The organism is Sandaracinobacteroides sp. A072, from assembly GCF_052616365.1.
This window is the reverse complement of sequence record NZ_JBQXGU010000001.1, coordinates 390,739-501,416: the sequence shown is the minus strand read 5'-3', so window position 1 is coordinate 501,416 and position 110,678 is coordinate 390,739. Positions and strand designations below refer to the sequence as shown.

106 protein-coding genes, 1 tRNA gene and 2 pseudogenes (1 of these 109 running past the window's edge) are annotated in these 110,678 nt (G+C 67.6%); 56 read left to right on the top strand and 53 right to left on the bottom strand.

What is annotated here, in order from left to right; translation table 11 throughout:
• Window positions 1-891: the 5' portion of an Asp-tRNA(Asn)/Glu-tRNA(Gln) amidotransferase subunit GatB gene (gatB, locus tag ACUJ46_RS02425; RefSeq protein WP_445388855.1), read on the bottom strand. The gene continues 597 nt to the left of window position 1, outside the view; the window shows 891 of its 1,488 coding nt (coding positions 1-891); the start codon lies at window positions 889-891; its stop codon lies off the left edge, out of view.
• Window positions 892-1,167: 276 nt separating this feature from the next.
• On the opposite strand from gatB, the gene ACUJ46_RS02420 reads away from it, so the two are divergent.
• Genes ACUJ46_RS02420 through ACUJ46_RS02410 form a run of 3 tightly spaced genes read left to right on the top strand, consistent with a single transcriptional unit; the run spans window position 1,168 to window position 4,282 of the window.
• Entirely contained in the window at window positions 1,168-2,865 is a 1,698-nt protein-coding gene (locus tag ACUJ46_RS02420; protein ID WP_445388854.1) for a hypothetical protein, read from the top strand.
• Window positions 2,862-3,866 (top strand): glycosyltransferase family 2 protein, encoded by a 1,005-nt coding sequence (locus ACUJ46_RS02415; RefSeq protein ID WP_445388853.1) that lies wholly within the window; start codon window positions 2,862-2,864, stop codon window positions 3,864-3,866. The genes ACUJ46_RS02420 and ACUJ46_RS02415 overlap by 4 nt, the downstream gene beginning before the upstream one ends.
• On the top strand, window positions 3,863-4,282 hold the full coding sequence (locus ACUJ46_RS02410) for a GtrA family protein (protein ID WP_445388852.1): 420 nt from the start codon (window positions 3,863-3,865) through the stop codon (window positions 4,280-4,282). Before ACUJ46_RS02415 ends, ACUJ46_RS02410 begins: the two co-directional genes overlap by 4 nt.
• Here ACUJ46_RS02410 and ACUJ46_RS02405 read toward each other — a convergent pair.
• The 4 genes from ACUJ46_RS02405 to gatC all read right to left on the bottom strand — a co-directional run bounded on the left by ACUJ46_RS02405 (window position 4,254) and on the right by gatC (window position 8,542).
• Window positions 4,254-5,534, bottom strand: coding sequence for an alanine racemase (locus tag ACUJ46_RS02405; RefSeq protein WP_445388851.1), 1,281 nt, complete (start codon window positions 5,532-5,534; stop codon window positions 4,254-4,256). The two genes, ACUJ46_RS02410 and ACUJ46_RS02405, sit on opposite strands and share 29 nt — an antisense overlap.
• Window positions 5,531-6,703, bottom strand: coding sequence for an acyltransferase family protein (locus ACUJ46_RS02400; protein ID WP_445388850.1), 1,173 nt, complete (start codon window positions 6,701-6,703; stop codon window positions 5,531-5,533). Before ACUJ46_RS02400 ends, ACUJ46_RS02405 begins: the two co-directional genes overlap by 4 nt.
• A 76-nt stretch (window positions 6,704-6,779) precedes the next feature.
• Window positions 6,780-8,258, bottom strand: coding sequence for an Asp-tRNA(Asn)/Glu-tRNA(Gln) amidotransferase subunit GatA (gatA, locus tag ACUJ46_RS02395; RefSeq protein ID WP_445388849.1), 1,479 nt, complete (start codon window positions 8,256-8,258; stop codon window positions 6,780-6,782).
• The gene (gatC, locus tag ACUJ46_RS02390; RefSeq protein WP_445388848.1) at window positions 8,255-8,542 is read right to left on the bottom strand and encodes an Asp-tRNA(Asn)/Glu-tRNA(Gln) amidotransferase subunit GatC; all 288 of its coding nucleotides are present in this window, start codon (window positions 8,540-8,542) and stop codon (window positions 8,255-8,257) included. The genes gatA and gatC overlap by 4 nt, the downstream gene beginning before the upstream one ends.
• Window positions 8,543-8,816: 274 nt before the next feature.
• Between gatC and ACUJ46_RS02385 the strand changes: the two genes are divergently transcribed.
• Genes ACUJ46_RS02385 through ACUJ46_RS02370 form a run of 4 tightly spaced genes read left to right on the top strand, consistent with a single transcriptional unit; the run spans window position 8,817 to window position 12,904 of the window.
• Window positions 8,817-9,671, top strand: a complete 855-nt coding sequence (locus ACUJ46_RS02385; protein WP_445388847.1) for an SGNH/GDSL hydrolase family protein — start codon at window positions 8,817-8,819, stop codon at window positions 9,669-9,671.
• Window positions 9,671-11,269, top strand: a complete 1,599-nt coding sequence (locus ACUJ46_RS02380) for an MBOAT family O-acyltransferase (protein ID WP_445388846.1) — start codon at window positions 9,671-9,673, stop codon at window positions 11,267-11,269. Before ACUJ46_RS02385 ends, ACUJ46_RS02380 begins: the two co-directional genes overlap by 1 nt.
• A gap of 10 nt (window positions 11,270-11,279) precedes the next feature.
• The gene (locus ACUJ46_RS02375; protein ID WP_445388845.1) at window positions 11,280-12,470 is read left to right on the top strand and encodes an SGNH/GDSL hydrolase family protein; all 1,191 of its coding nucleotides are present in this window, start codon (window positions 11,280-11,282) and stop codon (window positions 12,468-12,470) included.
• An 11-nt stretch (window positions 12,471-12,481) separates the two neighbouring features.
• Window positions 12,482-12,904, top strand: a complete 423-nt coding sequence (locus ACUJ46_RS02370) for a VOC family protein (protein WP_445388844.1) — start codon at window positions 12,482-12,484, stop codon at window positions 12,902-12,904.
• A gap of 18 nt (window positions 12,905-12,922) precedes the next feature.
• On the opposite strand, the gene ACUJ46_RS02365 is transcribed toward ACUJ46_RS02370, so the two are convergent.
• Entirely contained in the window at window positions 12,923-13,603 is a 681-nt protein-coding gene (locus ACUJ46_RS02365; protein WP_445388843.1) for a DsbA family oxidoreductase, read from the bottom strand.
• A gap of 52 nt (window positions 13,604-13,655) precedes the next feature.
• Here ACUJ46_RS02365 and ACUJ46_RS02360 point away from each other — a divergent pair, with 52 nt between their 5' ends.
• Both ACUJ46_RS02360 and ACUJ46_RS02355 read left to right on the top strand, forming a co-directional pair.
• A complete protein-coding gene (locus tag ACUJ46_RS02360; protein WP_445388842.1) occupies window positions 13,656-15,215 on the top strand; it encodes a peptide chain release factor 3 in 1,560 nt (519 codons plus the stop codon).
• Between the two features lie 31 nt (window positions 15,216-15,246).
• Entirely contained in the window at window positions 15,247-16,785 is a 1,539-nt protein-coding gene (locus tag ACUJ46_RS02355; protein WP_445388841.1) for a serine hydrolase domain-containing protein, read from the top strand.
• Between the two features lie 11 nt (window positions 16,786-16,796).
• Here ACUJ46_RS02355 and ACUJ46_RS02350 read toward each other — a convergent pair whose 3' ends face one another.
• On the bottom strand, window positions 16,797-17,330 hold the full coding sequence (locus ACUJ46_RS02350) for a hypothetical protein (protein ID WP_445388840.1): 534 nt from the start codon (window positions 17,328-17,330) through the stop codon (window positions 16,797-16,799).
• A 73-nt stretch (window positions 17,331-17,403) separates the two neighbouring features.
• Between ACUJ46_RS02350 and ACUJ46_RS02345 the strand changes: the two genes are divergently transcribed.
• The 14 genes from ACUJ46_RS02345 (at window position 17,404) to ACUJ46_RS02280 (ending at window position 31,074) form a co-directional block, all read left to right on the top strand.
• Window positions 17,404-17,480: transfer RNA gene (locus ACUJ46_RS02345), tRNA-Arg, on the top strand.
• Window positions 17,481-17,633: 153 nt separating this feature from the next.
• Window positions 17,634-18,416: a DUF2189 domain-containing protein gene (locus ACUJ46_RS02340; RefSeq protein ID WP_445388839.1), complete on the top strand. Its 783-nt coding sequence runs from the start codon at window positions 17,634-17,636 to the stop codon at window positions 18,414-18,416.
• Between the two features lie 195 nt (window positions 18,417-18,611).
• Complete coding sequence (locus ACUJ46_RS02335) at window positions 18,612-19,730, top strand: acyl-CoA dehydrogenase family protein (protein ID WP_445388838.1); 1,119 nt, start codon at window positions 18,612-18,614, stop codon at window positions 19,728-19,730.
• 11 nt (window positions 19,731-19,741) lie between these two features.
• Window positions 19,742-20,989: an acyl-CoA dehydrogenase family protein gene (locus ACUJ46_RS02330; RefSeq protein WP_445388837.1), complete on the top strand. Its 1,248-nt coding sequence runs from the start codon at window positions 19,742-19,744 to the stop codon at window positions 20,987-20,989.
• Between the two features lie 45 nt (window positions 20,990-21,034).
• A complete protein-coding gene (locus ACUJ46_RS02325; protein ID WP_445388836.1) occupies window positions 21,035-22,840 on the top strand; it encodes an acyclic terpene utilization AtuA family protein in 1,806 nt (601 codons plus the stop codon).
• 235 nt (window positions 22,841-23,075) lie between these two features.
• Window positions 23,076-24,683 carry a cytochrome-c oxidase, cbb3-type subunit I gene (ccoN, locus tag ACUJ46_RS02320; RefSeq protein WP_445388835.1) on the top strand — a complete coding sequence of 536 codons (1,608 nt, stop codon included), beginning with the start codon at window positions 23,076-23,078 and terminating at the stop codon, window positions 24,681-24,683.
• Window positions 24,684-24,697: 14 nt separating this feature from the next.
• Entirely contained in the window at window positions 24,698-25,429 is a 732-nt protein-coding gene (gene ccoO / locus ACUJ46_RS02315; RefSeq protein WP_445388834.1) for a cytochrome-c oxidase, cbb3-type subunit II, read from the top strand.
• A 9-nt stretch (window positions 25,430-25,438) separates the two neighbouring features.
• Complete coding sequence (locus ACUJ46_RS02310; protein WP_445388833.1) at window positions 25,439-25,627, top strand: cbb3-type cytochrome oxidase subunit 3; 189 nt, start codon at window positions 25,439-25,441, stop codon at window positions 25,625-25,627.
• The gene (gene ccoP / locus ACUJ46_RS02305; protein ID WP_445388832.1) at window positions 25,624-26,481 is read left to right on the top strand and encodes a cytochrome-c oxidase, cbb3-type subunit III; all 858 of its coding nucleotides are present in this window, start codon (window positions 25,624-25,626) and stop codon (window positions 26,479-26,481) included. Before ACUJ46_RS02310 ends, ccoP begins: the two co-directional genes overlap by 4 nt.
• A gap of 5 nt (window positions 26,482-26,486) precedes the next feature.
• A complete protein-coding gene (gene ccoG, locus ACUJ46_RS02300; RefSeq protein ID WP_445388831.1) occupies window positions 26,487-27,950 on the top strand; it encodes a cytochrome c oxidase accessory protein CcoG in 1,464 nt (487 codons plus the stop codon).
• 13 nt (window positions 27,951-27,963) lie between these two features.
• Window positions 27,964-28,428 carry a FixH family protein gene (locus ACUJ46_RS02295; protein WP_445388830.1) on the top strand — a complete coding sequence of 155 codons (465 nt, stop codon included), beginning with the start codon at window positions 27,964-27,966 and terminating at the stop codon, window positions 28,426-28,428.
• 2 nt (window positions 28,429-28,430) lie between these two features.
• Complete coding sequence (locus ACUJ46_RS02290) at window positions 28,431-30,620, top strand: heavy metal translocating P-type ATPase (protein WP_445388829.1); 2,190 nt, start codon at window positions 28,431-28,433, stop codon at window positions 30,618-30,620.
• Window positions 30,617-30,850 (top strand): cbb3-type cytochrome oxidase assembly protein CcoS, encoded by a 234-nt coding sequence (gene ccoS, locus ACUJ46_RS02285; RefSeq protein WP_445388828.1) that lies wholly within the window; start codon window positions 30,617-30,619, stop codon window positions 30,848-30,850. The genes ACUJ46_RS02290 and ccoS overlap by 4 nt, the downstream gene beginning before the upstream one ends.
• Window positions 30,847-31,074, top strand: a complete 228-nt coding sequence (locus ACUJ46_RS02280; RefSeq protein ID WP_445388827.1) for a hypothetical protein — start codon at window positions 30,847-30,849, stop codon at window positions 31,072-31,074. The genes ccoS and ACUJ46_RS02280 overlap by 4 nt, the downstream gene beginning before the upstream one ends.
• 39 nt (window positions 31,075-31,113) lie before the next feature.
• Here the strand turns inward: ACUJ46_RS02280 and ACUJ46_RS02275 are convergent, their stop codons facing one another.
• The 3 genes from ACUJ46_RS02275 to ACUJ46_RS02265 all read right to left on the bottom strand — a co-directional run bounded on the left by ACUJ46_RS02275 (window position 31,114) and on the right by ACUJ46_RS02265 (window position 35,451).
• Complete coding sequence (locus ACUJ46_RS02275; protein WP_445389516.1) at window positions 31,114-33,231, bottom strand: RNA degradosome polyphosphate kinase; 2,118 nt, start codon at window positions 33,229-33,231, stop codon at window positions 31,114-31,116.
• Between the two features lie 127 nt (window positions 33,232-33,358).
• Complete coding sequence (locus ACUJ46_RS02270) at window positions 33,359-34,078, bottom strand: HdaA/DnaA family protein (protein WP_445388826.1); 720 nt, start codon at window positions 34,076-34,078, stop codon at window positions 33,359-33,361.
• A complete protein-coding gene (locus tag ACUJ46_RS02265) occupies window positions 34,075-35,451 on the bottom strand; it encodes a heavy-metal-associated domain-containing protein (protein WP_445388825.1) in 1,377 nt (458 codons plus the stop codon). The genes ACUJ46_RS02270 and ACUJ46_RS02265 overlap by 4 nt, the downstream gene beginning before the upstream one ends.
• A gap of 63 nt (window positions 35,452-35,514) precedes the next feature.
• Here ACUJ46_RS02265 and purM point away from each other — a divergent pair, with 63 nt between their 5' ends.
• Together purM and purN are read left to right on the top strand one after the other, a co-directional pair.
• Window positions 35,515-36,636: a phosphoribosylformylglycinamidine cyclo-ligase gene (gene purM, locus ACUJ46_RS02260; protein ID WP_445388824.1), complete on the top strand. Its 1,122-nt coding sequence runs from the start codon at window positions 35,515-35,517 to the stop codon at window positions 36,634-36,636.
• Window positions 36,626-37,222, top strand: coding sequence for a phosphoribosylglycinamide formyltransferase (purN, locus tag ACUJ46_RS02255; protein ID WP_445388823.1), 597 nt, complete (start codon window positions 36,626-36,628; stop codon window positions 37,220-37,222). The genes purM and purN overlap by 11 nt, the downstream gene beginning before the upstream one ends.
• Window positions 37,223-37,251: 29 nt before the next feature.
• Here purN and ACUJ46_RS02250 read toward each other — a convergent pair whose 3' ends face one another.
• On the bottom strand, window positions 37,252-38,895 hold the full coding sequence (locus ACUJ46_RS02250; protein WP_445388822.1) for an NAD+ synthase: 1,644 nt from the start codon (window positions 38,893-38,895) through the stop codon (window positions 37,252-37,254).
• Between the two features lie 175 nt (window positions 38,896-39,070).
• Here ACUJ46_RS02250 and ACUJ46_RS02245 point away from each other — a divergent pair, with 175 nt between their 5' ends.
• Genes ACUJ46_RS02245 through ACUJ46_RS02230 form a run of 4 tightly spaced genes read left to right on the top strand, consistent with a single transcriptional unit; the run spans window position 39,071 to window position 43,715 of the window.
• Window positions 39,071-40,237 carry an acetyl-CoA C-acetyltransferase gene (locus ACUJ46_RS02245; protein WP_445388821.1) on the top strand — a complete coding sequence of 389 codons (1,167 nt, stop codon included), beginning with the start codon at window positions 39,071-39,073 and terminating at the stop codon, window positions 40,235-40,237.
• A gap of 9 nt (window positions 40,238-40,246) precedes the next feature.
• Window positions 40,247-41,161 carry a crotonase/enoyl-CoA hydratase family protein gene (locus ACUJ46_RS02240; RefSeq protein WP_445388820.1) on the top strand — a complete coding sequence of 305 codons (915 nt, stop codon included), beginning with the start codon at window positions 40,247-40,249 and terminating at the stop codon, window positions 41,159-41,161.
• 3 nt (window positions 41,162-41,164) lie between these two features.
• Entirely contained in the window at window positions 41,165-42,157 is a 993-nt protein-coding gene (locus tag ACUJ46_RS02235; RefSeq protein WP_445388819.1) for an alpha/beta fold hydrolase, read from the top strand.
• A 31-nt stretch (window positions 42,158-42,188) separates the two neighbouring features.
• A complete protein-coding gene (locus ACUJ46_RS02230; RefSeq protein ID WP_445388818.1) occupies window positions 42,189-43,715 on the top strand; it encodes an AMP-binding protein in 1,527 nt (508 codons plus the stop codon).
• 89 nt (window positions 43,716-43,804) lie between these two features.
• On the opposite strand, the gene ACUJ46_RS02225 is transcribed toward ACUJ46_RS02230, so the two are convergent.
• Window positions 43,805-44,179, bottom strand: coding sequence for a VOC family protein (locus tag ACUJ46_RS02225; protein WP_445388817.1), 375 nt, complete (start codon window positions 44,177-44,179; stop codon window positions 43,805-43,807).
• Window positions 44,180-44,336: 157 nt separating this feature from the next.
• Here ACUJ46_RS02225 and selD point away from each other — a divergent pair, with 157 nt between their 5' ends.
• Both selD and mnmH read left to right on the top strand, forming a co-directional pair.
• On the top strand, window positions 44,337-45,401 hold the full coding sequence (selD, locus tag ACUJ46_RS02220; RefSeq protein ID WP_445388816.1) for a selenide, water dikinase SelD: 1,065 nt from the start codon (window positions 44,337-44,339) through the stop codon (window positions 45,399-45,401).
• Window positions 45,398-46,456: a tRNA 2-selenouridine(34) synthase MnmH gene (gene mnmH / locus ACUJ46_RS02215; protein ID WP_445388815.1), complete on the top strand. Its 1,059-nt coding sequence runs from the start codon at window positions 45,398-45,400 to the stop codon at window positions 46,454-46,456. Before selD ends, mnmH begins: the two co-directional genes overlap by 4 nt.
• Window positions 46,457-46,501: 45 nt before the next feature.
• Here mnmH and ACUJ46_RS02210 read toward each other — a convergent pair whose 3' ends face one another.
• Genes ACUJ46_RS02210 through ACUJ46_RS02175 form a run of 8 tightly spaced genes read right to left on the bottom strand, consistent with a single transcriptional unit; the run spans window position 46,502 to window position 53,368 of the window.
• A complete protein-coding gene (locus ACUJ46_RS02210) occupies window positions 46,502-47,824 on the bottom strand; it encodes a bifunctional folylpolyglutamate synthase/dihydrofolate synthase (RefSeq protein WP_445388814.1) in 1,323 nt (440 codons plus the stop codon).
• Complete coding sequence (gene accD / locus ACUJ46_RS02205) at window positions 47,821-48,672, bottom strand: acetyl-CoA carboxylase, carboxyltransferase subunit beta (RefSeq protein WP_445388813.1); 852 nt, start codon at window positions 48,670-48,672, stop codon at window positions 47,821-47,823. The genes ACUJ46_RS02210 and accD overlap by 4 nt, the downstream gene beginning before the upstream one ends.
• Window positions 48,669-49,493, bottom strand: coding sequence for a tryptophan synthase subunit alpha (gene trpA / locus ACUJ46_RS02200; protein ID WP_445389515.1), 825 nt, complete (start codon window positions 49,491-49,493; stop codon window positions 48,669-48,671). Before trpA ends, accD begins: the two co-directional genes overlap by 4 nt.
• Before the next feature lie 2 nt (window positions 49,494-49,495).
• Window positions 49,496-50,716, bottom strand: coding sequence for a tryptophan synthase subunit beta (gene trpB / locus ACUJ46_RS02195; protein ID WP_445388812.1), 1,221 nt, complete (start codon window positions 50,714-50,716; stop codon window positions 49,496-49,498).
• A complete protein-coding gene (locus ACUJ46_RS02190) occupies window positions 50,709-51,347 on the bottom strand; it encodes a phosphoribosylanthranilate isomerase (protein ID WP_445388811.1) in 639 nt (212 codons plus the stop codon). The genes trpB and ACUJ46_RS02190 overlap by 8 nt, the downstream gene beginning before the upstream one ends.
• Before the next feature lie 10 nt (window positions 51,348-51,357).
• Window positions 51,358-52,047: an orotidine-5'-phosphate decarboxylase gene (pyrF, locus tag ACUJ46_RS02185; protein ID WP_445388810.1), complete on the bottom strand. Its 690-nt coding sequence runs from the start codon at window positions 52,045-52,047 to the stop codon at window positions 51,358-51,360.
• 2 nt (window positions 52,048-52,049) lie between these two features.
• Window positions 52,050-52,490: a LapA family protein gene (locus tag ACUJ46_RS02180; RefSeq protein ID WP_445388809.1), complete on the bottom strand. Its 441-nt coding sequence runs from the start codon at window positions 52,488-52,490 to the stop codon at window positions 52,050-52,052.
• A complete protein-coding gene (locus tag ACUJ46_RS02175; RefSeq protein ID WP_445388808.1) occupies window positions 52,487-53,368 on the bottom strand; it encodes a competence/damage-inducible protein A in 882 nt (293 codons plus the stop codon). Before ACUJ46_RS02175 ends, ACUJ46_RS02180 begins: the two co-directional genes overlap by 4 nt.
• A 55-nt stretch (window positions 53,369-53,423) precedes the next feature.
• Here ACUJ46_RS02175 and map point away from each other — a divergent pair, with 55 nt between their 5' ends.
• Together map and radC are read left to right on the top strand one after the other, a co-directional pair.
• Window positions 53,424-54,230, top strand: a complete 807-nt coding sequence (map, locus tag ACUJ46_RS02170) for a type I methionyl aminopeptidase (protein WP_445388807.1) — start codon at window positions 53,424-53,426, stop codon at window positions 54,228-54,230.
• 110 nt (window positions 54,231-54,340) lie between these two features.
• Complete coding sequence (gene radC, locus ACUJ46_RS02165) at window positions 54,341-54,982, top strand: RadC family protein (RefSeq protein WP_445389514.1); 642 nt, start codon at window positions 54,341-54,343, stop codon at window positions 54,980-54,982.
• A gap of 26 nt (window positions 54,983-55,008) precedes the next feature.
• Here the strand turns inward: radC and pyk are convergent, their stop codons facing one another.
• Complete coding sequence (gene pyk, locus ACUJ46_RS02160) at window positions 55,009-56,469, bottom strand: pyruvate kinase (protein ID WP_445388806.1); 1,461 nt, start codon at window positions 56,467-56,469, stop codon at window positions 55,009-55,011.
• Between the two features lie 144 nt (window positions 56,470-56,613).
• Here pyk and ACUJ46_RS02155 point away from each other — a divergent pair, with 144 nt between their 5' ends.
• The 3 genes from ACUJ46_RS02155 to ACUJ46_RS02145 all read left to right on the top strand — a co-directional run bounded on the left by ACUJ46_RS02155 (window position 56,614) and on the right by ACUJ46_RS02145 (window position 58,812).
• Complete coding sequence (locus tag ACUJ46_RS02155) at window positions 56,614-57,021, top strand: DUF1244 domain-containing protein (RefSeq protein ID WP_445388805.1); 408 nt, start codon at window positions 56,614-56,616, stop codon at window positions 57,019-57,021.
• A 106-nt stretch (window positions 57,022-57,127) separates the two neighbouring features.
• Complete coding sequence (locus ACUJ46_RS02150) at window positions 57,128-57,538, top strand: hypothetical protein (protein ID WP_445388804.1); 411 nt, start codon at window positions 57,128-57,130, stop codon at window positions 57,536-57,538.
• A 416-nt stretch (window positions 57,539-57,954) separates the two neighbouring features.
• The gene (locus ACUJ46_RS02145; protein WP_445388803.1) at window positions 57,955-58,812 is read left to right on the top strand and encodes a cold-shock protein; all 858 of its coding nucleotides are present in this window, start codon (window positions 57,955-57,957) and stop codon (window positions 58,810-58,812) included.
• A 177-nt stretch (window positions 58,813-58,989) separates the two neighbouring features.
• Here the strand turns inward: ACUJ46_RS02145 and ACUJ46_RS02140 are convergent, their stop codons facing one another.
• Together ACUJ46_RS02140 and ACUJ46_RS02135 are read right to left on the bottom strand one after the other, a co-directional pair.
• The gene (locus ACUJ46_RS02140; protein ID WP_445388802.1) at window positions 58,990-59,559 is read right to left on the bottom strand and encodes a thymidine kinase; all 570 of its coding nucleotides are present in this window, start codon (window positions 59,557-59,559) and stop codon (window positions 58,990-58,992) included.
• A 1-nt stretch (window position 59,560) separates the two neighbouring features.
• On the bottom strand, window positions 59,561-60,484 hold the full coding sequence (locus tag ACUJ46_RS02135) for a cation diffusion facilitator family transporter (RefSeq protein ID WP_445388801.1): 924 nt from the start codon (window positions 60,482-60,484) through the stop codon (window positions 59,561-59,563).
• Between the two features lie 217 nt (window positions 60,485-60,701).
• Here ACUJ46_RS02135 and ACUJ46_RS02130 point away from each other — a divergent pair, with 217 nt between their 5' ends.
• The 10 genes from ACUJ46_RS02130 (at window position 60,702) to ACUJ46_RS02085 (ending at window position 69,385) form a co-directional block, all read left to right on the top strand.
• Complete coding sequence (locus ACUJ46_RS02130; RefSeq protein ID WP_445388800.1) at window positions 60,702-61,196, top strand: SUF system Fe-S cluster assembly regulator; 495 nt, start codon at window positions 60,702-60,704, stop codon at window positions 61,194-61,196.
• The gene (gene sufB, locus ACUJ46_RS02125) at window positions 61,193-62,686 is read left to right on the top strand and encodes a Fe-S cluster assembly protein SufB (protein ID WP_445388799.1); all 1,494 of its coding nucleotides are present in this window, start codon (window positions 61,193-61,195) and stop codon (window positions 62,684-62,686) included. The genes ACUJ46_RS02130 and sufB overlap by 4 nt, the downstream gene beginning before the upstream one ends.
• Window positions 62,687-62,747: 61 nt before the next feature.
• A complete protein-coding gene (gene sufC, locus ACUJ46_RS02120; RefSeq protein WP_445389513.1) occupies window positions 62,748-63,488 on the top strand; it encodes a Fe-S cluster assembly ATPase SufC in 741 nt (246 codons plus the stop codon).
• Window positions 63,485-64,219, top strand: coding sequence for a SufD family Fe-S cluster assembly protein (locus tag ACUJ46_RS02115; RefSeq protein ID WP_445388798.1), 735 nt, complete (start codon window positions 63,485-63,487; stop codon window positions 64,217-64,219). The genes sufC and ACUJ46_RS02115 overlap by 4 nt, the downstream gene beginning before the upstream one ends.
• Window positions 64,216-65,451, top strand: coding sequence for a cysteine desulfurase (locus ACUJ46_RS02110; RefSeq protein WP_445388797.1), 1,236 nt, complete (start codon window positions 64,216-64,218; stop codon window positions 65,449-65,451). Before ACUJ46_RS02115 ends, ACUJ46_RS02110 begins: the two co-directional genes overlap by 4 nt.
• Entirely contained in the window at window positions 65,448-65,957 is a 510-nt protein-coding gene (locus ACUJ46_RS02105; protein WP_445388796.1) for an SUF system Fe-S cluster assembly protein, read from the top strand. Before ACUJ46_RS02110 ends, ACUJ46_RS02105 begins: the two co-directional genes overlap by 4 nt.
• The gene (locus tag ACUJ46_RS02100; RefSeq protein ID WP_445388795.1) at window positions 65,954-66,325 is read left to right on the top strand and encodes a HesB/IscA family protein; all 372 of its coding nucleotides are present in this window, start codon (window positions 65,954-65,956) and stop codon (window positions 66,323-66,325) included. The genes ACUJ46_RS02105 and ACUJ46_RS02100 overlap by 4 nt, the downstream gene beginning before the upstream one ends.
• A 77-nt stretch (window positions 66,326-66,402) precedes the next feature.
• Entirely contained in the window at window positions 66,403-67,641 is a 1,239-nt protein-coding gene (locus ACUJ46_RS02095; protein WP_445388794.1) for an FAD-binding domain-containing protein, read from the top strand.
• Between the two features lie 41 nt (window positions 67,642-67,682).
• Window positions 67,683-68,492 carry an N-formylglutamate amidohydrolase gene (locus ACUJ46_RS02090; RefSeq protein WP_445388793.1) on the top strand — a complete coding sequence of 270 codons (810 nt, stop codon included), beginning with the start codon at window positions 67,683-67,685 and terminating at the stop codon, window positions 68,490-68,492.
• Between the two features lie 74 nt (window positions 68,493-68,566).
• Window positions 68,567-69,385, top strand: coding sequence for an acyl-CoA thioesterase (locus ACUJ46_RS02085; protein WP_445388792.1), 819 nt, complete (start codon window positions 68,567-68,569; stop codon window positions 69,383-69,385).
• Between the two features lie 72 nt (window positions 69,386-69,457).
• On the opposite strand, the gene ACUJ46_RS02080 is transcribed toward ACUJ46_RS02085, so the two are convergent.
• On the bottom strand, window positions 69,458-69,853 hold the full coding sequence (locus ACUJ46_RS02080; protein WP_445388791.1) for a metallopeptidase family protein: 396 nt from the start codon (window positions 69,851-69,853) through the stop codon (window positions 69,458-69,460).
• A gap of 26 nt (window positions 69,854-69,879) precedes the next feature.
• Here ACUJ46_RS02080 and ACUJ46_RS02075 point away from each other — a divergent pair, with 26 nt between their 5' ends.
• The gene (locus tag ACUJ46_RS02075) at window positions 69,880-70,167 is read left to right on the top strand and encodes a 4a-hydroxytetrahydrobiopterin dehydratase (RefSeq protein WP_445388790.1); all 288 of its coding nucleotides are present in this window, start codon (window positions 69,880-69,882) and stop codon (window positions 70,165-70,167) included.
• Between the two features lie 141 nt (window positions 70,168-70,308).
• Entirely contained in the window at window positions 70,309-70,758 is a 450-nt protein-coding gene (locus ACUJ46_RS02070) for a fasciclin domain-containing protein (RefSeq protein ID WP_445389512.1), read from the top strand.
• Between the two features lie 75 nt (window positions 70,759-70,833).
• Here ACUJ46_RS02070 and ACUJ46_RS02065 read toward each other — a convergent pair whose 3' ends face one another.
• The 6 genes from ACUJ46_RS02065 to ACUJ46_RS02040 form a co-directional block, all read right to left on the bottom strand.
• Complete coding sequence (locus ACUJ46_RS02065; RefSeq protein ID WP_445388789.1) at window positions 70,834-71,616, bottom strand: SDR family NAD(P)-dependent oxidoreductase; 783 nt, start codon at window positions 71,614-71,616, stop codon at window positions 70,834-70,836.
• 100 nt (window positions 71,617-71,716) lie between these two features.
• The gene (locus tag ACUJ46_RS02060; protein WP_445388788.1) at window positions 71,717-72,580 is read right to left on the bottom strand and encodes a DMT family transporter; all 864 of its coding nucleotides are present in this window, start codon (window positions 72,578-72,580) and stop codon (window positions 71,717-71,719) included.
• A gap of 17 nt (window positions 72,581-72,597) precedes the next feature.
• Entirely contained in the window at window positions 72,598-74,172 is a 1,575-nt protein-coding gene (gene purH / locus ACUJ46_RS02055; RefSeq protein ID WP_445388787.1) for a bifunctional phosphoribosylaminoimidazolecarboxamide formyltransferase/IMP cyclohydrolase, read from the bottom strand.
• Window positions 74,173-74,260: 88 nt separating this feature from the next.
• Window positions 74,261-76,051 (bottom strand): heparinase II/III family protein, encoded by a 1,791-nt coding sequence (locus ACUJ46_RS02050; RefSeq protein ID WP_445388786.1) that lies wholly within the window; start codon window positions 76,049-76,051, stop codon window positions 74,261-74,263.
• A gap of 2 nt (window positions 76,052-76,053) precedes the next feature.
• The gene (rpe, locus tag ACUJ46_RS02045; RefSeq protein WP_445388785.1) at window positions 76,054-76,719 is read right to left on the bottom strand and encodes a ribulose-phosphate 3-epimerase; all 666 of its coding nucleotides are present in this window, start codon (window positions 76,717-76,719) and stop codon (window positions 76,054-76,056) included.
• A gap of 50 nt (window positions 76,720-76,769) precedes the next feature.
• Entirely contained in the window at window positions 76,770-76,988 is a 219-nt protein-coding gene (locus ACUJ46_RS02040; protein ID WP_445388784.1) for a DUF1289 domain-containing protein, read from the bottom strand.
• A gap of 62 nt (window positions 76,989-77,050) precedes the next feature.
• On the opposite strand from ACUJ46_RS02040, the gene ACUJ46_RS02035 reads away from it, so the two are divergent.
• The gene (locus ACUJ46_RS02035) at window positions 77,051-78,610 is read left to right on the top strand and encodes an alkaline phosphatase D family protein (protein ID WP_445388783.1); all 1,560 of its coding nucleotides are present in this window, start codon (window positions 77,051-77,053) and stop codon (window positions 78,608-78,610) included.
• Window positions 78,611-78,752: 142 nt separating this feature from the next.
• On the top strand, window positions 78,753-79,412 hold the full coding sequence (locus ACUJ46_RS02030) for a DUF2490 domain-containing protein (protein WP_445388782.1): 660 nt from the start codon (window positions 78,753-78,755) through the stop codon (window positions 79,410-79,412).
• A gap of 39 nt (window positions 79,413-79,451) precedes the next feature.
• Here the strand turns inward: ACUJ46_RS02030 and ACUJ46_RS02025 are convergent, their stop codons facing one another.
• The 23 genes and pseudogenes from ACUJ46_RS02025 to ACUJ46_RS01915 form a co-directional block, all read right to left on the bottom strand.
• Window positions 79,452-80,081, bottom strand: coding sequence for a DUF4230 domain-containing protein (locus ACUJ46_RS02025; protein ID WP_445388781.1), 630 nt, complete (start codon window positions 80,079-80,081; stop codon window positions 79,452-79,454).
• Window positions 80,078-80,935, bottom strand: a complete 858-nt coding sequence (locus tag ACUJ46_RS02020; protein ID WP_445389511.1) for an MBL fold metallo-hydrolase — start codon at window positions 80,933-80,935, stop codon at window positions 80,078-80,080. The genes ACUJ46_RS02025 and ACUJ46_RS02020 overlap by 4 nt, the downstream gene beginning before the upstream one ends.
• Before the next feature lie 95 nt (window positions 80,936-81,030).
• Window positions 81,031-81,126, bottom strand: a pseudogene (locus ACUJ46_RS02015) (PEPxxWA-CTERM sorting domain-containing protein); the annotation flags it as partial.
• A gap of 66 nt (window positions 81,127-81,192) precedes the next feature.
• A pseudogene (locus ACUJ46_RS02010) lies at window positions 81,193-81,588 on the bottom strand (vanadium-dependent haloperoxidase); the annotation flags it as partial.
• A gap of 964 nt (window positions 81,589-82,552) precedes the next feature.
• Window positions 82,553-84,151, bottom strand: coding sequence for a cell division protein FtsZ (gene ftsZ / locus ACUJ46_RS02005; protein ID WP_445388780.1), 1,599 nt, complete (start codon window positions 84,149-84,151; stop codon window positions 82,553-82,555).
• 13 nt (window positions 84,152-84,164) lie between these two features.
• Window positions 84,165-85,469 (bottom strand): cell division protein FtsA, encoded by a 1,305-nt coding sequence (gene ftsA / locus ACUJ46_RS02000; protein WP_445388779.1) that lies wholly within the window; start codon window positions 85,467-85,469, stop codon window positions 84,165-84,167.
• Window positions 85,469-86,449, bottom strand: a complete 981-nt coding sequence (locus ACUJ46_RS01995; protein WP_445388778.1) for a cell division protein FtsQ/DivIB — start codon at window positions 86,447-86,449, stop codon at window positions 85,469-85,471. Before ACUJ46_RS01995 ends, ftsA begins: the two co-directional genes overlap by 1 nt.
• Window positions 86,446-87,390: a D-alanine--D-alanine ligase gene (locus ACUJ46_RS01990; RefSeq protein WP_445388777.1), complete on the bottom strand. Its 945-nt coding sequence runs from the start codon at window positions 87,388-87,390 to the stop codon at window positions 86,446-86,448. Before ACUJ46_RS01990 ends, ACUJ46_RS01995 begins: the two co-directional genes overlap by 4 nt.
• Window positions 87,390-88,289 (bottom strand): UDP-N-acetylmuramate dehydrogenase, encoded by a 900-nt coding sequence (gene murB, locus ACUJ46_RS01985; protein ID WP_445388776.1) that lies wholly within the window; start codon window positions 88,287-88,289, stop codon window positions 87,390-87,392. The genes ACUJ46_RS01990 and murB overlap by 1 nt, the downstream gene beginning before the upstream one ends.
• Window positions 88,290-88,315: 26 nt before the next feature.
• Window positions 88,316-89,767 carry a UDP-N-acetylmuramate--L-alanine ligase gene (murC, locus tag ACUJ46_RS01980; protein WP_445388775.1) on the bottom strand — a complete coding sequence of 484 codons (1,452 nt, stop codon included), beginning with the start codon at window positions 89,765-89,767 and terminating at the stop codon, window positions 88,316-88,318.
• Window positions 89,767-90,891 carry an undecaprenyldiphospho-muramoylpentapeptide beta-N-acetylglucosaminyltransferase gene (murG, locus tag ACUJ46_RS01975; RefSeq protein ID WP_445388774.1) on the bottom strand — a complete coding sequence of 375 codons (1,125 nt, stop codon included), beginning with the start codon at window positions 90,889-90,891 and terminating at the stop codon, window positions 89,767-89,769. Before murG ends, murC begins: the two co-directional genes overlap by 1 nt.
• On the bottom strand, window positions 90,888-92,069 hold the full coding sequence (locus ACUJ46_RS01970; protein ID WP_445388773.1) for a peptidoglycan glycosyltransferase FtsW: 1,182 nt from the start codon (window positions 92,067-92,069) through the stop codon (window positions 90,888-90,890). Before ACUJ46_RS01970 ends, murG begins: the two co-directional genes overlap by 4 nt.
• Window positions 92,066-93,367, bottom strand: coding sequence for a UDP-N-acetylmuramoyl-L-alanine--D-glutamate ligase (gene murD / locus ACUJ46_RS01965; protein WP_445388772.1), 1,302 nt, complete (start codon window positions 93,365-93,367; stop codon window positions 92,066-92,068). Before murD ends, ACUJ46_RS01970 begins: the two co-directional genes overlap by 4 nt.
• Window positions 93,367-94,440: a phospho-N-acetylmuramoyl-pentapeptide-transferase gene (gene mraY, locus ACUJ46_RS01960; protein WP_445388771.1), complete on the bottom strand. Its 1,074-nt coding sequence runs from the start codon at window positions 94,438-94,440 to the stop codon at window positions 93,367-93,369. The genes murD and mraY overlap by 1 nt, the downstream gene beginning before the upstream one ends.
• The gene (locus tag ACUJ46_RS01955) at window positions 94,437-95,795 is read right to left on the bottom strand and encodes a UDP-N-acetylmuramoyl-tripeptide--D-alanyl-D-alanine ligase (RefSeq protein ID WP_445388770.1); all 1,359 of its coding nucleotides are present in this window, start codon (window positions 95,793-95,795) and stop codon (window positions 94,437-94,439) included. Before ACUJ46_RS01955 ends, mraY begins: the two co-directional genes overlap by 4 nt.
• Window positions 95,792-97,261: a UDP-N-acetylmuramoyl-L-alanyl-D-glutamate--2,6-diaminopimelate ligase gene (locus tag ACUJ46_RS01950; RefSeq protein WP_445388769.1), complete on the bottom strand. Its 1,470-nt coding sequence runs from the start codon at window positions 97,259-97,261 to the stop codon at window positions 95,792-95,794. The genes ACUJ46_RS01955 and ACUJ46_RS01950 overlap by 4 nt, the downstream gene beginning before the upstream one ends.
• Window positions 97,258-98,961 carry a peptidoglycan D,D-transpeptidase FtsI family protein gene (locus ACUJ46_RS01945; protein ID WP_445388768.1) on the bottom strand — a complete coding sequence of 568 codons (1,704 nt, stop codon included), beginning with the start codon at window positions 98,959-98,961 and terminating at the stop codon, window positions 97,258-97,260. Before ACUJ46_RS01945 ends, ACUJ46_RS01950 begins: the two co-directional genes overlap by 4 nt.
• Before the next feature lie 4 nt (window positions 98,962-98,965).
• A complete protein-coding gene (locus ACUJ46_RS01940) occupies window positions 98,966-99,625 on the bottom strand; it encodes a hypothetical protein (RefSeq protein ID WP_445388767.1) in 660 nt (219 codons plus the stop codon).
• On the bottom strand, window positions 99,622-100,599 hold the full coding sequence (gene rsmH / locus ACUJ46_RS01935) for a 16S rRNA (cytosine(1402)-N(4))-methyltransferase RsmH (RefSeq protein ID WP_445388766.1): 978 nt from the start codon (window positions 100,597-100,599) through the stop codon (window positions 99,622-99,624). Before rsmH ends, ACUJ46_RS01940 begins: the two co-directional genes overlap by 4 nt.
• Window positions 100,599-101,150 carry a division/cell wall cluster transcriptional repressor MraZ gene (locus tag ACUJ46_RS01930; protein WP_445388765.1) on the bottom strand — a complete coding sequence of 184 codons (552 nt, stop codon included), beginning with the start codon at window positions 101,148-101,150 and terminating at the stop codon, window positions 100,599-100,601. The genes rsmH and ACUJ46_RS01930 overlap by 1 nt, the downstream gene beginning before the upstream one ends.
• A gap of 198 nt (window positions 101,151-101,348) precedes the next feature.
• Window positions 101,349-102,137 (bottom strand): hypothetical protein, encoded by a 789-nt coding sequence (locus ACUJ46_RS01925; protein ID WP_445388764.1) that lies wholly within the window; start codon window positions 102,135-102,137, stop codon window positions 101,349-101,351.
• A gap of 90 nt (window positions 102,138-102,227) precedes the next feature.
• Window positions 102,228-102,674, bottom strand: coding sequence for a hypothetical protein (locus ACUJ46_RS01920; RefSeq protein WP_445388763.1), 447 nt, complete (start codon window positions 102,672-102,674; stop codon window positions 102,228-102,230).
• A gap of 551 nt (window positions 102,675-103,225) precedes the next feature.
• Complete coding sequence (locus ACUJ46_RS01915; RefSeq protein WP_445388762.1) at window positions 103,226-104,221, bottom strand: cysteine synthase A; 996 nt, start codon at window positions 104,219-104,221, stop codon at window positions 103,226-103,228.
• Window positions 104,222-104,285: 64 nt separating this feature from the next.
• Between ACUJ46_RS01915 and ACUJ46_RS01910 the strand changes: the two genes are divergently transcribed.
• From ACUJ46_RS01910 to ACUJ46_RS01885, 6 genes are all read left to right on the top strand, one after another.
• Window positions 104,286-105,875, top strand: a complete 1,590-nt coding sequence (locus ACUJ46_RS01910) for an ABC transporter substrate-binding protein (protein ID WP_445388761.1) — start codon at window positions 104,286-104,288, stop codon at window positions 105,873-105,875.
• Complete coding sequence (locus ACUJ46_RS01905) at window positions 105,872-107,047, top strand: acetyl-CoA C-acyltransferase (protein WP_445388760.1); 1,176 nt, start codon at window positions 105,872-105,874, stop codon at window positions 107,045-107,047. Before ACUJ46_RS01910 ends, ACUJ46_RS01905 begins: the two co-directional genes overlap by 4 nt.
• A 199-nt stretch (window positions 107,048-107,246) precedes the next feature.
• Entirely contained in the window at window positions 107,247-108,353 is a 1,107-nt protein-coding gene (dnaN, locus tag ACUJ46_RS01900; protein ID WP_445388759.1) for a DNA polymerase III subunit beta, read from the top strand.
• Window positions 108,354-108,487: 134 nt separating this feature from the next.
• Window positions 108,488-108,952, top strand: coding sequence for a hypothetical protein (locus ACUJ46_RS01895; RefSeq protein ID WP_445388758.1), 465 nt, complete (start codon window positions 108,488-108,490; stop codon window positions 108,950-108,952).
• 18 nt (window positions 108,953-108,970) lie between these two features.
• Window positions 108,971-109,975, top strand: a complete 1,005-nt coding sequence (gene ribD, locus ACUJ46_RS01890; RefSeq protein ID WP_445388757.1) for a bifunctional diaminohydroxyphosphoribosylaminopyrimidine deaminase/5-amino-6-(5-phosphoribosylamino)uracil reductase RibD — start codon at window positions 108,971-108,973, stop codon at window positions 109,973-109,975.
• A gap of 58 nt (window positions 109,976-110,033) precedes the next feature.
• Window positions 110,034-110,651: a riboflavin synthase gene (locus ACUJ46_RS01885; protein ID WP_445388756.1), complete on the top strand. Its 618-nt coding sequence runs from the start codon at window positions 110,034-110,036 to the stop codon at window positions 110,649-110,651.
• The last annotated feature ends 27 nt before the right edge of the window (window positions 110,652-110,678 follow it).

The following is a 110,678-nucleotide window of genomic DNA, read 5'->3' as shown; positions in this document are numbered from 1 at the left end:
GAAGGCCTCGGTCAGCTCCAGCGGCAGCAGGTCCGGCTCGGGGAAATAGCGATAGTCGTGCGCGTCTTCCTTGGAGCGCAGCGAGCGCGTCTCGCCCCGGTCGGGGTCGAAGAGGCGGGTTTCCTGATGGATGGTCCCGCCATCCTCCAGAATCTCCACCTGCCGGCGCGCTTCATAGACGATCGCCTGCTGGATGAAGCGGATGGAGTTGACGTTCTTGATCTCGCAGCGCGTGCCGAACTCCTCGCCCGGGCGGCGGACGGAGACGTTCACGTCCGCGCGCATCGAGCCTTCCTGCATGTTTCCGTCGCAGCTGCCGATGGCGCGCAGGATGGAGCGCAGCGAAGAAACATAGGCCGCAGCCTCGGCGGGGGAGCGCATGTCCGGCCGGGAGACGATTTCCATCAGCGCCACGCCCGAGCGGTTGAGATCGACATAGCTGCGATCGGGGCTGAGATCGTGGATCGACTTGCCGGCATCCTGTTCGAGGTGGATCCGCTCGATGCCGATGGTCCGGCGGCTGCCGTCCTCCAGTTCGATCTCGATCGCGCCCTCGCCCACCACCGGATGCTGGAATTGCGAGATCTGGTAGCCCTGCGGCAGGTCGGCATAGAAATAATTCTTGCGGTCGAAGCGCGACCAGCGGTTGATCTGCGCGCCGAGTGCCAGCCCCGTGCGCACGGCCTGGCGCACGCACTCGCCGTTGAGCACCGGCAGCATGCCGGGCATGGCGGCATCGATGAAGCTCACCTGGCTGTTCGGCTCCCCCCCGAAGGCGGTTGCCGCGCCGGAAAACAGCTTGGCCCTGGAAATGACCTGGGCATGGACCTCCAGCCCGATCACGAGTTCCCACGGGCCGGTGCGGCCCTCGATCCGATATGCGTCAGCCATGGTCGCCTCTTGGCGCGGCGCAGCCTCCAAGACAAGAGGCTGGTCCGCCGCAACGCCATCCAGCGCCTGAAGGCGCGCGCGCATTAACCCTACCGGGGCATTGATTTGCACGCACACTGCCAATAGCATGATGCAGTCAGGTGGCGGCGGGGCAGCTGCCACCCGATACTGGAGTGCGAACTGTTTCGCGCACTCCGTGTTCAGGGGGTTTGCGTTGCGTATTGTATGTCCAAGTGCATGGGCGCGCCTGTCGGCGCGTATCGGGAATGTGGGCGCATGAGCGTGGCGCCCGAAGCAATATCCCGCCGCGAAGCGCCGGCCGGCCCGCCATCCCTGGAGGATGCACCCGCCCGGCCCGGAATCCCGGCACTGCCGGCCCTTATCCTCGCGCTTCTCCTTCTGTTTCCCATATTGCTGACCCCGGTGGTTCCCGGCGTCGATTATTACGCCCATGTGTTCCGCTATCACATACTGGCAGACAATGGCGAAACGGCCCGCCTCGCGGCCAATTACACGCCAGACTGGAAGCTGCTGCCCAATCTGGGCCTCGATGTGCTGGCTACCGGACTGCTTGCCATCTTCCCGCCGCTGGTGCTGGCCCGGCTGCTGGCGGCGGGGCTGGTGCTTGGCATGGTCGGCAGCGTGCTGTTCCTTGCCCGCGCTGCCGGCGGAACTTTCCCCTTCATCACGCTGATGCTGGCCTGTTTCACCGGCTACAGTCACATCTTCATCTGGGGCTTCTCGAACTTCCTGCTCGGGCTGATCCTGCTGCTCACCGGGCTTGGCCTGTGGCTGAAACTGGCGCCACGGCCGGGGCTGCAACTGGCGGTGGCCGTGGCGCTCGGCATCCTTCTCATGCTCTTGCATGCGCTTGCCTTTGCAATCTGGGGCCTGCTGCTTGCAGCCATCGAGCTTGAAACCGCCCACCGTCAGCGCGACATGGCGCCCGCCCGCCTTATGCACCGCGCGATCAGGCTCGGCCTTGTCGCGGGCGGGCCATTCGCCATCTTCCTGTCGTCCCGAACGGCCGAGGCGCCGCAGGGCGTCACGTCAGCCTTCGGTTCGCTTGCCGCCGAGGCCGAACGCGGCACGGCATGGGACCGCATCATCGAGGAAGGCCTGAGCCGGCTCGATCTCTTCCTGCGCGTCGCGGACAGTCTGACGCCTTGGGCGGACCGAGCAATCGGCATCGGCATCATTGCCATCCTCGCCACCGGGTTGCTGTCGGGCGCCCTGCGGCTTCAGCCCGGCCTGCGGCTGGCCGTGGTCGTGGCCGCTCTGCTTGCCGTGCTGGCGCCGCCCAGCATGTTCGGCAGCGCCTATGTGAACGACCGCATGCCGCTCGTGCTACTGGCCCTGGTTGCAGCGGCGGTGCGCCCCGCAAGGCAGGAAACCGAAGGGAACCACACAATCCCGGGGTCTGCCTTCACGCCGCTTCTTGCCATTCTGCTGGCCGCGCATCTCGTCCTCGTCTCGGCGAGTTTCTGGTCCGCCGGCAGGCTTTACGGGAATTTCCGGGCCGACATGGCCCGGCTTGGCCCGGCTACGGGCGAAACGGCGGCGGCCCTCTATTTCCGTGGTATCGGGCGCGCTGGCCTGCTTCCCCAATGCTCGCCGCTTCTGCATGTCATGGCGCTCGATACCGGCACCGCCGCCCACACCTTCGCCAACCCGACACAGCAGCCGCTTCGCCTTGATGGCCCGCTCGCCACTGCCATGGAGAAGCGCCAGACGCTTATGAGTCCGGCGGCGCTCGCCGAAGACCGCTTGGCGGCGTCCATGGCCCAACGCGAGCAGCGCATCGCCGCCCTGCTCGATGCCGGCTTCTCGGTTGTCCTTGCCTGCGATGCCGGGGGCCTGCCTGCCACGGGCGGGCGGATCGAGCGCCTCGCCGGCCGCGGCTTCTGGGGGCTTTACCGGCTCGCCCCGCCACAGATGGCCGATACCGCCTCCCGCCTGGAGATCGCTGCATGAACGCCATCAGGAATCATGCGACCGGCCGCGAGCCGCTGCACCTGAGCTTCGTGGTGCCCGTGTTCGATGAAGAGGAGACCGTCGGCCATTTCGTCCGCCGGGTGAACGAACTGTTCGACCCGGCCCATTACCGGCTGGACATGGTTTTCGTGAACGATGGCAGCCGCGACTCCACCCTCGACAGGCTGCTGGAACTGCAGCGACAGGATGGGCGTATCCGCATCGTCGATCTCAGCCGCAACTTCGGCAAGGAGGCAGCGCTCAGCGCCGGGCTTTCGGCAGCGCTCGGGCAGGTCGTGGTGCCGATCGACGTGGACCTGCAGGACCCGCCGGAACTGGTGCACGAAATGGTCAGGAAATGGCGCGAAGGCCATGAAGTCGTGCTGGCGCGCCGGGTAGACAGGCGGCAGGACAGCCTGGCGAAGCGGGCCACGGCGCTGATCTTCTATCGCCTGCACAGCCGCATCGCCGATGTGGCGATACCCGAGAATGTCGGCGATTTCCGCCTTATGGACCGGCGCGTGGTGGATGCGCTGTCGGCCCTTCCCGAATCCCGCCGCTTCATGAAGGGGCTGTTTGCCTGGATGGGCTTCCGCACCGCGATCGTGGACTATGCCCGGCCCGAACGCGTGGCCGGGCAGACCAAGTTCAACGGCTGGAAGCTGTGGAACTTCGCGCTGGAAGGCACCACAAGCTTCAGCACCGCGCCCCTGCGCGTCTGGACCTATATCGGCGGGCTCGTCGCGCTTCTGGCAATCTTCTACGGGCTGTTCACCATTGCCCGTGTCCTGATTCAGGGGGTGGATGTGCCGGGCTATGCCTCGATCATCGTCTCCATCTCGCTTCTGGGCGGCCTGCAGCTTATGGGCATCGGCATTCTGGGCGAATATCTCGGCCGCACCTATCTCGAAAGCAAGCGCCGGCCGGTGTTCATCGTGCGCCATCTCTATGAAGATACGCGCGGCGAAGCTCAGCAGGAACCTGCCATGGCTGCGCAATGACAAGGCCAGGCCTCTTCACGCGCATGCTGCGCTTCGGGCTGACGGGCCTGTTCGTCACGGGCGTGCACTTCGTCGTTGCCATTGCGCTCGTCGAATTTGCGGGCGCGTCACCGCCGCTTGCCAATGGCGTCGCCTTCACCGTAGCCACCATCGTCGCTTTCCTGATCAATTCGCTGTGGAGCTTCCGCACAGGTTTCGATGCCGGAACGCTCCTGCGCTATGTCTGTGTCGCCTGCCTGGGGCTTGGCGTCACGGTCGCCGTTGCGACGCTGATGGAGCGCCTCGGCGTTCACTATATCCTGGGCATCGTGGCCGTGACGCTCAGCAACCCGCCGCTGATGTTCGTGCTGCACAACAGGTGGACATTCCGGCAGCGGCCGGCGCCACTCAATTGTCCGCAAGGGTCCAGTGGTTGAGCAGGCTTTCCGTAACCTCGCGCATGGCGCCGCCTTCCAGCAGCACCTCGCGCGGCTCGGGGTGGCTGATGAAGCGGGTGGGGCTGGCCGTCAGGCCATAGGCGCCGCTGTTGTCGATGGCGATCAGGTCGCCCTCGGCCAGCGCCGGCAGTTCCAGCTTCGTCGCCAGCGTGTCGATCGTGGTGCACAGAGGCCCGACAAGCGTGTAGAGGCCCGGCGCGCCATCCGGGTTCGAAAGGTTGCGGATGCGCCAGTTACGGCGGATGACCGAACCCATCATGCCCCACGCCGCCAGATGCGTGTTGAACCCGGCGTCGAGAATGCGGAACTCCGTGCCGCGGCTGGCCTTTTCGGCGATCACGCTCGAAACCAGCCAGCCGAATGGCCCGACAAGCCAGCGCCCCAGTTCGAGGATGAGGCGGCTTTCCGAGAACATCGGCTCGGCCAGCAGCGCATCGATGGCGGGGCAAACCAGGGCTGACAGCGCCTCCATGTCGAGCGGCCTGTCCTGCGGCAGATAGGGCACGCCGAAGCCGGCGCCGAAGATCAGCTTTTCAGGTGGGCGGCCCGTGTGCGCGACGGCGCGGCGGAACAGGGCCGTGAAGATGGTGAAATTCTCGGCAATGGCGTCTGCCGACAGGCTGTTGCTTGCCGAATAGATGTGGAAGCCCTTCAGATCGAGGTTGGGAAGGGCCGCGATCGCGTCGAGCGCCGGCTCCAGTTCCTCTTCGTCGATTCCGAACTGGCTGGGCTTGCCGGCCATGTTGACCCCGAACTGGCGCGGCACGGCGGCCGGGTTGATCCTAAGCACGACAGCCTGTTTCTGCCCGAACGCGGCGGCGAACCCGTCGGCTGCGCGCGCCTCGCGCAGGGATTCCAGCACCAGTTCGCCAACACCCAGTTTCACGGCGCGGCGGATTTCCTCCAGCCGCTTTGCCGGGCCCGAAAAGCTGATCCGCCTGGCTGGGCACCCCGCCGCCATCGCCCGCTCCACCTCGGCAAACGAACTGGCGTCAAACCAGTCCACCAGGTCGGCGATGCCAGCCAGAAGCCCGATGTTGGGGTTTGACTTCACTGCATGGCTCACACCGAAACGGCCCCCGAAGATGCCCTGAAGTGACCGGATGCGCGCACGGATCCGGTCGAGATCATAGACATAGAGCGGCGTGCCGAAGCGCGCGGCCGCCGCCAGCAGGGCCTGCCGGTCGGGCGCGGCCAGGTCTTCGGCCGGCGTGGAAGGCCCTTGCGTCACCGGCTTTCCCCCGGCTTCGGCAGGGCGCCCGCCATCCGCTTGCCAAGGCGGATGCCCGGCTGCTCGACAAGCCGGTAGGCAAGCCATGAGGCAAGGATCACCAGCGCCAGCATCAGCACCGTCATCAGCGCGCCTTCCAGCGGCGTGCGGCCGATGAGCGGCCGGGTTGCCCATGGGTAGCTGGCAAGAATGTCCGGCCCGCCGAAGCGGCGCATCAGGCGGATCACATCATCCATGCGCGACTGGACGAAGACATGCACCATGTAGATGCCATAGGAAATCGTGCCCAGGAACATGGGAAAACGCGTTCTGAGCAGGCGGCTTGCAAGGCCGCCTTCCCCCGCGAACAGCAGCAGGGCCGCCAGGAAGACTGGCGGAAGCAGAAGCGACGAACCGCCGGCGGCGAAGCGGACGACCAGCAGGCAGACCAGGCCCACGCCGGCAAATTCCAGCAGGCTTCGCGCCGGCACGGCAAGCCTGTCGGCCGGGGCGCCGATCCGTTCCCACAGGCGGTGGCCGATAACCCCGATGGAAAAGCCGTAGATGCAGCGGATGAGCCCGTGATCCCATGAGACATTGAGACCATGGGGCGTGACGGACAGGAGGATGGGAACCATCGCCAGCGCCGCCATGCCCGCCAGCAGCGGCATGCGCCGCGCCATCATGAGCCGCCCCAGCAGGATCGCCGCCGCGCCATAGAGAAGATAGGTCCAGAACTCGCTCGCGATGCTCCAGCTCGGGTGGTTCCAGCTGAGGCCCGGCAGCAGGCCGAAGCAGTGGAGGAGGACCAAGTTCAGCACAAAGGCGGTCGGGCTGGTATGGTCGGTGAAGGGCTCGCGGTTCATCACGCCGGAAACGACAAAGGCGCCCAGCGCTTCGACCGCAACGAAGAGGAGGAGCATCACGAGGTGCAGCGGATAGACCCGCATGAACCTGAGCAGGGAAAAGCGCAGGAACGGCATGCCGGCAACAAGCCTCGGCCCGTAGCTGTGCGCGATGACGAAGCCCGATAGAACGAAGAAGAAATCCACGAACAGCCAGCTCTGCCGCACCAGCGGGTTCTGGGTGAGCGGGCCAGCGGCCTCGAAGTGGAACAGGCAGACGAGAAGCGCACAGACCCCGCGCAGGGAATCGAGCGCCTCGAACCGTGTTGGCGGGGCCGTGGCCACCTTCAAACCTTGCAGCCAGCCATTGGCCCCGGGTGCGCGCGCCGGATGACCGGGCGACGCCGGGGCCGGAAGGGCATCACCACCAGCGGGCGGGCGCGGCCCTGAAGGCGGCCGCCCGTTCCAGCGCGAAGGCGGCATCAAGGACACCCATCTCGTCGAGCGGGCGGCCGATCAGCTGCAGGCCCAGCGGCAGGCCGCTGGAATCCAGCCCGGCGGGAACCGACATGGCCGGAAGCCCCGCGAGCGACGCCGGAACGGTGAACACATCGTTCAGATACATGGCGATCGGGTCCGCCGACTTGGCGCCCAGTTCGAAGGCGGCGGTCGGCGCTGTCGGGGTGAGCAGCAGGTCGCAGCTTTCCCAAGCACGCTCGAAGTCCAGCGCGATGAGGGCGCGGACCTTCTGGGCCTTCAGATAATAGGCATCATAATAGCCGGCCGAAAGCACATAGGTGCCGATCATGATGCGGCGGCGCACTTCCGCGCCGAAGCCTTCGGCCCGTGTCGCGGAATACATGTCGGCCAGCGATCCGCCCTCGGGCGTGACGCGCATGCCATAGCGCACGCCGTCATAGCGGGCGAGGTTCGACGACGCCTCGGCGGGGGCGACGATGTAATAGGTGGGCAGCGCTTCGCCCGTGTGCGGCAGCGAGACATCGACGATCTCGGCGCCGGCGTCGCGCGCCCAGGCAATGCCCTGCTGCCACAGCGCATCGACTGTCGGGTCCATGCCATCGACACGATATTCACGCGGAATCCCGATGCGCTTGCCGCGCAGGTCGCCCTTCAGCCCGGCGGACCAGGCGGGAACGGGGACGTCGAGCGACGTGGAATCCTTCGGGTCGAAGCCCGCCATCGCCTCCAGCATGATGGCGCAATCCTCGACAGTGCGGGCAAGCACGCCGGCCTGGTCGAGCGAGGAGGCGAAGGCGATGATGCCCCAGCGCGAGCAGCGGCCATAGGTCGGCTTGATCCCGGCGACGCCGGTGAAGGCGGCGGGCTGTCGGATGGAGCCGCCCGTATCGGTGCCGGTGGCTGCCGCACAGAGGCGGGCGGCCACGGCAGCGGAGGACCCGCCCGACGAACCGCCCGGAACCAGCTTCGCGTCCGAGCCTTGGGGCCGCCATGGCGAGATCACCGGCCCGAAGGCGGACGTCTCGTTGGAGGAGCCCATGGCGAACTCGTCGAGGTTGAGCTTGCCGAGCATGGCAGCGCCTGCATCGAAGAGGCGCGCCGTGACGCTGCTTTCGTAGCGCGGGCGGAAGCCCTTCAGGATGTTGCTGCTGGCGGTCGTCTCGACGCCTCTGGTGCAGAAGAGATCCTTGATGCCCAGCGGAATGCCGGCCAGCAGGCCGGCCGTGCCGTCGGCCAGCGCCTTGTCGGCGGCGTCGGCCGCGGCCAGCGCGATCTCGGGCGTCTCGACCGTGAAGGCGTTGAGCGGACGCGCCGCTTCGACCGCCGCCACATGGGCCTGCACCAGTTCACGGGCGGAAAAGTCGCGCGCGGCAAGGCCGGCCTTCATCTGGCCGAGCGTAAGGTCCGTCAGCGCGGTCATTCGATCACCTTGGGCACAGAGAAGAAGCCATGCGCGGCTTCGGGGGCGTTGGCGAGGATATCGTCGGGGATGCCGCCGTCCGTCACCTCGTCGGCGCGCCAGGCGCGCTTGTTGGGGATCACGGCCGTCATCGGCTCGACGCCATCGGTGTCCACGGCCTGCAGCTGGTCGATCCAGCCCAGGATCTTGTTGAGTTCCGAAGCCAGCGGCGCCGCTTCCGCGGGGGCGAGCTTCAAGCGCGCGAGATGGGCGACGCGCGCCACCATGCCTTCATCGACTGCCATGGCTGGCGCCTAGCAGCGCCCGGAAGGCCGCGCAACCTGAAGCCTGTGGCCCCGGGCCGAAAGCGGAAAACGGGCCATGGGCGCAAGCGGACAGCCGCATGGCAGCAAGGGCCGGCAGGCCACATTTGTTGACAAGCCGATGGGCCTGCCCCGCTTGTGCCCGATGCCTGCCCGGCCCTATGAATGCCGTTAACAATCGCCGCCCGGATCATGGGCTGGCGCCATTCCGGCAGCCGCCATGGACGCTGGAACCGGGGTTAGGAAGGGGTGTGGAATGGGGCGTGCGCGGCTGCTTTTCATTCTGCTGTCGCTTGCCCTGCTGCTGGGCGCATCGGCGCTGGGCCTTGCCTTCCACCAATGGCGGGCCGGCAAGATCGCAATGCTGGAACCGCCGCCGGCCAACTCGCCCGCCAACATGCCTGCCGAGACCGCCCTTGCCGGCACGCCGGCAAAGCCGCCGGTGCTGCTTCTTTTCGGGGACAGCCGCGTCGCCCAATGGTCGCCCCTGCCGGACCGGCCCTACCCCATCATCGCCGTCGGCAAGCCCGGCTGGACCGCCATCAGGCTGGAACCGCTGTTCATGCAGGCCCTGGCCGAACACCGCCCGGCGGTGGTGGTGATCCAGGCAGGCGTCAATGACGCGGTGGCCGCCAGCGTTGCCGGAAAGGCCCGCCGCACGCAGGCGCAGGCCGCGACACAGGCCGCACTCGGCCGCATGGCGGCGGCCGGCCGGGCGCAGGGCGCGCATGTGATCCTGATGGAGGTTCCGCCCGCCATCCGGCCGAGCCTCGTCCGCCGCATCGTCTATGGCAGCCGGCTCGATCGCTATGTGGCGGACCTCAACGCGGCGCTCCCCGCGCTTGCCGAAGCGAACGGGGCGGAGATCTTCCCGACCATGGCGCGGCTGTCCGGGCCGGACGGGTCGATGCCCGGGCGTTTCCGCCGCGACAGCCTGCACTGGACGCCCGAGGCCTATGCCGCGCTTGGCGCCCTTCTTCCCGAAACATTGTCCGCAGATACACCGTCCGCAGACACACTGGCGCCCGGCGGCGCGGCAGGCCCGATTGAAGGGCAACCGGCCGCAACACCGGATACGACACCGGTCGCGCCTGCCGAGGATCCGGCCTGATGCTGTTCCAGACTCCTGTCTTCTTCCTTTTCTTCGCGATCGTCTTCGCGCTCTACGCGGGGCTGCAGCGCAACCTCGTCTGGCAGAACCGCATGCTGCTGCTGGCGAGCTATGTCTTCTATGGCTGGTGGGACATCCGCTTCCTCGTGCTGATCGTGGGCGGCACGGCCCTTGCCTACATGCTGACACCGGCCGTCGCCGGCAGGGACCTGCCCCGCCGCCATCTCCTCGAAGGGCTGGGCCTCGCGCTGGCGGGCGCCCTCATATCCTTCCTGCCGGACCTTGGCGCCAACTGGCGCCACCTGATGACGACCCTTGCCCTCATGGGCGGGGCAACGGCCATCGTGCTGGCGCTCGACCGGGTGGAAAACCGCGAGGCGCGCGGGCGCATTGCGCTCACCATCGGCACGATCGCCCTGCTCTGCCTGATCGGCGTCTTCAAATATTTCAACTTCTTCGCCGACAGCTTCGTGCGCATCACCAGCCTGTTCGGCGGCGAAGTGAGCTGGACGACAGCGAACATCGTGCTGCCGGTCGGCATCAGCTTCTTCACCTTCCAGATCATCGGCTATCTGGTGGATGTTCGGCGCGGCAAGTTCCCGCCGTCGGCCTCCATCCTCACCTTCGCGAGCTTCATCGCCTTCTTCCCGCAGCTGGTGGCCGGCCCGATCGAGCGCGCGTCCCATCTCTACGGCCAGTTCATGCAGGCCCGGCGGATCACGGCGGACGGGCTTTCCTCGGGCGCGCTTTTGTTCCTGTGGGGGATGTTCAAGAAGGTTGTGGTCGCGGACAATCTCTCCCCGGTGGTCAACGACGTGTTCGCCCGTTCGGGCAGCGCCACCACGGGCGAGCTTCTCGTCGGCATCCTCGCCTTCGCCTTCCAGATCTATGGTGATTTCTCGGGCTATACCGACATGGCGCGCGGAATCTCCCGCATGCTGGGCTTCGAGCTGATGCTGAACTTCAAGCTGCCCTATTTCAGCCGCACGCCCTCCGAATTCTGGGAACGCTGGCACATCTCGCTTTCCAGCTGGCTCAGGGACTATCTCTACATCTCGCTGGGCGGCAACCGGCACGGCAGCTTCAACACCTATCGCAACCTGTTCCTCACCATGCTGCTGGGCGGCCTGTGGCATGGCGCCGCCTGGACCTTCGTGGCCTGGGGGGCATTCCATGGCTTCATCCTGATCGTCTACCGCATGCTGGACATCGACAGGCGGGTCATGCCGGTGGTGAACGGCTGGATGGCGACGCGCCCGGCCGCCGGGCTTGTGGCCAATGCCGGGCTGGTTGCCATCATGTTCGCGCTCACACTCATCGGCTGGCTGTTCTTCCGCGCGGGCGACATGGCGACGGTCGGCCACTTCCTCACCGGCATCTTCGCCGGCACGGGTCTTGCCTCGGCTCACTGGGGCACGCTTGGGCTGTTCACCGTTCCGCTGATCCTGGTGCAATGCTGGCAGCGCTGGACGGACAAGCTCGAGTTCCTGGCCGCAAGCCCGCCCTTCATCCGGCTGAACCTCGTGCTGTTCCTGCTATACTCCCTCATCTTCCTGGCGCCCGGCGAGGCGTCGGACTTCATCTACTTCGCATTCTGAGGAAGGCCGGATGACGATGGCGACGACAGCAGCCCCTTCCCGAGGCACGAAGCCCCGCCGCTGGTGGGCATGGCCGCTGATCGCGGCCCTGATGGCGGCCTATGCCCTGCTTTTCGGGGAAATGTTCCTGCGCCTGCTGGCGCCGCAGGCCATGGTCCCGCGCTATGTCACGGGCGGGGCCGATGGCGTGCGCGCCAACATTCCCGGCTCCGCCTTCCGCCACTGGACCCCGGAAGTGGATGTGACCATCCGCTACAATGCGGCCGGCATGCGCGATGACCGGCCGGCGCCGCCCCTGGCCAGGGCGGCGGGCGAATGCCGCATCGCCCTTTTGGGGGACAGCTATTTCGCCGGCTTCGAAAGCAGCTGGGACAACAGCTTCGCGGCCCGGCTGGAAGAGGCGCTGAAGGCGCGCGGCCATGGCTGCCGGGTGCTGAACTTCGCCGTCTCGGGCTTCGGGCCGTCGGAAAATCTCGTCATCCTCGACAGCCGGGTGAAGGAATGGCAGCCCGACCTGGTGCTGATGTCGCTGCACATGACGGATGGCGACGACAATCTGCGCGCCGATCTCTTCCGCCTGGAGGACGACAGGCTGGTGCCGACCGGCAAGCCCTATCTGCCAGCTGTCGCCATCAGCGACCGGCTGCAGCAGATCCCGCTCTACCTCTGGGCGCAGCAGAACAGCCATTTCTATTCCGCCGTCCGCGAGGCCGCCGGCGGCGCCGGAAAGCGGCTGCTGGCCAGCGTGCGCAAGGCGGTCGACGGCCTGCGCGGCACGGGCGCGGCGCCCGCGCCCGCCCCCACAACTGCCGAGGCTGAAGCTGCCGATGCACCGAAACAGGCGCATTTCACCGGCAACATGGCGCTCAACCGCGCCATCATCGATGCGATCGACGAAAAGAGCCGCAGCATGGGCGCGCGCCTCATGCTGTTCGAGATTCCCTCGAGCGGCGGGCGGATGCGCTATGTCCGCGTGTCCGAGGATCTCGTCGGCCCCGACATGCTGGCCCGCATTCCCCACGCGACCCCCCTGCCCCGCTTCCAGGCCATGCAGTCGCCCGAGGTGCAGCTTTACCTCGAGCGCGGCCACCGCCACTGGACCGTGCTGGGCAACCGGGTGGCGGCCGACGTGGCGGCCGACGCCATCATCGCCCGCGATCTCCTGTCTGCCAGCGCTCCTGCCACAGCAGGTGCGGGCTGAAGGGAAGCGCCATGGACTCCCGGCTGTCGATCATCACCCTCGGCACGGCCGATCTCGCGCGCGCCACCGCCTTCTGGGAGGCGATGGGCCTCGAGCGCCGCGCCCGGCAAATGGATGGAATCGCCTTCTTCCAGCTGGGCGGCATCGCCCTCGGCCTCTACCCCTTCGACAGACTGGCCGAGGATTGCGGCCTGCACGAAGCCGCTGCTTCGGGCCGCGTGACCCTTGCCCACAACTGCCGCACCGAAGCGGAGGTGGATGGCATCCTCGCTGCGGCTGTCGCGGCCGGCGGCACGTTGCTGAAACCGGCGCACAAGGCCTTCTGGGGCGGCTATTCCGGCTATTTCGCCGATCCTGACGGTCACCCCTGGGAGGTCGCCTTCAATCCCTTCTTCCCGCTGGCGGACGACGGCGCCCTCATCCTTCCCGGCTGATGTCCCGATCGGGGCCGGTCAGGCGGAGGCTTCCTCTTCCGCCGGGCCAAGCGCCGCCATCTTTCCAAGGGCGATGGCCAGCCGCTCGGGTTCCTGCGCGCCCAGCACAAGGCCGCGCCCGTTCAGGATGAAGGCGGGCACGGCGCTGACACCCATGTCCTCCCAGCGCTCCTCCAGCGCGCGCACCGCCGGCCCGAAGCGGCCATCGGCCAGCACGGCGCCGGCCTCGGCCCGGTCGAGCCCGGCGGCCGCCGCGCAGTCGAGCAGCACGTCATGATCGGCGATGCTGCGCCCTTCGCCGAAATAGGCGCGGAAGAGATTGAGCTTCAGCGCCGTCTGCCGCCCCGTATCCCGTGCCCAGTGGATCAGGCGGTGGGCATCGAAACTGTTCCAGATGCGCTTCGACCGGCCGGACAGGTCGATGCCCAGCGGCTCGGCAATCGCCCGCATGTGCCCGCGCGTGGCGGCCGACTGTTCGGGGGTGACACCATATTTGCGCGCCAGATGCTCGGCCGCGTCCTCGCCTTCGGGCGGCATCCAGGGGTTCAGCTCGAAGGGGTGCCAGCGGATGTCGCCTGCAAGTCCGGCGATGTCGAGCGCGCGTTCCAGCTGGCGATAGCCGATATAGCACCAGGGGCAGACCACGTCCGAAATGATGTCCACGCGAATGCTGCCGCCCGTGCCAGCCATGCCAGCCATGTCAATGCTCCCGCCGATTGAGGTGGGGGCATAATCGCGCTAGGGGCCGCCCATGTCCACACAGCCAGCCGCGCATGCGGGGGATCACCCCGAACGGCGCACCTTTGCCATCATCTCCCACCCTGACGCGGGCAAGACCACGCTGACCGAACGGCTGCTGCTGGCCGGCGGCGCCATCCATGCGGCGGGCGAGGTGAAGGCGCGCGGCGCGGCGCGGCGGGCTCGGTCCGACTGGATGAAGATCGAGCAACAGCGCGGCATCTCCGTCACTTCCTCGGTGATGACCTTCGAGCGCGACGGCCTGCTCTTCAACCTGCTCGACACGCCCGGCCACGAGGATTTCTCGGAAGACACCTACCGCACGCTCACCGCCGTCGATTCGGCCGTGATGGTGATCGACGCCGCCAAGGGCATCGAGGCGCAGACTCTCAAGCTCTTCGAAGTCTGCCGCCTGCGCTCGGTTCCGATCATCACCTTCATCAACAAGGTCGACCGCGAAGGACGCTCCCCCTTCGAGCTTCTGGACGAGATCGCCGACAAGCTGGCGCTCGATGTCTGCCCGATGAGCTGGCCTGTGGGCATGGGCGGCGAATTCGAAGGCCTGTGGGACATGGAACGCAACCAGCTGCAGCGGCCGGACGGCAGCCTGGCACAGGGCGCGCTTGCCGATCTCGTGTCGCCGGCCATCAACGAACGCGTGGCGGAGGAACTGGAGCTGGCCGGGATCGGCTACCCGGCCTTCGACGCCGAAGCCTATCGCCATGGCGACCTGACTCCGGTCTATTTCGGCTCCGCCCTGCGCGAAATCGGGGTCGAGCCGCTGATCGAGGCGCTGGCGCGCTTTGCCCCCGGCCCGCGCCCGCAACCCGCCGAGCCGGCACCCATTTCCCCCGATGCAGCCAATGTCACCGGCTTCATCTTCAAGGTGCAGGCCAACATGAACCCGATGCACCGCGACCGGGTCGCCTTCATGCGGCTGTGCTCGGGGCGCTTCCGGCGCGGCATGCGGCTCACCCAGGTGGGAACCGGCAAGGCGATCGCCATCCATTCCCCCGTGCTCTTCTTCGCGCGCGAGCGTGAAACCGCAGACGAGGCCTTCCCCGGCGACATCATCGGCATCCCCAACCATGGCACGCTGCGCGTGGGCGACACATTGACGGACGGCCCGCCCGTCACCATCACCGGCCTGCCCAATTTCGCGCCGGAAATCCTGCGCCGTGTCGCCCTGAAAGACCCCACCAAGACCAAGCAGCTGAAGAAGGCACTGGACGACATGGCCGAGGAGGGCGTCATCCAGGTGTTCCACCCCGCCATCGGCGCGCAGACCGTGGTGGGCGTCGTCGGCCAGCTGCAGCTCGAAGTGCTGATCTCGCGGCTGGAAGCCGAGTACAAGGTGGAGGCGGTCCTCGAGGCTTCCCCCTATGATACCGCGCGCTGGGTGGCGTCAGACGATCCGGCGGCGCTCAGGAAACTGGGGGAAGAGCATCGCAGCCAGATGGCCGCCGACCGCGACGGCCATCCCGTGTTCCTGGCCAAGGACCTGTGGGACCTGAACTACATCCAGGGCCGCCATCCCGCTGTCCGCTTTTCGGCGACGCGCGAACGGACTTGAGCCGCCGGCGGCAGACGCTAGGCTGGCGACCATGCGCACGCCAGCCCTGATCGCCGCCCCGGCGCGGCTTCTCGCCCCGGTCCTTGCCTTCGCCATCGCCCAGCCTGCACTGGCCGGCGGCGCAGCAACGCCACCGGCCGCCATTGCCCGGCCCGCGATCGAACCCGGCCTTGCCGAAATGCGGGCCGGATTCGCCGGCTGGATGGAAGCGAACCATGTGCCCGGCCTTGTCTGGGGTGTGGTCGCCGATGGCCGGCTGGTGCATGTGGAAGGCATGGGCGTGCAGGATCTGCGCCGCAAGCGCCCGGTCACGCCCGATACCGCCTTCCGCATCGCCTCGATGTCGAAGGCGTTCACCGCTTATGCGATCCTGAAGCTGCAGCAGGCCGGGCGGCTGCGCCTCGATGATCCGGCAAGCCTGCATGTGCCGGAAATGGCCGGCTGGGCGCACGGGATCAGCGTGGGCGACCTGATGCACCACACGGCGGGATTCGTGACGGACGACCCCTGGGGGGACCGCCAGCAATCCATGGCGGAGGCCGATTTCACCGCCATGCTGAAGGCCGGCGTGCCCTTCCACAGCGCGCCGGGCACCCGCTACGAATATTCCAACTTCGGCTATGCGACCCTTGGCCGGATCATCACCTATGTCTCGGGCACGGCCTATCAGGCCCATGTGCGCGACACGATCTGGAAGCCGCTGGGCATGCTGTCCACCCGCTACGAAGTGGGCGAGGTGCCGCCCGAACGGCTGGCGCTCGGCTATCGCTGGCAGGAAGGCCGCTGGCTTCCCGAGCCTGAAATGGCCGACGGCGTCTTCGGGGCGATGGGCGGGGTGGTCACCACCGCGAACGACTATGCGAAATGGATGACCCACCTGCTTTCGGGCTGGCCGGCAGAAGCCGCCGCCACCGATGCGCAAAGCGCGGTGAACAGGGCCGTGATCCGGCAGATGCGCGAAGGCGGGGGCTTCGTCCACCAGCGCGCACGCCCCGGCAAGGACGCGCCCGACTGCCGCATGATGATGATCTATGCCGCCGGCCTGGTGGCGGGCACGGATTGCGAACTGGGCGGCGTGCTGTTCCATTCCGGCGGCTATCCCGGCTATGGCAGCCACATGCTGCTTCTGCCCGATGCGGGGGTCGGCCTTTTCGCTTTTTCCAACCGTACCTACGCGGCCCCTCTCGCCCCGGTCTGGGATGCGGCCGGCATCCTGAAGCGCGCCGGCTTCGCAACCGACAGGCCCATTCCGGAAAGCCCGGCCGTCAGCACCGCCATGGCTGCCGTGCGCCACATCTGGGAATCGGGCAGTATCGACGCCCGGCCCGATGCGCTGGCGATGAACATGCTGATGGATCGCCCGGCCGACCTGTGGGCAAAAGACCTGCAGCACCTGAAGGCGGAGCTTGGCCGCTGCGACCTTGCCGCACCGGTCATGCCCGAGGGCGCCCTTTCGGCGCGCTTTTCATGGGCCTGTGAAAAAGGCCGGCTGAACGGGCGCATCATCCTCACGCCGACGGCCCCGGCCACAATCCAGGCGCTGCGCCTCGCAATCGAACAGGGTAGCTGAGGAACGAAGGTTCAGTCGCCGATCCGGCGGCTGCCCGCATCCATCACGGCCTCGCCGGCCGCGCGGGCGGCGGCGATTCCGGCAACCAGCGATTCCACCCGGCGCCTGTCGGCATCGTCTGGCGGCAGGCTGTCCACCAGCCGCAGCAGCGGCGTGGTTCGGGCATCGGCATCGGCCAGCTGGCTGCGGGCCAGATCATAGCGGGAAAGCGCCATCTGCGCAGCGCTCCAGGGAACAGAGCCGGCCTCGACACGGCCCAGCCGCGAAAGCGCCGCATCAAGCGCACGCTTTTCGGCCGCCATGTCGGCCAGAATGGTATCGAGCGCCCGCTGCTCGCGCGCGATGTCACTGGCCAGCGCCGTGCGTTCTTCCACGGAAAGCGCCGGCACGATCCCCGCGCCCGGCGCCTCGATCACGCGCGGCTTTTCCCCCGGCCGCACCGCGAGCGAAGGAAAGCCCGTGGCGCTGTGGCCGCAGGCGGCAAGCATGAGAAGCGAGGCGGCAAGCGCTGGCGCCCTGGCGGCGACCCTGGGGTGAAACTGCATGATATTTTCCTAGCCGCATCAACTCCGCGCTTGCAATCGGCATCGCCCTCTCCTAAACGGCCGCCCTCGGCACGCGCCCGTAGCTCAGCTGGATAGAGCACCAGACTACGAATCTGGGGGTCAGAGGTTCGAATCCTTTCGGGCGCGCCATTTTCCAAATTATGAAACCCTCCTCCGGCACCGCAAATGCCTGCCGGCGGATCGTGTCCCGTGCGAACGCCATGGGCTGCTATCATCCATCTTGATGGCGGGGCGCGCCTCGTTCAATGTTCCGGCGGGGAATGAATGAGGGGGAGGTCTGTCATGACAGTGGTCGATCAGGTCCGCGTCGCGCCGGTCACGGTTGCCAGAAATCTGCGCCTTGGCGATCTGGGGGCGGCGCTGGCTGCGGGCTGGAAGGATTTTCTGGCAAATCCGGCCTACGGCCTGTTTTTCTCGGCCGTCTATGTGCTGGGCGGAATGCTGCTCTATTACGGCCTTGTCGAGCGCGGGGAACTGATGTGGCTGACGCTCGCGGCAGCCGGGTTTCCGCTGCTGGCGCCGTTCACGGCCGTGGGCCTTTACGAAGTGAGCCGCCGCCGGGAAGCCGGGCTGCCCGTCGGCTGGGGGGTCGTTCTGGGCGCCGTGCGGGGCCGCGGGGATGACCAGATCCTGATGATGGGGATCGTGGTCTTCATGTCCTTCGCCTTCTGGGTGGTGCTTGCCCGGGGCATTTTCGCCATCTTCATGGGAACATCGGGCATCGGCGCCGAAACACTCGGGCAGATAGCAACCGGACAGGGGGCGGTGATGCTGCTGGTCGGCAGCGCCGTCGGCGCCATGCTGGCGCTGGCCTTCTTTTCGATCACGGTCATCAGCCTGCCGATGCTGGTGGACAGACGCATCGATTTCATCACCGCCATCATCACCAGCCTCGCCACGGTGCGGTCCAACACGCTTGTCCTGCTGGCCTGGGCGGTGCTGATCGCCGTCTCGCTGTTCACGGCCATGCTGCCGCTGTTCCTGGGCCTGTTCCTCGTGCTGCCCGTGCTCGGCCACGCCACCTGGCACCTCTATCGCCGCGCCGTCAGCCACCCGACCCCGTAGCGCGTCGTCAGACCGCCGGGGCGCATGATGTCCCGGCGTCCATACTGATGAAAGCCGCAGTGCCCCTTCGGGTGCAAAGACGGCTAGCTGGTTCGCGGGATGCTGGCAGCCATGCCGCCGGCAGAGAAGACAGGCTGCTGACCATGCGCTTTCCTGGGCGCCGGCCGGTCAGGGCCACGCCTGAGGGAGAAACGCATGAACCTCGATTTTTCGGACGACCAGAAACAGCTGAAGGAGCAGCTCCGCCGCTTCCTGGCAGACAAATGCCCGCCGACCACCGTGCGCGCCGTGCTCGAAGGGCCGGAAACGCATGACCGGGCGCTTTATGCCGGCCTTGCCGAAATGGGCGTGCTGGGCGCCGCCATTCCCGAGGAATTCGGCGGCCTCGGCCTCGGCCGGCTCGAGCTGTGCGTCCTGGCAGAGGAACTCGGCCGGGTGCTGGCGCCGGTTCCGGTGTCTTCCTCCATCTATCTAGTCGCCGAATATCTGATGGCCGCCGGGACCGAGGCACAGAAGAAGGCCTGGCTGCCGAAGCTTGCCGACGGCAGCGCGATCGGTGCCGAAGCGCTGGTCGAAAAGGCCGGCCGCCTCGGGCCTGACGGCATTTCGGCCCGCGTGTCGGGCGGCAGGCTTTCCGGCGTCAAGCTGCCGGTGACGGATGGCATGGCGGCCGATGTCGCTGTCGTCGCCGCGAAGGACGATGCCGGGCTGTCGCTCTACCTCGTCGATCTCGGCGCGGCGGGCGTGGAACGCGAGGCGCTCGCCTCGGTCGATCCGGGCCGCAGCCAGGCGCGCATCTGCTTCGACAATGCCCCGGCCGAGCTTCTGGGCCGCGCCGGCGGTGGCTGGGAACTGGTGGAAGCCGTGCGCGACAAGGCGGCCGTGCTGCTGGCCTTCGAGCAGATCGGCGGCGCGGACCGGGCGCTTGAAATGGCGCGCGACTATGCGCTGGAACGCATCGCCTTCGGCCGGCAGATCGGCTCCTTCCAGGCAATCAAGCACATGCTGGCCGACATGTATGTCTCGGCAACGCTGGCGCGCTCCAACGCCTATTATGCAGCCTGGGCGCTTTCGACCGATGCAGCGGAACTGCCTGTCGCGGCGGCCACTGCGCGGGTCGCCGCCACCCAGGCCTTCCAGCATTGCGCGAAGAACAACATCCAGGTGCATGGCGGCATGGGCTTCACCTGGGCCTTCGACTGCCACCTCTTCTACCGCCGTTCCAACCAGCTGGCGCTCGCCATCGGCTCGCAGACCAGCTGGGAGGACCTGCTGATCGAACGCATGCGCCGGCAAGACCAGCGCGCAGCCTGAAAGGACCGCAGATGAACTTCGACGATACCCCTGAAGAAGCCGCGTTCCGCAGCGAAGTGCGGGCCTGGATGCAGGCAAACGCCCCGCACGAACTGGAAGCCGAGCTGCAGCGCATGGGCTTCGGCAGCGCCGGCGCTTCCATGGAAGCAAGCAAGGCCTGGCAGAAGAAGAAGGCCGAAGCCGGCTATTCCTGCCCCAGCTGGCCGAAGGAATATGGCGGCGGCGGTTTCACGCCCATCCAGCGCGTGATCCTGGCGCAGGAGGAAGGCGTCTTCGCCAAGCTGTCCGGCCCCTTCACCATCGGCCATGGCATGTGCGGCCCCACGGTGATGCACTGGGCCTCGGAAGAGCATAAGCGCCGGCTGCTGCCGCCGCTGGTTTCGGGCGAGGAAATCTGGTGCCAGCTCTTTTCCGAGCCGGCCGGCGGCTCCGACCTTGCCGGCCTGCGCACCCGCGCCGAGCGCGCGGCCGACGGCAGCGGTGACTGGATCATCAACGGCCAGAAGATCTGGACATCGGGCGCCCAGCACAGCGACTGGGGCCTGCTGCTGACACGGACCAACCCCGACGTGCCCAAGCACAAGGGCCTCACCATGTTCTTCCTCGACATGCGCTCGCCGGGTGTCGAGATCCGGCCGATCAAGCAGGCGAACGGCCAGTCGCACTTCAACGAAGTCTATTTCACCGATGTGCGAATCCCCGATTCCCAGCGGCTTGGCGACGAGAACAGGGGGTGGGAGGTTTCGCTCACCACGCTGATGAACGAGCGCGCGGCCATCGGCGGCTCGATGAGCACGGGCTTCCCCGAGCTTCTGGAGCTGACGAAGATGCTGGAACTCGATGGCCGGCCGGCCGTCGATGACCCGATGGTGCGCTCGCGCCTCGCCCAGTTCGCCATCCGCCAGAGCGGCCTTGCCTATACCGGCATGCGCTCGCTCACAGCGCTTTCCAGGGGCGAGACGCCGGGGCCGGAAAACTCCATCGGCAAGCTGGTCGCCGGCTCCAGCATGCAGGAAATCGCCATGTTCGCGCTGGACCTCATGGGTGAGGCCGGCGTGGTGGACGACCCCGAGATCGCCGCGCGCGAAGGCTGGTTCCAGGCGGTGCTGATGCGCTCTCCGGCTACCCGCATCGAGGGCGGCTCGGACGAGATCCTGCGCAACATCATCGCCGAGCGGGTGCTGGGGCTGCCCGGGGACATCCGCGTGGACAAGGACGTGGCCTTCCGCGACATCCCGACCAGCGGCCGCAAGAACTGAACGGCCGCGGCCGGGCAACAGACACGGAGCGGGAACGGAGCGGACATGGGTGAAACAGGCAGGATCGTAAGGATCGGCGGCGGCAGCGGCTTTCTGGGGGATTCCAGCATCGCGCCACCGCAGCTGATCGAGGCGGGCATCGATTATCTGATGCTCGACTATCTTGCCGAAGCAACCATGTCCGCCCTCGGGGCGCTGAAGGCCCAGCGCCCCGACCATGGCTATGCCTCCGACTTCACGGACTGGGTCTGGAAAGACAATCTGCACGCCCTGAAGCGGACCGGCACCCGTATCGTCACCAATGCCGGCGGCGTGAACCCGCATGCCTGCGCCGCGCGCATGCGGGCGATCGCTGCCGAACAGGGCCTCGACTTCAGGATCGCCGTGATCGACGGCGACGACCTGATGGGCCGGCTGGACGAACTGGCCGACAGCGGCCGCACGAAGGAACTGTACACCGGCCTACCCTTCCCGCCGCGCGACAAGATCGTCTCGGCCAACGCCTATCTGGGCGCGCGGCCGATCGCCAAGGCGCTGGCCATGGGGGCCGATGTCGTCATCACCGGCCGCTGCGTGGACAGCGCGCTGGCGCTCGGCCCGCTCATCCATGAATTCGGCTGGAGCGAAACCGATCTCGACCAGCTGGCGCAAGGCTCGCTTGCCGGCCATGTGATCGAATGCGGGGCGCAAGGGTCCGGCGCCCTCTTCACCGATTGGGAAGAGGTGCCCGACTGGGCGAACATCGGCTACCCGATCATCGAATGCGCAGCCGATGGCAGCTTCGTGGTGACGAAGCCCGAGGGAACAGGCGGGCTTGTCAGCGAAGGCGTCGTCATCGAGCAGATCCTCTACGAAATCGGCAACCCGCAGGATTACGCCCTGCCCGACGTCGTCTGCGACTTCACGCAGGTGAAGGTCGAGCAGGTCGGCGAGCAGCGTGTCCGCGTGTCGGGTGCGCGCGGCTATCCGCCCAGCGGGCGCTACAAGGTGTCCATGACATGGGCCGATGGCTGGCGCTGCATCGCGGTGATGCCCATCGTCGGCCGCGACGCCGCGCGCAAGGGCGAGAAGCAGGCGGATGCCATGCTCAGCCGGCTGGACAGCATGCTGCGCCAGCGCAACATCGGGCCATATCGCGCGACGCGGGTGGAGCTGATCGGCGCAGAATCAAGCTATGGCGCCAATTCCCGCGCCCGCGACACGCGCGAGATCGTGCTGAAGATCGCCGCCGAACATGATGACCGGGAGGCCTTCGGCGTTTTCCTCCGCGAATTCGATTCCCCCATGACATCCATGTCGGTCGGCTCGACCGGCTGGTTCGCCGGGCGGCCCGAAGTCAGGCCCGTGATGCGGGTCTTCTCGACCATGATCGACAGGGCGGCGGTGCCCGTTACCATCCACATGGACGGCACGACGGCAGACGCGACGGTCGGCGCGCCGCCCCGCCGCTTCGACCCGGCCGACGTGACACCCCCGCCCCCCGGCGACACCGTCACCCCCGGGGCGGACTGGGTGGACGTGCCGCTCATCCAGCTTGCCTGGGCACGCAGCGGCGACAAGGGCGATGCCTTCAACATCGGGGTAGCCGCCCGCCGGCCGGACTATCTGCCCTACATCCGAACCGCCCTCGCGCCCGAAGCGATGCGCGACTTCTTCGCCCATGAATTCGAGGGCGCAGCGAATCCGGCCGTGCGGCTCTACGAGCTGCCGGGCATGCACGCCCTCAACCTCCACTTCCTTGACGCGCTTGGCGGCGGCCAGTTCGCGAGCCTCCGGCTCGATCCGCTCGCCAAGGGCAAGGCACAGCAATTACTCGATTTTCCCGTGAAGGTGCCGCGCACGCTCGCCTGAGGGCTGCATGGGAATGCGCGCTGCGGTTTCAGGGCGGCGGGGTGCGCCAAAACGTCGCGCCCATGGAAAATCCCTCTGATTTGATTGGGATCAAGGCCACGCGACGCCGGCCTTTCCATGGTACATGTCTCAAAGGGGCCCGGTTCGCCGGGCGATAAGCCATGGTCAGGGCCAATCGATGACTGCCTTTTTCCAAGCCGGCGCCTACCTCGTGTTTGCGCTGCTTTCTCTATTCATGATCGCGACAGCCACGGAAGCAGGCTTCGCGGTACACGGGGTGATCATCCTGATCGCCGCCATTCTCGCTGCCGTCACCACGCTGGGGCGGGTGAAACCGCAACCGGCCGGCGGGTGGATCCTGCCGCGCGGCGAGGAAACCGGCTATGCCGACGGCATGATCCTCGCCGGCGTGATCGCCACGGCCTTCTGGGGCGTGGTGGGCATGCTGGTGGGTGTCGTGATCGCGGCCCAGCTGGCCTGGCCGGCCCTGAACCTGGGCCTTGAATGGACCAGCTTCGGCCGCCTTCGCCCGCTGCACACCTCGGGTGTCATCTTCGCCTTCGGCGGCAACGCGCTCATCGCCACCAGCTTCTATGTGGTGCAGCGCACCTGTCGCGCGCGCCTGTGGGCGCCGGAACTGGCCTGGTTCGTCTTCTGGGGCTACCAGCTCTTCATCGTGCTGGCCGCCACCGGCTATGTGCTGGGCATCACCCAGTCCCGCGAATATGCCGAGCCGGAATGGTATGTGGACTTGTGGCTCACGATCGTCTGGGTGGCCTATCTGGCCGTCTATGTCGGCACCATCGTGAAGCGCCGCGAGCCGCACATCTATGTGGCGAACTGGTTCTACCTGGCCTTCATCATCACCATCGCGATGCTGCACATCGTGAACAACCTGGCGGTTCCCGCCGGCTTTGGCGCCAAGAGCTATTCCGCCTTCTCGGGCGTGCAGGACGCGCTGACCCAGTGGTGGTATGGCCATAATGCCGTCGGCTTCTTCCTGACGGCCGGCTTCCTCGGCATGATGTATTATTTCGTGCCCAAGCAGGCCAACCGTCCGGTCTATTCCTACCGCCTGTCGATCGTGCACTTCTGGTCGCTGATCTTCCTCTACATCTGGGCCGGCCCGCACCACCTGCACTACACCGCCCTGCCCGACTGGGCGCAGACTCTGGGCATGGTGTTCTCGGTGATGCTGTGGATGCCCAGCTGGGGTGGCATGATCAACGGCCTGATGACCCTGGAAGGCGCGTGGGACAAGATCCGCACCGACCCGATCATCCGCATGATGGTGGCCGCCCTCGCCTTCTACGGCATGTCCACCTTCGAGGGGCCGCTGATGTCGATCAAGTCGGTCAACGCCCTGTCGCACTACACCGACTGGACCATCGGCCACGTCCACTCGGGTGCGCTCGGCTGGGTCGGCATGATCAGCTTCTCCTCGCTCTACTTCCTCGCGCCGCGCCTGTGGGGCCGTGAACGGCTCTATTCGCTGCGCTGGGTGAACTGGCACTTCTGGCTCGCGATGGCGGGGATCACCCTCTACACCGCGTCCATGTGGGTGGCCGGCATCATGCAGGGCCTGATGTGGCGGGAATTCAACGCCGAGGGGTATCTCGTCTATGCGTTCGCCGAAGTCGTGGCGGCCATGCACCCCTATTACATCATCCGCCTGCTGGGGGGCGTGCTGTTCCTCTCCGGTGCGGTGCTGATGTGCGTGAACCTGTGGCTCACGGCGCTCGGCAAGCTGCGCGATGAAGCGCCGCTCGAAGCCGGCGAGCCCCTCAACCCGCATCTCGACAAGCCGCTGGCGCCCGTCGCCCAGCCTGCCGCCGCCGAATAGGAGCGCGAAGACCCATGGCACTGATGAGCCACAGCAAGATCGAGCGCAACGTCACGGTGCTCGGCGTCCTGACCCTGATCACGGTGATGATCGGCGGCCTTGTCCAGATCACACCGCTGTTCTGGCTGGAAAACACCATCGAGAAGGTGGAGGGCATGCGCCCCTACACCCCGCTCGAACTGGCCGGGCGCAACATCTACATCCGCGAGGGCTGCTACACCTGCCATTCGCAGATGGTGCGCCCCTTCCGGGACGAGGCGGAGCGCTTCGGCCACTACAGCCTGGCGGCCGAGAGCATGTATGACCACCCCTTCCAGTGGGGCTCCAAGCGGACAGGGCCCGACCTTGCCCGCGTGGGTGGCCGCTATTCCGATGAATGGCATGTCCAGCACCTGATCGCGCCCACCAAGGTGGTGCCGGAATCGATCATGCCGGCCTATCCCTTCCTGAAGGAAAAGGAGCTGAAGGCAGCCGACATCGCGAAGCATCTGAAGGCCAACCGGACCGTCGGCGTGCCCTACACCGATGCCCAGATCGAGAACGCGCTGGCCGATCTGAAGGCCCAGACTGACCCGAACGGCGACCCGTCGGGCCTCGAGGAGCGCTATGGCAACAAGGTGCAGGTGCGCGACTTCGACGGCGACCCGACCCGCATCACCGAGATGGACGCCCTTGTCGCCTATCTCCAGATGCTGGGCACGCTGGTCGACTTCGACACCTATGTCCCGGCCGAGAACCGTCGTTGAGGCCGGGCGATGGACTATGAAACACTGAGACAGTTCGCGGACAGCTGGGGGCTGCTGTTCATGGTGGTGACCTTTCTGGTGGTGATCGGCTGGGCCTTCCGCCCCGGCTCGCGCTCCCAGCAGGATGACGCCCGCATGATCCCCTTCCGCGACAGCATCGATCAAGGCCCCGAGGGGGCCAGGGAGTCCGACCAATGAGTGATGGACGCAAGGATCCGGGCACGACCGGGCATGAATGGGATGGCATCCAGGAATATAACAACCCGCTGCCGCGCTGGTGGCTGTATATCTTCTATGCCTGCATCATCTTCGCCATCGGCTACAGCATCGCCTATCCGGCATGGCCGGGCATCAGCAGCTACACCAAGGGCACGCTGGGCTGGTCCAGCCGCGCCAAGGTCGAGCAGGAAATGGCCGCACTGGAAGCATCGCGCGCAGCGGTCCTGAAGGACATCGAGCAGATCCCGCTGGCCGAGCTGCCGAACAATCCGCAGCTCTGGAACGCCGCCATCGAAGGCGGGCGCTCGGCCTTCAAGGTCCACTGCGTCCAGTGTCATGGCTCGGGCGCGGCCGGCGGCAATGGCTACCCGAACCTCAACGACGACGACTGGCTGTGGGGCGGCAATCTGGAATCCATCCACTACACCCTGCAACATGGCATCCGCCATCCGGGCGACGATGACACGCGCCAGTCGCTGATGCCGGCCTTCGGGCGGGACGGGCTGCTGAACGCCGGCGAGATCGAATTCGTCGTCGAGCATGTGCGTGCCATTTCCAGCCAGGAGCATAATGCCGCCATGGCGGCACGCGGCTCCACCATCTTCGCCGAGCAGTGCGCAAGCTGCCACGGCCCCGATGGCAAGGGCATGCGCGACTTCGGCTCCCCGAACCTCACCGACGCCATCTGGCTCTATGGCGGCGACCGCGCCTCGCTGCGCCACACCATCCACAATGCGCGCGCCGGCGTGATGCCGGGCTGGAATGACCGACTGAGCGAAGCGACAATCCGCAAGCTCACCGCCTATGTCCACAGCCTGGGCGGCGGGGAGTAACCAGCATGGCCAGCAAGCCGCTCGATCCGGCGCCGGGCGGTCTTCCCGGCGGCTCGCTCTACAAGAAGCGTGTGCCCATCTACCCCAAGAAGGTGACGGGCAGCTTCCGGCGGCTGAAGTGGGCGATCCTCTTCGTCACGCTGGCCATCTACTACATCACGCCCTGGCTCCGCTGGGACCGCGGCCCCTATGCGCCGGATCAGGCGGTGCTGGTCGATCTCGCCAACCGGCGCTTTTATTTCGGCCCGATCGAGATCTGGCCCCAGGAATTCTACTATGTGGCCGGCATGCTCATCATGGCGGGCATTGGCCTTTTTCTGGTGACCACCACGGTCGGCCGCGCCTGGTGCGGCTATGCCTGCCCGCAGACGGTCTGGACCGATCTGTTCATGGCGGTCGAGCGCTGGATCGAAGGCGACCGCAACGAACGCATGCGGATCGACAAGGCCCCCATGTCGGCCGGCAAGCTGGTGAAGAAGACGTCCAAGCACGCCAGCTGGCTTCTGATCGCCCTGCTTACGGGTGGGGCCTGGGTCTTCTACTTCGCCGATGCGCCGACGCTCCTGTCCTCCCTTGTCGGTGGCACGGCGCCCTTCGTCGCCTATGCGACGATCGGGGTGCTCACCTTCACGACCTACTCGCTGGCCGGGCTGATGCGCGAGCAGGTCTGCACCTACATGTGCCCCTGGCCGCGCATTCAGTCGGCCATGCTCGACGAACACAGCTTCATCGTGACGTACAAGGACTGGCGTGGCGAACCGCGCGGCAGCGCGAAGCAGAAGCTGGCAGACCCGGAGCATGTCGGCGATTGCGTCGACTGTCTCGCCTGCGTGCACGTCTGCCCGACGGGCATCGACATCCGCAACGGCCCACAGCTCGAATGCATCACCTGCGCGCTGTGCATCGATGCCTGCAACGATACGATGGACAAGCTTGGCCGCCCACGCGACCTGATCGGCTACACCACGCTTGACCGCAACGTGCAGGAATCGCGCGGCGAAGCGCTGCAACCGATGTGGAAGACGATCCTGCGGCCGCGCGTGCTTCTCTATTTCGCCATATGGTCGGCAATCGGCCTCGGCATGCTGGCCGTGCTGGCCGGGCGCGAACGGATGGATGTGCTCGCCTCGCAGGAACGCAACCCCGTCTATGTCGTGATGTCGGATGGCGACATCCGCAACAGCTACACGGTGAAGCTGGTGAACAAGGAAGCCCGGCCACGCCAGTTCGACCTCAGCGTCGAGGGCCTCGCCGGCGCCCGCCTCGTCGATCCGGCAAGGCCCGGCGCGCCGGCCGAAACCATGCGCCTGCCCGTCCGCCCCGACGGGGTGGATACCTACCGCCTGCAGGTACGGGTGCCGCCGGCCTCGATCACGGCGGAACAGATGGAAGTGACCTTCCTGGCAACCGCCGCCGATGGCGAAGGCGAAGCGCGCAAGACCGTGCGCTTCACCAGCCCGGCACGCTGAGGAGACTGATGCAATGACCGGGCGTTTCACTGGCAGGCATGCGGCGCTGGTGATCGGCGGAGGCTTCGCCATCGTTCTGGCGGTGAACTTCACCATGGCCACCCTTGCCGCCCGCAGCCACCCCGGCATGGTGGTGAAGAACAGCTACATCGCCAGCCAGCATTTCAACGAGGGGCTGGAAGCCGGGCGGGCGCAAAAGGCCCTGGGCTGGACCGTGACGGCGGACGCGCGCGGCGACGCTTTGATCGTGGACGCCACAAGCAGCCTCGACCAGCCGCTGACCGGCGTGAAGGCGACCGCCGCGCTCAGCCATCCGCTGGGCCGCGGCGAAACACGGGAACTGGTTCTGGCGGAAGTGGCGCCCGGGCGCTATGCCGCGCCCCATGGCATGCAGCCGGGCCAGTGGATCGCTGAAATCCGCCTCACGCGTGGCAGCGAACGCTATTACCTCGAAGAACGCCTGGTGATCGGCGGCTGAACGTGGCGACACTGGCGCCCGGCGGGCTCGACCTCTTCACCAGCGAAACGGACAAGGGGGCACGCCGGCTCGAGCTGCATGTGCCGACAGTCCATTGCGCGGGCTGCATCCGCAAGGTGGAGGGGGCCGTCAAGGCCTTGCCGGGCATCACCCATGCGCGGGTCAACTTCACCACGCGCCGCCTGACGGCGGAGTGGAAAGACACGTCGCTTTCGGCGGCCGACATTCTCTCGGCCGTCGAGGGCGCGGGCTTCGAAGCCCGGCCCTTCGCGCCCGCCGATGCCGAGGCGGCCCGCGAGGATCCGGCATCCCGGCGGCTGCTGAAGGCGATGGCGGTTGCGGGCTTTGCCGCCATGAACATCATGCTGCTGTCCGTCTCGGTCTGGTCCGGGGCCGATGGCGCAACACGCGACCTATTCCACCTGATATCGGCCGGAATCGCGCTGCCGACAGTCGCCTATGCCGGCATGCCCTTCTTCAGCTCGGCCTGGGGCGCGCTGCGCCACTGGCGCACCAACATGGATGTGCCGATTTCCATCGGCATCCTGCTGGCGACGGCCCTTTCCGTGCATGAAACCTTCACCAGCGGCCGCCACGCCTATTTCGATGCGGCGGTCATGCTCATCTTCTTCCTGCTGGTGGGCCGCTACCTCGACAGCATCATGCGCGACCGGGCACGCGCCGGCGTCGCGACGCTGCTGAAACAGTCGGCGCGCGGGGCGCTGGTGCGTGCGCCGGACGGCAGCACCGAATACCGCCCCATCGAAGCCGTGGCGCCCGGCATGACCGTGCTGGTCGCCGCCGGCGAGCGCATCCCCGTCGACGGGCTGGTGACAGAGGGGCGCACATCGGTGGACCGGTCGCTCGTGACAGGCGAAAGCCTGCCCGAGCCGGTTGCCGAAGGCGGCTCGGTGCTGGGCGGCACGCTCAACATCGATGCAGCCATCGCCGTGAAGGCAACGGCCGTCGGCGAAGGCAGCTTCCTGGCCGAGGTCGTGCGCCTGATGGAAGCGGCCGAAGGCGGGCGGGCGCTCTACATGCGCATCGCCGACCGCGCGGCCCGCTGGTATGCGCCCGTGGTCCACCTGACCGCCCTGTTCACCGCCATCGGCTGGCTGCTGGCGGGCGCCGGGCCACATCAGGCCATCGTGACGGCGGTTGCCGTACTCATCATCACTTGCCCCTGCGCGCTGGGCCTTGCGGTGCCTGCCGTCCAGGTGCGCGCCGCATCGGTGCTGATGAAGCGCGGCATGCTGGTGAAGGACGGAAGCGCGCTGGAGCGCATCGCCGAATGCGACACCATCGTGCTCGACAAGACCGGAACGCTCACCATGGGCCGCCCTGTGCCGGCCGGCGCCCTGCCACTGGCGGGCGAAGCGCTGGCGCTGGCGGCCGGCCTTGCCGCGAAAAGCCACCACCCGCTGTCGCGCGCGCTGCTCGCCGCCGCCCGCGCGCAGGGCGTCACGCCTGCCACCCTTGCCGATGTGCGCGAAACGCCGGGCATGGGCCTGGAAGGCGACTGGCAGGGCGAACGGCTGCGGCTGGGCCGTGTGGAATGGGTCGAGGATGGCACGGAGACTGCCGGCCCCGCAGCTGATGCGCATCTGCTTCAGCTTGCCTTCCGGCGTGGTCATGCAGCGCCTGTCAGGATCGCCTTCGAAGACCCGCTACGGCCGGATGCGGTTGCCGCAATCGACCGGCTGAAGGCCAGCGGCCATGATGTGCGCATCCTTTCCGGCGATCGGGAAGCCGCCGTGGCGCTCGCCGCGCGCACGCTGGGAATCGAACGCTGGGCCGCCGGCCAGACACCGGCCGGCAAGCTCGCCGCCATCGAGGCACTGAAGGCAGAGGGCCGCCATGTGCTGGTGGTGGGCGACGGGCTGAACGATGCGCCGATGCTTGCCAGCGGCCATGCCTCCATCGCGCCGGCCACCGCCAGCGATGCCGGCCAGACGGCGGCCGACCTCATCTTCATGAACGACAGCCTGCTGGCCGTGCCGCGGGCGATGGATGTGGCGCGCAGCGCCAATGCCCATGTGCGGCAGAATTTCATCGCCGCCATCGGCTACAACATCCTCGCCGTGCCGATCGCCATCGCCGGCTATGCCACCCCGCTCATCGCGGCGGTCGCCATGTCGCTTTCGTCCATTGTCGTGGTGGTGAACGCGCTCAGGCTGAAGGCGCCGGAATGACCGGCCTGACCTTCCTGATCCCGATCGCGCTTCTGGCGGGCCTTGCCGGCCTCATCGCCTTTCTGTGGAGCGTACGGAGCGGCCAGTATGAGGACCTCGACGGCGCAGCCCAGCGCATCCTGCTGGATGACGGGCCGGATGACGGGCCGGATGATGAACCGCAGGCCGGCCCGAAAGCCCCCCCGGCCAAGGCGCGCGCTGACGAATCCCCGGCGGAGAAGAAACCATGATCCGCGAAGCCTTGCCGTCCCTGCTGCTGGTGGCGCTGGTGCAGGCAACCCAGCCCGCCATCGCCAACGGCATGGTGCCCCTGTGCACGCAGGCCGGCGTCGTCTGGATCAGCCTGGACGGAAGCGCGGACAGCCCGAATCCCGGCCGGCCGGGTGACGAGGCCGGCAACAGCTGCGCCCATGGCTGGTGCCAGTCCCGCAGGCCGAAGCCCGAAAAGGCCTGACGCCGCCCCCGGCTTGCCGGGCCTGGCTGAAGCGCCAGCCTAGCTGACCAGCCTTCGCGGCGCATCCCCGCCCTTCAGCGCCGCGCCCCGGCCCGAAAGCGAGGGGTTGGTCATGAAATAGCGGTGCAGGTTGAAGCTGGACTTGCCCGGCTTCAGGCGCCGGTACTGGCCGTCGGGCAGCATCTCCCAGCTCTGCTCGTCATCCTTCATGTTGGCGACCATCACCTGGTCGAGCACCTGTGCATGCACAGTCGGGTTCTCGATCGGGACCATCAGTTCCACCCGCCGGTCGAAATTGCGCGGCATCCAGTCAGCCGAGGTGATCCAGACCTTCGCCCGGCGGCTGGGCAGTGCATGGCCATTGCCGAAGACGATGATGCGGCTGTGCTCAAGGAAGCGGCCGATGACCGAGCGGACGCGGATATTGTCGGATAGCCCCGGAACGCCGGGCCGCAGGCAGCAGATGCCGCGGATCACCATGTCGATGCGCACGCCCGCCGCGCTCGCCTCGTAGAGCTTCTCGATGATGAGCGGATCGACGAGACTGTTCATCTTCAGCCAGATGGACGCGGGCTTTCCGGCACGGGCGAAGGCGATCTCGGCCTCGATACCGGCCATCAGCGTGGACCGCATGTTGAGCGGGCTCATCACCAGCTTCTTCAGCCCGTGCGGCTCGACATAGCCGGTGATGTAGTTGAACACCTGCGCCGCATCGCGGGCCAGCACCGGGTTGGCGGTGAAGAAGCTGAGGTCGGTGTAGATCCGGGCCGTGACCGGGTGATAATTGCCCGTGCCGAGGTGCAGATAGGTCTTCAGCCCGCCAACCTCGCGGCGGACGACCATCGACATCTTGGCATGAGTCTTCCACTCGATGAAGCCATAGACCACCTGCACGCCCGCGCGCTCCAGCGCCGCGGCCCAGGTGAGGTTCTGTTCCTCGTCGAACCGGGCCTTCAGCTCGACGATGGCGGTAACCGACTTGCCCGCTTCCGCGGCATCAATCAGCGCCCGCACGATGGGGCTGTTCTTGCCTGTTCGGTACAGTGTCTGCTTGATCGCGACGACATCCGGGTCGGCGACGGCCTGGCGCAGGAAGGCCAGGACCACGTCGAAGCTTTCATAGGGGTGGTGGACGATGATGTCCTTTGCCCGGATGGCGGCGAAACAGTCCCCGCCATGTTCGCGGATGCGCTCGGGAAAGCGCGGCGTGAACGGCTCGAACTTCAGGTCGGGCCGGTCCTCGTCCACCAGATTCGCCAGATCGGCGACTCCCAGAATCCCGGTCACCTCGGTCACGTCGCGGTCATCGACATGCAGGGCATGCTTCACCATCAGCTTCAGGCTGTCGGGCGTCGCCGCCTCGATCTTCAGGCGGATCACCTGCCCGCGCCGGCGGCGCTTGATCGCCGTCTGGAAGAAGCGGACGAGATCCTCGGCTTCCTCCTCGATCTCGATGTCGCTGTCCCGGATGATGCGGAAAGCGCCCTGCCCCAGCGCCTCGAAGCCGGGGAAGATCAGCGGGAAGAACCGGGTGAGCACATGCTCGAGAGAGATGTAGCGCGCCGAACTGCCGGGAAGGCGCACGAAACGCGGCAGCATCGGCGGCAGCATCAGCAGCGCCGAAAGCCGCTCGTCATCGGCCAGCCGCCGCATTTCGAACACCAGGCTGAAGCCCTTGTTGGGGATGAAGGGAAAGGGGTGGGCCGGGTCGATCGCCTGCGGGGTGAGCACGGGAAAAATCTGATCGAGGAAATGGGCCTCGAGCCAGCGTGTCTCCTCCTTCGTCAGTTCCGAAGCGTCCAGGATGGCGAAGTCGGCGCTGCGAAGCGCCCGGCGCAACAGGCCGAACACATCCTGCTGCACCATCATCAGCTGGTCGGCGGCAATGGCGATTCCGGCCAGCTGCTGGGCGGGCGTCGCACCATCGGGCGACGGGCGCTCGATCCCTTCATCCACCTGCCCGCGCAGGCCGGCGACACGCACCATCATGAATTCATCGAGGTTGTTGCCCGAAATCGAGAGGAAGCGCAGCCGCTCGAGAAGCGGGTGGGCCGGGTTCATCGCTTCTTCCAGAACGCGCGAATTGAAGGCGAGCCAGGACAGTTCGCGGTTGATGTAACGCTCAGGCCCCAGGACGACGCCGGAATCCACGGCCATGGGTGAAGTGGGACGGGTAAGACTTGCCATGGGCGAAGCTTAGCAGCGGCCATGTTACAGGCAATGGCGCGATGATGACTATGCCGCGCAAGGCTGCGCGGCTGAAGGGCGCGGCCCCTCTGCTTCCTCAGTCGCCGGCCGGCATTTCCTCGTCCTGCCCGCCATCGAAAAGGGCATCCCGGGCCAGCGGAACGCTGAGCGGCCGCTGCTGTTCGAGGGCGGCGCTGTCGAGCATGTTCACCGCGCGGGACAACCCCTCGAAGCTGCGCTCGATGCGGGCGAGAACATAGCGGGCGACATCGGCGGGCACTTCGATCCCCCGGTCGCGGAACTGCTTGTGGAACACCGCCGCCAGAAGCGCGTCATCCGGGGGGCGGATGACCACCTGCGGTGTCGCGGCCAGCCGGCTTTTCAGATCGGAAAGATGCAGGTTCCAGTCCGGCGGGGCGGAGCGCGCCGTCATCAGCAGGGGCCGGCGTTCCTCCATGGCGGCGTTCCAGGCGTGGAACAGTTCCTCCTCGCTGAGCGCCCGGTCGGCATCGTCCCACAGGCGGGCATTGGCGCGGCGGGCGAAGATGGCGGCCAGATGGCTCTTGCCGCTGCCCGTCGGGCCGATGAGCAGTGCAGCCGGGATCGGCCAGGTGGCCCAGCTGTCGAGGAACTGCACCGCGTCGCGGTTGGCCCCGGAGACATAGAAATCCTTCTGGCCCTGCGCCGCCTTCCAGCGCAGCGGCAAAACCATCTGCCGTTCGACGGGCTTCTTTGCCGCCTTCCTGCCGCGCGCCGCCGGAACATCGGCCGGCAGCGGATCCGTGTCCGTCGCCTTCGGGTTGACTGCGTCGCTCATGCGCCGCCGCCGGGCAGAAGCGACCGGGGGCGGCCGGCTTGCGGGGCCGGGCTTTCCTCGATCATGTCCTCGCCCGGTTGATCGCCCAGTCCGGGCAGGGCGGCTTCGGGCAGGGCCGGCGCAAGCGGCGCTTCCCCGGCGACGCGGCGGCGCAGCAGGTTTCCGTCAAGCCGCAGGCCGCGTGCGTCGAGCGCCAGGCGCAGTGCCGCCGTATCGAGGCTGGTGCTGATGTCCAGCATCGATTCCCCACCCAGCGCCAGGCTCTGCACCCGGACAGCGGAAACACCCGGCGTGCCGGCAATGCTGCGCTGGAAGAACTGAAGCGCCTGGTCATCGGGCGTTGCGACACGCACCCTGAGGACAAGCGGCGCGGCCACGTCCGTGCCGCCGATCAGGGGGCCGCTGTCTTCAAGGCCGGTCATGTCGCCATCCAGGTTCACAAGCTCCGGATCGGGCAGAAGCTTTCCGGCGCGCAGTTCGGCCACATAGATGCGGTCGGCCTCGCGCACGGCGCGGTCGGCAAGGGCCGCGATGTCGCCGGAGGGGTGGGAGATACGCACCCGGCCAAGTTCGCGCCCGGTCGGGCCGAAGCGGACGATGAGCAACCCCGTCGCCGGGCCGCCGGCCCAGCTGCGCTCGAGGATCAGCTCGGGGATCATCACATCGGCGACCTGGTAGCGATCGACCAGCGCCTGCCACAGGAACAGGTGCCGGCGTTGCGCGGCCCAGGCGTTCAGCAGGATCGTGTCGCCGGGCGTTGGCTGGATGCGGATATAGTCGATCGGGCTTTCGCCGGCCCGCAGCCGCGCCCAGGCCTGCAGCCAGGGGCTGTCCGGCTCATGCGCCATGCGGGTGGCCGCATCCTGAAGCACCGGAAGCAGCAGATAGGGCGGCGAGGTGACGAGATTCGAGAAGCGGCCGAGATAGGATGACGCCCGCCCCCGGTCGAAGATGACGGCCAGCCGCGCCACATAGCGCGTCGGGCCGATCTGCTCGCGCTCGATCTCGATGGCGCTCACCATCGAATCGAGGGCGCTGTCGGAAAGCCTGGGCGCACTTTCGGCGGCAAGGCCCGACATGCGGGACCAGAGCGCCGGCCAGGCCTCGCGCTGGGCCTCGCGCCAGCCGTTGAGCCGCGCCTCGATGGCGGACTTGCCGGCCACGTCCACCTCGATGCCGCCGACGATAAGCCCGCCGCCGCCGCCGATTGCAGTGGGCGTTGCGGGATCGGCCGCCTTTTCCCCTGCTGTCGCGGCGGGCGTCGCGCCGGGCCTCGCGTCGGCAGCGCGCATGGCGGACTGGGCCATGAGCGGGGATGCGGCAATCAGCGTGCCCGCAAGTGCCACCGCAAGAGGCTGGAGGATGCTGCGCATTTCCGAAGGCCTTTGGCGCATGAAGGGTGGGATTCCAAGTGCCGAGCGATTAAGGGCGCAAGCATGAGCACGCCCGACACCCCGGAATCAACCCGCAAACAGCCCGCACGGCCCGCCACCTATGCCGAAGCCGGCGTCTCGATCGAGGCCGGAAACGCGCTGGTCAGGGCCATCGCACCGCTCGTCCGCGCCACGCGCCGGCCCGGCGCCGACGCCGAGATCGGCGGATTCGGCGGCATCTTCGATCCGAAGGCGGCAGGCTATGCCGACCCGCTGCTGGTCGCCGCGACCGATGGAGTCGGCACCAAGCTGAAGCTCGCCATCGACACCAACCGCCATGGCAGCATCGGCCAGGATCTTGTCGCCATGTGCGTCAACGACCTGATCGTGCAGGGTGCTGAGCCTCTGTTCTTCCTGGACTATTTCGCGACCGGCAAGCTGGAGACCGGCGTTGCCGAAACAGTCGTCGCCGGCATCGCCCGCGCCTGCACCGAGGCCGGCTGCGCCCTGATCGGCGGTGAAACGGCGGAAATGCCGGGCATGTATGCCGCGGGCGACTATGACCTCGCCGGCTTCGCGGTGGGCGCTGTCGAGCGTGACAGGCTGCTGACCGGCGATCGCGTGGTCGATGGCAATCTGCTGCTGGGCCTCGCCTCCTCGGGCGCCCATTCCAACGGCTATTCGCTGCTGCGGCGGCTGGCGGAAGGCGCGGACCTGATGGCCCCGGCCCCGTTCGACCCGTCGCGCCCGCTGATCGAGGCGCTGCTGCAGCCGACGCGGCTTTACGTGAAGCCGCTGCTGCCGCTGCTGAAGGCCGGCCGCATCCATGCCCTTGCGCATGTGACGGGCGGCGGCCTGCTGGAAAATGTGCCGCGCGTGCTGCCCGAAGGCTGCCGCGCCGTGATCGATGCGGCAAGCTGGCCGCTGCCGCCACTGTTCCAGTGGCTGCAGGAACGCGGCGCGATGGAGCCGGCAGAGCTTGCCCGCACCTTCAACTGCGGCATCGGCATGGTGCTGGCCGTCGCCCCGCACGAGGCAGAAGCCGTCACGGCAACCCTTGCCGAAGCCGGGGAAACGGTCTTTGCCATCGGCCACGTGACAGCAGGCCCCAAGGGCTGCGAAGTGCGCGGCGGCGCCGGCCTGTGGGGCCAGGCCGGGGGCTGGACGGCCTCGCATGACGTCTAGGGCACGGACCGCCATCCTCATTTCCGGGCGCGGTTCCAACATGCTGGCGATCGCCCGTGCGGCACAGGATCCCGAATGGCCGGCCGATGTCGTGCTGGTGGCCGCCAACAAGGCGAAGGCGGCCGGGCTGGAGGCTGCGCGCGCCATGGGGATCGAGGCCATCGCCCTGCCCCACCGCGACTATCCCAGCCGCGAAGCCTTCGACATGGCCTTGTCTGCGGCACTGAAGGCGCGCGGCATCGAACTGGTGGTGCTGGCGGGCTTCATGCGCATCCTGACCCCGGCCTTCATCCGGGACTGGGAAGGCCGGATCGTCAACATCCACCCATCGCTGCTGCCGAAATATCAGGGGCTGGACACCCATGCCCGCGCCATCGAAGCCGGCGACGCCGAGGCCGGCTGCACGGTGCATCTGGTCACGGAAAAGCTCGACGACGGCCCCATTCTGGCACAGGCCCGCGTTCCCATCCTGCCCGACGACACGCCCGACAGCCTTTCCGGGCGCGTGCTGGCCGAAGAGCACCGCATCTATCCGCCGGCAGTCGCCGCGCTGGCAGCCCGGCTGGTGGCGGCGCGGGCGGCCTGAACCGGCCGCCCTGACCCGGAACTGGCCTGTCAGCTGGTGCGGAAGGCGTTGCTGATCGGATAGCGGCGGTCGCGGCCGAAATTGCGATGGCCGATCTTCACACCCGGCGGGGCCTGCCGCCGCTTGTATTCCGCCACATAAAGCAGCCGCTCGATGCGGGCGACGGTTTCGCGGTCAAAGCCGCGCGCCGCGATGTCGCCCGCTGACAGCTCCTCTTCCACCAGCCCGTGCAGGATGGCATCGAGCACCTCATAGGGCGGCAGCGAATCCTCGTCCTTCTGGTTCTCGCGCAGTTCCGCCGTGGGCGGCTTGGTGATCACGCGATCGGGCATCACTGGCCCGTCCGGCCCCAGGCCGAGGCGCGGCCGATGGGCGTTGCGCCAGCGCGACAGGCGGAAGACCGTGGTCTTGTAGGCATCCTTCAACACATTGTAGCCGCCGGCCATGTCGCCATAGATGGTGGCATAGCCGACCGACATCTCGCTCTTGTTGCCGGTGGTCAGCAGCATGTGGCCGAACTTGTTGGACAGGCCCATCAGCGTCACCATCCTGAGGCGGGACTGGGCATTTTCCTCGGCCAGGTCGCGCGGCCGCCCGGCATAGACGCCGGCCATCATGCCCTCCAGCGCCTCAACAGCCGGCTCGATCGATATGCTGTCGAGGCGAACACCCAGCATCCGCGCGCAGGCCGCAGCATCGTCCAGGCTTTCCTGGCTGGTGAAGCGCGAAGGCAGCATCACGCACCAGACCCTGTCAGCCCCCAGCGCATCGACGGCAACCGCCGCCGAAAGCGCGCTGTCGATCCCGCCCGACAAGCCCAGGACGACACCGGGGAAGCGGTTGCGCGCCACATAGTCCCGCAAGGAGACGAGCATGGCGTGGTAGATTTCCTCGTCCTGCACATCGGGCGTGGCGAGGGTGGCGCGCGCAAAGCCTGCGGACCGGCTCCAGCGGAGCGTTTCGACGGCGGAATCCCAGTCGGGCAGGCGGGCCATCAGCGCACCATCGGCGTTGATGGCGAAACTGCCGCCATCGAAGACCAGCTCGTCCTGGCCACCACAACGGTTCACATAGAAAAGCGCCAGCCCCGTTTCGGCCGCGCGGGCGCGGGCGAGGGCCAGCCTGCGCTCTTCCTTGCCCAGCTCATAAGGGGAGCCGTTCGGCACCAGCAGAAGATCGGCGCCGCGCGCCTTCAGATGCGCCGAGACCGCCGGCGTCCACATGTCCTCGCAGACGGGGATGCCCAGACGCACGCCGTGGAAATCGAGCGGTTCCGGCAGGGGGCCGGGCGCGAACAAACGTTTTTCATCAAAGACGCCATAATTGGGCAGGTCGTGCTTCAGGGTGATTGCGCGCACGACTCCATCGGCCAGCAGCGCCATGGCGTTGTGCAGCCCCATTTCGGTGCGGTGCGTGGTGCCCACCAGCAGCGCCGGGCCGCCATCGGCGGTGGCAGCGGCCAGCCGGCCCAGCTGCGACTCGGCGGCTGACACCAGCGCCGGTTTAAGCACCAGATCTTCCGGCGGATAGCCGATAAGCGACAGCTCCGGCGTGAGCAGCAGGTCGGCGCCGGGCGCGGCGGCGCGGGCCGCCAGGATCGCATCGGCGTTGGCGGCAAGATCTCCCATGGCCGGGTTCAGCTGGGCAGCGGCGATCGAAAGCGTATCAGCCATGCCATGCCACTAGGGGATGGAAAGGCCGGGGGGAAGCCGGCTTTGCGCCCTGTGGCGGCCTGCCCCTCCCTTTTCCGCGCATGGCGCTTTTTCCGCCCTTGGCAAGAGTGAGGGGCGACAGGCATGGCTTGCGGGCGCATGAGAATACGCAACATTGGATCGAAAGGAGCACAAGATGGGCGAAGCCTATATCGTCAAGGCGCGGCGCACGGCCGGGGGCCGCAAGGGTGGCCGCCTTCGGGACTGGCATCCGGCGGACCTCGCCGCGCAGGTGCTGAACGACCTGGTCGGCGACCATGACCCGGCGCTCGTCGAAGACGTGATCATGGGCTGCGTGAACCAGTTCGCGCAACAGGCCACCAACATCGCGCGCAACGCCGTCATGGCCTCGAAGCTGCCCGAATCGGTTCCGGGCACCTCGGTCGACCGCCAGTGCGGCAGCTCGCAGCAGGCGCTGCACTTCGCCGCCGCCACCGTGATGTCGGGCCAGATGGACATCGTGATCGCCGCCGGCGTCGAAAGCATGACCCGCGTGCCGATGCAGCTGCCGTTCAAGGCCGCCATGGATGCGGGCGCCGGCAACTACATCAGCCCGAACATCCAGAAGCGCTACCCGGGCGTGATGTTCAGCCAGTTCGCGGGCGCCGAGATGATCGCCAAGAAATACGACATCTCGAAGGACGCGATGGACGAGTTCGGCTTCGAGAGCCAGAAGCGCGGCGCAGCCGCCACCAAGGCCGGCGCCTTCGCCAACGAAATCATTCCGGTCCAGGGCGTGGACAGCGAAGGCAACCCCGTCGAGCATGTGGCCGATGAAGGCATCCGCTATGAAGCGACGCTGGAAGCCACCAAGGCCGTCAAGCTGCTTTCCGAAGACGGTCGCATCACCGCCGCCACCTCCTCGCAGATCTGCGACGGCGCCTCGGGCGTGCTGGTGGTGAACGAAGCCGGGCTGAAGAAGCTGGGCCTCGACCCGATCGCCCGTGTCCATCACATGACCGTGATCGGCGAAGACCCGGTGGTGATGCTGGAAGCCCCCATCAACGCCACCCGGCGCGCCCTGCAGAAGGCCGGCATGAAGATCGACGACATCGATCTTTACGAAGTGAACGAAGCCTTCGCCTCCGTTCCCATGGCCTGGCTGAAGGAACTGGGTGCGGACCATGCCCGCCTCAACGTCAATGGCGGCGCGATCGCCCTGGGCCACCCGCTGGGCGCTTCGGGCACCAAGCTGATGGCGACCCTGATCCACGCGCTGCATGCACGTGGCAAGCGCTACGGCCTGCAGACGATGTGCGAAGGCGGCGGCCTCGCCAACGTCACCATCGTCGAAGCGCTGTAAGGGGCGACCATGGAACGCAAGGAAACAATCCTTGAGATCGAGGATGGCATCGCCATCCTCACCCTCAACCGGCCTGAGAAGCTGAACGCCTATACCGGCACGATGATGCAGGAAATCATCGCCGCCTTCGACGAGACCGACGCGAACGACGATGTGCGCGCCGTGATCGTGACGGGTGCGGGCCGCGCCTTCTGCGCCGGCGCGGACCTTTCGGCGGGCGCCAAGACGTTCGACTATGAAAGCCGCGAAGACGCCGGCAGCACCAAGGCCGGCCTTGGCAACCCGGTGCGCGCCGACGGCAGCATCGACTATTCGCACGAAGCAGTGCGCGATGGCGGTGGCCGCACCACCCTTCGCATCTTCGAAAGCCTGAAGCCCGTGATCGGCGCCATCAACGGCGCCGCCGTGGGAATCGGCGTGACGATGCAGCTGCCGATGGACATCCGCATCGCGTCGGATAACGCGCGCTTCGGCTTCGTCTTCGCGCGGCGGGGCATCGTGCCCGAGGCTGCGTCCAGCTGGTTCCTGCCGCGGCTCGTGGGCATTTCGCAGGCGATGGAATGGTGCACCACCGGCCGCGTCTTCGATGCGCAGGAAGCACTGGCGGGCGGCCTCGTCAGCCGCGTGGTGAAGCCCGAGGATCTGCTTTCGACCGCCAAGGCGCTGGCACGGGAAATCGCGGACAACACCGCACCCGTTTCCATCGCCCTGACCCGGCAGATGCTGTGGCGCATGCTGGGGGCCGACCATCCGATGGAAGCCCACAAGATCGACAGCCGCGCAGTCTATGCCCGTGGCCGCACGGCCGACGCCAAGGAAGGCGTGATGAGCTTCCTCGAGAAGCGCGCGCCCAACTACCCCGACAAGGTGTCGAAGGACATGCCGGACTTCTACCCCTGGTGGTCGGAAAGGCCCTATGCGTAAGGCATGAGCGTGACCGATGGCCTGATGCACGACAAGGGGGCGGACAAGGGGGCGGCGGAACTCGACCGGATGGACGAGCCCCTGCCGCCCCCGACGGGCGACAATGACCCGGCCCTTTTCTCGCCGCTTGCCCCATGGGGCGGGGCGGCGCCGCCGGCGCCGGCCTGGTTCGAAGAGGCGATTTCCGCACCGCACAGCCGGAACAGGGTGACGGTGAACGGCGCCGCGATCGAATGGCTTTCCTGGGGCGATCCCGGCCGGCCGGGTCTCATGCTGTTCCACGGCAATGGCGCCAATGCCGACTGGTGGCGCTTCACCGCGCCCCTTCTGGCCCGCACCCATCATGTCGTCGCACCAAGCTGGTCGGGCATGGGCAACAGCGATCACCGGCCCGCCTATTCCATTTCCACCTTCGTGGCCGAAGCCATGGCCGTTGCCGATGCCGCGGGCTTCACTGCGCCCTTCACGGTTGCAGGCCACAGTTTCGGCGGTTTCCCAGCCCTTGGCCTGGGGGCGCGGCACGCTGACCGGATCGCGCAGGTCATCGTCATCGACAGCCCGCTGGGCGCGCTCGACGGCCCGCCCCGCACCGAGCGCAAGCCGCACCGCATCTACCCGACGCTGGCGGCCGCCCTCGCACGGTTCCGCTGGTCGCCGGTGCAGCCCTCGCCCAACCCATGGGCCACGGATTTCATCGCCCGCTCCGCCCTGAAGCCGGTGGACGGCGGCTGGACCTGGAAGTTCGACCCCTTCATCTGGGCGCATTTCGACCATTCCGAACATGCCGACCATGAAGGCCTGATCCGGCAGGTCCGCCCGCCCATCGCCTATATGTGGGGGGAAAGGTCCGCACTGGTGCAATCGGGCGACCTGGAGCGCATCCGGCGAATCCTGCCGGGCGGCACGCGCCTCGTGGGCATAGCCGAAGCCCATCATCATGTGATGGCCGACCAGCCGCTGGCGCTTGTGGCGGCCATCAGGGGCCTTCTGGCCTGAAAACCCATCACGTCACGAGAGGTAAGTGGCCATGAACCCCGAAACCGGCATACCCGAAGGCTTCCGCCGCATTTCCGACCTGGTGGCAAGCCACGGCCGCGAGCGCCCGGACGCCCCCGCCGTGACGGTGGAGGGCCAGACACTGCGCTGGGGCGCCCTTGCCGCCCGCGCCGCCCGCGTTGCCGCCAGCCTGCAGCGCGATGGCGTGCCCGTCGGCGGGGCGATCGCGATCATCGCCTTTTCCAGCGTCGATTATGTCGCGCTCTACATGGGGGCGCTGATGGCAGGCGTCGCGGTAGCGCCCATGCCGCCCTCGGCCACGCCCGAACAGCTGGCCGCCATGGTGAGCGACAGCGGCGCGCCGCTGCTTTTCCTTGATGCCGCCAATGCCGAAGCGCTTTCGGGAACCGCCATGCCGGCCCGCATCCAGCGGATCGAGGCGCTGGATTCCTGGCTGGCGGATGGCCCGCCCGCCCCGCTCGACCTGACGGACGAAGCGCTGCTGCCACTGCCCTTCAACATCATCTATTCCAGCGGCACGACGGGCGTGCCCAAGGGCATTGTCCACAGCTGGCGGATGCGCTGGGCCCATATCGCGGGCGGTCTGCCCGTTGGCTATGGCCCGGATGCAGTGACGCTGCTGGCCACGCCGCTCTATTCCAACACCACGCTGGTTTCCGCCCTGCCCTGCCTCGCCTGGGGCGGGCACCTCGTGCTGATGGCGAAATTCGATACCCGCGGCTTTCTGGAACTGGCCCAGAAGATGCGTGCCACCCACAGCATGCTGGTGCCCGTGCAGTATCGGCGCATCATGGACCTGCCCGATTTCGACCGTTACGACCTCTCGTCCTTTGTCATGAAATTCTGCACTTCGGCACCCTTCGATGCCGCGCTGAAGGCCGATGTGCTGAAGCGCTGGCCGGGCGGCCTGATCGAATATTATGGCATGACGGAAGGCGGCGGCGGCACGGTGCTGATCGCCCACAACCACCCCGACAAGCTGCACACGGTGGGCCACCCCATCCCCGGACACGAGATCCTGCTGGTGAATGCCGACGGAACCGAAGCGGCGCCGGGCGAAGTGGGCGAACTGGTCGGCTTCTCGGGTGCCATGATGTCCGGCTATGCCAACCGGCCCGAAGCCACGAAGGCGACCCAGTGGGTGCACCCGGACGGGCGCATCTTCATCCGCACGGGCGATCTCGCCCGGCGCGATTCGGAAGGCTTCATCGAACTGGTCGGCCGCGCCAAGGACATGATCATCTCCGGCGGGTTCAACATCTATCCCATCGACATCGAGCAGGTGCTGGCAGAGCATCCGGCGGTGACGGATGTGGCGGTGGTGGGCATCCCGTCGCGGGCATGGGGCGAAAGCCCTGTCGCCTTCGTGGTGGCCGAAGGCGTCACGCCGGAGGAACTGCGCGAATGGGCCAATGCAAGACTTGGCAAGGTGCAGCGCCTTGCCGCGGTGGAGCTGATGCAGGAACTGCCCCGCAGCGTGATCGGCAAGGTGCTGAAGCGCGAACTGCGCGAAGGCTGGGGCGGGCAGATTCCCTGAATCAGCCGGCCTGAATCAGCTGGCCCTGAAACACATGTGGCCCGGGTGGCATGAACCAACCGGGCCACAGGCTTTTCGGTACGGCCGGATCAGCCCAGGCGATGCAGGGCGCAGATCTTGTTGCCGGACGGATCACGCAGATAGGCAAGGTAAAGACCCGAGCCCTTGCGCTCGCCCGGCGGATCCTCGCAGGCCGTGCCGCCATTTTCGAGACCGGCCTTGTGCCAGGCATCGGCGGCAGCGGTGCTGGCTGCGGCGAAGCCGAGGGTCGAACCATTGGCGCAGCTGGCAGGCTGGCCGTTGATCGGCTTCGACACGGCGAAAATGCCCGTCGGCGTCATGTAGAACAGGCGGCCGTTGGGATCGAGGATGCCTGGCCCGTGGCCCAGCGCACCAAGCGTTGCATCATAGAATTTCTTTGCGGCGTCGATATCGTCAGCGCCGACCATCACGTGACTGAACATGTGGTCCTCCCTAGGTTCGAGGATGCGGAAATCCGCGTCCGGTCATGGACATGCCGCAGCCGATGGCGGCTGTCGATGCGGAAAGCTGACAGGGAACTGGCGGGGCGCTGAAAGGGCGCGGTTGCCGGGAGTGCCGGGTTCGCGCTAGCGCTTGCGCATGGCAGATACAGACCCTCAGGCAGCACCGCGTCTTTCGGCCCTTGCCCATGGCGGCGGTTGCGGCTGCAAGCTGGCGCCCGCCGTCCTGCGCGATATCCTGTCGGGCATGCCGGCCGCCGCCCCCTTCGCCGACCTGATCGTCGGCACCGAAACTTCCGACGATGCCGCCGTCTGGCGCCTGAACGACAGCCAGATGCTGGTGGCGACCACCGATTTCTTCATGCCCATGGTGGATGACCCGCATGCCTTCGGGCGCATCGCCGCCGCGAACGCCCTGTCTGACATCTACGCCATGGGGGCCAGCCCCATCTTCGCGCTGGCGATCCTGGGCATGCCGGTCAACAGCCTGCCGGTCGAAACCATCCGCGCCATCGTCGCGGGCGGGGCGTCGATCTGCGCGGAAGCCGGCATTCCGGTCGCCGGCGGCCATTCGATCGACAGCGTCGAGCCGATCTATGGCCTTGTCGCCCTCGGCCTTGCCCACCCGGACAAGATCCGCACCAACAGGGGCGCAAGGGCCGGTGACCAGCTGATCCTGACCAAGGGCCTTGGGGTTGGCATATTGAGCGCTGCCTTCAAGCAGGACCGGCTGGCGCCCGAAGGCTATGACGCCTTCATCCATTCCACCACGCGCCTCAACCGGATCGGGGCCGATTTCGCCGCCCTCCCGGCCGTCCACGCCATGACCGACGTGACCGGCTTCGGCCTTCTGGGCCATGCGCTGGAAATGGCGCGCGGGGCCGGCCTCACCGTCGAGATCGACGCTGCAGCCCCCGCCATCCTGCCGTGGGCCGAAGCGCTTGCCCGCGATGGCGTGCGCACCGGCGCATCCGGCCGCAACTGGGCCAGCTATGGCCATGAAGTAATGCTGCCGGAAGGTCTGCCCCAGTGGCGGGTCGACCTGCTGACGGACCCGCAGACGAGCGGCGGCCTGCTGGTATCCGCTGCCCCCGACGAAGCCGCCGCCCTGCTGGAGATGGCCAGGGCGCAGGGCTTCGACCATGCGCGGATCGTCGGGCGCGTGGTTGCCGGGCCGCCCGGCGTGCGCGTGCTGGCCGGATGATCCGCCGCACACAGGACCTGTCGGCAGCGGCGCGGGCCGGCTTCGACGCCATCATCGACGTGCGCAGTCCATCGGAATATGCCGTCGATCATCTGCCGGGCGCGATCAACCTGCCCGTGCTCGACGATGCCGAACGCGCCGAGATCGGCACCCTTTATGTCCAGACGTCGCGCTTCCTCGCCCGGCGGCTGGGCGCGGCGAAGATCTCACGCAACATCGCCGCCCATCTCGAAGGGCCGATGGCGGGCTGGGGCAAGGAAATACGCGCCCTCGTCTATTGCTGGCGCGGCGGCCAGCGTTCGGGCGCAATGGCGCTGGTGATGGACCAGGTGGGCTGGGACGTGACCCTGGTGGATGGCGGCTACAAGCGCTGGCGGCGGCAGGTGGTGGCGAGCCTGCATGCGGGCGAGGAAGGCTTGGCCATGCCAGGTTTCCTGCTGCTCGAAGGGCCGACCGGCACGGGCAAGACAGTGCTTCTCGACCGGCTGCGCGCCATCGGGGTCCAGACGCTCGACCTCGAGGCGCTGGCGCGCCACCGGGGCTCGCTGTTCGGCGCCATGCCTGGGGGCCAGCCGTCGCAGAAGCAGTTCGAAACACACATCTATGAAGCGCTGGAGCGGCTGGACCCCGCCCGCCCTGTGATCGCCGAGGCGGAATCAAGCCGGATCGGCGATCTCTCCATTCCGGCGCGCCTGTGGGCGGCGCTCGAAGCCGCCGGGCGAATCGCCATCATCGCCCCCATGGCGGCGCGGGTGAAGCACATCCTTGCCCATTATGCGGACATCGCAGGCGACCGTACGGCGCTTGGCGTGGCGATCGACCGTCTGCCCAGCCACCACAGCCGCGAGACCGTCGACCGCTGGCGCGCGCTGGCAGCGGCAGGCGATATCGGCACCCTCGCACGCGAACTGATGGAAGCCCATTATGACCCGGCCTATGCCCGCTGGTCTTCCAGACGCCGGCGGCCGCTGGCGGGCCAGGTGGAAAGCGACCTGACGGAGGACGGCCTGATGGCGGCAGCGCAGCGCATCGCCGCGCTGGCAGAGCAAGTCTGAGCGGAACCCGCTTTCGGGATCCTGCTATCCAGCGTCAGGCTGGCATCAGGCCGGAAGCGGCCCGTTGATGCGCAGCGCCTCCCCCGCCAGATGCAGGGAGCCGCAGATCATCACCCGCGCCGGGCCACTGACGCCGGCAATGGCCGCAGAAAGGTCACCCGCTTCATCGGCCACCATTCCGCAAGCCGTCGCCGCCCTTGCCAGCTCTGCCGGCGGCACGCTGGCGTGGCCGGGGATCGGCAGCGCGGTCATGCGGGTGCCGCGGGGAAAGGCCTTGAGAAAGCCGTCATGATCCTTGGTGGGAAGCATGCCGCACAGAAGGTGGAGCGGAAGGCCGGGCTCCCGCTCGGCGAGAAAGGCCGCAACCGCCTTTCCGGCAGCCGGGTTGTGGCCGCCATCCAGCCACAGCTCCGACCCGGCCGGGAGCGCATCGGCGAGCGGGCCTGACGGCAGGCGCTGCAGCCGCGCCGGCCATTGCGCCCAGCCCATGGCGCTGCGCAGGGCGCTGTCGGGCAGCACAAGCTGATCCTGCGCCTTCAGCATGGCGATGGCCAGTGCGGCGTTGTCGGCCTGGTGGGCGCCGGGAAGCTTGGGCAGCGGCAGGCGCAGCGGCTCGTCCGCGCCAAAGCCGCGGAACAGGAGCTGCCCCTCATAAATGCCTGCATCCCAGGCTTCGCCGCGCGGCAGCAGCTTTGCACCGCGCACGGCGGCCACTTCGGCGACGCTGGAATGAATGGCGGGCGGGTATTTCTGGATGACAAGGGGCACGCCGCGCTTGCCGATACCGGCCTTTTCGGCGGCAATATGGCGAAGCGTCGGCCCAAGGATCGCCACATGGTCGAGCGCCAGCTGGGCGATGCCGCAGACGGCGGGCTTTGGCACCACATTGGTGGAATCGAGCCGCCCGCCCAGACCCACTTCGAGGATGACGGCATCGGCCGGCGTTGCAGCGAACAGCAGGAAGGCCGCGGCCGTGATTGCCTCGAAGAAGGACAGCGGCTGGCCGGCGTTGAAGTTCAGCACTTCGACCAGCGCCTCGGCGAACTCGTCGTCGCTCACCAATGTTCCGGCAAGGCGGATGCGCTCGTTCACGCGCACGAGATGCGGCGACGTGAAGACATGGACGCGCTTGCCGCCAGCCTCCATCGCCGCGCGCAGCATGGCACAGACACTGCCCTTGCCGTTGGTGCCGGCCACGTGAAACACCGGCGGCAGCTTCAGGTGCGGGCTGGCCATGCGGGTGAGCAGCCGCTCGATCCGGTCGAGCGACAGGTCGACGCCCGCCACGCGCTGCTGGCCGGCCGCCCTCAGCAGACGGTCGAGCACAGGGTTGTCGGAGCGGGCGAAATCGGCTGGCTGCAGGCTCATGCGGCCTTCGGCATCAACAGACCGATCAGGCGGCCGAGGGTTTCCGCCATGTCATGCCGCTTCACCACCATGTCCACCATGCCATGGTCGAGCAGATATTCGGCGCGCTGGAAGCCTTCGGGGAGCTTTTCGCGGATGGTCGATTCGATCACCCGCGCCCCGGCAAAGCCGATCAGCGCCTTGGGTTCGGCAATGTGGATGTCCCCCAGCATGGCGTAGCTGGCTGTGACCCCGCCGGTCGTCGGGTCGGTCAGCACCACGATATAGGGCAGGCGCGCTTCCTTCATCTCCTGGATGGCGACCGTGGTGGCCGGCATCTGCATGAGCGACAGAATGCCTTCCTGCATCCGCGCGCCGCCGGCGGCGGTGAACATGATGAAAGGCATGCGCCCGGCAATGGCGGCGCGCGCGCCGGCGACAAAGGCCGCGCCCACGCCGATTCCCATGGAACCGCCCATGAAGGCGAAATCCTGGACACCGACCACGGCGGGGTGGGCCTTGATCGCGCCCTTCGCCAGCAGCAGGGCGTCCTGCTCGCCCGTTGCCGCGCGCGCGGTCTTGATCCGCGCGGGATAGGGCTTGGAATCGCGGAATTTCAGCGGGTCGTCCGGCGGGCTTTCCACCGCGATGCGCTCGAACGCGCCATCATCGAACAGCATGGCGAAACGCGCCCTGGCGCCGACGCGCTCATGATGGCCGCATTCGGGGCAGACAGAGAGGTTCGCCTCGAAATCGCGCGTATAGAGCATGGCGCCGCAGCCGCGGCACTTGGTCCACAGGTCATCCGGCGTCTCGCGGCGCTGGATGAAATTGGTCAGGCTCTGGCGGGAACGGGTGATCCAGCTCATGCGGGCATCTCCTTCCGGGCATCGCGGACGGCGGCCGAAAGCCCGGCCACGAAGCGCTCGACCTCGCCGGGAATGTCGTTTGACTGGCGCGCATGCGCTGCCCCGATGAGGTCGACGATGGCCGACCCGACGACCACGGCATCCGCATGCATGGCAATGTCCCGCGCCTGTTCGGGCGTCCGCACGCCGAAGCCGACGGCGACGGGAAGATCGGTCGCGGCCTTCAGGCGGCTGACGGCGGCGGCGATGTCGGACGCCTCGGCGCTCTTCTGCCCGGTGATCCCGGCGACGGCGACATAATAGAGGAAGCCCGATGCGCCATCGAGCACGGCCGGAAGCCGGGCGGAATCGGTGGTGGGGGTGGCAAGCCTGACAAGGTGCAGCCCGGCCGCCTTCAGTTCCGGCAGCATCTCGCCGGCTTCCTCGGGCGGCAGGTCGACCAGGATCACGCCGTCGAGCCCGGCTTCGCGTGCATCACTGGCGAAGGCCTCGGCGCCATAGGAAAGCACCGGGTTCAGATAGCCCATCATCACCAGCGGCGTGCGCTGGTCACGCTCGCGGAATTCGCGAACGATCCGCAGCAGCTTGCGCAGGCTCATGCCCGCCCCAAGCGCCCGGATGTTGCCGGCCTGGATCGCCGGGCCATCGGCCATCGGGTCGGTGAAGGGCATGCCGATCTCGATGATGTCGGCGCCGCCGGCCACCAGCGCATGCAGGACGGAAGGGGCCAGTTCGGGTGTCGGGTCGCCGCCGCAGATGAAGGTGACGAGGGCGGCGCGCCCGCGCGTTTCCGCGAACCGGCGGGCGATGCGGTCAGGCAGGCTCACAGCTTCACTCCGAGGGCTTCGGCAACGGTGAAGATGTCCTTGTCACCCCGGCCGCACAGGTTCACCAGCATGATCTGGTCGGCGCGCATCTGCGGCGCCCGCTTCTTCACATAGGCAAGGGCGTGCGACGGTTCGAGGGCCGGAATGATCCCTTCCACCCGCGACAGCAACTGGAAGGCATCGAGCGCCTCGGCATCGGTCACGCTTTCATAGCGCACGCGGCCGATCGAATGGAGCCAGGCATGTTCCGGCCCGATGCCCGGATAATCGAGCCCGGCCGAAATGCTGTGGGCATCGAGGATCTGGCCGTCTTCGTCCTGCAGCAGGAAGGTCTTGTTGCCGTGCAGCACGCCCGGCCGCCCGCCGGTGAGCGAGGCGGCATGTTCATGCGTTTCGACACCATGGCCGCCGGCCTCGATCCCGACCAGTTCGACAGGATCGTCGAGGAAGGGGTGGAACAGGCCGATGGCGTTGGAGCCGCCGCCGACGGCGGCCACCGCCACATCGGGCAGCCGCCCTTCGGCTGCTTCGAGCTGGGCCTTGGCCTCGATCCCGATCACGCTCTGGAAGTCGCGCACCAGCTCCGGATAGGGGTGCGGGCCGGCGGCGGTTCCGATGATGTAGAAGGTGTCGTGAACGTTGGTCACCCAGTCCCTCAGGGCCTCGTTCATCGCGTCCTTCAAGGTCCGCGAACCGGAGGTGACGGGCCGCACTTCCGCGCCCAGCAGCTTCATGCGGAAGACATTGGGCGCCTGGCGCTCGATGTCGCGCGCGCCCATGAAGATGGTGCAGGGCAGGCCAAAGCGCGCGGCAACGGTGGCCGTGGCCACGCCGTGCTGGCCCGCGCCCGTTTCGGCGATGATACGCGTCTTGCCCATGCGGCGGGCAAGCAGGATCTGCCCGATGCAGTTGTTGATCTTGTGCGCGCCGGTGTGGTTCAGCTCGTCACGCTTCAGATAGACCCTGGCGCCGCCGAGGCTGGCGGTCAGCATCTCCGCGAAATAGAGCGGGCTCGGCCTGCCGACATAATGGTTCAGCAGATGGTCGAGTTCCGCCCGGAAGGCAGGATCGGCCTTGGCGGCGATATATTCCTGCTCCAGCTGGAGGATGAGGGGCATCAGCGTTTCGGCGACATAGCGCCCCCCGAAGGGGCCGAAATGGCCGCGTCCGTCCGGGCCGCTGCGCAGCGATTGGGTGGGTGTTTGAATGTCAGGCACGTCGAGCCGCTTCCACGAAAGCCGCGATCTTTGCAAGATTCTTGACGCCGGGTGCGTCCTCGACTCCCGAGGACACATCGACCAGTGGCGCTCCCGCAAGCCGGATCGCATCGGCCACGGTTTCGGGTGAAAGGCCGCCGGCAAGGCCCCAGGCCATGGCGGGCCGGCCCGCTTCCAGGAGCCGCCAGTCGAACCGGAGGCCATTGCCACCGGGCAGCACGGCCCCTTCCGGCGCCTTCGCGTCGAGAAGCAGGAGATCGGCCCCGGAAAAGTCGCGCGTCGCGGCCCGGATATCCTCGGCGGTGCGCACGCCCACGGCCCGCCAGACGGGAATGCCGAAGCGCTGCCTGATGGCCGCGACACGCGCTGGGCCCTCGTCGCCCTGGAGCTGGATGGCGCCCAGCCGGCCACCGGCAACCGCGGCATCGAGGAGCGCATCGTCAGGATCGACGAAGACACCCACCTTCAGCAGGTGAGGCGCCCGGGCGGCCAGCGCGCCGGCGCGTTCCGGGTCGATCGCGCGGGGGCTGGGCGGGTAAAAGACGAACCCGGCCGCATCGGCGCCCGCCGAAAGCGCAGCGACCAGCGCCTCAGGCGTCGTGATGCCGCAGATCTTGACCTTCGTGCGCACGCCCCCTTCCTCAGAGGCTTGCGGCAATGGCGGCGGCAGCAGCAGCCGGATCAGCGGCGGCAGTAACGGGCCGGCCGACCACCAGCGCCGTGGCGCCCGCGGCCAGCGCCTCGGCCGGGGTCATGACCCGCTTCTGGTCATCGGCAGCCGCGCCCGCCGGGCGGACACCTGGCACAACCATGAAGCCCTCCGGCCAGCGCGCCCGCGCAGCGGCCACTTCATGCGGGGAACAGACCATGCCATCGGCCCCGGCAGCAGCCGCCAGGCCAGCCAGCCGCGCCACCTGCGCGGCGGGCGTCACATTAAGGCCGATGCCGGCGAGATCGACGGCATCGAGGCTGGTGAGCACGGTGACGGCGATGATCCGCATGCCCGGCCCGCCGGCCTTGAGCGCAGCTTCCTTGGCGGCGGCGATCATCGCCGCCCCGCCGGACGCATGGATGGTGAGAAGCGCCGGCTGCATGCGCGCGGCGCTTTCCACCGCTTTCGCCACGGTGTTGGGGATGTCATGCAGCTTCAGGTCGAGGAAGAGCGGCAGGCCGGTGCCCGCCATCACCTCTTCCACGCCGCGCGGGCCGTTGGCGACAAAGAATTCAAGCCCCAGCTTGACCCCGCCCAGCCAGGGGGCGGTGGCGGCGACGAGGGCGCGTGCACGGGCAATGTCTGGCGTATCGACCGCCAGCCAGATGCTTGAAGCCATGATCAGGTTCCCGGCGGCGGCGCAGGGCGCGGCATTGTGTGCGGCTGCTGGGCCTGAGGTTGCTGGGCATGAGGTTGCTGGACCTGAACCGGCGTTACGAGGGATTCCGGGGCCTCTGGCCCGGTATCCGATGTCCGGGGCGCCTCGGGCCGGACAGCCGGCGGGCGCAGAAGCTCCACCCGGGCCTGGGCGAGGTCGGTTTCAGCCTGGGCAAGGGCCGCTTCCAGTTTCGACACCTTGCGCCTGAGGATGAGGCGATCGGCCGCAAGCCGCAGCCAGACAGGCAGGAGGCCGAGCAGAAAGGCGGCAAGCACCAGAAGGGGCAGCCACACCTGCAGCGCGATGAAGCCGAGATCGATCGGAACGAAGCTGTTGTTGGCGACTGAGAAAAGCGTCAATCCGGCCACCAGCAGGGCCAGAAGCAAGGCTCGGATCGTGCTCATATCTCACCCTCCTGCGATTCGATCCCCTCGGCCGCGAGTGCTGCCTTCAAAGCCTCGATCGCGGCATCGAGCCGGGATTCGTCAACCGAGCGGAGGACGAAATTGGCCCCGCCCTTGCCTTCCCGCCAGAAGGGATAGCTGCCGACCTGAACGCCTTCATGCGCCTTCTGGATGCTGCCCAGAAGGTCGGCGACACGGCTTTCCTGCGTCCATGCGCCGATGGCGCGGGCGATCACCGGCCGGCCGCCGGCCAGCTTGCCATCCAGTCCGCGCAGCATCCCCTGCGTGATCTTGGGAACGCCGGCCATGATGAAAAGCCGGCCGCAGCGGATTCCAGGCGCGCCCGTCTCCGGGTTTTCGATCAGGTCCGAGCCTTCGGGCACGCGGGCCATCCTGAGCCGCGCCTCGGTGATCCTGTCGCCATAATAGCGTGTCAGCACCTCGACGGCTTCGGGGTGATGCACGACGGGCCGGCCAAGGGCGGCCGCTACCGCATCCACGGTGATGTCATCGTGCGTGGGGCCGATGCCGCCTGTCGTGAACACATAATCATGGGCGGCAAGGCAGGCGTTCACCGCCTCGCCGATCGCCTGCATGTCGTCGGAGACGACGCGGGCTTCCTTCAGCCTGATGCCCTGGATGTTCAGCCAGCGCGCAAGATAGGCGAGGTTGGCATCCTGCGTGCGGCCCGAGAGGATCTCATCCCCGATGATGACAAGGGCCGCGGTCCAGACCTTGTCGGCATCGCCCGAAGGTGTTTCGCCCGCATTCGCGGCGCCAGCGGGTGTTTCGCCCGCATTCGCGGCGCCAGCGGGCGTTTCGCCCGCGCTGTTTCCATTTGCGGCCCCGGCCGCGCTTCCGCTCTGCATCTCTGCCATGCCATTGCCCTAGCCGACCCCCGGCCTTAAATCCATCACCAAGGAAAGAAGGCAGATGACAGATATCGATCTCGACGAGCACAGCATCGTCATTCACGACGCCGAAGGTTTCGCCGGCATGCGGGCAGCCGGCCGCCTGGCGGCCGAGGTGCTTGACATGCTCGTCCCCCATGTCCGGCCCGGCGTGACCACCCAGGCCATAGACGACCTCGTGCGCGCGCATGTGCAGGCCGCTGGCGCGGTGCCGGCCACCATCTTCTACCGCGGCTATTCTCATTCCGTGTGCACCAGCATCAACCATGTGATCTGCCACGGCATACCCGGCCCGAAGCCGCTGCAGGACGGGGACATCGTGAACATCGACGTGACCGTGGTGCTGAACGGCTGGCACGGCGACACCAGCCGCATGTATCTCGTGGGGGAACCGCCGCTGAAGGCACGCCGCCTCGTGGACCTGACCTACGAGGCCCTGATGCTGGGGATCGAGGCGGCAAAACCCGGTAACACCGTGGGTGACATCGGCGCCGCCATCCAGCGCCATGCCGAACGCAACCGCCTGTCCGTGGTGCGGGATTTCTGCGGCCACGGGCTTGGACGCCGCTTTCACATGGCGCCCAACATCCTGCACGCGGGCCGCGCCGGCGACGGGCCCGAACTGCGGCCCGGCATGTTCTTCACCATCGAACCGATGCTGAACCTCGGCAAGGCCGCCGCCCGAATCCTCGACGATGGCTGGACCGCCGTGACGCGGGACCGTTCGCTTTCGGCGCAGTTCGAACATTCGATCGGCATCACCGAGACAGGCTGCGAGATCTTCACCCTCTCGCCGGCCGGGCTTCATCACCCGCCCTACGCCGGCTGACCCTTGCCAGCCGGGGCCCGCCAGTGAAACCGGACCTGTTCGCCGGGCAATCCGGGCAATCCGGGCCGGCAGAGGGTCCGTCTCATGGTGGCGCCGGCCACCGGGAGCGCATGCGCCAGCGCCTGCTGCAGGGCGGGCCGGATGGCTTCCACGACTATGAGCTGCTGGAATATGCGCTGGGCCTCGCCATCCCCCGGCGCGACACCAAGCCGCTGGCCAGACGCCTGATCGACGAGTTCGGCGACCTGCCCTCGGTCTTCGCGGCCTCCGCCGCCGAACTGTCGCGGGTGGAGGGGCTGGGCGAGGGCGCGGCGGCTGCCCTGAAGTTCATCGAGGCGCTGTCCGTCCGGCAGCTGCAGCGCCGGGCGCTGGGCCGGCCGGTGCTGGCGAGCCTCGACGCCGTGGTCGACTATCTTCACGCCCGCCTCGCCTATGAGCTGACGGAAGAGTTTCGCGTGCTCTTCCTCAACAACCGCAGCATCCTCATCCGTGACGAGAAGATGGGAGACGGCACGGTGAACCAGGCCCCGGCCTACCCGCGCGAAATCGTGAAGCGGGCGCTGGAACTGGGCGCTTCGGCCATCATCCTCGTGCACAATCATCCCAGCGGCAACCCGGCGCCCAGCCGGGACGACATCCAGCTGACCCGATCCATTCTCGATGCCGCAAAACCGCTGGGCATCGCCGTCCACGACCATCTCGTGATCGCCCGCGAAGCCCATGCCAGCCTCAGGGCACTGGGCCTCATCTAGGCACGAAGCGCCAGGCTCCCGCCACCTCAGCGACGGGTGTGACGGTCCAGTTCGTCCCCCACCACGCGCACCACGTGCAGCACATTGGTCGAGCCGGGCACGCCGAAGGGCACGCCCGCCATCACCACCAGCCGGTCACCCGGCACGGCGACATGGTTGCGCAGGCTCATCCGCTTTGATTTCGCGACCATTTCCTCGAAGCTGCCGATATCGCGCGTGTGGATGGCGTGAACGCCCCATGTCAGGCCCAGCCGCCTTGCGGTCGAAAGCTTCGGGGTCATGACGAGGATGTTGGCCGGGATCCGTTCCCGCGCGACCCGGCGCGCCGTGGAGCCGGAGGTGGTGAAGCAGACGACGGCGCGGGCGCCCACCGTTGCCTGGATACTGCGCGCGGCCGCGCACAGCGCATCGGCGGTGGTGGGTTCGGGCAGGGTTTCCACGAATCCCACCTGCTGCTGATAGGCGGCATCGCGTTCCACCTTGCGGGCGATGGCGTCCATCATCGAAACGGCCTCCACCGGCCATTTGCCGGCCGCGCTTTCAGCCGAAAGCATCACCGCGTCCACGCCGTCATAGATGGCGTTGGCAACGTCCGACACTTCGGCCCGGGTGGGCGACGGGCTGACGATCATCGATTCGAGCATCTGGGTCGCCACGACTACGGGCTTGCCGGCCCGCCGCGCCATGCCCACCAGCCGCTTCTGCACGCCAGGCACCTCTTCCGGCGGCAGTTCCACGCCCAGGTCCCCGCGCGCGACCATGATCGCATCAGATAGCTCGAGGATTCCATCCATGTCATCAAGGGCCGAGGGCTTCTCGATCTTGGCCATCAGGCTGGCCCGGCCGCCGATCAGCTTGCGCGCCTCGGCCACATCCTCGGCGCGCTGCACGAAGCTGAGCGCCACCCAGTCCACCCCGGCTTCGAGCGCCAGCGACAGGTCGTGCCGGTCCTTGGACGTGAGGGCGGGCAGCGGCACCATCACATCGGGCACGTTCACGCCCTTGTTGTTGGAAAGTGTGCCCGGCACGACAACTTCGGTCAGGGCATGGCCATCATCGGCCTCCACCACGCGCAGCACGATCTTGCCGTCATCCAGCAGCAACCGGTGCCCCGGCCTGAGCACGGCGAGGATCTCGGGGTGCGGAAGCTGCACCCGGCTGGCGGTTCCCGGCGCCGGATCGAGATCCAGACGGAAGGCTGCGCCGGTTTCCAGATCCACCCGCCCGTCCGCGAAGCGGCCCACGCGCAGCTTGGGGCCCTGCAGGTCTGCAAGGATGGTCATCGGCCGGCCGAGCCGGCCTTCAAGCGAGCGAACGGCCGCGATCAGCGCCAGCTTCCCGGCATCGTCGCCGTGGCTCATGTTCACGCGGAAGGCATCGGCGCCGGCCTCGTAGAGCGCGCGTATCTGTTCGGGTGTCGAGGATGCGGGGCCAAGGGTCGCAAGAACCCGCACATGCCGGTCGCGGGGGGGACGATGGCTTGTCAAATGGCTCTCCTGTCATCAACTTCCAGCATGGAAGGGATTTGCCAAGGCCCCTTACAGGCTCCGCCCGGCGCGGACCAGCGGGCCAGCCAGGGAAATCAGCACGCACACCGGCCCGGATCCAGGCGGGCACAACCGGAGGACAGGATGATGACGAACAGCCAGACACTCGACGACCAGCGCATGGAGCAGCTGGAGGCCGCCGCCTTCCGCCACCTTCTCGACCATCTGCGCATGCGCGAGGATGCCTCCAACATCGAACTGATGGGGCTGGCCGGTTTCTGCCGCAACTGTCTGGCGGACTGGCTGGTGGAAGCCTCGACCGCAACGCCAACCCCGCTGACCCGCGAGGAAGCGCGCAACCATGTCTATGGCGAGCCCTATGCCGACTTCAAGGCGCGCCAGCTGGAAGCAACGGATGAGCAGCTGAAGCGCATGGACGACAGCCTCGCCCGCAACGAGAAGCTGCGCGCGGAAAAGAGCCGCAAGCTCGACGAGCAGCTGGATGCATCCTTCCCGGCAAGCGACCCGCCGACCATCAGCCGCCCGCGCTGAGGCCTGTGGCGGGGCCGAAGCCTGAAACCGGCGCCTAAAGCCTGCGGACATGGGGCCGTATTTCCGTTTCATCGGAATTCAGGGATCGGACTCAGGGAGAAGCCCCATGTACATGCCAGGCGAAATCGTTGCGGCCGAAACCCGGGCTCAGGGCATGGCCGCAGGGGATGTGATGGCGTCGATAGGCGCCGAACGCGCAGCCCTTCAGGATGCAAACGCCAGGCGGGCGCGCCGGGATGGCGCCATCGTGCTGGCGGTATCGGCAACCGCCGCCCTTGTCGTGGGCGACACGATGGACGGCCTGCTGGCAGGGCTAGGCGTGCTCCTCACGGGGCTGCTGGCCTTTCTCGTCCGCCGCGATCAGGACATGCGCACCCTTGCCCGGCTCGACAGGCGCGCGCTGCACGAAATCCAGCGCTTCGGGATGACACTGGAGCAATGGCACAATGGCGACACGCCAGGCGGCATCTGGATGCCGCCCGCGCGCCGCCACCAGGAGCCCGGCGCACCGGGCTGACGTGCGCCGGCATGGCTGCATAGGGGCTGCATAGAGGCTGCATAGGGGGGCCGGAGAGGGGCCTGACAGCCCCTTATACGATTCGACTCGCGTGTGACTTGCAAATCGGCTATGCAATAGTCGGAGCAGAAGGGATTGAGGCATGCCATCAATGGCATGGTCCAGGCCCGGATGACCCGCCCTTGAAGTCCTGTCACGAAGTCGAATGCGCTCGGTTCAATGCTGGAACACAGTTCAATGCAAGACGCGAACATGCTTTTCGATGACGTATCGGCCCTGACGAGGGTGCAATCGGGCTTCCGGCACTCTTGCACGATGCTGGCAGCAAATGCGGAAGGCGGGCCGCGCCACTTCGCCCGGGCATGCCCGGGGGCAATGCGGCAGCGCATGATACTATTGAAAGACGAGTTTCCAGAATGAGTTACGACGACAGGCGGCGCGGTGGCCGCGGACGGGGCGACGATAAGCGCAGTCGCGGTTTTGACGAGGGTTTCGACGCCGGCGGCGATCGTGGCGGCGGCTATGGCCGTGGCGGCTTCGGCGGCGGCGGCGGCTTCGGCGGCGGCGGCTTCGGCGGTGATCGCGGCGGCTTCGGCGGCGGCGGCGGCTTCGGTGGCGGCGGCGGTGGCCGTGGCCCCGGTGGTGGTGGCGGCTTCGGCGGCGGCCCGCGTGGCGGCGGCGGCTTCGGCGGCGGCGGCGGCGGCGGCTTCGGCGGCGGCCCGCGCGGCGGACCCGGCATCGTCATTGGCACGGCCCGTGGCAAGGTGAAGTTCTTCAACGCGCAGAAAGGCTTCGGCTTTGTCACGCGCGATGATGGCGGCGAAGACGTGTTCCTGCACATCTCCTCCCTGGAGCGCGCCGGCCTCACCAACGTTGCCGAGAACCAGGAGCTCGAGTTCTCGCTGAACGAGCGCAATGGCCGCATTTCCGCGACCGACGTGCAGATCATCGGCGAAACGCTCGAAGTCGAAGAACGCGGTCCGCGTCCTCCGCGTGAAGGCGGATTCGAGCGCGGCCCCCGTGCCGGTGGCTTCGGCAATCGCCCCGCCCCCGTAACGGACGGCACCCGCTATGAAGGCACGGTGAAGTTCTTCAACGGCCAGAAGGGCTTCGGCTTCATCGCCCGTGACGATGGCGGCGCAGACGCCTTCGTTCACATTTCGGCGGTGGAACGCGCCGGTCTGCATGACCTGCCGGAAAACCAGCGCATCAGCTTCGAGCTGGAGCTGGACCGCCGCGGCAAGCAGGCAGCCGTGAACATCGAACTGATCTGACAGTATCTCCGCGCCCGCTCCGGCGGGCGCGGACCCTGTCCATAGGGTTCACTCAATGGAACCCTGCAAATGGCCGGCCAAAGGCTGCGCCTGCTGCTGAGGCCAGCATATTGCGCCCCAGAGCCCTGAGAATCACGAGATTCACGGACATCCTGAAAATCCGGGAAAGCGGGCGGCTCAGCCGGCTCGGAACGCTTCCATGAAATGCCGCCGGCACAGTGCCACATAGCGGTCATTGCCACCAATTTCCGTCTGCGCGCCGGCGCGCACCGGTATTCCCGCTGAATCGATCCTGAGGTTCATGGTCGCCTTGCGGCCACAGCCACAGACCGCCTTCAGCTCGACAAGCTTGTCGGCAATGGCGAGCAGCCGTTCCGAACCGGGAAACAGCTGCCCCCGGAAATCGGTGCGCAGCCCATAGGCCAGAACCGGCACGCCAAGCCCGTCCACCACATCCGCCAGCTGATCGGCCTGGGCGGCGCTCAGGAACTGGGCTTCATCCACGAGAATGCAATCTGCCGGCTGCGCTGCGATTGCGGCGTGAAGGTCCGTGCCCGGGCCAAACATGTGCGCATCGGCTTCCAGCCCGATCCGCGAGGCGATCCGCCCCTCGCCTGCCCTGTCGTCGAGGGCGGCAGTCCAGAGCATGGGGCGCATGCCGCGCTCGCGGTAGTTGAAGGCGGCCTGCAGCAGGGTCGTCGACTTCCCGGCGTTCATGGCGCCATAATAAAAATAAAGTTGCGCCATCTCAGCCGTGCAGCCCGTCGCAGTGGTCGATGTCGCTGCGCTCCAGCTGCACTGTCGGGTGAACGATCCCGAACCTGCTGCGCAGCCCCTCGCTGACCATTTCCAGAAGCCCATCCCCGCCCCCTTCCGGCACCACGAGATGGGCTGTCAGCGCCGTTTCGGTGGCGCTGATCGGCCAGATGTGCAGATCATGGACGGACATGACACCGGGAAGAGTTGCAAGCCACTGGCGCACGGCCGCCACATCCACCCCACGGGGTGCTGCATCAAGCGCCAGATCGAGCGACTGGACGAGGATTCGCCAGGTTGTGGCGAGAATGACGGCCACGATCCCGAGGCTGGCGACCGGATCGACCCAGCGCGCCTGCGTGAAATGAAGGATGATGCCCGCCAGCAGCACGCCCGCCGAAACGGCTGCATCGCCGAACAGATGCACCACGGCTGCCCGGCGGTTCACATCATCCGGGTGCCCGGCCATCAGCAGCCAGCCGGACAGCAGGTTGATGACAACAGCGACCCCGGCGACGAGCATCACGGTCAGGCCAGGCGGCGCGGCCTCGGGCGGGCTTAAAAGCCGGTCCGCCGCCTCCATCACCAGAACACCGCAGGCAAAGACAAGCAGCAGCGAGTTGGCGAGCGCCGCCAGAACACCTGCCTTGCCATAGCCATAGGTACGTCTCGCCGAGCCGTTGCGTGTCATCAGCCAGGCCGCCCCGCCGGCCAGCAGAAGGCCGAGAACGTCCGAGGCATTGTGCCCGGCATCGGCCATAAGCGCCGTGGAGCCGATGCCGATTCCGATCACCAGCTGGAAGACGACGATCCCGATGTTGAGGATGATGGCAGTGCCATAGCGCCAGCCGGCGACCGGCCCATCCAGCTGATGGTGGTGCGGCGGATGGGGATGGTGATCATGCGCGTGGCCCATGGCCATCTCCTGCCAAAAGCCGCCGCCCGCCACAATGGCCCGCCACAATGGCCCGACAGAATAGGAGGTCGCGGCCAGGCGGCGGATCGTGAAACCGCGGCACGGGCTGCCGCCAACCCGGTGCTTCCGGGCTTGACCGGGAAGGACCCATGCTTAAATAGGACGCAGTTAGTCCGAATTAAGAACCCACCACGCCCGAGGCCCGAGTCCCGAACCCATGCTGCGCCTTTCAAACCTTGCCGATTATGGCGTCCTGGTGATGACCACGGCCGCCCGCGCGACCGAGACGGGCGGGCTTACCTCAGCTTCGCAGATCGCCGGCCTGTCCGCCATTCCGGCCCCTACGGTCGCGAAACTGCTGGGCCAGCTGGCGCGCGCCGGCCTGCTCACCTCGCAACGCGGCGTGGCGGGCGGTTTCGCGCTTGCCCGCCCCGCGCGGTCCATCAGCCTCGCCGATATCGTGGAAGCGATCGACGGGCCGATCGCCCTGACCCATTGCGGCACGCCGGGCGCCGACTGCGACCTTTCCGGCCATTGCACGGTGCGGCCGCACTGGGCACCGGTGAACGCCGCCGTCCGCGCCGCCCTTTCCGCCGTTTCCCTTGCGGACATCGCGCCGGAAGCGCATGGCGCGCCGCACCCCGTATCCGCCCAAAGGCTGCCCAGCCAGGCACCCGCCGACCGGCGGTCCAATCCGGAAGCCATCGCATGAACGCCCGACCTGACATCGAAACCCCCGTGCGCAACCCCGAGGCCGCCGCCGCGGTCGACGAGCTTTCCACCTACAAATGGGGCTTCAGGACCGACATCGACCAGGAGTTCGCGCCCAAGGGCCTGAACGAGGATACGGTGCGCTTCATTTCGGCCAAGAAGAACGAGCCGGAATGGATGCTCGAATGGCGGCTGAAGGCCTTCCGCATCTGGCAGACGATGGAGACGCCGCAGTGGGCCAAGCTGCGCATCCCCGCGATCGACTATCAGGACGCCTATTATTACGCCGCCCCGCGCAAGAAGCCGACCATCGCCTCGCTCGACGAACTCGATCCGGAGATCCGCCGCACCTACGAGAAGCTCGGCATCCCCATCGAGGAGCAGAAGGTGCTGGCGGGCGTGGAAGGCGCGCGCAAGGTGGCGGTCGACGCCGTCTTCGACAGCGTGTCGGTTGCCACCACCTTCCGGGACGAACTGAAGAAAGCCGGCGTCATCTTCCTCTCGATCAGCGAGGCGCTGCGCGAATATCCCGATCTGGTGCGCAAGCATCTCGGCTCGGTGGTGCCGGTGCGCGACAATTATTTCGCCTGCCTCAACGCCGCCGTCTTTTCCGATGGCACCTTCGTCTATGTGCCAAAGGGCGTGCGCTGCCCGATGGAGCTTTCCACCTATTTCCGCATCAACGCGGAAAACACCGGCCAGTTCGAGCGCACGCTGATCATCGCCGACGAGGGCAGCTATGTCAGCTATCTCGAAGGCTGCACCGCCCCCCAGCGCGACGAGAACCAGCTGCACGCAGCGGTCGTCGAACTGGTCGCGGAAACCGACGCCGAGATCAAATATTCCACTGTCCAGAACTGGTACCCCGGCGACCGCGAGGGCAAGGGCGGAATCTACAATTTCGTCACCAAGCGCGCCCTGTGCCGTGGCGCGCGCTCCAAGGTATCCTGGACGCAGGTGGAAACCGGCTCGGCCATCACCTGGAAATATCCGAGCTGCGTGCTGGCCGGCGAGGACAGCGTCGGCGAATTCTATTCGGTGGCCGTCACCAACAATTTCCAGCAGGCCGACACCGGCACCAAGATGATCCATCTGGGCCGGGGCACGAAATCGACCATCATTTCCAAGGGCATTTCGGCCGGCCGCAGCGACAACAGCTATCGCGGGCTGGTGCGGATCGGTCCATCGGCCGAAGGCGCGCGCAATTTCACCCAGTGCGACAGCCTGCTGATCGGCGACCGCTGCGGCGCCCACACCATCCCCTATATCGAGGTGAAGAACCCGTCGGCGCAGATCGAGCATGAGGCCACCACCTCGAAGATCAGCGAGGACCAGAAATTCTACGCCCAGAGCCGTGGCCTGTCCGACGAGGAAGCCGTGGCCCTCATCGTCAACGGCTTCTGTCGCGAGGTGCTGCAGCAACTGCCGATGGAATTCGCGGTGGAAGCGCAGAAGCTGCTCGGCATCAGCCTGGAAGGCAGCGTCGGATGACCGCGCCCTTCCGCCTCACAGATGGTTCCGGCCCTTTCGTGGCCGCATGACAGGACGACCCATGCTCAGCATCCAGAACCTCCACGCCCGCATCGGCGACACCGAGATCCTCAAAGGCCTCACGCTCGAGGTGAAGCCCGGCGAAGTCCATGCCATCATGGGCCCGAACGGCGCGGGCAAATCGACCCTCTCCTATGTTCTTGCCGGTCGCGAGGGCTATGAGGTGACGGAAGGCTCTGTCACCTTCGACGGCCAGGACCTGCTGGCGATGGAGCCGCATGAGCGCGCCGCCGCCGGCCTCTTCCTCGGCTTCCAGTATCCGGTCGAGATTCCCGGCGTTTCCAACCTGCTGTTCCTGCGCACCGCCATGAACGCCCAGCGCAAGCTGCGCGGCGAGCCGGAAATCTCGGGCGCCGATTTCATGAAACGCGTGCGCGCCGAGGCGGCCGTCCTCGGCCTCGACATCGAAATGCTGAAGCGCGGCGTGAATGTCGGCTTTTCGGGCGGCGAGAAGAAGCGCAACGAGGCCTTCCAGCTCGGCATGCTGGAACCGCGCTTCGCCCTGCTCGACGAAACCGACAGCGGCCTCGACATCGATGCCCTGAGGATCGTGTCCGAGGGAATCAACCGCTTCCGCCGGCCCGATCGCGCTGTCCTGCTGATTACCCATTATCAGCGCCTGCTGGATCATGTGCGCCCCGACCGCGTGCATGTGATGGCGGCCGGGCGCATCGTCGCTTCGGGCGGGCCCGACCTCGCCCTGCGGCTCGAAGCCGAAGGCTATGAGGGGATCGCGGCATGACAGCCCTTCCCACACGGAAGGACGAGGCCTGGCGCTACGCCGACCTGAAGGCGGTGGAAGGGCTGTGGCCGCCGGCGCCCGCAACCCTGATTTCGGTGGCCGAAGGCGCGACGGCCGAACATGTGCTGCATGTGGCCGAGCCGGGCATCCACGACATCGAGGTGCGGCTTGCGCCCGGTGCGCGGCTTCGGCTGATGGTGGCGATCAGCGCGCCTGACTATGCCCGTGTCGCACTCGTCGTGCATCTGGCCGAGGGGTCGCATCTCGACCTCGGTGGCGTGCTGCTGGGCGCGGGCGATGCCAGTGTCGAACTGGTGACGGACATCCGCCACGACGAACCCGGCGCATCCAGCAGCCAGAAGGTCCGCATCGTCGTCGATGACCGGGCAACAGGCACCTATCTCGGGCGAATCGCCGTCGCGCGCGACGCGCAGAAGACGGATGCCGGGCAATCCGCACGCGCGCTGGTGCTGAAGCGGACTGCCGCCGCCAACCTGAAGCCGGAACTGGAAATCTACGCCGACGATGTGAAATGCGCCCATGGCTGCACCGTGGGCGAACTGGACAAGGCAGCGCTGTTCTACCTGCAATCGCGCGGCGTGCCGATGCCCGAGGCCCAAAGCCTGCTCACCCGCGCCTTCCTTGCCGATGCGCTGGAAGGACTGGAAGACGAGGCCGCGCGCGAAAAGCTGGAGGCAGTGATCGCCGGCTTCATGGAGGCGCGCGCATGAACGCCAGCATGCCGCTTGCCGCCAGCCATGTGCGCGCGCCGGCGCTGCTCGACCTGCGCGGCGAATTCCCCGGCCTGCCCGAAGGCTGGGCCTATCTGGATGCGGCAGCCACCGCCCAGAAGCCACGCGCCGTGATCGAGGCGATCACCCGCGCCTATGCCGAGGATTATGCGACCGTCCATCGCGGGGTCTATGCCCGCTCCGCCCGGATGACGGAGGCCTATGAGGCCGCCCGCGAGACGGTTGCCCGCTTCATCGGCGGCCATGCCGGGGAAATCGTCTTCGTGCGCGGGGCGACCGAGGCCATCAACCTCGTCGCTGCAAGCTGGGGGCGCGCCAGCATCGGCCCGGGCGACCGGATCCTGCTGAGCCAGCTGGAGCATCACAGCAACATCGTGCCCTGGCGGATGCTGGCCGATGCAGTCGGCGCGGCGATCGATGTCGCCCCCCTGACGCCCGATGGCCGGATCGACACCGATGCCCTTGTCGCCCTGATCGGGCCGCGCACCAGGCTTGTGTCCATCGCCCATGTCTCGAACGTGCTCGGCTCCATCGCCGATGTGCCGCAGATCGCAGCTGCCGCCCATGCCATGGGTGCGAAACTGCTGGTGGATGGCTGCCAGGCCGCGCCGCGCCTTGCTGTCGATGTTGCAGCGCTCGGCTGTGATTTCTACGTCTTTTCAGGCCACAAGCTCTATGGCCCCACCGGTATCGGCGCGCTGTGGGCAAAGGCCGCCATCCTCGATGCCATGCATCCCTGGCAGGGCGGCGGCGCGATGATCGACGAGGTGCGCTTCGAGGCCGTGAGCTATGCGCCCGCCCCGCAGCGATTCGAGGCAGGCACGCCGCACATCGTGGGCGCAATCGGCCTTGCCGCCGCAATCCGCTGGGTGGAACAGGTAGGGGTAGAGGCGATCGACGCCCATGAGCGCGCCCTCGTTTCCATCGCCCGCGCGCGGCTTTCCGGCCATGCGGGCCTGCGCCTCTTCGGGCCGGAGGAGTCGGCCGGCATCCTGTCCTTTGCGGTCGGGGATGTGCACCCCCATGACGTGGCGACCATCCTCGATGAAGGGGGTGTCGCCATCCGCGCCGGCCACCATTGCGCCCAGCCGCTGATGCGCTGGCTGGGCGTGCCTGCAACCGCCCGCGCCAGCTTTTCCGCCCACAGCAGCGAAGCCGATGCCGAATTGCTGGCCAGGGGTATCGAACGCACCATGAGGATTTTCGGATGACAACCGGACCCAGCCGCCGCTTCGACGTGGAAATCGTGGACAGCGTGAGCGAGCCGCCCAAGGCCCCGCCCCCCGGCGCGGCCGAACTTCCGCAGCCGCCGGCGCCGGCGCCGGCGGCCGACACCGGCGCGGCACCGCGCCGGCGCGACTATCTGGAAGGCTTCCTCGGCGCTTCCGCCAGCCAGGGCGAAGGCGCCGGCGATGAAGATACGCTGAAAGAGGCCGTGATCGCAGCGCTGCGCGACATCTTCGACCCGGAAATCCCCGTCAACATCTATGATCTGGGCCTCATCTACGGGGTGGAGATCGACGAGGGCCATGTCATCGTCACCATGACGCTGACGACCCCGCACTGCCCGGTCGCCGAATCCATGCCGGGCGAAGTGGAACTGCGCGTGATGGCGGTGCCCGGTGTCGCCACCTGCGACGTGAACCTGGTGTGGGATCCGCCATGGAACCCGGCCTCCATGTCGGAAGAGGCCAGGCTGGAGCTTGGAATGCTATGACCACGCAAAGCCCCCCCCGCGCGCCGGCACGCCCGCGCCCGGCCCCCATCACCCTGACGCCAGCCGCCGAACAGCGGATCGCGGATCTTTTGGCAAAGGCGCCGGAACCTGTTGCCGGCGTCCGCCTGTCCACCCCGCGCCGCGGCTGTTCGGGCCTTGCCTATTCGATCGATTATGTGACCGAGCCGAAGCCCGGTGACGAGGCCATCGCGACCCCGGCCGGCACGCTTTATGTCGATGGCGGCTCGCTTCTGTATCTCATCGGCTCGGTGATGGACTGGAAGGAAGACGATTTCACCGCCGGATTCGTGTTCCAGAACCCCAACGCCACGGGCTCCTGCGGCTGCGGCGAGAGCTTCACCGTCTGAAGCTTCGGCCGGAACGCCGGTGCGGCGATCCGGACCGTCTGAAGCTTCGGCCGGAACGCCGGTGCGGCGATCCGGCCATGGAAGAACCGCCGGCAATGCGCCATGGCGCCAAGATGGACCATCCCGCCACCCGCGCCGAAGCCCTGGCACGCCTGGAAGCCTTCCTGCCGCGCGCCGGCCGGCTGTACGCCGCCAACCGCAACTTCGATGAAGGGCCGGGGCGCCGCACCCATGTCTCGGGCCTTTCGCCCGCCATCCGCCGCCGCCTGCTTTGCGAAGAGGAAGTGGCGCGCGCCGCGCTCAATGCGCATGGCTTTGCCGCAGCGGAAAAATTCCTGCTCGAAGTCTGCTGGCGCAGCTACTGGCGCGGCTGGCTCGAGGCGCGGCCGCTTGCCTGGCAACGCTATTGCGCGGATGTGGCCCGCCTGAACGAAGAGCTGGCGCGCGCCCCGTCGCTTGGCGCTGCATATTCCGCCGCCATTTCGGGGCAGACCGGCATCGACTGTTTCGATTTCTGGGCGCGGGAGCTTGCCGAAACCGGCTATCTCCACAACCATGCCCGCATGAGCTTCGCCTCCATCTGGATCTTCACCCTGAAACTGCCCTGGCAGCTGGGGGCGGATTTCTTCTACCGCCATCTGCTCGATGCCTGCCCGGCGTCCAACACACTGGGCTGGCGCTGGGTTGCAGGGCTGCAGACGGCGGGGAAAACCTATCTCGCTTCAGCAGACACCATAAGGCGCACCTCCTGCGGGCGATTCCGGGTGGATGCGCCGCTCGCACGAGAAGCCCCGCCGCTTCCGCCCGAAGCGCCCATCCATCCGGCAGGGCTTCCGGCCCTGCCCGAAGCCGACCCGGACGCGCCATCGGGCCTTTTCCTCCACACCGAGGATCTGTCAGCCGAAACCATGGTCTTTCCCGCCCCCGTGCGCGCCATCGCCGGGCCCGACCGGATCGATGGCGACCCGGCCGACCTGAAGCGCGCTTATGCCAATGCCAGCCTCGATGATGGCATTGTCCGCGCCGCCACCCATTTCGCCGCCGAAGCCAGCCGCCTGCCCGTCGACACCCTGCCCGAGGCTGTCACGCAATGGGCAGCACGCCATGGCTTCAGGCAGGTGCTGACCCCCTGCGCCCCTGTCGGCCCCGTCGCCGACCGGCTCGCGCTGATGGGGGTAGCGCTGGCCCGGGCCGGCATCCGCCTCGTCCCCGTCCGCCGCGCATGGGACAGTGCCGCATGGCCGCACGCCACGCGCGGCTTCTTCCAGTTCAAGGGCCGGATCCCTGCCCTTCTCGCCGGCGGCGGGGCTGGGTGAACGCTTGCACGCGCACCGGGCGGCTGGATGGCCAGTCAGCGATGCTGATGGCTTCGCCGCACAGCGGCACGCTGATCCCGCAGGCCTTTTTGCGCAGCGTGCAACTGCCGCTGTCCGCCATCCGCCGGATGGAAGATGCCCATGTGGGCCGGCTGCTGGCCCCGGCCGCGGCACTTGGCATCCCGCTTCTGGAAGCCACCCACAGCCGCGCCGTCATCGATCTCAACCGTGCCGCGGATGAACTGGACCCGAAGATGTTCGACGGGCCGGTAACAGCCACCCCCGCCATCACCGAGCGCGTGCGGGCAGGCTATGGGCTTGTGCCCCGGATCGCAGGCCCCGGCCTGCCGATCCACTGCCGCCGCCTGCCGGCCGCCGCCACCCGGGCGCATGTCCTTCAGCTTCACCAGCCATGGCATGCCGCCATTGCGCAGGGTCTTGCCGCTGCCCGCGCCCGGCATGGCCACGCCCTTCTCCTCGACATGCATTCGATGCCGCCGCTTCCCGGGGCTGCCCCGGCGCAACTGGTCCTGGGGGACAGGCATGGCCAGTCGGCCGCGCCACGGCTGGTGGACTGGCTCGACGATGCCTTCCGCGCGCGCGGGCTTAAGGTGGCGCGCAACAGCCCCTATGCCGGTGGCTATACCACCCAGCGGCACGGCCAGCCCGCCACGGGCCAGCATGCGGTGCAGCTGGAATTCGACCGCAGCCTCTACATGGACCCGGTGACGCTGGTGCCGCACGACGGCTTCGCCGCGCTGGCCGCCATGATCGCCGAGGTGACGGCGGCCTTGCGCGCCACCCTTCCGCAATTGCTGGATGGAGAGGCCCTGCCGCTGGCAGCGGAATAGCCTCGCTCGCGGCGGAACAGCCTCTCAGCCTTCACGGGGTGGACGCCAGCGCTCATGGCGCTATTCGGTCTGGCATGAGCTGGATTGATCTTCGTCAGGTATCGGACACCGACTTCGAACTCGACCTCGTGCCGCGCGTGTGCGTCGGCCCGCCCGACCGCCTGTTCATGTTCGGCGGCGTGGGCCTCGGCCTTGGTCTCCAGGCGCTGCAGACCGTCACCGGCCGGCCGCCGGTGTGGGCGACGGCGCAATATGAAAGCTATGCCCGCCCCGGCGAGACTATCCGATTCCGGGTGGACGAACGGGTGCGCGGCAACCAGGTGAGCCAGGCCCGCTGCACTGCGACGGCCGGCGACCGCGAAATCCTGACGGTGATTTCAGCCCTCGGCGCGCGCTCCATGCCCGAACGCGGCCAGTGGACGCTGGCGCCCCGGGCCGCCCCGCCGGACGATTGCCGCCCGCGCGTCCTCAACATGCGCCGCCACCCGGATGACATCCACAGCCGCATCGACTTCCGCATCGCCGTGGGCGCCATGCAGGGGCCGACCGTGGGCGACGGCGTCGCGCCCGACGGCCATGTGGTGATCTGGGCACGACCCAACCCGGATGTGCTCGGCCCCGGCCACCCGATCGACCCGGCCTTCGTCGCGATCGTCGCCGATTATGTGCCCTCGGCCGTCGGCCCGGCGCTGGGCGTGGATGCCGGCGGCAACAGCCTCGACAATTCCATCCGCTTCCACCGGATGGTGCAGACCGAATGGCTGCTGTGCGACATCCAGATCCACGGCATCGCCAACGGCTTTGCCCATGGCCGCATGCACATCTTCGCACAGACGGGCGAGCTGATGGCCACCGCCTCGCAAAGCATCATCCTGCGCCTCTGGAAGGACTGACGGCCCCGGCCGGCCTGCTTCTGGCCGTCTTTGGCTGACGACCCGGTCCCTGGCGCCTCAATCCCCGGCGCCTCAGTCGCCGGCGTCTGCCTCGATGGCGTCGATGTCCTCGTCCGTCAGGCCGAAATGATGCCCCACCTCGTGCACCAGCACATGGGTGACGAGATGTTCGAGGCTGTCCTCGCCATGCGCCCATTCATCGAGAAGCGGGCGGCGATAGAGGAAGATGGTGGGCGGCAGCGCGCCGGTCATGTCCTGCCCCGGATCGCCCACATGATGGCCCCAGTAGAGGCCGAGGATGTCATAGGGGCTTTCCAGCTCCATCGCGCGCATCACTGTTTCGTCGGGAAAATCCTCCACCCGCAGGATCACATGCGCCATGTGCTGGCGGAAGAGTTCGGGCAGGCGTTCCGCCGCGGCTTGCGCCAGCCGCTCGATATCGACGAGTGTGGGGGCGTGAAGGGGCATGCCGCCCCTTAGCGCGGAGACGGGACATGGTCGAGAAGCTGGATGCAAAGGCACGCGCGGCGCTTGTCACGGCACTGCCCGAATGGCGCCTTGACGGGGAGCGGCTGGTGCGCAGCTTCCGCTTTCGCGATTTCGTCGAGGCCTTTGGCTTCATGAGCCGCGTGGCGCTCCTGGCAGAGCGGGCCGACCATCACCCCGAATGGTCGAACGTCTGGAACAAGGTGGATATCGCACTCACCACCCATGATGCGGGCGGGCTCAGCCAGCGCGACGTAGCGCTCGCGCGGCAGATTGACGCGATCTGCCCGCAATAGCGGCAGTGCGTCGCACCCGTCCTTGGATAGGGTGCCGGCGCACCAATGTCCCTCCCGGGCCGCTGATGACAGCGGCCGCATATGGGAGAATGATGGATGAAAGCCCTTTTCACTGCCGCCGCCACAGTCGCGCTGCTTGCAATGCCTGCGGCTGCTTCGGACGCGCACCACGGGAAGAAGGACATCGTCGACACGGCCGTTGCCGCCGGCCAGTTCAAGACGCTTGCCGCAGCCCTTACGGCTGCCGGGCTGGTCGATACACTGAAGGGTGAAGGCCCCTTCACCGTCTTTGCGCCCACCGATGCCGCTTTCGCAAAACTGCCCGCCGGCACGGTGGAAAATCTGCTGAAGCCCGAAAACAAGGCGCAGCTGAGCGCGATCCTCACCTATCATGTCGTGCCGGGCAAGGCGCCGGCGTCTGCTGTCACCGGCAAGGTTTCGGACGTGGTGACCGTGAACGGCGCGATGCTGAAGATCGACGGCACCAATGGCGTGAAGGTGAATGACGCCAGCGTGACCGCAGCCGACGTCATGGCTTCGAACGGCGTGATCCATGTGGTGGACACGGTGCTGCTGCCGCCCGCGAAATAACGGGGCAGGCGAAACGAAAAAAGGGGCGGCGGACCATCGGCCCGCCGCCCCCTTTCTTTCAGCCGTGGCTGCCGATCAGCGCGGCGCCATACGGATGGAACCGTCGAGGCGCACGTCCTCGCCGTTGAAGTAGCTGTTCCGGCACATTTCGAGCGCGAGGCTCGCATATTCTTCCGGATTGCCGAGACGCTTCGGGAACGGAACCTGGGCGCCCAGCGCGTCCTTCACATTCTGCGGCGCGGCAGCAAGGAGCGGCGTGTTGAAGATGCCCGGCAGGATGGTATTGACGCGGATGCCTTCGCTGGAAAGGTCACGCGCGATCGGCAGGGTCATGCCGACAACGCCGCCCTTCGAAGCGGAATAGGCGGCCTGGCCGATCTGGCCGTCTTCGGCGGCCACCGAGGCGGTGTTGATGATCACGCCGCGCTCGCCATATTCATTCAGCGGATCAAGCGACATCATGCCGGCGGCCGACTTCGCGATGCAGCGGAAGGTGCCGACGAGGTTGATCTGGATGATCATGTTGAAGGCATCGAGCGGGAAATGCTTGATGCCGCCCGTCGCCTTGTCGCGGCTGGCGGTCTTGATGGCGTTGCCGGTGCCGGCGCAGTTCACCAGGATGCGCTCCTGGCCGATGGCGGCACGGGCCTTGGCGAAGCCGGCGTCGACCGAGGCTTCGTCCGTGACGTTCACCTGGCAGAAGACACCGCCGAGTTCGGCGGCCAGGGCTTCACCCTTTTCGGCGTTCAGGTCGAACAGGGCGACCTTGACGCCTTCCTTGGCAAGCGCGCGCGCAGTGGCGGCGCCAAGCCCGGATGCGCCCCCGGTGATGACAGCGGAAAGACCTTTGAGTTCCATAGACGAACACTCCCGTTTGGCGGTTGGTTTGCGCTTTGCCTTACGCCGGTCCGGCGGAAGTCTCATCCACAAATCAGGGAGGTTTTCACCCTTTCGGCCCTTATTTCCGGGCCAGCGCCCGTTCCCTCAGGGCAAGCGCGATGCTGGACGCGAGGATGATCGCGCCGCCCAGAAGCGTCAGCAGGTCGTAACGCTCCCCGAAAAGGAGGATGCCGGCTGCCGTGATGATGCCGAAGCGCACGAAATCATAGGGCAGGACAGCGCTGGCATCGGCAAGCGCGAAGGCGCGGGAAAGCGCCAGCTGCCCGGCGGCGGCACAGGCGCCAAGCGCGATGAGGATCGGCCAGAGGTTCGCCGATGGCCAGCTCCAGAAGGGAATCGCCAGAACCATCGACACGGGCGTCGTCAGGATGAAGCTCCAGGCGGTGACGGCGCGCACATCGTCAACGCCGGTCAGGGCCTTGATGGCGATATAGGAATAGGCGGTGGCCAGCGCCGAAACCAGCGCCGCCCACAGGCCAGGCGACATGTCCGTCGTCCCCGGTCGCAGCACGAGCAGCATGCCGGCAAAGCCAATTGCCAGCGCTGCCCCGCGGATCCAGCGGATGCGCTCGCCCAGGAACAGGGCGGCGGCGACCGTCGCGAAAAGCGGCGCCGTGTAGTTGATGGAAAGCACATTGGCGAGCGGCGCGTTCGCCACGGCGTAGAAGGTGGCGAAGGTGGCCACGACCCCCGATGTCGCGCGCCGCACATGGCCGGGCAGCCGCTCGATCTTCAGCAGGCCGGGCGTCGTCAGCAGCATCGGCATGAGCCACAGAAGCCCGATGAAATTGCGCCACACGACGATGGCGAAGGGGTGCAGTTCCTCGGAGGCAAGGCGGATCATCACCCACAGCCCCGAAAAGGCGACGCAGCCAAGCACCATCCACAGCACAGCCCGGACATGTGCCGGAAGAAGGGGCATGGCCGCGCGCCGCCCTGTCAGTGGTTGAAGTGCCGCAGGCCGGTGAAGGCCATGGCAAGGCCGCGCTCGTCGGCGGCGGCGATCACCTCGGCATCGCGCATCGAGCCGCCGGGCTGGATGACGGCGGTGGCGCCGGCATCGGCTGCTGCCAGAAGGCCATCGGCAAAGGGGAAGAAGGCATCGGAGGCAACGGCGCTGCCGATGGTGCGCGGCTCCGCCCAGCCGGCGGTTGCGGCGGCGTCGCGCGCCTTCCATGCCGCGATCCGGGCGCTGTCCAGCCGGCTCATCTGGCCGGCGCCGATACCGGCCGTCGCGCCATCCCTGGCATAGACGATGGCATTGGATTTCACATGCTTGGCCACTGTCCAGGCAAAGGCCATGTCGGCCAGTTCGCGGGGCGTGGGCTGGCGCTTCGTCACGATCTTCAGCTCGCCCATCAGCTGATTGTCCCGCGACTGGACGAGGAACCCGCCGGATACGCTGCGCAGCACCAGCCCCGGCCGTGCCGGATCGGGCAGCGGCGCGATCAGCAGCCGCAGGTTGGGCTTCTTCGCCACCACGGCCCTTGCCGCTTCGTCCGCCCCGGGGGCGATGATCACCTCGGTGAACAGCTCGGTGATGATCTTCGCCGTTTCGGCGTCAAGCGGGCGGTTGAGCGCGATGATGCCGCCAAAGGCCGAGACAGGGTCGCAGGCCTTGGCCGCCAGATAGGCATCGGCCAGCGTCGCGGCACTGGCCACGCCGCAGGGGTTGGCATGCTTGATGATGGCGACTGTCGGGTCGGAATCGCGGAATTCGGCGATGAGGTTCAGCGCGCCATCGGCATCGCCGATGTTGTTGAACGACAGGGCCTTGCCCTGCACCAGTTCCGCACCGGCAATGCCCTGCGCAAGGCCGGGCGCGGCATAGAGCGCGGCCGACTGGTGCGGATTCTCGCCATAACGCAATTCCTGCACCCGGCGGGCAACCATCGGCAGCCGCTCGGGGAAGGCTTCGCCCTGGTCGGCATGGGCGAACCAGCCGGCGATGGCGCTGTCATAGCCTGCCGTGGTCTGGAAGGCCTTGGCGGCCAGCCGGCGGCGGGTGGCCAGCGAAAGCCCGCCGTCCGCCAGTTCGGCGGCAAGGGCTGCATAATCGGCGGCATCCGTCACGCAGGCGACGAAGGCGTGGTTCTTCGCGGCCGAGCGCACCATCGCCGGGCCGCCGATGTCGATGTTCTCGATGATATCCTCGCGCGGCGCGCCCTTCGCGACCGTCGCCTCAAAGGGGTAGAGGTTGATCACCACCATGTCGATCGGCGCGATGCCATGATCGCGGGCAGACGCCTGGTGCGCGGCATCGTCGCGCAGCGCCAGCAGCCCGCCATGCACCTTGGGGTGCAGCGTCTTGAGGCGGCCGTCCATCATTTCGGGAAAGCCGGTGTGATCCGACACGTCGATGACGGAAAGCCCGGCATCGCGAAGCGCCCTGGCCGTGCCCCCCGTCGAAAGCAGCTCGGCCCCATGGGCTGCAAGCGCGGTGGCGAATTCGACGAGGCCCGTCTTGTCGGAAACGGACAGCAGGGCGCGGCGGATGGGAAGACGATCGCTCATGAACTACGAACCTTGCAAGCCATGGATTGGGGAGGAATATGCAGGGCGGTGCCCCAGCCAGCCGGACAAGGCAAGCCCCGAGGGCGCTTCAGCCGGGGCGTGCCTGACGCTTCAGGCTCCAGCCGACATCGGCGTCCTGGCCCGGCTGCACCAGAGTCGTCAGCAGGATCTGCTGCACTTCGCGGCTGTCCCCCTCGGCCGAGATGAAAAGGCTCGGCTCGATGGACACCAGCCCCGGCCCGCTGTTGAAGCGGGCCCGGAAGGCCCAGGCGAGAGCCGGCTGGCGGCGGCTGCCGGCAAGGCGGATGAGCGCGCCCTTCCCGTCCTCGGTGATGGCGGCCTCGGCTTCCGGGCCGAGGTGAAAGCGGATGGCGACCGCAAGCGGCTCTGCCCGGCGGTTCAACGGAAAACTGCCCGCCAGGTTGCCCGGCAGGCCGGAGCGCACGCGCAGCAGCCTGTCCTCCCCGCGCAGGTCATCGCCATCGGGCGAAAGCCACAGGCTGCGGCGATGATCATAGCCGAAGCGGCGACGCCAGCCGTCATGGCTTGCCTCCAACCACTGGCCTTCGGCTGAGGATCGCGGCTCCGCCAGCACTTCCTCCACGCCGCCCATGCGGCGCGGGCTGCCATCCTTCAGCCGGCTGGAGTTGGTGTCGGCGAGCACCAGCGTGGAATGGCCGGCGGTGGACCTGAGGCCCATGACAAGCTCGGGCGGATAGCCGCGCGGGCCCATGGCCCCGCGCTCGCCGCCGCAATTCACCACGATCAGCCGTTCCCCATCGCTCATGGTGAAGGACAGCGTCGATGCATGGGCCGTGGTGCTGAGGCGGGCGGGTGGCGGCAGGCCGGCATCGACGATGATGCGCACATCGCCCGCCACCAGCCGCTGGAAGCCCGAAAGCCGGCCCGGTGGATCGTGGCTGGCCGATGCTCCCAGCCGCGCCATCTGGGCCGTAGTCGGCTGGCCGCCATGCCAGGGGGCGGGCAGCCCGTCGCCCATGGCGATGGCCGAAAGCGCACGGACAAGGGCCTGGCGCCGGCTGGCAAGCCCCGGCGGAAGCGGCTGGCCGCAGGCGGCGTAGAAGGATTCGATGACAAGGATGAGATCGCCCAGCCGGGCGAGATCGAGCGGGCAGCGGCTGATGGCCGACCCATCCGGGTTGATGAGCGCGTCGAGCGCGCCCTCGAACTGCGGCAGGATTGCTGCCGTCTTGTCCTCATTGCCCGGCAGGATGAGCGACGCGCCCAGAAGCCCGGCGAAGGCTTCGGCGCAACCGATGCCCGGCTGCATGCGCGGGGCTGCGCGCATCAGGTGGCGCGCCCAGCGGGCAATGCCGTTGAGGACGGCCGAGCGGTGGATGTGATCCGTGCCCGGCATCACCAGCGGGGCATGAAGGATCGCCATGAGGATTCGCCGGCCGGTGGCGTCGGGCGCCCAGGCCTGTTCATCATAATCGTGGAAACGCGCGAGCCAGCGCCGGGCCAGCGCTTCCGCCCGCGCCACCTCGGCGGCGGAAAGCGGGCCGGCAGCCGCGAGATCGCGCAGCCAGCCCCAGCCATGCACCCAGTCCCGCCATGTGGCAGGCGCATCGGGCGCATCGAGCCTTGCGTCGGCCATGCCCTGACCATGACCGTCGCGGAACAGACGGCCCCCCTTCAGCCGCTGCCCGGTTGCGGCATCGCCCGGAATCGGATCCGCCGGCACGGCCCGCAGCTTCAGCGGGAAGCGCCCCTTCAGGCGCGCCTTGTGAAAGGGCGAGGAATAGGCGAGCCGGTCGATCCGCTCCGACAGGCGTTCGGCAAGCGACGGCCCGCGGTCCCCGAGCTGCCGTTTGTGGTGAAGGGCGTCGGGATCGGCGGGATCGGCGTCGTCGGCCATGATCAGGCAGCGCTTCCCTTCAGCGCGGCGATGTTGGCGGCATAGGCTGAAGCCCCGCCGCGAAAGCTTGCCGTGCCGGCCACCAGCACGGTCGCGCCCGCATCGATCACGCGGCGGCAATTGCCCTGATCGACACCGCCGTCCACCTCCAGCTCGATCGGCAGGCCCAGCTGGTCAATCCTGCGGCGGATGGTGGCGATCTTGGGCAGGGCGCTCTCGATGAAGCTCTGGCCGCCGAAACCCGGGTTCACGCTCATCACCAGCACCAGGTCGATCATGTCCATCACATGGTCGAGGCAATCGATGGGAGTGGCCGGGTTCAGCACCACGCCCGCCTTCTTGCCCAGCGCCCGGATGCGCATCAGCGTGCGGTGCAGATGCGGGCCGGATTCCGGGTGCACCGACAGGATGTCGGCCCCGGCTTCGGCAAAGGCCTCGACCAGCGGGTCGGCGGGCGTCACCATCAGGTGCACGTCAAAGGGCTTTTTCGAATGCGGGCGCAGCGCCTTCACCACCATCGGGCCGATGGTGAGGTTGGGCACGAAATGACCATCCATCACGTCGACATGAATCCAGTCGGCGCCGGCAGCGTCGATGGCGGAGACTTCCTCGCCAAGACGGGCGAAATCGGCGGAAAGGATGGAGGGGGCGATCTTCACGGACTGCATGGACGGTTCCTAGCCGCTGTCGCCTCTTGCGCCAAGGGCCGGGCCGCCCTTCAGCCGCGAATTCGCCCCGCCGCACGGCGGACGATCGCCAGCCGCTCGCTGTCGGGCGCGGTCGGCCATGCCTCGATTTCCGCAAGGGTGCGGCCACAGCCGGTGCAGATGCCGCGCTTCACCCGGCAGACATTGCGGCAGGGCGACGGCACGGAAGACGGCACGGTCGGGGGAAGCTGAATGGCCATTGCGGTCATCTGGTGTCTTGAGGCTGTCATGGGAAGAGAGCATGCGCGAAACGGGCAACGCGAAGCAACATCAGGAAGCAGGAGCGGAAGGCATGATGACGGGGATCGGGCGGCGCGGTTTTCTGGGCGGCCTGGGGCTGCTGGCGGCAAGCCCGCTTCTGGCGCAGCGGACTCCGCCGCGAATCCCGGCCTTTCCCTTCACGCTGGGCGTGGCCGCCGGGGACCCGGCCGCCGACGGCTTCGTCATCTGGACCCGCCTTGCCCCACGCCCCGGCGAACCGCTCGCAGGCCTCGACCCGCTGCCCTACCCTGTGCGCTACGAAATTGCCGAGGATGAAGGCTTCGGCCGCATCGCCGCCGTCGGCGAGGCGATGGCGCGGCCCGAGCTGGGCTTTTCCGTCCATGCCGAAGTGGCGGGCCTGAAGCCCGGCAGGCCCTATCACTACCGCTTCATGGCCGGCGACGCGGTATCGGCCATCGGGCGCGCCCGCACCCTGCCGGCCTTCGACGCCGATGTGGCGCGGGTGCGGCTGGCGGTGGCCGGCTGCCAGGATTACCAGTCCGGCCTCTACACGGCCTGGCGGCACCTCGCCGGTGAGGACGCCGACGCCGTCTTCCATTATGGCGACTACATCTACGAGAATGGCGCCCGCGAAACCTACTACAACTGGAACACGGGCCAGCAGGAACCCACCGTGCGCCAGCATGACGGTCCGATGGTCTTCAGCCTCGATGACTATCGCCGCCGCTACACCCAGGTCAGGCTCGATCCCGACCTGCAGGCGGGTCATGCCTCGGCCGCCTTCCTGTCGAGCTTCGACGACCATGAGATCGTCAACAACTGGGTGGAGGACATCGACCAGCATGGCACCCCGGCCGAAGTCTTCCGCCTGCGCCGGCAGGCCGCCATGCAGGCCTGGTACGAATTCATGCCGGTGCGGGCCGATGCCCTGCCGGTGAACGGGGTTTCCGGCCCCTATCGCCAGTATCGCTTCGGCCAGTTACTGGATGCCCGCATGCTCAACACGCGGAACTGGCGCACGGACCAGCCCTGCAACGACCGCTATGGCACATGGTGCGAGGGGGTGAACGACCCGAAGGCCGAAGTGCTTGGCTGGGCGCAGGAAGACTGGCTCGTCAACGGGCTGAAGGCGCGCCCGGCCCGCTGGAACGCCCTGCTGCAGCAGATCATGATGATGGACCTCGACCGCGCGCGGGCCGAGACACGCACCATCAACACCGACAGCTGGGCCGCCTACACGGCCCCGCGCGACCGTCTGCTCGACCGGCTGACCGGCGTGCCGAACCTCGTGGTGCTCACCGGGGACGAGCACCAGCACATCGTGGGCGAAGTGCGAAAGACCGGGGCGGCGCCCGAAACGCCCGCCGCCGCCGTCGAATTCGTCACCACCTCCATCTCCAGCGGCTCGGACGGGCCCGGCGAACGGAGCGAACATGCCGAATGGCTGCGCCGCAACCCCGGCCTCGCCCACATCCATGACCAGCGCGGCTACAGCCTTATGACCATCGACAGGAACGGCTGGCAGGCGGAGATGAAGGTGGTGGACACGGTGCGCAGGCCGGGCGGTCGCCTTTCAACCCAGGCGCGCTTCCATGTGCCACCGGGCATTTCCCGCGTTGATCGCGCCTGATCGCGCCTGATCGCGCCTTATCCCAGGGGCGCGCTTGTCACAAAACTGCGCGGACCTGTCATATAATTTTCATATAAGCTTCAACAAAGCGTAATGCCGGCCTATGTGAGCAGCCGCCCATCAACTGGCCGGAGCCATTTTCATGCGTCTGCATAGCCTCGCCCTCGCCCTGCTGCTTCCCTTGTGCCCGGGCGGGCAGGCCATCGCGGGCGACTGGGGTTTCTGGGGCAACAGCCAGGTCGATGGCCCTCTCGGCGGGGACTGGGTCTTCTCCGTCGATTCATCCTTCCGCTTCGCCGATGACATGGAGCGCCACACAACCTCGCAGGTGCGCGGAAGCGTCGGCCGCAAGATGGGCGGCGGCCTCACCCTTTCGGCCGGCTATCTCTACGGGCAAAGCTACCGTCCCGGCCGGGACACGGTCGAGCACCGCTTCTACCAGCAGGCAAGCTATCCGATTCTGGGCGAAACGGTGCGTCTCAGCGGGCGCACGCGGTTCGAGCAGGGCATCTTCAACCGTGGCGGCGGCCTCGGCCTCAGGGTGCGTCAGCAGCTGAAGCTGACAGCGCCGCTGGCCGATGACCGCGGGCCGGATTTCGTGGCATCAGGCGAAGCCTTCGTCCGCCTTGATGATGCCGGAACGGTGCAGCGCTCGGGCTTCGACCAGTTCCGCGCCTTCGCCGGGCTGAAGATGCCGGTCACGAAGGTCGTGGCGCTCGAAGGGGGCTATATGGGCATCTTCCGCGACCGCCCGGCGCGCCGCAGCGACATTGTGCAGATCACGGCTTCGGCGAAGTTCTGAAGCCCGGCTTGCGGCCCGCTTGCAGGGCCAGTCCGGCTCTCAGTGCGTCACCACCACTTGCGCCGTCTCATGCCCGGCAGCCAGCAGCGGCATGCGGAAGGCCATGGCGAGGGCTGCATCGGCGGCCTTGTCGGCCAGGGCCAGCATCTCAGGCGCGCGGCCCTGCCTGAGGAACAGATCCGGCGCCTTGCCGGCATTGTCACGCTGCAGATTTTCGCTCACGCTCGTCACCACCGTGGCCCAGCCCTTGTCCTGATAGGTCTGGGCCTGCGCCCAGTCGATCGTGGGGGGCAGGACATCTATTTCCGGGCGACGCACGCGCAAGATCCGGGCTTCCGCGTCCCAGTCGAGGTCCGCTTCCGTCAGGCGCGATAGATCGACGACATAATTGAGCGTCGCGGGCAGGATGACTGTCTGCCGCGTGGTGGCAACCGTGATTGGCCCAACCGTGGTATCGCGCGCGGACGTGACCGGAAGCGACAGGCGCGCCGTCAGCACCACCAGCTTCTGCTGGCGCTGGACGGAATGGAGCATCGCCCCCATCAGGTCAGGCTTGCGGCACAGGCCCACGGCTTCGCAGGCTTCGCGGCGGCGATCCGGGCCGGCGGCAAGAAGCAGAAGGCCCGCCAGCAGCGCAATCGCCCCGACGATGGCGAGAAACCGCCTCATGTCCTGGCCCAGCTGTCCCCGTCGCGCCGCACCGCGCCTTTCTGCTCCAGGTCGATCAGGTGCGCCAGCACGCTGCGCCCGGCGGCCGGCCACAATTGCCTGTCGATGCTGGCATACATCTGTTCGACCATGGCGGGTATGGTGCGCGGGCCTTCGGCCAGATGGTTCAGGATCTGCGTCTCGCGCTGGCGGCGATGCGCCATCAGGTGGCGGACCAGCCGCTGCGGTTCCCCGATGGGGGCGCCGTGCGTCGGGAAATAGCGGCGGTCGTCCCGCTCCAGCAGCTTCGCCAGAGAGGCCATATAGGCCGCCATGTCGCCATCGGGCGGCGCGACGACCGTGGTGGACCAGCCCATGACATGATCGCCCGAAAAAAGCACACCCTCCTCCTCCAGCGCGAAGCAGAGATGGTTGGACGTGTGGCCGGGCGTATGCACGGCGCGCAATGTCCATCCCGGGCCCGTGATTGCCTCGCCATCGGCCAGCACGATGTCCGGCGCATAGTCGGGGTCGAAACCGGCATCTGCGCGCGGGCCGTCGTCGTTCAGGGAGAATGGGGCGCAACCCGCGATCTGCCCGCCCAGCCGCGCCTTCAGCGGACCGGCGGCCGGCGAATGATCGAGATGGGTGTGGGTGACGACATGATGGGTCACGGTTTCGCCCTCGACCGCGCGGGCGACCGCTTCGATATGGGCTGGGTCGGCCGGGCCCGGATCGATGATCGCCACCCGGCCATTGCCGACGATATAGGTGCCGGTTCCCAGGAAGGTGAAGGGCGAGGGGTTGCGCGCCAGAACCCGGCGAACCAGCGGCGACAGGCGCTCGGCGGCGCCATAGGGCGCGTCCTTCACCATCTTCTCGTAATCAGGTGTCACGCTCACCGGACTAGCCGCGGCCTGCGCGGCGGACAAGCCCGGTGAGCGTTACGCCCGGCAAACGCCCCGCAGTGTCAGGCCGGTGTGGCCGCCGCCCGGCGCCGGCGGGCCGAAAAGCCCACAAGGCCAAAGCCGGCGACGAGCATCGCCCATGTGGCGGGCTCGGGCACGGCGGTCAGGCGGAAGGCGTTTGCCGTGATGTAGCGGCCAAGTTCGTGGCCCACGGCCAGCGCGGGATCATTGTCGAAGGCATAGTGGATGCCGCCGTAGATCCGGCTCATCCCGGCTTCGGCCGCGGCTTCCGAGAAACTGGTGAAGCAGCGGTCACCAAGCGGCACGATCGGATCGGCGGTGACGCAGAAATCGAACATGTCGCTGCCGAAGACCGAGGCGAGCGCACCGGCTGCCGAAGCGCTGAAGATGCTGTGGCCGGAAATATAGCTGGGGAAGTTGGGGGTCGTCCAGGCAGGCACCCAGTCCGGGTCGCCCTCCACGCCGCAGATGTCCACGGTGCAGTTCTGGATGGCCGTGACGGGACGCCAGTAATCATAGGCGTATTTCATGTCCCAGCCGGCGATGCCGCCATCGGCGACAGCCGCGCCCACGGCCGCGAGCGCCTGGATTTCCTGCATCAGCCCGAGGCCCTTTGCGGTCGCCGCATCCTGGGCGATCTGCAGCCAGTGTCCGGGCGGGGTGAGGGTGCCGGGGCCGTCGGCCCAGAAATAGCCGATGTCATGCAGCTCCTGCGGCGCGCAGCCGACACAGCCGATCGCCTTCACTTCCTCATAGGCCGCAATCCATTCATCCGAACCGATGGCGGGCGGCGGGCCGAGGCGGAACTGATCACCGCTGGCGATCACGAAGGGATTGACCTCGCCCCAGCCCGGCAGCAGCGGGTCGGCCCCGTCCGGCGCGACGCTCTGGAAATCGCCCGGCTGGTCGCCGAACACATAGGGCGTCTGGGCCGTCAGGCTGCCATCGTTCGTCCGGCTTGCGAAGAGATCGTCACACACCATGCTGCCGAAACTGACGCTGGCGGCAAGCTTGCCCGGCGCCAGGTTGAGCGTCGCCAGATGCGCGTCGCGCTCGGCAAGCAGGCGCCCGGACTGCTCGGAGAAGATCGACGCCAGCATGCCATAGCCGGCGGCAAGGGCTGCCGCACGCGGATCCACCGCACCGGTCGTGCTGCCGGTGTAGGAATAGGGCGTGTAGCGGCTGCCAGTCGCGGCATTCACGGCATCATACATCGCGATTTCCACCATCGCGATGGCGCGGGCTGCCACGGGCGGCGCCATGGCTGACACCTGGATGCTTTGAATCAGGGCCTGGTTGACATCGGAAACGGCCGAGGCATCGGCGGGGCTTGCAGCAGCAAGCGCCAGCGTCGTGCATCCGGCTGCCATTGCATAGCGCACATGGCGGGCAACTCCGCCGGTCTTCATAAAAGTCATCATGCTTGGCTTGACCTCCAGTCGCGCCCGGAAAGGCGCGTGAATTGGCCCTATCCGAGCCATTTCACGCGCCCACTTGATCCAGATCAAACTGTAGTCATTAGAGACGCTGATGGAACGACGAAACGTGATTAATGAGCGCTAATCAGTTCCGCTGGCGCCGCATGAAGGTCGGGATACGGGTGCCATCGTCCTCATTCTCGACCTCGAGCTCGGGGGCGAGGGTTTCGACAGGCTGCTGCTCGGCCGTGCTGCGACGCGACATACTGATCATCCGCTGGAAGAGAGTCTGGCGCTTTTCCGGCTGCGGCGCTGCAGCAGGCGCGGCCCTCACCTGTTCCGGCTCCACGCGCGGGGCCGGCGGCGCCAGCGGCAGTTCGGCAATGGTCGGCTCCGCCGCCTTCTGGGCAGGCTGCTCGGCCTCCACCGTCGCAACCGGCGCCATCGGCTCATCAAGATCCATGATGTCCTCGTCGCTCATGCCGGCATCATCGTCTGCCGCCATGCTTTCGGCATTGTCGGCCGATGCGGCCGGACAGAAGGTTCCGCCTTCCGTGCCGAAGATCCCGGCAGCCATTGGCCCGGATGCAGGGGATGGTTCGTAACGAAGGCCACCACCGCCGCCACCGCCACCGCCGGTCGGCGGGGTCGGTTCCGTCGGCGATTCGCCGACACCCGGCTTTGCCACCAGCGCCGGGGCGGTACCAAAGATGCTGCCGCCCCCCATGCCATGGGCACGGGTGGTCTGCGCCGTGGCGCCGGTCTGCGCCGGCTGCGAATTCTCGATTCCGGTCGCCACCACGCTCACGCGCATCTTGCCGCACAGGTCATCGTTGAAGGCCGAGCCGACGATGATGTTGGCATCGGGGTCGACCATCTCGCGGATATGCTGCGCTGCTTCCTCGACTTCCATCAGCCCGAGGTCTTCGCCGCCGGTGATGTTGATGATGACTGCCTTGGCGCCGCGCAGCGACACTTCGTCGAGCAGCGGGTTCGAAATGGCCTTTTCCGCCGCCTCGATGGCGCGGCGCTCGCCGTCCGCCTCGCCGGTGCCCATCATCGCCTTGCCCATTTCGCTCATCACGGTGCGGACATCGGCGAAATCGAGGTTGATGAGGCCGGGCAGCATCATCAGGTCGGTGATGCCACGCACGCCCTGGTTCAGCACCTGATCTGCCATGGCGAACGCCTGCTTGAAGGTCGTCTGCTGGTTGGCGATGAGGAACAGATTCTGGTTCGGGATGATGATCAGCGTGTCGACATGGCGCTGCAGTTCGGCGATGCCTTCCTCGGCCGAACGCATGCGCTTCTTGCCTTCGAAGGCGAAGGGCTTGGTGACCACGCCCACCGTCAGCACGCCACGCTCGCGCGCCGCGCGCGCAACCACGGGGGCAGCGCCCGTGCCGGTGCCGCCGCCCATGCCTGCGGTGATGAAGCACATGTGCGCCCCGTCAAGCGCATGATCGATCTCGGACAGCGCTTCTTCGGCCGCCGCTGCGCCGATCTCGGGACGGGCGCCCGCCCCCAGGCCCTGCGTGATCTTCAGGCCGAGCTGGATCCGCGTCTGGGCGGGCGAGAGGGAGAGAGCCTGCGCATCCGTATTGGCCACCACGAAATCGACGCCCTGCAGGCCGTCGGCGATCATGTTGGCAACGGCATTGCCACCGGCCCCGCCGACACCGATCACGCAGATCTTCGGCTTGAGTTCGACAGGCGGATTCGGGTTCACAAAATCAAAGGACATGGCAGGCTCCTCGTCACATCTCGCGTTTCAGGGTCTGGAACAGGCGGGCAAAAGCGGATTTCGGACCGGGGCCCCCGCGGCCCCGGCTGCCCTTCACGGGCATACGTGTCAGGTCGAGGCGGGGATGGCTTCCATGCAGGATCAGGCCTGCAAGGGTGGCAAAGGCGGCCGTTGACTGGGCATCGGGCAGGCCGACGAGGCCACGCGGACGACCGATGCGGACATTGCGGGACAGCACGCCCTGCGCATAATCGGCGATGCCGCGAAGCTCCGCGCCACCGCCCGTCAGCACCACCTGCCGCCCGGCGGGGCCGGTGAAGCCCATGTCCTTCAGGGCGGCGTCAACCTCGCCGAACAGATGTTCGAGCCGCGTGCGGATGACGGCGATCAGTTCCGACTTGCGGACAGGCCGGACCTCCTGCCCGTCATCCGGGTCGAGCGGGGGCACGTCGATGGTGTCGTAATTGTCGCGCGGGGCAGCCGATGCCGCGCCCGAAAGCGTCTTCAGCCTTTCGGCGGCCGAGCGCCGGGTGGCGAAGCTGCGGGCGATGTCGGCCGTGATGTCGCCACCCCCCATCGGGATGGACGCAAGGCCCGCCAGCATGCCGCCGCCATGAATGGCGACCGTGGTGACGCCCGCACCGATCTCGACGACGGCGACTCCGAGTTCGCGCTCCTCGATGTTCAGCACGCTGGCCGAAGACGCCACGCCCGAGGCGACGATCGCCTCCACGTCGAGGTGGGCTGCCCGGACGGCATGGTCGAGGTTTCGGCACGGCGGGGTGGCGGCCGTGACGATATGGGTATCGACGGCAAGGCGGTTGGCGTGGAAGCCGCGCGGGTTCATCACGCCATCGAGACCGTCGATGGTGTAAAGCGTCGGCTCGGCATGCAGGGTGGTGCGCCCCTCTCGCGTGATCTTTTCGTCGATCTGCGTGCGCGCGGCCATCAGCAGGTTCGCCATGTCATTGTCCGATATGCGATGACCGGCGATATCGATTTCGACCGTTGTGACATCGCTTTCGATATCCCCCGCCGAAAGATTGACGATGACGGATTCGATCTGGAGTCCGGCTGCCTTTTCGGCCTGCATCATGGCAGCCCGGATGGCGGCCTCGGCCTTTTCCATGTCGGCCACCAGCCCGCGCCGCAACCCGTTGGAGGCGCGAACGCCCGCACCGATCACGCGGGGCATATTCTCACCATCGGCCATGGCGATGAGGGCCGCCACTTTCGACGAGCCGACATCGATGGCGGCGACGACGCGCTCCGCCCGCGCCTTCAGCAAATTGGAGGCATTGAGAACGGGAACGGCCATCAGATCACGGCCTCCCCCGTACGGATGAGGGGAAGGCCGGCGCCGGCCTGCGGTTGCGGCACGGGGCGCACGGCATCGGGATGCACGGCATTTGCGCCAGGCGCGGCCGGGGCTGTTTGTGGTGCGGCTTGCGGTGGCAACGCCGGCCGTGCACGGGCGCCGGCTTCGCCGGTCACGCGCACGACCATCTTGTCGGGGATGCGCAGGTCGAAGCGCAGGAAACCCTGCCCCAGAAGAGGGGTCTGCTGGTGGATGCTGGCGAAGCGCACAAGCGCCGCATGCGCCTCAGGGCCTTCCGGCAGCGAAATCGTCTCGCCGCTCTTCATCCGGAGATCCCAGCGGCGCTGGCCGATGCGCAGCGCCGCCTCGACTTCCCCGGCGAGGGCCGGCTGGGCGGCGAGGATCCGCAGAAGCTCGCGCGCATTCTCGTGCGCGTCCGCGCCCACAAGAAGCGGCAGGGTGGAAAAGCGGGCGATGTCGTCGGTCGGCAGGGTGACGCCTTCGGCATCGATCAGGGTGATCCGGCCCTGATGCTGCCACAGGGCGGCCGGCTTGCGCTCGGCGATACGGACCTCGATCCTGTCGGGCCAGCGGCGGTAGAGGCTGGCGTCGCGCACCCAGGGAAGCTCCAGCAGCCGTTCGCGCATGGCGACAAGATCGGTCAGCAGCATGGAATCGCTGCCGCCGTAGAGAATCTGGCGATAGATATCGAGGCGGGGCTGGTTGGATGCGCCGCTGATGTCCACCTGCCGCACCACGAACCCGGCCGAAGAGGCCGAGGTGGCAACCGACAGCATCGTCTTCTGCGGCAGGTCGGCGACGATCGCCCAGATGATGGCGGCCGCGAGGCCAAGCCCTCCGAAGCCGGTGAGGATCAGGCGCCACATGGTCCTGGGCGCGACAGGCACCGTCATGGGGGTGGGCTGGCGCTGGCTTCGCCGCGCGCTTCCGCCGCGCGCCCGGGGGTTGGCGCGGCTCATGCGAGCGCCCTTTCGAGCAGCCGCGCGACAAGCGCCTGATAGGAAATGCCGCGCGCCTCGGCCTGTTCGGGCACAAGGCTCAGCGCCGTCATGCCCGGCTGGGTGTTCACCTCAAGCAGGTAAAGCCCGTCGACGCCATGGGCCGGGTTCCAGCGGAAGTCGGAGCGCGAGACGCCCCGGCAGCCCAGAAGCCGATGGGCGCTGGCGGCCTGCTCCAGCGCCCGCGCCGCGACATCGGCGGGCACATCCGCCGGGCAGACATGGGTGGTGAGGCCTTCGGTATATTTGGCGTCATAGTCGTAGAAGCCGCTGGCGGGCTTCAGCTCCGTCACGGCCAGAGGGTCGGGCACGCCGGCTTCGTCCTCCAGCACGGCGACGGTCAGTTCCAGCCCCTCGATGAAGGGTTCGGCCAGCAGCGTTTCATAATGCGCCCAGGGGCCATCGCTGCCGGCGGGGATGGGCTGCGCGATGGGGCCGCCTTCGCGCAATATGGCCACACCGACCGAAGAGCCCTCGTTCACCGGCTTCAGCACATAGGGGCGCGGCAGCGGATCGCCGGCATGCAGGCCGGCGCTTTCCACGACCCGGCCCTCGGGCATGCGGATGCCCTGCGGCTGAAGCAGCATCTTCGTCAGCTGCTTGTCGATGGCGATGGCGGAGGCCGCCACGCCGGAGTGGGTGTATTTCAGGCCCAGAAGGTCCATCAGGCCCTGCACCGCGCCATCTTCGCCGGGGGCGCCGTGCAGCGCGTTGAAGACGACATCCGGGCGCGTTTCGAGCAGGCGGGCGGCAAGGTCCGCGCCGGCCGCCGGCGTCTCGCCCATGTCGAACTCGGTGACATCATGGCCCAAAGCCCGCGCGGCGCCGGCAACGCCACGGCCAGACATCAGGCTGACCGCCCGCTCGCTGCTCCAGCCACCCATGAGGACAGTGACGCGCATCAGCCCGCCCTTTCCGCATCGGCAGGGCGGCCGACCCGCCGGATTTCCCATTCCAGCTCGACGCCCGTCGCGGCCTTGACCCGAGCGCGCACCTCTTCGCCCAGCGCCTCGATGTCGGCGGCGCTGGCTTCGCCGGTGTTGATGAGGAAATTGGTGTGCTTCTCGCTCACCTGCGCCCCGCCCAGCGCCAGGCCACGGCAGCCGGCTTCGTCCACCAGCGCCCAGGCCTTGCGGCCCGGCGGGTTCTTGAAGGTGGACCCGCCCGTGCGGGTGCGAAGCGGCTGGCTCTCCTCGCGCCGGGCGGCGATGCTGTCCATCTCGGCCTGGATGGCGGCAGGATCGCCGGGCACGCCGCGCAGCGTTGCCGAAACGACGATGGCGTCTTCGGGCAGGCTGCTGTGGCGATAGCTGAAGCCCAGCTCGCCGGCCGCAAGGCTTTTCACGTCGCCCGAGCGCAGGACCAGTTCGCAGGAAAGCAGAATGTCGGCCACCTCGCGGCCATAGGCGCCGCCGTTCATGCGGACGAAGCCGCCCACCGTTCCCGGAATGCCGCGCAGGAACTCCAGCCCCGCGATTCCGGCATCGCGCGCGGCCGAGGAAACGGCGATGCCCGATGCACCGCCGCCGCAGCGCAGGGTCGTGGCGTCCAGCTGGTCGATGCCGGCAAAGGCCTTGCCCAGCCGCACCACCACGCCCGGCACGCCGCCATCGCGCACGATGAGGTTGGAGCCGAGACCAAGCGCCATCACCGGAATGGCGGGGTCGAGAGCTTTCAGGAAAGCCGAAAGATCGGCAGGATCCTTCGGTTCGAACAGCCAGTCGGCGTCACCGCCCGCCTTGAACCAGACAAGCGGCGCCAGCGGCGCATGCGCCGTCAGCCGCCCGGCTGCAGGCGGCATGGACTGAAGGGGGCGCGCTTCGGCAATCATCCAAGCCCTGCCTTCTTCAGCCCGCCGGCAAGGGCGGCCGCCCATTTCGTGATGTCGCCGGCGCCAAGGCAGATCACCATGTCGCCCGGCCCCAGCATGCCGGCAAGCGCAGGCGCCAGCTCGGCTTCGCCCGCCACTGTCAGCACCTGCCGGTGGCCTGAACGGCGCAGCGCCTCGGCGAGGCTTTCGTGGCTGACGCCTTCGATCGGTGTCTCGCCGGCGGCATAGACAGGCGCGATCACCACGGCATCGGCATCGTTGAAGGCCGTGCGCCATTCATCGAACAGGTCGCGCAGGCGGGTGTAGCGGTGCGGCTGCACCACCGCGACGACCCGCGCCCGTGCGCCTTCGCGCGCGGCGGCGAGCACGGCCTTCACCTCCACGGGATGGTGGCCATAATCATCGATGATGGTGACAGCATCGCCTCCGGCCATCTCGACCGTGCCGACATGGGTGAAGCGCCGCTTCACACCCGAGAAGCGGGCGAAGCCCTCGCGGATCTGCGCTTCGCCGATGCCGAGCTGATCGGCGACGGCAATGGCTGCAAGGGCGTTCAGAACATTGTGGCGGCCCGGCATGGGCAGCACCAGCCCGCTATAGCGCCGCTCGTCGGAGCCGAAGGTGCGCAGCGTCACGTCGAAGCGGTTGCCGCCCGGCACCGGCTCGACATGCTCGGCGCGCACATCGGCCTGGCCGGCGAAGCCATAGGTGATGATCCGCCGGTCGGAGACGGAGGGCAGCATCGCCTGCACTTCCGGATGATCGAGGCAGAGCACCGCTGCCCCGTAGAAGGGCACCTTCTGGATGAAGGTGCGGAAGGCGGCCTTGGCGGTTTCGAAGCTGCCATAATGGTCGAGATGTTCGGGGTCGATGTTGGTGACGACCGCAACTGTCGGCGGCAGACGCAGGAAGCTGCCGTCGCTTTCGTCGGCTTCCACCACCATCCACTCGCTGTCGCCAAGGCGCGCGTTGGAGCCATAGCTGTTGATGATGCCGCCATTGATGACGGTGGGATCGATTCCGCCGGCATCGAGAAGGGCCGCCACCATCGAGGTCGTCGTGGTCTTGCCATGGGTTCCGGCAACGCAGACGGTCGATTTCAGCCGCATCAGTTCGGCCAGCATCTCGGCGCGGCGCACCACCGGGATGCGCCGCTCGATCGCAAGGTCCACTTCCGGGTTGCCGGGCTTGATGGCGGTGGAAATGACGACAACCGCCGCCTCGCCCAGATTCTCGGCCCTGTGGCCGACCGCGACGGGGATACCCTTGTCCTGGAGGCTCTGCACGACGAGGCTTTCCGAAATGTCGGAGCCCTGCACCCGGAAGCCGAGGTTCTTCATCACTTCGGCAATGCCCGACATGCCGATGCCGCCGATCCCCACGAAATGGATCGGCCCCACATCGGTGGAGAAACCGGCGCCTGTCGTGGTTCGGGTAAAGCTGTTCATCATGCCTCTCTGGGGGCGCCGCCGGTGGCGAGCGCGCGCACTTCATGTTCGACGAGATCGGCGAGCCTTGCTGCGGCATCGGGCACGCCAAGCGCGCGCGCGGACGCCGCCGCCGCCGCGAGTGTTTCCGGGGATTCGAGAAAGCCCATCAGATTGCCCCGAAGCGTCGCTGCCGTCGCCTCTGCCTCGGGCAGCAGCATGCCGGCGCCGGCGGCGGCGAAGCCGCGGGCGTTGGCTGTCTGATGATCGTCGGTCGCGGCGGCGAAGGGCAGCAGGATCGCTGGCCGGCCCATCGCCATCAGCTCTGCCATGGTCGAGGCGCCGGCGCGCGAGATGACGAGATGGGCGCGCGCCATCCGCGCCGGAAGATCCGCCATATAGGGCAGGCATTCGGCTTCGACCCCGGCTGCCTTGTAGGCATCGGCGGCCCCGGAAAGATCTTCGGCGCGGCACTGCTGCTCGACCAGAAGGCGCGCGCGCAGCCCTTCGGACAGGCCGGCGACGGCTTCGGGAACGAGGCGCGAGAGGATGCGCGCACCCTGGCTGCCGCCGACGACGAGCAGGCGAAGCGGACCATCCGCCGCTGGCGGCGCATAGGGCGTATCGCGCGCCGCGAGGATATCCTGCCGCACGGGGTTGCCGGTATGCCGGGCGCGCGACGCGATGCCGGCGTCGAGCCGGGCCGTTTCGGCATAGGTAAGGCCGATTGCGCTGACCCGCTTCTGCAGCTGGCGGTTAACCCGGCCGAGCACGGCGTTCTGCTCGTGAATGATCGCGGGAAGGCCAAGCGCGATGCCCGCCAGCAGGCCCGGAAGCGAGGGATAGCCGCCGAAGCCGACGACGGCATTGGCGCCGACATCATGGGCGATGGCCTTGCCCTGCGCCCGTCCCTTCCGGATGGCAAGGGCGGCCCGCGCCCAGGCAAGGGGATTCAGGCCCGAGGCCGTGGCGCTTTCGAGCACATGGCGCGTGACACCCTCGAACAGGCCGGGAAACCGCAGGCCGCGCTTGTCTGTCAGCAGTGTGACACGATGGCCGCGCTGCTGCAGTTCCTCGGAGAGCGCATGGGCCGGCACCATGTGCCCGCCCGTTCCGCCCGCCGCAATGAGGATGGACAGGCTCATGCCGGGGCAGCCCCCGTCTTCAGATAGGGGGAGGACTGGAGGTGCCGGTTGCGCCGCGTGAGCGCAACAAGAAGGCCCATCGCGACCGCAGTCGCGATGAAGCTGGAGCCGCCATGGCTGATGAAAGGCAAGGTCATCCCCTTGGACGGCGCAAGGGACAGATTGACACTCATGTTGATCAGCGCCTGACCCCCGAACTGCGCCACCAGACCCGTCGCCGCGATCAGCGTGAAGGGATCCTCTTCATCGAGAAGTTGTAGCAGCACACGAAGCACGATCGCAAGATATAGTAGTGCGAGCGCGAAAGCGGCTATCGCTCCAAACTCCTCCCCGATCACCGAGAAGATATAGTCGGTATGGGCTTCGGGCAGGCGGAATTTGGCTGTTCCCTCGCCCGGCCCGGCGCCGAAAAGCCCGCCCGAACGGAAGCAGTCCAGCGCCCGGTCGACCTGATAGGTATCGCCCTCGCCATGAAGGAAACCGTCGAGCCGATTCCGGATGTGCGGCTCGAACTGATAGGCAAGCGCAAGGCCGCCCAGCACGGCCAGAATGGCGATACCCACGAACAGCATCGGCAGGCCGGCCAGCACCGCCTGCACCAGCCATACCGCGATCACCAGCGCCGCCTGGCCGAAATCCGGCTGGATGACCAGCAGGCCCACGATCAGCGCCAGCACCATGCCGCCTGCCGGAATGACGGGCAGGCCGCTGTCTTCGAAGCGCTGGGCGAAAAGCCATGCCATGGCGATGGCGAAGAAGGGCTTCAGGAACTCCACTGGCTGAAACTGGAATCCGGGCAGGGGAATCCAGCGCTGCGCGCCATTCGTTTCCGTGCCGATGATGGGCACGAGCATCAGCAGCAGCAGGAAGAAGGCGAAACCGCCAACCGCGAAGCGGCGGGCGAAATCGCGGGGCATCATAGAAATGCCCAGCATTACGGGCACACCGACGGCGATCCAGATGATCTGGCGTTCGAGGAAATAGAGCGGATCGAGCCGCAGCGCCCCGCCCGAGAGCCGGAGGGCGGCGGCCGGCGACGCCGCCGCGACAGCAATCGCCCCCGCGCCGATCAGCACCATCAGCATGACGACTAGCGGGCGGTCGATGGTCCAGAACCAGCGCGCCAGAACTGTTCTGTCAGCCCGGCCGAAGGACAGGGTTATGCCGGCGATCCTCATGCCCCAAGCCCCTCCACGGCCGCGCGGAAGGCAAGCCCCCGCGCTTCGAAATCCCGGAACTGGTCGAAGGACGCACAGGCCGGCGACAACAGCACCGTCTCGCCAGCGCTTGCAGATTCGGACGCCGCCTTCACGGCGGCATCGAGGGTTCCGGCTTCCACCACCGGCAGCCGGCCCTTCAGCAGCTCGGCAAAAAGCGGGCCGGCCTCGCCGATCACATAGGCGGCCTTCACGGCGCCAAGATGCGGCAGGCAGGCATCGAGCTCGGCCGTCTTGGCCCTGCCTCCCAGAATCCAGTGGATGGCCGGAAACGCCTGGAGCGCCGGGGCGACACTTGTGGGGTTTGTCGCCTTGCTGTCGTTCACATAGCGCACGCCATGGCGCTCGCCCACGATCTCCATGCGGTGGGCAAGGCCCGGAAAGCTCGCCAGACCAGCCTCGATATGGACGCCATCCGCCCCGAGGATGCGGGCGGCTTCGCGTGCGCAGGCCACATTCTGTGCATTGTGCGGCCCCTGCAGCGCCGGCCAGCGCAGCTGCTCGTGCAGGGCGACATCGGTAGCCGATACGCGATGCAGCTGCACATGGGCGGGCACGGCATCGGCCGCGGCGCGGGTCCAGGCATCGTCGGTCGCGATCACGGCATGGGCACCCGGCCGCTGCATGGCGAAAAGCCGCGCCTTCGAAGCGGCATAGCCTTCCATGCCGTCATAGCGGTCGAGATGGTCCGGGGTCAGGTTCGTCCACACCGCGACATCGGCGGCAAGGGTCTGGCAGAGGTCGATCTGGAAGCTCGACAGCTCCAGCACATAGACGCCGCCTGCCGGAAGGGCCGGCTGGTCGAGGATGGGCAGGCCGATGTTGCCGCCAAGCCGCGCGGTGAAGCCGGCGGCGGCAAGAAGGTGATGGAGAAGCGCCGTCGTGGTCGACTTGCCATTGGTGCCGGTGATGGCGGCAAGCCGGTGGGCAGGAAGGCCGGGGCGGGCCAGCTGGAACAGCTCTATATCGCCCAGAACGGGGCAGCCGGCTTCCCGCGCGCGCGCGGCGAGCGGATGCCGGTTGAGCGGCACACCGGGCGAGACGACAAGCCCCTCCACGGCACCGAGGTCGAGCCCGGCGAAATCCTCCAGCGCCAGACGCGGGAATTCGGCGCGCGCCTTATCCCGCGCTTCGGCATTCTCGTCCCAGGCGACGGCCGTGGCGCCCGAACGCCCGAGGAAGCGCAGCACGGACAGGCCCGTGCGGGCAAGGCCATAGACCGCGTAACGCTTGCCGGAGAGGGTGGGGGCGGACAGCATCAGCGCAGCTTCAGCGTTGCAAGGCCAGCAAGGGCCAGGACGAAGGAAATGATCCAGAAACGGATCACGACGGTGGATTCGGGCCAGCCGAGCTGCTCGAAGTGATGGTGGATGGGCGCCATCTTGAAGACGCGCTTGCCGGTCAGCTTGAAGCTGGCCACCTGCACGATGACCGAAACGGCCTCCAGCACGAACAGGCCGCCCACCACCACCAGCACGATTTCATGGTTGGTGATGACAGCGATGGTGCCGATGGCCCCGCCAAGCGCCAGGCTTCCGGTATCGCCCATGAAGACAGCGGCCGGTGGCGCATTGAACCACAGGAAGGCAAGCCCGGCCCCCACCAGCGCGCCTGCAAAGACAAGCAGTTCGCCGGCCCCCCGCACGAAGTGGACACCGAGATAGTCTGCAAAGACGGCGTTGCCGACCAGATATGCGATCACGCCGAAGGTGATGGCGGCGATTATGACCGGCATGGTGGCGAGCCCGTCAAGCCCGTCGGTCAGGTTCACGGCATTGCCCGCCCCCACGATCACGAAGGCCCCGAAGGCGACATAGAACCAGCCGAGGTCGATTCCGGCATCCTTCAGGAAGGGGAAGTAGAGCGTGGTGCCGGAAAAGAGGGAGACATAATAGACGGCCGCGCCCGCGATCAGGAATTCGGCGGCAAGCCGCGTACGGCCGGAAACGCCCGCCGTCGAGCGCTTCATCACCTTGTTGTAATCATCGAGGAAGCCGATCGCCCCGAAGCCGAGGGTCACGAACAGCGCCGCCCAGACGAAGGGGCGGTCCCACTCCATCCACAGCAGGGTTGAAACGGCAAGGCAGATCAGGATCAGGAGCCCGCCCATGGTGGGGGTGCCCTTCTTGGTTATCAGGTGGCTGGCCGGCCCGTCTTCGCGGATCGGCTGGCCCTTGCCCTGCTTCGAACGAAGCCAGGCAATGAAGCGCGGCCCAAGGAACAGCCCGAGAAACAGCGCCGTCACCAGCGCCGCGCCGGACCGGAAGGTCAGGTAACGAATGAGATTCAGGATGCCTGGAAAGCCCAGCCATTCGGCCAGATGATAGATCATCGGCTGCCTCCCAGTGCTGCAACGACCTTGCCGAGGCCGACGGAATTGGAGCCCTTCACGAGCAGAACGTCGCCGTCGCGCAGCATGGCGCGCGCCCAGTCGATCGCGGTTTCGGCATCGGGCAAGTAGCTGGCGGCATCATGCCCGAGGGCCGCCATTTCCGGCCCCACCAGCGCCAGTTCCACCACACCGGCATCGATGATGGGGGTGGCGAGATTGGCATGGTAGCGCGCGCTTTCCCCGCCCAGTTCGCGCATGGCCCCCAGGATCGCCAGACGGCGCTTGGCCGGCGTATCGCGCAACACGGCCAGCGCCGCCGCCATCGAGGCTGGGTTGGCGTTATAGCTTTCGTCGATCACGGTCGCATGGCCACCGGCCACCGGCACCCGCAGCCGCAGTCCCCGGCCGGGCAGGCCGTTCATGGCGGCAAGGGCAAGGCCGGCTTCCGCAATGTCCCCGCCGGCGGCCTTCACCGCCGCCAGCACCGCAAGCCCGTTCGACACCCAGTGCCGCCCCGTCATGCCGATGCGGCAGTGCAGCTCCTCTCCGGCGACATCGACGCTGAGGTCGGTGCCCTCGGCATCGGGGCGGGCGTTTAGCACGCGCACATCCGCGCCCTCGTTCCAGCCGAAGCTGAGCGACTTCAGGCCGCGCGCCGCCACGGCGGCAGACAGAATGTCGGCGTGGCGGTTGTCATGCGGCCAGACGGCATGGCCGCCCGGCTCCACCCCTTCGAAGATTTCGGCCTTTGCGCGGGCGATGCCCTCTTCATTGTCGAAATTCTCGATATGGGCGTTCGCCACCCATGTGATGACAGCCACATGCGGGCGCACCATGGCTGTCAGCGCCTCGATCTCGCCCTGGTGGTTCATGCCCATTTCGAACACGGCAAAGCGGCTGCCCTCGGGCATCCGCGCGAGGCTGAGCGGCACGCCGGTATGGTTATTGTAGCTCTTGACCGACCAGTGGGTCGCGTCGGGCGCGATACGGGCGAAGGCAAGGCGCAGCGCTTCCTTGGTGCCGGTCTTGCCGACACTGCCGGTCACCCCGATCACTTTTGCCGGCGTGCGGGCGCGGGCGGCAACGCCCAGCTGTTCGAGCGCCCGGAAACTGTCGTCCACCAGCACATGCGGGAATGGCACGGGCCGCTCGACGAGGAAGCCGGCGGCCCCGCGCGCGGCTGCCGCCTCGACAAAGGCATGGCCGTCAGCGGCAGCGCCACGCATGGCGACGAACAGCTCGCCGCCGATCAGCTCGCGACTGTCGAAGGTGACGCCTTCGGCTTCGAACGGCGCCGAAAGACGCCCGCCAGTCGCTGCGGCAATCGCCACGCCTGTCCACAGAGGCGGCCTCATGCCACGAGCGCCTGCGCTGCCTGACGCGCCACCTCGGCATCGTCGAAGGGGAGCACATCCGCGCCGATGATCTGGCCCTGCTCATGGCCCTTGCCGGCCAGCAGCACGATATCGCCCTGCCGGGCTTCGGCAAGCGCCACCCGGATGGCTTCGGCCCGGCCGGCGACTTCCAGCGCCCCGGGGGCGGCGACCATGATCTGGGCGCGGATGGCGGCCGGGTCTTCGCTGCGGGGGTTGTCGTCGGTCACGATGGCCACATCGGCGTCGCGCACGGCGATTGCGCCCATTTCCGGCCGCTTGCCTTGATCCCGGTCGCCGCCGCAGCCGAACAGCAGGATGAGCCGGTTGGTCGTGTGCGGCCTGAGCGCTGCAATGGCGGCTTCCAGCGCATCGGGCGTGTGCGCATAATCGACATAGACCGGCGCACCCGCGGGCGTGATCACCGCGCGCTCCAGCCGGCCGCGCACGCCTGAAATGCGGGCAAGGGCCGAAAGCGTGCCGGCCGGGCTGCCGCCGGTCGCGATCACGAGGGCGGCGGCTGTCAGGGCATTGGCCGCCTGGTAGCCGCCGATCAGCGGCAGGGTGACGCCCTGCGAACCTCCCCCAAGCGCTGCACCAAGGCTGACGGTCAGGGACTGGCCAAGCAGGCTCGGCTCACGCCGTTCGAGGCGCAGGTCCTCGCCATCCGGGCCAACGGTCAGGAGATTCACGCCGCGCGCGCGGCAGGCCTCGGCCACGCGGGCGTTATAGTCCGCGCCGGCGGCCTCGCGGTCCATCCAGACAATGGCGGTGCCGTCGGCATCCAGCACTTCGGTGAACAGCCGCAGCTTGGCCTGGAAATAGGATTCCATGTCGCCATGATAATCGAGATGGTCGCGGCTGAGGTTGGTGAAGGCGGCCGCGCGCACCGGCAGGCCCTCGGTGCGATACTGGGCGAGACCGTGGGAGGACGCCTCGAAGGCGAGATGCGTGATCCCCTCGCGGGCAAGGCCGGCCACGTTGGACAGGAAGGTCACGATGTCGGGCGTGGTCAGCCCGCCCGATCCGGCCTTCACCTGCTCGTCGGCGGTGGTGACGCCCAGCGTGCCGATGCTGGCCGCCCGCTCGCCGGCCAGCCGCCAGAGCTGGCGGCTTATTTCGGCCGTCGATGTCTTGCCGTTGGTGCCGGTGATGGCAACGGTCACGGCGGGAAAGGGCGCGTAAAAGGCTGCCGCCAGGCGGGCGAAGGCGCGGCGCGGCTCTGTATCGGCGATGTGCAGCGCGCCCTCCACCCGCGCTTCGGGCCGCGCGACGACGGCTATGGCGCCCGCGCGCACGGCGTCCGCGATCACGCTCTCGCCATCGAAGCGCGCACCCCGAAAGGCGCCGAACACGGTGCCCGGCGCCACCTTGCGATGATCGATGGCAAAGCCGGTCACCCCTTGTTCAAGGGCGTCGAGCGGTGGCGGGAAACATCTGTTGCTCATGGCTGGGCAGGCTTCTGGTGGCGGGGCTTGTAAAGGCCTTCAAAAATGCTTGTATCCGGCTCGCGCGCCATGTCGGGCGCGACACCCAGCACGGGGGCGATGCGGTTCACGACATTCCGGAAGGCCGGCGCCGCGACAATGCCGGCCGAGCGCGAGCCTTCCGTCGGATCGTCGATCATGGTGACGACGACATAGCGCGGGTCATCCATGGGGAAGGCGCCGGCGAAGGTGGTGATGTTGCGGCGGCGATCATAGCCGCGCCCGGATTCCAGCACCTTTTCCGCTGTTCCGGTCTTGCCGCCAACCCGATAGCCTTCCGCGTCCGCCCGGCGGCCTGTGCCGTCGAGCACGGCGAGGCGCAGCATGCCGTTCAGCAGCTTTGATGTCCGCTCGGTAAAGACCCGCTCACTGGGGCGCTCCATCCCTTCGGGCACCTTCAGCAAGGTGGCCGGGCGGTGGATGCCACCATTCACCAGCGTTGCATAGGCATTGGCAAGGTGCAGCGGCGTGACGGCGATGCCATGGCCGAAACCCACCGTCATCACGCTGGAAAGGCCCCAGTTGTTGGCCGGCGGCGTCAGCGTGCGACCTGCCTCCAGCAGTTCGCCCGGCGCGCGGTCCATCAGGCCCAGCTTGCGCAGGAATTCCTCCTGCCGCTTCTGGCCGAGGCGCTCCGCCATGCGCGCCGTGCCCACGTTGGAGGAGTGGATCAGCACTTCCGGCACCGACAGCGGATAGCCCTTGGGGTGGCTGTCGGAAATGCGGTGCCGGCCGACAAAGATCGGCACTGTGGGGAAGCGTTCGCCAAGGTCCGGCAGCACGCCGGCATCAAGCGCCATGGCGATGGTGAAGGCCTTGAAGGTGGAGCCGAGCTCATAGACGCCAAGCGTCGCGCGGTTCATGTGGCTCGGCATGCCAATGAGGCCGCCGGGGCGGTTGGAATCGAAGGCGGGAAGCGACGCCATGGCGAGCACTTCGCCCGTGTGAACATCCATCACCACGCCCGCAGCCCCCGTCGCCACATGGGCCAGCATCTGAGCGTTCAGCTCGCTTTCCAGCGCCTGCTGCACACGCGCATCCATCGCCAGCACCAGCGGCTCGTCGATGCGGGTGGGGTCGGTCAGCCGCGCCTCGAAGGCGCGCTCGATGCCGGCCTCGCCCCGTCCGTCGATGCCGGTATAGCCAACAAGATGCGCCGCCATGCCGACATGCGGATACAGACGCTCGGGCTCGCGCTCGAGCGTCAGGCCCGGCTCGCCAAGGCGGCGGATGGCCTCGGCCTGCTCGGGCAGGACCCGCCGCGCGAGGTAGCGGAACTTGCCATCATGATAGACAGCGGCGCGGATCGCCTGCTCGCCGCGTTCGGGCAGGATCGTGACGAGCTTGCGGACCAGCTCTTCCTTGTCCGTCAGGATGTCGCGCGGGCGGGCGGCGAGCGCATAGGCCTCGAACGAACTGGCCAGCGCGATGCCGTTGCGATCGACGATGTCGGCCCGGACAAAGGGCGAGGCGGTGGCAAGGCCGCGATGGCGCGGCGCGCCATCGAAGGCCGACAGCATGACAAGGCGATAGCCGATGATGCCGGTGAACAGGATGAACAGCAGGACTCCGATCGCCAGCCGCTGCCGCGCCACCCCGAGAGCCACCTGACGGTGACCGGGAAGACGAAGGCTCTGTCGGGCGAGGGCGGCGGGGCTCATCGGCTCAGTCGTCGATGCCCGGCGGGGACTGGAAGGTCAGCTCGACCTGACGCAGCAGATCGTCGGGCGCGACCTGTGCAGGGCGGACAGGCCGACCGGGCGCCGGGCTGGCGACAGGCGCCGGCGCGGACACGAGGCGCACAGCAGGCGCCGCGGCCTGGGCGGGCGCGGCTGGAGCGGGCCTGATGGCGGGACGCTCCACCGGTGCCGGGGCAACCTCCGCCGACACCAGTTGCGGCGCCGGGGCAGTGGCGGGCGGGCCGGCGACATCGCGCACGGCAAGCTGCACCTGCGGCAGGCCCCGGGCTTCAGGGGCCTTGCCATAATAGGCCAGGTGCACCGGGTTCTGCAGATACTGGCTGGCGGAAATGGGCACGAGGCCAAGCACCTCGTCGTTCCAGCGCTGCAACTGGGGCAGGCGCATGCGCACGCGCAGTTCCGCGTTCAGGGCCTTGAGGTCGGTTTCCAGCCCGCGCACCTGGCGTTCGAGACGGTCCGTATCCCGCCGCTCGGCCGAAACCTTCAGCGAAAGGCTGTAGCTGGTGATCGCCACCGCGATCGTCCCGGCCACCAGAATGGCCGTGGAAGCCCAGGCGCGGCGACCGGAATCGCGCACCACGGTTTCACGCCCCCAGACCTGGCGAGCAGCAAACCCCGTCATCATGCGCGCCATCCTGCACTCTCCCTCTTGGTCTTGGTCTTGTCCGGCGAAACATTGCCCCATGCGGCCGCAGGCGTGCGGCGCGCGAAGCGCAGGGTGGCGGAACGCGCCCGCGGATTGGCCTGCACCTCGGCTTCCGAGGGGCGCACCGCCTTCCCGGGCCGCTCGAAGCTCGGCGCGCGGCCCGGCGCGGCTTCGGGCAGGTGCCGCGAACCGCCGGGAAGACCGCCCGACCGCTCGGCCAGAAAGCGCTTCACGATGCGATCCTCGAGACTGTGGAAGCTGACGACGGCAAGGCGGCCACCCGGCTTCAGCACCGCCTCGGCCGCTTCGAGGCCGCGCTCCAGTTCGCTCAGTTCGTCGTTCACGCGGATTCGCACAGCCTGGAAGCTGCGCGTGGCCGGGTCGCGCCTGGAATCGCGCGGCGCCTTCACCACGCGGCGGACAACCGCTGCGAAATCAGCCGTGGTGTGAAGGGGGCGCGCCGCGATCACTGCGCGGGCGATGCGGCGGGCGGCGGGCTCCTCGCCATAGTGAAAGAGCACGTCGGCGATTTCGGCTTCTTCGGCCGTGTTCAGGAAATCGGCCGCGCTTTCGCCCGAGCCGGAAAGCCGCATGTCGAGCGGGCCATCCGCCTGGAAGGACAGGCCATAGGCCGGGTCGTCCATCTGGATGGAGGAAAAGCCGAGGTCGAGCGCCACGCCATCGGCCGAGTCCACGCCAAGTTCGTCGGCCATGGCGGAAAAGGGGCGGTTGACAAGCCGCAGTGCGCCAGCCGCCGAAGCAAGGGCGCCGGATGCCCGCGCGATGGTGCGCGGGTCGCGATCGAAGCCGGTGACACGCGCGCCAGCAGTAAGCGCCGCCGCCGAATATCCGCCGCCGCCATAGGTTCCATCGACGAGATGATCGCCCTGCCCCAGTGCGAGGGCGGCCATCACTTCGTTGAGGAGGACGGGAACATGGACCAGCCCCTCCATCACCCACTCTTCCCGGCAAGAAGGGTCTTGACCGTGCGCAGCAGGCGGGGGTCCTGGTCTTCCTGCTCAAGCAGCAATTCGGGCGCCCACAGCTCGAAATAGTCGCCGGCGCCGAGGAAGATGGCCTGGCCGCCAAGTTCACCCATGTCGCGCAGGGTCGGCGTGAGGACGATGCGGCCGGTGTCGTCATATTTCAGGCGCTCGGAAAGGCCGAACAGCGTGCGCGCCTTGTTGCTGCGCCCCGGGCCGAAATCGCCGGCGAACTGCTCGGCGAGACGCTGTTCCATGCGCTCGAAGAAGGTGAGGTCATAGCCGATGAGGCAGGGGGCATGTTCGGCCGGGGCCAGAACCAGCGCCTTCGTCTGGCTGCGGGCCTCGATCGTCTCGCGCAGGGGCGCAGGAACGGACAATCGATGCTTGGCATCGATTCCGTTCACATAGGTCCCTGAAAAATACCCGCGAATGACGCTTCCCCTTTTCCGGGGCCGGTCTTTTCGCGGTCCGTTCCGAAGCGGGGAAAGGGCTTCGGAAACGGGCCGGCGACACGCCAACCCCTGTGGAAAATGGATAGCATGGGCTTTCGTGGGTCTTCAATGGGCTTTTATGGTCCGTTTTGGTCAGCCTGTCGCAATATCATGAAAAGAAACGGCTTTTCGGAACGATGCCGAAAAGCCGAAAAGTGCAAACATCTGTGGAAAACTTTGTGGGTGAAAATGTCGCAACGCAGTCCCACAACTCAGGGCCACAAGTCAGGGCAGCGGATCGGCCATGCGGAAGGCATAGTTTCGCGCCATGCGCACGTCCGTTCGCTCCGCCGAGGTCATCCGCAGGAAAAAACGGCCTTCCCCGTCGGGCACCTGCTGCAGGTCGATGCTCGCGCCGTCGGCAAGACGCACGCGCATCTGGGCAGCGCCGGCCCAGTTCACGCTGCCACCGCCCATGAAATCCCGTGCCGTCAGCCCTTCGAGCAGCCGGCCCAGTTCGACCATGGCGTCCAGATCCAGCGCCACCGGGCCTTCGGGGGTAAGCCGCTCGGCCGAAACGAGGGAGGCAGCCCTGATGTGCGGCGGCTCCAGGCTGGTCCAGGCGGAAGGCCAGACGGGCAGCGCGGGCGCGCGTTTAAGGGCGTGCTGCTCGCCCGAGGGCATGAGCGCCACCGCCCCCGGCCAGAAAGCGGCAGACGCGCGCTCGCGGCCATCGCGGTCGAGCAGGCGCAGTTGCAGCGGATCGCGCGGCGCCGGGGCAGTCGCATCGACGGGGCTTGCCTTCAGGGCGGCAAGCTCGCGCAGCGCGGCCTCGATGCGGGGAGCGTTTCCCGGCGCGTCGGCCGCCGACAGGATGCGCCAGGCGCCGGTATCGGCCGCGCGTTGCAGCACGACCTGCTGCACGCCATGGGCGATCTCGATCCGGGCGATGTCGGCGCCATCCCCGATACCGGGGAACAGGCGGCCCTGCCCCGCAGACTCGCGCAGGATGAGCGCCCCGAGGGCAAGGAGCGGCGCAAGCAGCAGCGCCAGCACGAATTTCGGTGTCGACATGGGCGCCGTCTAGCGTTCGGGGACCGGCTTGTCAGCAGACGCCGGGGTCAGCAAAAGGGCGCATCTGGCAGAGCAGCTGGGGAAACAGGCTCAGACCTCGATCCTGCGATCCCCGCTGCGGTTGATCTCGAGCAGGCGGCGGCCATTTTCATCCTTCACCGGGCCCGCCACGGACCCGGCAGGGACCTCCCGTCCGTCGGAATTGCCGATACCCGCGACATCGGAGCTTTCCTGCTGCCGGCCATTCCCCGGTGCGAGGGGCAACCCATCGGGGCCCAGAGGTGCATCAAGGGGGGCGCCAAGGGGGGCATCAAGGGGGGTGGCAGGGGCCGGCTCTGGCGGCAGCACCTGCTTGTCCTTCTTGTCCTTTTCGCTGCCCGGCGCCACGCCCAGCTGGGCCAGGGTCTCACCGGGCGCCTTTTCCTGCGCCGCCTGCCGTGATTCAGCAGAAGGCTCGCCACCGAACAGCAGCGATGCCGCAAGGGTGAAAAGAAATACGGCTCCAAGTCCCGTCAGGCCGGTTCGCACGCGATCCATGCCATCCCATCTAGTCCTCGAAGCGGCCCCTGTCGAGGTGCGGGCACTTCAGGTGCCGCCATGTCGTCAACCATTTTGCCACGGTGTCCGCTTCGGAAAGATCGATGACCGCGCGTTCGGGTCAACATCGATTGAAGGTTGGCGGTGATTCTTCTATGCTGAAATCGAAGGTGCGTGGATCGGGAGAATCTGCCGACCGTAGGCTTTGGCGCGAGCCAATGACCGAATTGTGAGGGACAGGCAGTCCTCACCGCACCTTCACCACCAATCCGGATATGGCGGCACTTGAGGACCGGCGGCAAAGCCTGCATAATGGATATGGGTGCGCGACACGGTAGAATCTGCCCGCCGCAGGCTTTGGCGCAAGCCAATGACCGCATTGTGAGGGACCGGCAGTCCTCACCGCGCCCAACCCTCCGCCATCAGCTTGACCTGAGCCCCGGCCAGCATGGCTTGCGACGGCCTCAAAACCGGCAGCCGGCAATGATCCGCGCGGGACGATCGTTTAGACATGACCCCCACATCATGCCCGCCTTTTCAGCCTGCCTTTTTCAGCCCTGCTGGCGCCAGGGCGGCAGCGGCAGGCCGCGCGCCTTCAGCCATTCCGGGTTCCAGATGGTGGAAAGATAGCGGCTGCCATTGTCGCACAATATGGTGACGATGCGCTTGCCCGGCCCGAGGTGGCGGGCCAGCTTTTCCGCGCCCGCAACATTGATGGCGCTGGAAAGGCCGAGGTGCAGGCCGTCGCGCGCCATCAGTTCGTGCAGGATCGGGAAGGCCTCGGCGTCACTCACCCGGAAGGCGACATCGACGGGCGCGCCATCAAGGTTGGCGGTGATGCGGCTCTGGCCGATGCCTTCGGCAACGCTGTTGCCTTCGGCCTTCAGTTCGCCGCTGGTGAAATAGCTGTAGAGGGCAGCGCCGTCCGGGTCGGCAAGGCCGATGGCGACATCCGGCAGCGCCGCCTTGAGGCCGAGGCCGACGCCGGCAACCGTGCCGCCAGTGCCGGCGGCGCAGATGAAACCGTCGAGCCGGCCGTCAAGCGCCTCCAGGATTTCGGGCGCCGTCGTCTTGATATGGGCCAGCCTGTTGGCGACATTGTCGAACTGGTTGGCCCAGATGGCGCCGGGCGTCTCTTCCGCCAGCCGGCGCGACACATGCACATAGTGGCCGGGGTTGGAATAGGGCGCGGCAGGCACCAGCACCAGCTCGGCCCCCAGCGCCCGCAAGGCATCCTTCTTTTCCTGGCTCTGCGTCTCGGGCATCACGATGATGGTGCGATAGCCAAGGCTCGCGCCGATCACGGCAAGCCCGATGCCGGTGTTGCCGGCCGTTCCCTCCACGATCACGCCGCCCGGTTTCAAGGCGCCGCCGGCCTCGGCATCGCGGATGATGTAGAGCGCCGCCCTGTCCTTCACCGAACCGCCCGGGTTCATGAATTCGCACTTGCCCCAGATGTCGCACCCCGTGCGTTCCGAAGGACCCCTCAGGCGGACAAGCGGCGTTTCACCCACCAGGCCGGCGATATCGTCAGACTTGCGTAGCATGGCGCCTGCTTATCACCACGGCCGGCGCTTGCCACCTGCCTTTGTTTGCGCGAACGAGGGGACCATGCCCCGGCGAGTCCCTTTTTCATCCCTTTTCTGCCGCTGGCGGGATGCGCCGCCCCGCGAACGCGGGCTTGCCGGGCCTGAATCCAGGCCTCTCACTGCTGCTGTATCCGCAATTGGTTGCGCCCTGCTGCTGGCCGCCTGCCAGCCGGAACCGGCCGAGGAACCGCCGCTGACGATCAGCGTGGTGGATGAGCAGGCCTTCGAATCGATCGTGGCGGATGCCGTGTCGGCGGGCCTGACCGCCCGCGACCCGGAAGGCCGTGTGATCCCCGGCCTCGCCCAGAGCTGGCGGGTATCGGACGACGGGCTTTCCATCGTGTTCCGCCTGCGCGACGCACGCTTTGCCGGCGGCGCGCCTGTCAGGGCCGCCGATGTGGTGCAATCGATCGAGCGCGCCCGCGCTGGCCATGCCGGGCCACAGGTGAAGGACATGCTGGCCGGCGTGACGGACGTGTCGGCGCCCCTGCCCGATATCGTGGAAATCGCGCTCGGCACGCCACAACCGGAAATCCTCGAGCTTCTGGCCACGCCCGACCTCGCCATCCGCGCGCGCGGCACCCGGGCGCTTGCCGGCGCCTATGTGCCGGCCCCGCGCCCCGGCCCGGAGGATCCGCCGCTGGCCGAAGGCGAAGTGCATCTGGCGGCCAATGGCGACCATCATGATGCGGCCAGCCTTTCCGTGCGCGGCGTGATCCTGAAGCAGCAGACGCCCGATGTCGCCATCCGCGACTTCAATCGCGGCGCCACGGACATGGTGCTCGGCGGCCGGCTCGACGGTCTTGGCACCGCGCGCGTGACGGCAAGGCGGGAAGCCCTGCGGCTCGACCAGCCACGTGCAGCGCTTCTCCTTCTCGTCAACCAGAAGAGCCCGCCGCTCGATGATCCGCAGGTCCGCACGGCCCTGTCGCTCGCGATCAACCGCACGGCACTCGGGCCGGGGCAGTTCGGAAGCCAGGCCGCTGCCCCGGTCACCGGCCTCACGCCGCCCGGCCTTTCAGGCTATGCCCCCGCGCCGCCGGACTGGGCTGCCCTGCCCTTCGCCGCCCGCCAGCAGGAAGCCCGCCGCCTGCTTGCCGAAGCCGGAATCGAACCGGCGGCGGAGCGCCCGAAGCTGGCGGTGGCGGTCTCGGACTCGCCCGCCGAAGAGCGGCTGATGACGGCGATCGCCGCCGATTTCGCAGCCATCGGCATCGACATGCTGCTCGAACGCCGGCCAGCCGCCGCCCACCGCAAGGCCGTGGACGACGGCGCGTTCAGCCTCGCCCTCGTGCGTGTCGAGACGGCGATCGACAGCCCCCTGCCCTTCCTCCTTCCCAATCGCTGCGGCGCCAACCGCCACGGGGTCTGCCTGCCCGAAGCGGATGCGCTGCTGACAGCAAGCTGGACCGCGCCGAGCCTTTCCGAGAGAATGGCAGCACTCGCGGCGGCAGAACGCCTGTGGGCCGAGGATGGCGCCGCCATCGGCATCGTCCGGCCGCTCGGCTGGTCGCTCGTGAGCGAGCGCATCGCCGGCTTTTCAACCAACCCGAGCGCAGTTCACGCGCTCCGTCACCTCTCCCTCCAGACCAGCAGGAGCCTGATAAGATGACTTCCCCCAATGATATCGTCATCGTTGCCGCACGCCGCACCGCCATGGGCGGCTTCATGGGCGATTTCCGCGACACCACCGCATCCGAACTGGGCGCGGCAGCCCTGAAGGCCACCATCGCTGACGCAAAGCTCGGCTCGGGCGACGTGGAGCAGGTGGTGATGGGCTGCGTGCTGCCCGCCGGCCAGGGCCAGGCGCCGGCGCGCCAGGCGGCGCTGAAAGCCGGGCTCGACCTTTCGACGGCGGCCGTCACCCTCAACAAGATGTGCGGATCGGGCATGAAGGCGGCGATGGACGCGCACGACAGCCTGAAGGCCGGAAGCGTCGACATCATCGCCGCCGGCGGCATGGAAAGCATGACCAACGCGCCCTATCTGCTGCCCAAGGCGCGCGGTGGCTATCGCATGGGCCATGGCCGGGTGATGGACCATATGTTCCTCGACGGCCTCGAGGATGCCTATGAACCGGGCCGCGCCATGGGCACCTTCGCCGAGGAATGCGCCGGCAAGTACCAGTTCACCCGCGAGGCGCAGGATGCCTATGCCCTCGAAAGCCTTTCGCGCAGCAAGGCGGCCATCGAATCCGGCGCCTTCGAGGCGGAAATCGTCGGCGTGACGACGAAGGCAGGCGAAATCCGCATCGACGAGCAGCCCGGCAAGGCCCGCCCCGACAAGATCCCGCAGCTGAAGCCGGCCTTCGTGCCCGGCGGCACGGTGACGGCGGCCAATGCCAGCAGCATCTCGGACGGTGCGGCGGCCCTGGTGATGATGCGGCGCGAAACCGCCGAGGCGCGCGGCCTTTCGCCGCTCGCGACCATCCTTGGCCACAGCACCCATGCACAGGAACCGGCCTGGTTCACCACCGCACCCGTCAGCGCCATCGGCAAGCTGATGAAGAAGCTGGACTGGAGCGTTTCCGGCACCGACCTCTTCGAGGTTAACGAAGCCTTCGCCGTCGTCGCCATGGCGGCCATGCAGGAGCTTTCGATCCCGCATGCCAAGGTGAATGTGAACGGCGGCGCGACCGCGCTCGGCCACCCGATCGGCGCATCGGGCGCGCGCATCATCGTCACCCTCATCCACGCCCTGCAGAAGCGCGGCGGCGGCACCGGTGTCGCGTCGCTGTGCATCGGCGGCGGCGAGGCAACCGCCATGGCCATCCGCGTCGGTTGATCGGGGGCTGACCGGAGGGGCTGACCGGAGGGGCTGACCGGGCCCTGCCCGGAGCCCGTCCGGGCCGCCACGGGTTGCGTGCCTCCTATGCGGGTCGCCGGGGCGGACTGCTCCGGCGACCCCCTCTCTCCTTTCGGGCTTTGCGCGGCAGGGGCAAGCTGTATAGAGGAAAGCCAAACCACCAAGGCAGGATGCTTGCATGAAGCTAGTCGTCGAGCGCGCGACCCTCTTGAAGGCGCTGGGGCATGTGCAGTCGGTCGTCGAACGCCGGAACACCATTCCCATCCTGTCGAACGTGCTGCTCTCCGCCGAGGGCGAAACGCTGAAGCTGATGGCGACCGACCTCGATCTCCAGATCGTGGAGGAAGCCCCCGCCACGGTCGAGACGGCCGGCGCGACCACCGTTTCGGCGCACACGCTCTTCGACATCGTGCGCAAGATTCCCGATGGCGCCCAGGTCACGCTGGACGCGACCGGCCAGAAGATGGTGGTGCAGGCCGGGCGCGCCCGCTTCCAGCTCCAGACCCTGCCGCGCGAGGACTTCCCGGTGATCGGGGAAAGCGACCTGCCCGTCAGCTTCGCCTTGCCCGCCGCAACGCTGGTGATGCTGATCGACCGCACGCGCTTTGCCATTTCCACGGAAGAAACCCGCTATTATCTGAACGGCATCTTCCTGCACGCACCCGCCGGTCTCGGCACGCTGCGCGCTGTCGCCACCGATGGCCACCGGCTGGCACGGGTTGAAATTCCCCTGCCCGAAGGCGCGGCCAGCATGCCCGACATCATCATTCCGCGCAAATGCGTAGCCGAAGTGCGCAAGCTTCTCGACGAGCGGGACGGCGATGTTGAAATCGCCCTCAGCCCGTCCAAGATCCGCTTCCGCATCGGGGCAGCCGTGCTCACCTCGAAGCTGATCGACGGCACCTTCCCCGATTACAGCCGCGTCATCCCGACAGCCAATGACAGGCTGCTCAGGATCGACCCGGCAGCGCTTGCCGAAGGCGTGGACCGGGTGACGGCGATCGCCAGCGAAAAGACACGCGCCGTCAAGCTCGGCCTCGACCGCGACCGGGTGTCGCTTTCCGTCACCAGCGCGGAAAACGGCACGGCCAGCGAGGATGTGCCGGCCGACTATTCCGCCGAAGCCTTCGACGTAGGCTTCAACAGCCGCTACCTGCTCGACATTCTGGCGCAGATTTCCGGCAATGCGGTCGAAATCCACATGGCCGACGCCGCCGCGCCCACCCTCATCCGCGAGGGCGAGGGATCGGAAGCGCTCTATGTGCTGATGCCGATGCGTGTGTGAGGCACTTTCGCCGCACCTTCGATCCCTGCGGATTGAGGGTGACGGCGGGAATGCCCACATGCAGGCGGCAAGGCGGCGCTCCCCGGCCGGGGCCAGCGCCGCGCCCATGATGAAGGATCGCCTCCAGGCCCGCCATGCCGCTGAAGAAACCCAAGGCCGTCAAGCTCCCCACCCCCTTCGCCGACCTTCATGCGAGCGAGGATGACGACGCACGCCGCCGCGCCATATTGATGAAGCGGGAACTGGAGCGGACCGAGGGCTTCAGCTGGAATGCGCCGCGCCAGTCGCTGCTGAAGCGCGTGCTGACCGCACCTTTGCACAAGAAGCTCTTCGCCCTTGTCGCCATGGGCATGGGGGCCACCATCGTCGCCGCCTTCCTTGTGGGCATGGACAGCGGCATCAAGGTGCCGACCCGCATCATCTATGTGGAAAGCTGGAGTGGCCAGCGCACCGCACAGGATGCCATCGACGAGCGCGAGGAAGCGATGGATATCTTGCGTGCCCAGATTGCGGAAAACCGCCGCGCCTATGAAGCCGAACAGGCCCGCCAGGCGGCGCTGGAGGCCGAGCGGGCCGCCGCCCGCCAGGCCAGCAGCTGAGCCGGGGCCGGCTGGCCCATGGCAACTTCAACCGCAGCGCGGCATGATGACGAACGCTGGATGGCGGCGGCCCTTGCGCTTGCCGCGCGCGGCGCCGGGCGCACGGGCGCCAACCCCAATGTCGGCTGCATCCTGGTGCGCGACGGCCGTGTGGTGGGCCGCGGCTGGACCATGGATGGCGGCCGCCCCCATGCCGAAGCCGTGGCGCTGGCCGAAGCGGGTGAAGCGGCGCGCGGCGCCACGGCCCATGTCACGCTGGAGCCATGCGCCCATGAAAGCCCGCGCGGCCCGGCCTGCGCCGACAGCCTGATCGCCGCCGGAATCGCCCGCTGCTCCATCGCGATGAAAGACCCGGACCCCCGGACGGAAGGCCGGGGCATTGCACGCCTTCGCGCCGCCGGCATCGCCGTGACGATCGGAATCCTGGAACAGGCGGCCCGTATCGAACTGGCTGGCTTCGAGGGCCGCATAGGCTCTGGCCGGCCGGAACTCGTGCTGAAGCTCGCCCTTTCGCTCGACGGGCGGCTGGCCATGGCGGATGGCCGCAGCCAGTGGATCACGGGGGAGGCCGCGCGCGCCTATGCTCACCGCTTGCGCGCCCGCGCCGACATGGTGCTGGTGGGCGGCGGAACGCTGCGGGCAGACCGGCCCCGGCTCGACGTGCGGCTGCCCGGCCATGACGGGCCGCAACCGCTTCGCGCCGTGATCACCGCCGGCCCAGTTCCGGAAGACTTCATCGCCATCCCGTCGCTCGACGCACTCGACCGGATCGCCAGCGAAAGAGACGTCAACCGCATCCTGTGCGAAGGCGGCGGCCGGCTCGCCTCCGCCCTGCTGATGGCGGACAGGGTTGACCGACTGGTGCTGCTGCGAGCACCGATCCTGATCGGGGACGGCCAGGGGCTGGAAGGCCTGCGCCCCCATGATCTCGCGGAAACACACGGCCGCTGGGAGCTGGCGGAACGCCGCGCCATCGGTGACGACCTGCTCGAACTGTTCCACCGCCGCCACCGGGCGGCCTGATGCAAAAGCCGCCACCGGGCGGCTTGAGGTCGGCCCGCGCTGCCGCTAGGCCATCTTCATGTTCACCGGCATCATCACCGACATAGGGCGAATCGCCAGCGTCAGCCGCAAGGCGGGCGAAGACCTGCATATCGCCATCGAAACGGCCTATGATCTCTCGACGGTCGCCATAGGCGCCTCGATCGCCTGCTCGGGCGTGTGCCTGACCGTCACCTCGAAGCAAGGCGGGCGCTTCACCGTCGATGTCTCGGCCGAATCGGTCGCGCGGACGGCGGCGGCCATGTGGACCGAAGGCGCACGCCTCAACCTCGAGCGGTCGCTGAAGGTGGGGGACGAACTGGGCGGGCACATCGTGACCGGCCATGTCGACGGTGTCGGCACCATCGTCGAAGCGGGCCGGGTGGATGGCTCGACCCATCTGGCAGTGCGCGCACCGGCGGGCCTTGCCCCCTTTATCGCGGCCAAGGGCTCGATCGCCGTCGATGGCGTTTCCCTGACGGTGAACGCTGTCGAGGACGAACCGGACGGCAGCGCCATCTTCCACCTCAACATCATCCCCCACACGGCGGACTGGACCACCCTTGGAGATGCCGCGCCCGGCCGCGCCGTGAACCTGGAAATCGACGTGCTGGCCCGCTACCTGCAGCGCATGCAACAGGCCAGTGTGAAAGCCTGAGTTGATTCTCACATCGCAATGTGAGAA

Excerpts from the sequence above, each read along its gene's own strand:
- ACUJ46_RS02085 (WP_445388792.1), top strand. The coding sequence starts at position 68,567 with ATGAGCTGGATTGATCTTCGTCAGGTATCGGACACCGACTTCGAACTC.
- sufB (WP_445388799.1), top strand. The coding sequence starts at position 61,193 with ATGAACGCCCGACCTGACATCGAAACCCCCGTGCGCAACCCCGAGGCC.
- sufC (WP_445389513.1), top strand. The coding sequence starts at position 62,748 with ATGCTCAGCATCCAGAACCTCCACGCCCGCATCGGCGACACCGAGATC.
- ACUJ46_RS02070 (WP_445389512.1), top strand. The coding sequence starts at position 70,309 with ATGCCTGCGGCTGCTTCGGACGCGCACCACGGGAAGAAGGACATCGTC.
- ACUJ46_RS01895 (WP_445388758.1), top strand. The coding sequence starts at position 108,488 with ATGCCGCTGAAGAAACCCAAGGCCGTCAAGCTCCCCACCCCCTTCGCC.
- ACUJ46_RS01940 (WP_445388767.1), bottom strand. The coding sequence starts at position 99,625 with ATGATGACGGGGTTTGCTGCTCGCCAGGTCTGGGGGCGTGAAACCGTG.
- ACUJ46_RS02115 (WP_445388798.1), top strand. The coding sequence starts at position 63,485 with ATGACAGCCCTTCCCACACGGAAGGACGAGGCCTGGCGCTACGCCGAC.
- murD (WP_445388772.1), bottom strand. The coding sequence starts at position 93,367 with ATGCTGTCCGCCCCCACCCTCTCCGGCAAGCGTTACGCGGTCTATGGC.
- ACUJ46_RS02245 (WP_445388821.1), top strand. The coding sequence starts at position 39,071 with ATGGGCGAAGCCTATATCGTCAAGGCGCGGCGCACGGCCGGGGGCCGC.
- map (WP_445388807.1), top strand. The coding sequence starts at position 53,424 with ATGACAGATATCGATCTCGACGAGCACAGCATCGTCATTCACGACGCC.
- purM (WP_445388824.1), top strand. The coding sequence starts at position 35,515 with ATGAGCACGCCCGACACCCCGGAATCAACCCGCAAACAGCCCGCACGG.
- ACUJ46_RS02350 (WP_445388840.1), bottom strand. The coding sequence starts at position 17,330 with ATGCAGTTTCACCCCAGGGTCGCCGCCAGGGCGCCAGCGCTTGCCGCC.
- ACUJ46_RS02065 (WP_445388789.1), bottom strand. The coding sequence starts at position 71,616 with ATGGAACTCAAAGGTCTTTCCGCTGTCATCACCGGGGGCGCATCCGGG.
- ACUJ46_RS02175 (WP_445388808.1), bottom strand. The coding sequence starts at position 53,368 with ATGGCAGAGATGCAGAGCGGAAGCGCGGCCGGGGCCGCAAATGGAAAC.
- ACUJ46_RS02235 (WP_445388819.1), top strand. The coding sequence starts at position 41,165 with ATGAGCGTGACCGATGGCCTGATGCACGACAAGGGGGCGGACAAGGGG.
- ACUJ46_RS02265 (WP_445388825.1), bottom strand. The coding sequence starts at position 35,451 with ATGCGCAGCATCCTCCAGCCTCTTGCGGTGGCACTTGCGGGCACGCTG.
- ACUJ46_RS02295 (WP_445388830.1), top strand. The coding sequence starts at position 27,964 with ATGACCGGGCGTTTCACTGGCAGGCATGCGGCGCTGGTGATCGGCGGA.
- ACUJ46_RS02360 (WP_445388842.1), top strand. The coding sequence starts at position 13,656 with ATGTCCACACAGCCAGCCGCGCATGCGGGGGATCACCCCGAACGGCGC.
- ACUJ46_RS02095 (WP_445388794.1), top strand. The coding sequence starts at position 66,403 with ATGGAAGAACCGCCGGCAATGCGCCATGGCGCCAAGATGGACCATCCC.
- ACUJ46_RS02145 (WP_445388803.1), top strand. The coding sequence starts at position 57,955 with ATGAGTTACGACGACAGGCGGCGCGGTGGCCGCGGACGGGGCGACGAT.
- ACUJ46_RS01905 (WP_445388760.1), top strand. The coding sequence starts at position 105,872 with ATGACTTCCCCCAATGATATCGTCATCGTTGCCGCACGCCGCACCGCC.
- ACUJ46_RS01955 (WP_445388770.1), bottom strand. The coding sequence starts at position 95,795 with ATGAGGCCGCCTCTGTGGACAGGCGTGGCGATTGCCGCAGCGACTGGC.
- ACUJ46_RS02035 (WP_445388783.1), top strand. The coding sequence starts at position 77,051 with ATGATGACGGGGATCGGGCGGCGCGGTTTTCTGGGCGGCCTGGGGCTG.
- ACUJ46_RS02365 (WP_445388843.1), bottom strand. The coding sequence starts at position 13,603 with ATGGCTGGCATGGCTGGCACGGGCGGCAGCATTCGCGTGGACATCATT.
- ACUJ46_RS02020 (WP_445389511.1), bottom strand. The coding sequence starts at position 80,935 with ATGGTGAAGGACGCGCCCTATGGCGCCGCCGAGCGCCTGTCGCCGCTG.
- ccoS (WP_445388828.1), top strand. The coding sequence starts at position 30,617 with ATGACCGGCCTGACCTTCCTGATCCCGATCGCGCTTCTGGCGGGCCTT.
- purH (WP_445388787.1), bottom strand. The coding sequence starts at position 74,172 with ATGAGCGATCGTCTTCCCATCCGCCGCGCCCTGCTGTCCGTTTCCGAC.
- gatA (WP_445388849.1), bottom strand. The coding sequence starts at position 8,258 with ATGACCGCGCTGACGGACCTTACGCTCGGCCAGATGAAGGCCGGCCTT.
- ACUJ46_RS01990 (WP_445388777.1), bottom strand. The coding sequence starts at position 87,390 with ATGCGCGTCACTGTCCTCATGGGTGGCTGGAGCAGCGAGCGGGCGGTC.
- accD (WP_445388813.1), bottom strand. The coding sequence starts at position 48,672 with ATGAGCTGGATCACCCGTTCCCGCCAGAGCCTGACCAATTTCATCCAG.
- ACUJ46_RS02150 (WP_445388804.1), top strand. The coding sequence starts at position 57,128 with ATGTACATGCCAGGCGAAATCGTTGCGGCCGAAACCCGGGCTCAGGGC.
- ACUJ46_RS02310 (WP_445388833.1), top strand. The coding sequence starts at position 25,439 with ATGGACTATGAAACACTGAGACAGTTCGCGGACAGCTGGGGGCTGCTG.
- ccoN (WP_445388835.1), top strand. The coding sequence starts at position 23,076 with ATGATCGCGACAGCCACGGAAGCAGGCTTCGCGGTACACGGGGTGATC.
- ACUJ46_RS02420 (WP_445388854.1), top strand. The coding sequence starts at position 1,168 with ATGAGCGTGGCGCCCGAAGCAATATCCCGCCGCGAAGCGCCGGCCGGC.
- ACUJ46_RS02275 (WP_445389516.1), bottom strand. The coding sequence starts at position 33,231 with ATGGCCGTGGATTCCGGCGTCGTCCTGGGGCCTGAGCGTTACATCAAC.
- ACUJ46_RS02370 (WP_445388844.1), top strand. The coding sequence starts at position 12,482 with ATGGACTCCCGGCTGTCGATCATCACCCTCGGCACGGCCGATCTCGCG.
- ACUJ46_RS01995 (WP_445388778.1), bottom strand. The coding sequence starts at position 86,449 with ATGAGCCGCGCCAACCCCCGGGCGCGCGGCGGAAGCGCGCGGCGAAGC.
- murG (WP_445388774.1), bottom strand. The coding sequence starts at position 90,891 with ATGAGCCTGTCCATCCTCATTGCGGCGGGCGGAACGGGCGGGCACATG.
- murB (WP_445388776.1), bottom strand. The coding sequence starts at position 88,289 with ATGCCGCCTGCAGCCGGGCGGCTGACGGCGCATGCGCCGCTGGCGCCG.
- ACUJ46_RS02050 (WP_445388786.1), bottom strand. The coding sequence starts at position 76,051 with ATGGCCGACGACGCCGATCCCGCCGATCCCGACGCCCTTCACCACAAA.
- purN (WP_445388823.1), top strand. The coding sequence starts at position 36,626 with ATGACGTCTAGGGCACGGACCGCCATCCTCATTTCCGGGCGCGGTTCC.
- ACUJ46_RS02090 (WP_445388793.1), top strand. The coding sequence starts at position 67,683 with ATGCTGATGGCTTCGCCGCACAGCGGCACGCTGATCCCGCAGGCCTTT.
- ACUJ46_RS02415 (WP_445388853.1), top strand. The coding sequence starts at position 2,862 with ATGAACGCCATCAGGAATCATGCGACCGGCCGCGAGCCGCTGCACCTG.
- ftsA (WP_445388779.1), bottom strand. The coding sequence starts at position 85,469 with ATGGCCGTTCCCGTTCTCAATGCCTCCAATTTGCTGAAGGCGCGGGCG.
- ccoO (WP_445388834.1), top strand. The coding sequence starts at position 24,698 with ATGGCACTGATGAGCCACAGCAAGATCGAGCGCAACGTCACGGTGCTC.
- ACUJ46_RS01945 (WP_445388768.1), bottom strand. The coding sequence starts at position 98,961 with ATGAGCCCCGCCGCCCTCGCCCGACAGAGCCTTCGTCTTCCCGGTCAC.
- ccoG (WP_445388831.1), top strand. The coding sequence starts at position 26,487 with ATGGCCAGCAAGCCGCTCGATCCGGCGCCGGGCGGTCTTCCCGGCGGC.
- ACUJ46_RS02340 (WP_445388839.1), top strand. The coding sequence starts at position 17,634 with ATGACAGTGGTCGATCAGGTCCGCGTCGCGCCGGTCACGGTTGCCAGA.
- ACUJ46_RS01910 (WP_445388761.1), top strand. The coding sequence starts at position 104,286 with ATGCCCCGGCGAGTCCCTTTTTCATCCCTTTTCTGCCGCTGGCGGGAT.
- ACUJ46_RS02075 (WP_445388790.1), top strand. The coding sequence starts at position 69,880 with ATGGTCGAGAAGCTGGATGCAAAGGCACGCGCGGCGCTTGTCACGGCA.
- ACUJ46_RS02250 (WP_445388822.1), bottom strand. The coding sequence starts at position 38,895 with ATGGCTGATACGCTTTCGATCGCCGCTGCCCAGCTGAACCCGGCCATG.
- ACUJ46_RS02030 (WP_445388782.1), top strand. The coding sequence starts at position 78,753 with ATGCGTCTGCATAGCCTCGCCCTCGCCCTGCTGCTTCCCTTGTGCCCG.
- ccoP (WP_445388832.1), top strand. The coding sequence starts at position 25,624 with ATGAGTGATGGACGCAAGGATCCGGGCACGACCGGGCATGAATGGGAT.
- ACUJ46_RS02080 (WP_445388791.1), bottom strand. The coding sequence starts at position 69,853 with ATGCCCCTTCACGCCCCCACACTCGTCGATATCGAGCGGCTGGCGCAA.
- ACUJ46_RS02380 (WP_445388846.1), top strand. The coding sequence starts at position 9,671 with ATGCTGTTCCAGACTCCTGTCTTCTTCCTTTTCTTCGCGATCGTCTTC.
- ACUJ46_RS02410 (WP_445388852.1), top strand. The coding sequence starts at position 3,863 with ATGACAAGGCCAGGCCTCTTCACGCGCATGCTGCGCTTCGGGCTGACG.
- mnmH (WP_445388815.1), top strand. The coding sequence starts at position 45,398 with ATGATCCGCCGCACACAGGACCTGTCGGCAGCGGCGCGGGCCGGCTTC.
- ACUJ46_RS01915 (WP_445388762.1), bottom strand. The coding sequence starts at position 104,221 with ATGCTACGCAAGTCTGACGATATCGCCGGCCTGGTGGGTGAAACGCCG.
- ACUJ46_RS01970 (WP_445388773.1), bottom strand. The coding sequence starts at position 92,069 with ATGAGGATCGCCGGCATAACCCTGTCCTTCGGCCGGGCTGACAGAACA.
- ACUJ46_RS02180 (WP_445388809.1), bottom strand. The coding sequence starts at position 52,490 with ATGAGCACGATCCGAGCCTTGCTTCTGGCCCTGCTGGTGGCCGGATTG.
- ACUJ46_RS02385 (WP_445388847.1), top strand. The coding sequence starts at position 8,817 with ATGGGGCGTGCGCGGCTGCTTTTCATTCTGCTGTCGCTTGCCCTGCTG.
- ACUJ46_RS02375 (WP_445388845.1), top strand. The coding sequence starts at position 11,280 with ATGACGATGGCGACGACAGCAGCCCCTTCCCGAGGCACGAAGCCCCGC.
- ACUJ46_RS02335 (WP_445388838.1), top strand. The coding sequence starts at position 18,612 with ATGAACCTCGATTTTTCGGACGACCAGAAACAGCTGAAGGAGCAGCTC.
- rsmH (WP_445388766.1), bottom strand. The coding sequence starts at position 100,599 with ATGGAGGGGCTGGTCCATGTTCCCGTCCTCCTCAACGAAGTGATGGCC.
- ACUJ46_RS02140 (WP_445388802.1), bottom strand. The coding sequence starts at position 59,559 with ATGGCGCAACTTTATTTTTATTATGGCGCCATGAACGCCGGGAAGTCG.
- ACUJ46_RS02135 (WP_445388801.1), bottom strand. The coding sequence starts at position 60,484 with ATGGGCCACGCGCATGATCACCATCCCCATCCGCCGCACCACCATCAG.
- ACUJ46_RS02355 (WP_445388841.1), top strand. The coding sequence starts at position 15,247 with ATGCGCACGCCAGCCCTGATCGCCGCCCCGGCGCGGCTTCTCGCCCCG.
- ACUJ46_RS02225 (WP_445388817.1), bottom strand. The coding sequence starts at position 44,179 with ATGTTCAGTCACGTGATGGTCGGCGCTGACGATATCGACGCCGCAAAG.
- selD (WP_445388816.1), top strand. The coding sequence starts at position 44,337 with ATGGCAGATACAGACCCTCAGGCAGCACCGCGTCTTTCGGCCCTTGCC.
- ACUJ46_RS02155 (WP_445388805.1), top strand. The coding sequence starts at position 56,614 with ATGATGACGAACAGCCAGACACTCGACGACCAGCGCATGGAGCAGCTG.
- ACUJ46_RS02105 (WP_445388796.1), top strand. The coding sequence starts at position 65,448 with ATGACAACCGGACCCAGCCGCCGCTTCGACGTGGAAATCGTGGACAGC.
- ACUJ46_RS02100 (WP_445388795.1), top strand. The coding sequence starts at position 65,954 with ATGACCACGCAAAGCCCCCCCCGCGCGCCGGCACGCCCGCGCCCGGCC.
- ACUJ46_RS01925 (WP_445388764.1), bottom strand. The coding sequence starts at position 102,137 with ATGTCGACACCGAAATTCGTGCTGGCGCTGCTGCTTGCGCCGCTCCTT.
- gatC (WP_445388848.1), bottom strand. The coding sequence starts at position 8,542 with ATGGCAGTCGATGAAGGCATGGTGGCGCGCGTCGCCCATCTCGCGCGC.
- ACUJ46_RS02270 (WP_445388826.1), bottom strand. The coding sequence starts at position 34,078 with ATGAGCGACGCAGTCAACCCGAAGGCGACGGACACGGATCCGCTGCCG.
- ACUJ46_RS02040 (WP_445388784.1), bottom strand. The coding sequence starts at position 76,988 with ATGACAGCCTCAAGACACCAGATGACCGCAATGGCCATTCAGCTTCCC.
- ACUJ46_RS01920 (WP_445388763.1), bottom strand. The coding sequence starts at position 102,674 with ATGGATCGCGTGCGAACCGGCCTGACGGGACTTGGAGCCGTATTTCTT.
- dnaN (WP_445388759.1), top strand. The coding sequence starts at position 107,247 with ATGAAGCTAGTCGTCGAGCGCGCGACCCTCTTGAAGGCGCTGGGGCAT.
- murC (WP_445388775.1), bottom strand. The coding sequence starts at position 89,767 with ATGAACAGCTTTACCCGAACCACGACAGGCGCCGGTTTCTCCACCGAT.
- ACUJ46_RS02230 (WP_445388818.1), top strand. The coding sequence starts at position 42,189 with ATGAACCCCGAAACCGGCATACCCGAAGGCTTCCGCCGCATTTCCGAC.
- ftsZ (WP_445388780.1), bottom strand. The coding sequence starts at position 84,151 with ATGTCCTTTGATTTTGTGAACCCGAATCCGCCTGTCGAACTCAAGCCG.
- pyrF (WP_445388810.1), bottom strand. The coding sequence starts at position 52,047 with ATGGCTTCAAGCATCTGGCTGGCGGTCGATACGCCAGACATTGCCCGT.
- ACUJ46_RS02110 (WP_445388797.1), top strand. The coding sequence starts at position 64,216 with ATGAACGCCAGCATGCCGCTTGCCGCCAGCCATGTGCGCGCGCCGGCG.
- ACUJ46_RS02240 (WP_445388820.1), top strand. The coding sequence starts at position 40,247 with ATGGAACGCAAGGAAACAATCCTTGAGATCGAGGATGGCATCGCCATC.
- ACUJ46_RS02325 (WP_445388836.1), top strand. The coding sequence starts at position 21,035 with ATGGGTGAAACAGGCAGGATCGTAAGGATCGGCGGCGGCAGCGGCTTT.
- ACUJ46_RS02025 (WP_445388781.1), bottom strand. The coding sequence starts at position 80,081 with ATGAGGCGGTTTCTCGCCATCGTCGGGGCGATTGCGCTGCTGGCGGGC.
- mraY (WP_445388771.1), bottom strand. The coding sequence starts at position 94,440 with ATGATCTATCATCTGGCCGAATGGCTGGGCTTTCCAGGCATCCTGAAT.
- radC (WP_445389514.1), top strand. The coding sequence starts at position 54,341 with ATGCGCCAGCGCCTGCTGCAGGGCGGGCCGGATGGCTTCCACGACTAT.
- ACUJ46_RS02130 (WP_445388800.1), top strand. The coding sequence starts at position 60,702 with ATGCTGCGCCTTTCAAACCTTGCCGATTATGGCGTCCTGGTGATGACC.
- ribD (WP_445388757.1), top strand. The coding sequence starts at position 108,971 with ATGGCAACTTCAACCGCAGCGCGGCATGATGACGAACGCTGGATGGCG.
- ACUJ46_RS01885 (WP_445388756.1), top strand. The coding sequence starts at position 110,034 with ATGTTCACCGGCATCATCACCGACATAGGGCGAATCGCCAGCGTCAGC.
- ACUJ46_RS02060 (WP_445388788.1), bottom strand. The coding sequence starts at position 72,580 with ATGCCCCTTCTTCCGGCACATGTCCGGGCTGTGCTGTGGATGGTGCTT.
- ACUJ46_RS02330 (WP_445388837.1), top strand. The coding sequence starts at position 19,742 with ATGAACTTCGACGATACCCCTGAAGAAGCCGCGTTCCGCAGCGAAGTG.
- ACUJ46_RS01950 (WP_445388769.1), bottom strand. The coding sequence starts at position 97,261 with ATGAGCAACAGATGTTTCCCGCCACCGCTCGACGCCCTTGAACAAGGG.
- ACUJ46_RS02210 (WP_445388814.1), bottom strand. The coding sequence starts at position 47,824 with ATGAGCCTGCAGCCAGCCGATTTCGCCCGCTCCGACAACCCTGTGCTC.
- rpe (WP_445388785.1), bottom strand. The coding sequence starts at position 76,719 with ATGCAGTCCGTGAAGATCGCCCCCTCCATCCTTTCCGCCGATTTCGCC.
- ACUJ46_RS02280 (WP_445388827.1), top strand. The coding sequence starts at position 30,847 with ATGATCCGCGAAGCCTTGCCGTCCCTGCTGCTGGTGGCGCTGGTGCAG.